At 71.3% G+C, this 112,921-nt stretch carries 98 protein-coding genes, 2 tRNA genes and 1 riboswitch (1 of these 101 cut by a window edge); of the genes, 41 read left to right on the top strand and 59 right to left on the bottom strand.

The features are described from left to right. Positions 1–530 carry the 5' end (the start) of a family 2B encapsulin nanocompartment shell protein gene (locus ACFYX0_RS22480; protein WP_388972574.1) on the bottom strand. Its footprint begins 877 nt before the window's first position, so the window shows 530 of its 1,407 coding nt (coding positions 1–530); its start codon is at positions 528–530; its stop codon lies beyond the left edge, outside the window. Between the two features lie 264 nt (positions 531–794). Here ACFYX0_RS22480 and ACFYX0_RS22475 point away from each other — a divergent pair, with 264 nt between their 5' ends. Further along, entirely contained in the window at positions 795–1,733 is a 939-nt protein-coding gene (locus ACFYX0_RS22475) for a 1-aminocyclopropane-1-carboxylate deaminase/D-cysteine desulfhydrase (protein WP_388972572.1), read from the top strand. Between the two features lie 52 nt (positions 1,734–1,785). On the opposite strand, the gene ACFYX0_RS22470 is transcribed toward ACFYX0_RS22475, so the two are convergent. Next, on the bottom strand, positions 1,786–3,381 hold the full coding sequence (locus ACFYX0_RS22470; RefSeq protein WP_388972570.1) for a Na+/H+ antiporter: 1,596 nt from the start codon (positions 3,379–3,381) through the stop codon (positions 1,786–1,788). Between the two features lie 62 nt (positions 3,382–3,443). Between ACFYX0_RS22470 and ACFYX0_RS22465 the strand changes: the two genes are divergently transcribed. The 3 genes from ACFYX0_RS22465 (at position 3,444) to ACFYX0_RS22455 (ending at position 5,553) form a co-directional block, all read left to right on the top strand. Then, a complete protein-coding gene (locus ACFYX0_RS22465) occupies positions 3,444–3,704 on the top strand; it encodes a UBP-type zinc finger domain-containing protein (protein WP_388972568.1) in 261 nt (86 codons plus the stop codon). Between the two features lie 260 nt (positions 3,705–3,964). Next, positions 3,965–4,378 (top strand): anti-sigma regulatory factor, encoded by a 414-nt coding sequence (locus ACFYX0_RS22460; protein WP_055492491.1) that lies wholly within the window; start codon positions 3,965–3,967, stop codon positions 4,376–4,378. Beyond that, positions 4,375–5,553: a SigB/SigF/SigG family RNA polymerase sigma factor gene (locus ACFYX0_RS22455; protein ID WP_355911232.1), complete on the top strand. Its 1,179-nt coding sequence runs from the start codon at positions 4,375–4,377 to the stop codon at positions 5,551–5,553. Before ACFYX0_RS22460 ends, ACFYX0_RS22455 begins: the two co-directional genes overlap by 4 nt. Before the next feature lie 54 nt (positions 5,554–5,607). Here the strand turns inward: ACFYX0_RS22455 and ACFYX0_RS22450 are convergent, their stop codons facing one another. Next, entirely contained in the window at positions 5,608–6,057 is a 450-nt protein-coding gene (locus tag ACFYX0_RS22450; protein WP_388972567.1) for a hypothetical protein, read from the bottom strand. 184 nt (positions 6,058–6,241) lie between these two features. Here ACFYX0_RS22450 and ACFYX0_RS22445 point away from each other — a divergent pair, with 184 nt between their 5' ends. Further along, positions 6,242–7,213: a diacylglycerol kinase family protein gene (locus tag ACFYX0_RS22445; protein ID WP_355911230.1), complete on the top strand. Its 972-nt coding sequence runs from the start codon at positions 6,242–6,244 to the stop codon at positions 7,211–7,213. 317 nt (positions 7,214–7,530) lie between these two features. Next, positions 7,531–7,788, top strand: coding sequence for a WhiB family transcriptional regulator (locus ACFYX0_RS22440; protein WP_003992873.1), 258 nt, complete (start codon positions 7,531–7,533; stop codon positions 7,786–7,788). A gap of 185 nt (positions 7,789–7,973) precedes the next feature. On the opposite strand, the gene ACFYX0_RS22435 is transcribed toward ACFYX0_RS22440, so the two are convergent. Beyond that, a complete protein-coding gene (locus ACFYX0_RS22435; RefSeq protein ID WP_355911410.1) occupies positions 7,974–9,440 on the bottom strand; it encodes a PAS domain-containing sensor histidine kinase in 1,467 nt (488 codons plus the stop codon). A 667-nt stretch (positions 9,441–10,107) separates the two neighbouring features. Between ACFYX0_RS22435 and nagB the strand changes: the two genes are divergently transcribed. Beyond that, positions 10,108–10,893, top strand: coding sequence for a glucosamine-6-phosphate deaminase (gene nagB, locus ACFYX0_RS22430; RefSeq protein ID WP_388972565.1), 786 nt, complete (start codon positions 10,108–10,110; stop codon positions 10,891–10,893). 86 nt (positions 10,894–10,979) lie between these two features. Here nagB and ACFYX0_RS22425 read toward each other — a convergent pair whose 3' ends face one another. The 4 genes from ACFYX0_RS22425 to ACFYX0_RS22410 form a co-directional block, all read right to left on the bottom strand. Continuing rightward, complete coding sequence (locus ACFYX0_RS22425; RefSeq protein WP_388972563.1) at positions 10,980–12,473, bottom strand: glycoside hydrolase family 3 protein; 1,494 nt, start codon at positions 12,471–12,473, stop codon at positions 10,980–10,982. A 9-nt stretch (positions 12,474–12,482) separates the two neighbouring features. Continuing rightward, positions 12,483–13,325: a carbohydrate ABC transporter permease gene (locus ACFYX0_RS22420; RefSeq protein WP_311692883.1), complete on the bottom strand. Its 843-nt coding sequence runs from the start codon at positions 13,323–13,325 to the stop codon at positions 12,483–12,485. Next, positions 13,322–14,308, bottom strand: coding sequence for a carbohydrate ABC transporter permease (locus ACFYX0_RS22415; RefSeq protein ID WP_388972561.1), 987 nt, complete (start codon positions 14,306–14,308; stop codon positions 13,322–13,324). Before ACFYX0_RS22415 ends, ACFYX0_RS22420 begins: the two co-directional genes overlap by 4 nt. A gap of 89 nt (positions 14,309–14,397) precedes the next feature. Further along, positions 14,398–15,672, bottom strand: coding sequence for an extracellular solute-binding protein (locus ACFYX0_RS22410; protein WP_388972559.1), 1,275 nt, complete (start codon positions 15,670–15,672; stop codon positions 14,398–14,400). Positions 15,673–16,098: 426 nt separating this feature from the next. Here ACFYX0_RS22410 and ACFYX0_RS22405 point away from each other — a divergent pair, with 426 nt between their 5' ends. The 7 genes from ACFYX0_RS22405 (at position 16,099) to ACFYX0_RS22375 (ending at position 24,428) form a co-directional block, all read left to right on the top strand. After that, positions 16,099–16,863, top strand: a complete 765-nt coding sequence (locus ACFYX0_RS22405; protein WP_388972557.1) for a GntR family transcriptional regulator — start codon at positions 16,099–16,101, stop codon at positions 16,861–16,863. A 125-nt stretch (positions 16,864–16,988) separates the two neighbouring features. Then, positions 16,989–17,255, top strand: a complete 267-nt coding sequence (locus tag ACFYX0_RS22400) for a DUF3311 domain-containing protein (protein ID WP_388972555.1) — start codon at positions 16,989–16,991, stop codon at positions 17,253–17,255. After that, entirely contained in the window at positions 17,252–18,880 is a 1,629-nt protein-coding gene (mctP, locus tag ACFYX0_RS22395; RefSeq protein WP_388972553.1) for a monocarboxylate uptake permease MctP, read from the top strand. Before ACFYX0_RS22400 ends, mctP begins: the two co-directional genes overlap by 4 nt. 136 nt (positions 18,881–19,016) lie before the next feature. After that, positions 19,017–19,523, top strand: coding sequence for a GNAT family N-acetyltransferase (locus tag ACFYX0_RS22390; protein ID WP_388972551.1), 507 nt, complete (start codon positions 19,017–19,019; stop codon positions 19,521–19,523). 87 nt (positions 19,524–19,610) lie between these two features. Continuing rightward, a riboswitch (cobalamin riboswitch) is annotated at positions 19,611–19,704 on the top strand. A 143-nt stretch (positions 19,705–19,847) separates the two neighbouring features. After that, positions 19,848–22,244 (top strand): ribonucleoside-diphosphate reductase subunit alpha, encoded by a 2,397-nt coding sequence (locus tag ACFYX0_RS22385; protein ID WP_388972549.1) that lies wholly within the window; start codon positions 19,848–19,850, stop codon positions 22,242–22,244. After that, entirely contained in the window at positions 22,244–23,254 is a 1,011-nt protein-coding gene (locus ACFYX0_RS22380; RefSeq protein ID WP_388972546.1) for a ribonucleotide-diphosphate reductase subunit beta, read from the top strand. Before ACFYX0_RS22385 ends, ACFYX0_RS22380 begins: the two co-directional genes overlap by 1 nt. Before the next feature lie 211 nt (positions 23,255–23,465). After that, on the top strand, positions 23,466–24,428 hold the full coding sequence (locus ACFYX0_RS22375; RefSeq protein ID WP_388972544.1) for a GlxA family transcriptional regulator: 963 nt from the start codon (positions 23,466–23,468) through the stop codon (positions 24,426–24,428). A 16-nt stretch (positions 24,429–24,444) separates the two neighbouring features. Here ACFYX0_RS22375 and ACFYX0_RS22370 read toward each other — a convergent pair whose 3' ends face one another. From ACFYX0_RS22370 to ACFYX0_RS22325, 10 genes are all read right to left on the bottom strand, one after another. Continuing rightward, on the bottom strand, positions 24,445–25,818 hold the full coding sequence (locus tag ACFYX0_RS22370; protein ID WP_388972542.1) for a cytochrome P450: 1,374 nt from the start codon (positions 25,816–25,818) through the stop codon (positions 24,445–24,447). Then, complete coding sequence (gene cyc1, locus ACFYX0_RS22365; RefSeq protein WP_388972540.1) at positions 25,815–26,900, bottom strand: epi-isozizaene synthase; 1,086 nt, start codon at positions 26,898–26,900, stop codon at positions 25,815–25,817. Before cyc1 ends, ACFYX0_RS22370 begins: the two co-directional genes overlap by 4 nt. A gap of 272 nt (positions 26,901–27,172) precedes the next feature. Next, complete coding sequence (gene def / locus ACFYX0_RS22360; protein WP_388972538.1) at positions 27,173–27,823, bottom strand: peptide deformylase; 651 nt, start codon at positions 27,821–27,823, stop codon at positions 27,173–27,175. Between the two features lie 100 nt (positions 27,824–27,923). Continuing rightward, positions 27,924–28,904: a hypothetical protein gene (locus tag ACFYX0_RS22355; protein WP_311692907.1), complete on the bottom strand. Its 981-nt coding sequence runs from the start codon at positions 28,902–28,904 to the stop codon at positions 27,924–27,926. Between the two features lie 139 nt (positions 28,905–29,043). Then, complete coding sequence (locus ACFYX0_RS22350) at positions 29,044–30,288, bottom strand: HD-GYP domain-containing protein (protein WP_388972536.1); 1,245 nt, start codon at positions 30,286–30,288, stop codon at positions 29,044–29,046. Next, positions 30,285–31,763, bottom strand: coding sequence for an HD-GYP domain-containing protein (locus ACFYX0_RS22345; RefSeq protein ID WP_388972534.1), 1,479 nt, complete (start codon positions 31,761–31,763; stop codon positions 30,285–30,287). Before ACFYX0_RS22345 ends, ACFYX0_RS22350 begins: the two co-directional genes overlap by 4 nt. A gap of 218 nt (positions 31,764–31,981) precedes the next feature. Continuing rightward, positions 31,982–32,284, bottom strand: a complete 303-nt coding sequence (gene rsrA, locus ACFYX0_RS22340; protein ID WP_311692913.1) for a mycothiol system anti-sigma-R factor — start codon at positions 32,282–32,284, stop codon at positions 31,982–31,984. After that, positions 32,281–32,964: an RNA polymerase sigma factor SigR gene (gene sigR, locus ACFYX0_RS22335; protein ID WP_311693176.1), complete on the bottom strand. Its 684-nt coding sequence runs from the start codon at positions 32,962–32,964 to the stop codon at positions 32,281–32,283. Before sigR ends, rsrA begins: the two co-directional genes overlap by 4 nt. A gap of 255 nt (positions 32,965–33,219) precedes the next feature. Beyond that, positions 33,220–33,867: an alpha/beta family hydrolase gene (locus ACFYX0_RS22330; RefSeq protein WP_388972533.1), complete on the bottom strand. Its 648-nt coding sequence runs from the start codon at positions 33,865–33,867 to the stop codon at positions 33,220–33,222. Positions 33,868–33,932: 65 nt separating this feature from the next. Continuing rightward, positions 33,933–34,748: an SOS response-associated peptidase gene (locus ACFYX0_RS22325; protein ID WP_388972531.1), complete on the bottom strand. Its 816-nt coding sequence runs from the start codon at positions 34,746–34,748 to the stop codon at positions 33,933–33,935. Between the two features lie 48 nt (positions 34,749–34,796). Here ACFYX0_RS22325 and ACFYX0_RS22320 point away from each other — a divergent pair, with 48 nt between their 5' ends. From ACFYX0_RS22320 to ACFYX0_RS22305, 4 genes are all read left to right on the top strand, one after another. Further along, entirely contained in the window at positions 34,797–35,528 is a 732-nt protein-coding gene (locus ACFYX0_RS22320) for a M50 family metallopeptidase (protein ID WP_388972529.1), read from the top strand. A gap of 107 nt (positions 35,529–35,635) precedes the next feature. Continuing rightward, positions 35,636–36,952 (top strand): 3-phosphoshikimate 1-carboxyvinyltransferase, encoded by a 1,317-nt coding sequence (gene aroA / locus ACFYX0_RS22315; protein ID WP_388972527.1) that lies wholly within the window; start codon positions 35,636–35,638, stop codon positions 36,950–36,952. Between the two features lie 16 nt (positions 36,953–36,968). After that, positions 36,969–37,982 (top strand): ribosome small subunit-dependent GTPase A, encoded by a 1,014-nt coding sequence (rsgA, locus tag ACFYX0_RS22310; protein ID WP_388972525.1) that lies wholly within the window; start codon positions 36,969–36,971, stop codon positions 37,980–37,982. Positions 37,983–38,109: 127 nt separating this feature from the next. Then, positions 38,110–38,433: a multidrug efflux SMR transporter gene (locus ACFYX0_RS22305; RefSeq protein WP_355911175.1), complete on the top strand. Its 324-nt coding sequence runs from the start codon at positions 38,110–38,112 to the stop codon at positions 38,431–38,433. 42 nt (positions 38,434–38,475) lie between these two features. On the opposite strand, the gene ACFYX0_RS22300 is transcribed toward ACFYX0_RS22305, so the two are convergent. Next, the gene (locus ACFYX0_RS22300; RefSeq protein ID WP_388972599.1) at positions 38,476–39,081 is read right to left on the bottom strand and encodes a TetR/AcrR family transcriptional regulator; all 606 of its coding nucleotides are present in this window, start codon (positions 39,079–39,081) and stop codon (positions 38,476–38,478) included. A gap of 237 nt (positions 39,082–39,318) precedes the next feature. Here ACFYX0_RS22300 and hisN point away from each other — a divergent pair, with 237 nt between their 5' ends. Both hisN and ACFYX0_RS22290 read left to right on the top strand, forming a co-directional pair. Continuing rightward, entirely contained in the window at positions 39,319–40,119 is an 801-nt protein-coding gene (gene hisN, locus ACFYX0_RS22295) for a histidinol-phosphatase (protein WP_355911172.1), read from the top strand. 261 nt (positions 40,120–40,380) lie between these two features. Continuing rightward, positions 40,381–40,782, top strand: coding sequence for a CBS domain-containing protein (locus ACFYX0_RS22290; RefSeq protein ID WP_311692928.1), 402 nt, complete (start codon positions 40,381–40,383; stop codon positions 40,780–40,782). 110 nt (positions 40,783–40,892) lie between these two features. Here ACFYX0_RS22290 and ACFYX0_RS22285 read toward each other — a convergent pair whose 3' ends face one another. Next, on the bottom strand, positions 40,893–42,347 hold the full coding sequence (locus ACFYX0_RS22285; protein WP_388972523.1) for a catalase: 1,455 nt from the start codon (positions 42,345–42,347) through the stop codon (positions 40,893–40,895). A gap of 143 nt (positions 42,348–42,490) precedes the next feature. On the opposite strand from ACFYX0_RS22285, the gene ACFYX0_RS22280 reads away from it, so the two are divergent. Beyond that, on the top strand, positions 42,491–42,907 hold the full coding sequence (locus tag ACFYX0_RS22280) for a Fur family transcriptional regulator (RefSeq protein ID WP_355911166.1): 417 nt from the start codon (positions 42,491–42,493) through the stop codon (positions 42,905–42,907). Between the two features lie 257 nt (positions 42,908–43,164). Here the strand turns inward: ACFYX0_RS22280 and ACFYX0_RS22275 are convergent. The 4 genes from ACFYX0_RS22275 to ACFYX0_RS22260 form a co-directional block, all read right to left on the bottom strand. Beyond that, a tRNA-Met gene (locus ACFYX0_RS22275) sits at positions 43,165–43,238 on the bottom strand. 117 nt (positions 43,239–43,355) lie between these two features. Continuing rightward, complete coding sequence (locus tag ACFYX0_RS22270) at positions 43,356–45,209, bottom strand: tetratricopeptide repeat protein (protein WP_388972521.1); 1,854 nt, start codon at positions 45,207–45,209, stop codon at positions 43,356–43,358. A 249-nt stretch (positions 45,210–45,458) separates the two neighbouring features. Beyond that, positions 45,459–45,532, bottom strand: a tRNA-Met gene (locus ACFYX0_RS22265). 43 nt (positions 45,533–45,575) lie between these two features. Then, positions 45,576–48,551 carry a UPF0182 family protein gene (locus tag ACFYX0_RS22260; RefSeq protein WP_388972597.1) on the bottom strand — a complete coding sequence of 992 codons (2,976 nt, stop codon included), beginning with the start codon at positions 48,549–48,551 and terminating at the stop codon, positions 45,576–45,578. Positions 48,552–48,726: 175 nt separating this feature from the next. Between ACFYX0_RS22260 and ACFYX0_RS22255 the strand changes: the two genes are divergently transcribed. Continuing rightward, on the top strand, positions 48,727–49,269 hold the full coding sequence (locus tag ACFYX0_RS22255) for a PPA1309 family protein (protein WP_355911160.1): 543 nt from the start codon (positions 48,727–48,729) through the stop codon (positions 49,267–49,269). Between the two features lie 138 nt (positions 49,270–49,407). Here ACFYX0_RS22255 and ACFYX0_RS22250 read toward each other — a convergent pair whose 3' ends face one another. From ACFYX0_RS22250 to ACFYX0_RS22235, 4 genes are all read right to left on the bottom strand, one after another. Then, positions 49,408–50,505 (bottom strand): PDZ domain-containing protein, encoded by a 1,098-nt coding sequence (locus ACFYX0_RS22250; RefSeq protein WP_388972519.1) that lies wholly within the window; start codon positions 50,503–50,505, stop codon positions 49,408–49,410. Positions 50,506–50,587: 82 nt separating this feature from the next. Further along, entirely contained in the window at positions 50,588–50,752 is a 165-nt protein-coding gene (locus tag ACFYX0_RS22245; RefSeq protein ID WP_355918258.1) for a hypothetical protein, read from the bottom strand. 177 nt (positions 50,753–50,929) lie between these two features. After that, on the bottom strand, positions 50,930–51,391 hold the full coding sequence (locus ACFYX0_RS22240) for a molybdenum cofactor biosynthesis protein MoaE (RefSeq protein WP_355918261.1): 462 nt from the start codon (positions 51,389–51,391) through the stop codon (positions 50,930–50,932). Between the two features lie 159 nt (positions 51,392–51,550). Beyond that, positions 51,551–52,714, bottom strand: a complete 1,164-nt coding sequence (locus ACFYX0_RS22235) for an SDR family oxidoreductase (protein WP_388972517.1) — start codon at positions 52,712–52,714, stop codon at positions 51,551–51,553. 190 nt (positions 52,715–52,904) lie between these two features. Here ACFYX0_RS22235 and ACFYX0_RS22230 point away from each other — a divergent pair, with 190 nt between their 5' ends. Both ACFYX0_RS22230 and ACFYX0_RS22225 read left to right on the top strand, forming a co-directional pair. Beyond that, a complete protein-coding gene (locus ACFYX0_RS22230; protein ID WP_355918267.1) occupies positions 52,905–54,338 on the top strand; it encodes a zinc-dependent metalloprotease in 1,434 nt (477 codons plus the stop codon). Continuing rightward, positions 54,335–54,850, top strand: coding sequence for an NUDIX hydrolase (locus ACFYX0_RS22225; RefSeq protein WP_388972515.1), 516 nt, complete (start codon positions 54,335–54,337; stop codon positions 54,848–54,850). Before ACFYX0_RS22230 ends, ACFYX0_RS22225 begins: the two co-directional genes overlap by 4 nt. Positions 54,851–54,924: 74 nt before the next feature. Here ACFYX0_RS22225 and ACFYX0_RS22220 read toward each other — a convergent pair whose 3' ends face one another. The 4 genes from ACFYX0_RS22220 to ACFYX0_RS22205 all read right to left on the bottom strand — a co-directional run bounded on the left by ACFYX0_RS22220 (position 54,925) and on the right by ACFYX0_RS22205 (position 58,791). After that, complete coding sequence (locus tag ACFYX0_RS22220; RefSeq protein WP_355918273.1) at positions 54,925–55,680, bottom strand: AIM24 family protein; 756 nt, start codon at positions 55,678–55,680, stop codon at positions 54,925–54,927. Positions 55,681–55,696: 16 nt separating this feature from the next. Next, positions 55,697–56,377 carry an AIM24 family protein gene (locus ACFYX0_RS22215; protein ID WP_388972513.1) on the bottom strand — a complete coding sequence of 227 codons (681 nt, stop codon included), beginning with the start codon at positions 56,375–56,377 and terminating at the stop codon, positions 55,697–55,699. A 12-nt stretch (positions 56,378–56,389) separates the two neighbouring features. Then, on the bottom strand, positions 56,390–58,051 hold the full coding sequence (locus ACFYX0_RS22210) for a TerD family protein (RefSeq protein WP_388972511.1): 1,662 nt from the start codon (positions 58,049–58,051) through the stop codon (positions 56,390–56,392). A gap of 143 nt (positions 58,052–58,194) precedes the next feature. Beyond that, positions 58,195–58,791: a M48 family metallopeptidase gene (locus tag ACFYX0_RS22205; RefSeq protein ID WP_311692956.1), complete on the bottom strand. Its 597-nt coding sequence runs from the start codon at positions 58,789–58,791 to the stop codon at positions 58,195–58,197. A 212-nt stretch (positions 58,792–59,003) separates the two neighbouring features. Between ACFYX0_RS22205 and ACFYX0_RS22200 the strand changes: the two genes are divergently transcribed. Together ACFYX0_RS22200 and ACFYX0_RS22195 are read left to right on the top strand one after the other, a co-directional pair. Further along, positions 59,004–60,227, top strand: coding sequence for a TOMM precursor leader peptide-binding protein (locus tag ACFYX0_RS22200; RefSeq protein WP_388972509.1), 1,224 nt, complete (start codon positions 59,004–59,006; stop codon positions 60,225–60,227). Next, entirely contained in the window at positions 60,220–61,572 is a 1,353-nt protein-coding gene (locus ACFYX0_RS22195) for an ABC1 kinase family protein (RefSeq protein WP_388972507.1), read from the top strand. Before ACFYX0_RS22200 ends, ACFYX0_RS22195 begins: the two co-directional genes overlap by 8 nt. Positions 61,573–61,673: 101 nt before the next feature. Here ACFYX0_RS22195 and ACFYX0_RS22190 read toward each other — a convergent pair whose 3' ends face one another. The 4 genes from ACFYX0_RS22190 to ACFYX0_RS22175 form a co-directional block, all read right to left on the bottom strand. Beyond that, a complete protein-coding gene (locus ACFYX0_RS22190) occupies positions 61,674–61,997 on the bottom strand; it encodes a hypothetical protein (RefSeq protein ID WP_311692962.1) in 324 nt (107 codons plus the stop codon). Beyond that, positions 61,994–62,362, bottom strand: coding sequence for a WhiB family transcriptional regulator (locus ACFYX0_RS22185; RefSeq protein ID WP_010984500.1), 369 nt, complete (start codon positions 62,360–62,362; stop codon positions 61,994–61,996). The genes ACFYX0_RS22190 and ACFYX0_RS22185 overlap by 4 nt, the downstream gene beginning before the upstream one ends. 176 nt (positions 62,363–62,538) lie before the next feature. Beyond that, positions 62,539–62,856, bottom strand: coding sequence for a hypothetical protein (locus tag ACFYX0_RS22180; protein ID WP_388972505.1), 318 nt, complete (start codon positions 62,854–62,856; stop codon positions 62,539–62,541). A 166-nt stretch (positions 62,857–63,022) separates the two neighbouring features. After that, a complete protein-coding gene (locus tag ACFYX0_RS22175) occupies positions 63,023–65,230 on the bottom strand; it encodes an ATP-dependent DNA helicase UvrD2 (protein ID WP_388972503.1) in 2,208 nt (735 codons plus the stop codon). Positions 65,231–65,488: 258 nt separating this feature from the next. On the opposite strand from ACFYX0_RS22175, the gene ACFYX0_RS22170 reads away from it, so the two are divergent. Both ACFYX0_RS22170 and ACFYX0_RS22165 read left to right on the top strand, forming a co-directional pair. Then, the gene (locus ACFYX0_RS22170) at positions 65,489–65,743 is read left to right on the top strand and encodes a mycoredoxin (protein WP_355918293.1); all 255 of its coding nucleotides are present in this window, start codon (positions 65,489–65,491) and stop codon (positions 65,741–65,743) included. A gap of 95 nt (positions 65,744–65,838) precedes the next feature. Then, positions 65,839–66,084: a hypothetical protein gene (locus ACFYX0_RS22165; RefSeq protein WP_388972501.1), complete on the top strand. Its 246-nt coding sequence runs from the start codon at positions 65,839–65,841 to the stop codon at positions 66,082–66,084. A gap of 6 nt (positions 66,085–66,090) precedes the next feature. On the opposite strand, the gene nudC is transcribed toward ACFYX0_RS22165, so the two are convergent. From nudC to ACFYX0_RS22140, 5 genes are all read right to left on the bottom strand, one after another. Further along, positions 66,091–67,032, bottom strand: a complete 942-nt coding sequence (nudC, locus tag ACFYX0_RS22160; RefSeq protein ID WP_388972499.1) for an NAD(+) diphosphatase — start codon at positions 67,030–67,032, stop codon at positions 66,091–66,093. A 165-nt stretch (positions 67,033–67,197) separates the two neighbouring features. Next, entirely contained in the window at positions 67,198–68,601 is a 1,404-nt protein-coding gene (locus ACFYX0_RS22155; protein WP_388972497.1) for a dipeptidase, read from the bottom strand. A 10-nt stretch (positions 68,602–68,611) separates the two neighbouring features. Next, positions 68,612–72,187 (bottom strand): ATP-dependent helicase, encoded by a 3,576-nt coding sequence (locus tag ACFYX0_RS22150; RefSeq protein ID WP_388972496.1) that lies wholly within the window; start codon positions 72,185–72,187, stop codon positions 68,612–68,614. A 168-nt stretch (positions 72,188–72,355) separates the two neighbouring features. Further along, positions 72,356–75,703 carry an ATP-dependent helicase gene (locus ACFYX0_RS22145; protein ID WP_388972494.1) on the bottom strand — a complete coding sequence of 1,116 codons (3,348 nt, stop codon included), beginning with the start codon at positions 75,701–75,703 and terminating at the stop codon, positions 72,356–72,358. A 314-nt stretch (positions 75,704–76,017) separates the two neighbouring features. Next, on the bottom strand, positions 76,018–76,383 hold the full coding sequence (locus ACFYX0_RS22140) for an MGMT family protein (protein ID WP_388972492.1): 366 nt from the start codon (positions 76,381–76,383) through the stop codon (positions 76,018–76,020). 186 nt (positions 76,384–76,569) lie between these two features. Here ACFYX0_RS22140 and ACFYX0_RS22135 point away from each other — a divergent pair, with 186 nt between their 5' ends. The 3 genes from ACFYX0_RS22135 to ACFYX0_RS22125 all read left to right on the top strand — a co-directional run bounded on the left by ACFYX0_RS22135 (position 76,570) and on the right by ACFYX0_RS22125 (position 82,852). After that, positions 76,570–79,419 (top strand): YbhN family protein, encoded by a 2,850-nt coding sequence (locus tag ACFYX0_RS22135; protein WP_388972490.1) that lies wholly within the window; start codon positions 76,570–76,572, stop codon positions 79,417–79,419. Positions 79,420–79,550: 131 nt separating this feature from the next. Continuing rightward, positions 79,551–81,095 (top strand): alpha/beta hydrolase, encoded by a 1,545-nt coding sequence (locus ACFYX0_RS22130; RefSeq protein WP_388972488.1) that lies wholly within the window; start codon positions 79,551–79,553, stop codon positions 81,093–81,095. Positions 81,096–81,298: 203 nt separating this feature from the next. Beyond that, the gene (locus ACFYX0_RS22125) at positions 81,299–82,852 is read left to right on the top strand and encodes an alpha/beta hydrolase (protein WP_388972486.1); all 1,554 of its coding nucleotides are present in this window, start codon (positions 81,299–81,301) and stop codon (positions 82,850–82,852) included. Between the two features lie 72 nt (positions 82,853–82,924). Here ACFYX0_RS22125 and moeZ read toward each other — a convergent pair whose 3' ends face one another. The 12 genes from moeZ to ACFYX0_RS22065 all read right to left on the bottom strand — a co-directional run bounded on the left by moeZ (position 82,925) and on the right by ACFYX0_RS22065 (position 97,568). Beyond that, positions 82,925–84,103 carry an adenylyltransferase/sulfurtransferase MoeZ gene (gene moeZ / locus ACFYX0_RS22120; RefSeq protein ID WP_355918323.1) on the bottom strand — a complete coding sequence of 393 codons (1,179 nt, stop codon included), beginning with the start codon at positions 84,101–84,103 and terminating at the stop codon, positions 82,925–82,927. 63 nt (positions 84,104–84,166) lie between these two features. Continuing rightward, positions 84,167–84,916, bottom strand: coding sequence for a spherulation-specific family 4 protein (locus ACFYX0_RS22115; RefSeq protein WP_388972484.1), 750 nt, complete (start codon positions 84,914–84,916; stop codon positions 84,167–84,169). Continuing rightward, on the bottom strand, positions 84,904–85,863 hold the full coding sequence (locus ACFYX0_RS22110; RefSeq protein ID WP_311692993.1) for an NAD-dependent epimerase/dehydratase family protein: 960 nt from the start codon (positions 85,861–85,863) through the stop codon (positions 84,904–84,906). The genes ACFYX0_RS22115 and ACFYX0_RS22110 overlap by 13 nt, the downstream gene beginning before the upstream one ends. Positions 85,864–86,079: 216 nt before the next feature. Then, positions 86,080–87,363 carry a hypothetical protein gene (locus ACFYX0_RS22105; RefSeq protein WP_388972483.1) on the bottom strand — a complete coding sequence of 428 codons (1,284 nt, stop codon included), beginning with the start codon at positions 87,361–87,363 and terminating at the stop codon, positions 86,080–86,082. Further along, on the bottom strand, positions 87,360–89,090 hold the full coding sequence (locus tag ACFYX0_RS22100; protein ID WP_388972481.1) for a DUF3492 domain-containing protein: 1,731 nt from the start codon (positions 89,088–89,090) through the stop codon (positions 87,360–87,362). The genes ACFYX0_RS22105 and ACFYX0_RS22100 overlap by 4 nt, the downstream gene beginning before the upstream one ends. A 234-nt stretch (positions 89,091–89,324) precedes the next feature. Continuing rightward, the gene (locus tag ACFYX0_RS22095) at positions 89,325–90,920 is read right to left on the bottom strand and encodes a dipeptide ABC transporter ATP-binding protein (RefSeq protein WP_388972480.1); all 1,596 of its coding nucleotides are present in this window, start codon (positions 90,918–90,920) and stop codon (positions 89,325–89,327) included. After that, the gene (locus ACFYX0_RS22090; protein WP_311693001.1) at positions 90,917–91,915 is read right to left on the bottom strand and encodes an ABC transporter permease; all 999 of its coding nucleotides are present in this window, start codon (positions 91,913–91,915) and stop codon (positions 90,917–90,919) included. The genes ACFYX0_RS22095 and ACFYX0_RS22090 overlap by 4 nt, the downstream gene beginning before the upstream one ends. Next, on the bottom strand, positions 91,912–92,982 hold the full coding sequence (locus ACFYX0_RS22085; RefSeq protein WP_388972478.1) for an ABC transporter permease: 1,071 nt from the start codon (positions 92,980–92,982) through the stop codon (positions 91,912–91,914). The genes ACFYX0_RS22090 and ACFYX0_RS22085 overlap by 4 nt, the downstream gene beginning before the upstream one ends. A 4-nt stretch (positions 92,983–92,986) precedes the next feature. After that, complete coding sequence (locus ACFYX0_RS22080) at positions 92,987–94,705, bottom strand: ABC transporter substrate-binding protein (RefSeq protein ID WP_388972476.1); 1,719 nt, start codon at positions 94,703–94,705, stop codon at positions 92,987–92,989. Positions 94,706–94,897: 192 nt separating this feature from the next. Next, positions 94,898–94,990: an Ms4533A family Cys-rich leader peptide gene (locus ACFYX0_RS22075; protein WP_311693007.1), complete on the bottom strand. Its 93-nt coding sequence runs from the start codon at positions 94,988–94,990 to the stop codon at positions 94,898–94,900. A gap of 56 nt (positions 94,991–95,046) precedes the next feature. After that, the gene (locus tag ACFYX0_RS22070) at positions 95,047–96,525 is read right to left on the bottom strand and encodes a DUF3152 domain-containing protein (RefSeq protein ID WP_388972474.1); all 1,479 of its coding nucleotides are present in this window, start codon (positions 96,523–96,525) and stop codon (positions 95,047–95,049) included. 8 nt (positions 96,526–96,533) lie between these two features. After that, positions 96,534–97,568, bottom strand: coding sequence for an alpha/beta fold hydrolase (locus ACFYX0_RS22065; RefSeq protein ID WP_388972472.1), 1,035 nt, complete (start codon positions 97,566–97,568; stop codon positions 96,534–96,536). Between the two features lie 221 nt (positions 97,569–97,789). Between ACFYX0_RS22065 and ACFYX0_RS22060 the strand changes: the two genes are divergently transcribed. The 4 genes from ACFYX0_RS22060 to ACFYX0_RS22045 all read left to right on the top strand — a co-directional run bounded on the left by ACFYX0_RS22060 (position 97,790) and on the right by ACFYX0_RS22045 (position 99,800). Then, positions 97,790–98,011, top strand: a complete 222-nt coding sequence (locus ACFYX0_RS22060; protein ID WP_311693011.1) for a hypothetical protein — start codon at positions 97,790–97,792, stop codon at positions 98,009–98,011. Between the two features lie 241 nt (positions 98,012–98,252). Beyond that, the gene (locus ACFYX0_RS22055) at positions 98,253–98,897 is read left to right on the top strand and encodes a TetR/AcrR family transcriptional regulator (protein ID WP_311693014.1); all 645 of its coding nucleotides are present in this window, start codon (positions 98,253–98,255) and stop codon (positions 98,895–98,897) included. Between the two features lie 191 nt (positions 98,898–99,088). Then, positions 99,089–99,316 (top strand): DUF3107 domain-containing protein, encoded by a 228-nt coding sequence (locus tag ACFYX0_RS22050; protein ID WP_234514282.1) that lies wholly within the window; start codon positions 99,089–99,091, stop codon positions 99,314–99,316. Between the two features lie 214 nt (positions 99,317–99,530). Beyond that, a complete protein-coding gene (locus ACFYX0_RS22045) occupies positions 99,531–99,800 on the top strand; it encodes a hypothetical protein (RefSeq protein WP_355918350.1) in 270 nt (89 codons plus the stop codon). Positions 99,801–99,986: 186 nt separating this feature from the next. Here ACFYX0_RS22045 and ACFYX0_RS22040 read toward each other — a convergent pair whose 3' ends face one another. Further along, positions 99,987–100,724 carry a ferritin-like fold-containing protein gene (locus tag ACFYX0_RS22040; protein WP_388972470.1) on the bottom strand — a complete coding sequence of 246 codons (738 nt, stop codon included), beginning with the start codon at positions 100,722–100,724 and terminating at the stop codon, positions 99,987–99,989. Between the two features lie 474 nt (positions 100,725–101,198). Here ACFYX0_RS22040 and ACFYX0_RS22035 point away from each other — a divergent pair, with 474 nt between their 5' ends. Further along, positions 101,199–103,550, top strand: a complete 2,352-nt coding sequence (locus ACFYX0_RS22035; RefSeq protein ID WP_388972468.1) for a DEAD/DEAH box helicase — start codon at positions 101,199–101,201, stop codon at positions 103,548–103,550. A 135-nt stretch (positions 103,551–103,685) separates the two neighbouring features. Beyond that, the gene (locus tag ACFYX0_RS22030) at positions 103,686–104,555 is read left to right on the top strand and encodes an alpha/beta fold hydrolase (RefSeq protein WP_355918359.1); all 870 of its coding nucleotides are present in this window, start codon (positions 103,686–103,688) and stop codon (positions 104,553–104,555) included. A gap of 75 nt (positions 104,556–104,630) precedes the next feature. Here ACFYX0_RS22030 and ACFYX0_RS22025 read toward each other — a convergent pair whose 3' ends face one another. Beyond that, positions 104,631–105,527 carry an NYN domain-containing protein gene (locus ACFYX0_RS22025; protein ID WP_311693026.1) on the bottom strand — a complete coding sequence of 299 codons (897 nt, stop codon included), beginning with the start codon at positions 105,525–105,527 and terminating at the stop codon, positions 104,631–104,633. Positions 105,528–105,786: 259 nt separating this feature from the next. Here ACFYX0_RS22025 and ACFYX0_RS22020 point away from each other — a divergent pair, with 259 nt between their 5' ends. Further along, complete coding sequence (locus ACFYX0_RS22020) at positions 105,787–105,939, top strand: hypothetical protein (protein WP_311693028.1); 153 nt, start codon at positions 105,787–105,789, stop codon at positions 105,937–105,939. 97 nt (positions 105,940–106,036) lie between these two features. Here ACFYX0_RS22020 and ACFYX0_RS22015 read toward each other — a convergent pair whose 3' ends face one another. From ACFYX0_RS22015 to ACFYX0_RS22005, 3 genes are all read right to left on the bottom strand, one after another. Continuing rightward, positions 106,037–106,642, bottom strand: coding sequence for a MarC family protein (locus ACFYX0_RS22015; protein ID WP_311693030.1), 606 nt, complete (start codon positions 106,640–106,642; stop codon positions 106,037–106,039). Between the two features lie 149 nt (positions 106,643–106,791). Next, entirely contained in the window at positions 106,792–107,679 is an 888-nt protein-coding gene (locus tag ACFYX0_RS22010) for a PHP domain-containing protein (protein ID WP_388972466.1), read from the bottom strand. Positions 107,680–107,794: 115 nt separating this feature from the next. After that, positions 107,795–108,436, bottom strand: a complete 642-nt coding sequence (locus tag ACFYX0_RS22005) for a DUF6758 family protein (RefSeq protein WP_311693034.1) — start codon at positions 108,434–108,436, stop codon at positions 107,795–107,797. A 207-nt stretch (positions 108,437–108,643) separates the two neighbouring features. Here ACFYX0_RS22005 and ACFYX0_RS22000 point away from each other — a divergent pair, with 207 nt between their 5' ends. Then, positions 108,644–109,909, top strand: coding sequence for an MFS transporter (locus ACFYX0_RS22000; protein WP_388972464.1), 1,266 nt, complete (start codon positions 108,644–108,646; stop codon positions 109,907–109,909). A gap of 68 nt (positions 109,910–109,977) precedes the next feature. Here the strand turns inward: ACFYX0_RS22000 and ACFYX0_RS21995 are convergent, their stop codons facing one another. Continuing rightward, positions 109,978–110,574 carry a suppressor of fused domain protein gene (locus tag ACFYX0_RS21995; RefSeq protein WP_311693038.1) on the bottom strand — a complete coding sequence of 199 codons (597 nt, stop codon included), beginning with the start codon at positions 110,572–110,574 and terminating at the stop codon, positions 109,978–109,980. 535 nt (positions 110,575–111,109) lie between these two features. Here ACFYX0_RS21995 and ACFYX0_RS21990 point away from each other — a divergent pair. Beyond that, positions 111,110–112,225 carry a magnesium and cobalt transport protein CorA gene (locus ACFYX0_RS21990; protein WP_355921904.1) on the top strand — a complete coding sequence of 372 codons (1,116 nt, stop codon included), beginning with the start codon at positions 111,110–111,112 and terminating at the stop codon, positions 112,223–112,225. Positions 112,226–112,273: 48 nt separating this feature from the next. Continuing rightward, positions 112,274–112,804: a hypothetical protein gene (locus ACFYX0_RS21985; protein WP_388972462.1), complete on the top strand. Its 531-nt coding sequence runs from the start codon at positions 112,274–112,276 to the stop codon at positions 112,802–112,804. Positions 112,805–112,921: the final 117 nt, after the last annotated feature.

Below are 112,921 nucleotides of genomic sequence, written 5' to 3'. Positions count from 1 at the left end.
TACTCCCAGATGGCGTCCGGGTCCAGCAGCGCCTGGTCGCCGAAGTAGGCGCCGTCGGCGAGGACGCCGAGCACCGCGTCGGCCCCGTAGGGACCGGTGCCGATCTTCTCCACCTTGCCGTGCGCGAGCAGGAACACCTCGTCGGCCTGGCTGCCGAACTCGGCCAGCACGTCCCCGGGCGCGAACCTGCGCTGCTGGCACCGCTGGGCGAGTTCGCCGAGCACCTCCAGGTCCTCGTAGGCGCGCAGGGCCGGCAGTTCACCCAGCTCCGCCGGGATCACCGCGACCTGGTCGCCGGTCTTCACGAACGTCACCCGGCCGTCGCCCACGGTGTAGGTCAGACGGCGGTTCACCCGGTACGTACCGCCCTGCACACCCACCCACGGCAGCATGCGCAGCAGCCAGCGCGAGCTGATCTCCTGCATCTGGGGTGCGGACTTGGTGGTGGTGGCCAGGTTCCGAGCGGCCGCAGTGCCCAGACTCTGCTGCGGCTTGTTCTGCTCCGCACGGACCTCTTCGCCTACCGACATTGGTATTGCCCCTCCCGATCACGCATCGATCTGCGGAAAGAAGCGTCTCAGCACGGAGAGTGGCGCTGCCATTACCCAAAAGAGCGGGAATGGATCAACGTCCGCCCGGGCACACTGAGGCACTTCGCCGACCGGCGGGCCAGGTGGATCCGGGGCTTCCGGATGGACCGCTCAGGGAGCGGGTCCACGACCGGCTGAGGGCCCCGACCGCCCGTCCGGGACACCGGCCGCCGCCCACGCCGTCGGGTGTCCGACAATGGCCGGGTGACCAGCCCCGATGTGCCCGGCGGAGGCCGGACGCCCGACGCGGCCGTGCTGCGTCTGCGTCCGCGCCTTCCGTCGCCGTTGCGGGAGGTCACGGACGAGCGATTCGCCCGCCACGGGGTCCGGCTGCTGCTCAAGCGGGACGACCTGATCCACCCGGAGCTGATCGGCAACAAGTGGCGCAAGCTCGCCCCGAACCTGCGTGCCGCGGCCGGCCGCACCCTGCTCACCTTCGGCGGCGCGTACTCCAACCATCTGCGGGCCACGGCCGCGGCGGGCCGGCTGCTCGGGCTGGACACCGTCGGCGTGGTCCGCGGCCAGGAGCTCGCCGACCGCCCGCTCAACCCGTCTCTCGCCCGGTGCGCGACCGACGGGATGCGGCTGCACTTCGTCGACAGGTCGACCTACCGGCGGGTTGCGGAGCCCGAGGTCCTGGCCGGCGTGCTGCGCGCGGCGGACGCCGAGGACGCGTATGTGGTGCCCGAGGGGGGCAGCAACTCCCTCGCCGTGCACGGCTGCCATGCGCTCGGCGAGGAACTGCGCGGGCGGGCGAACGTGGTCGCCGTGGCCTGCGGCACGGGAGGCACGCTGGCGGGACTGGCCGCCGGGCTGGCCCCCGAGCAGCGGGCCCTCGGGGTCGCGGTGCTCAAGGGCGACTTCCTGGCGGGCGAGACGGCCGCCCTGCAGACCCTGGCCTTCGGCGGCCGCCGGGGCACCTGGTCCGTGGACACCCGCTTCCACTTCGGCGGCTACGCCCGCACGAGCGACGAACTCGAAGACTTCGCCCGGGACTTCGAGTCGCGCCACGCCCTGCCGGTGGAACGTCTCTACGTCGCCAAGCTGCTGTACGCACTGGTCGCCCTGACCGAGGAGGGCGCGTTTCCCCGGGGAACGACGCTGGCCGCGGTGATCACCGGAACCCCCTTCCCCTCTGCGTAGGCCCCCCGCATCCCCTGTCGTCGGGTCCGGGGACGCGCCGCCCGGTCGTGGGTCAGGCGGATTCGCGATAGGCCGCCGCCTCCTCCAGGTCCAGGCGTCTGAGCAGGGTGCGGAGCATCTCGTCGTCGATGTAGCGATGGTTGCGGAGCCGCACGAAGACCTCCCGCTCGGCGCCGATCATCTCCCGGGACAGCCGGCTGTAGGTGTCGTCGGCGGTCTCTCCGGTCACCGGGTTCACCGAGCCGAGGCGCTCCCACACGGCGTTGCGCCGGCGCTCCAGGACCGCGCGGAGACGGTCGACCAGCGGCGGCGGCAGCGCGTTGCCCTCGTCCTCCAGGAGCGCGTCGAGGTGCTGTTCGGCGGCCCGCGACGCCTGCGCCTGGGCGTTCGCCTCGGCCAGGGTCTCCGCTCGGGGGTCGCGCCCCGGAAGTCTGAGCAGGCGGATCAGCGGGGGCAGGGTCAGTCCCTGCACCACCAGGGTGCCGATCACCATGGTGAAGGTCAGGAACAGGATCAGGTTGCGGCCGGGGAAGGGTCCGCCGCCGTGCACGGTCCGGGGGATCGAGAAGGCGATCGCGAGGGAGACCACGCCCCGCATCCCGGCCCAGCCGATGATGAACGGCCCCTTCCAGGTGGGGTTCTCCTCGCGCTCCCGGATGCGCGAGGACAGCACACGCGGCAGGAAGGTCGCCGGATACACCCACAGGTAGCGCGAGACGACGACCACGACGAACACGGCCACCGCGTACCAGGCGGCATGCATGCCCTCGTAGCGGCCGAGGCCCCGCAGCACGACCGGCAGCTGCAGTCCGATGAGCGCGAACACCGCGGACTCCAGGATGAACGCGACCATCTTCCACACCGCCTCCTCCTGGAGCCGGGTCGCGAAGTCGACCTGCCAGTTGTGGTAGCCGAGGTAGAGGGCTACGACGACCACGGCCAGCACCCCGGAGGCGTGCGCCCACTCCGCGGCCCCGTAGGCCACGAACGGGATCAGCAGCGACAGCGTGTTCTGGAGCAGCGCCTCCTTCAGATGCGTGCGCAGCCAGTGGATCGGCATCATCAGCAGCAGGCCGACCGCGACACCTCCGAGTGCCGCGAGGGCGAACTCGCGCAGCCCGGTCGCCCAGGTGGCGCCCTCGCCGACCGCCGCCGCGAGCGCCACCTTGTAGGCGGTGATCGCGGTCGCGTCGTTCACCAGCGACTCGCCCTGGAGGATGGTGGTGATCTGCGACGGCAGCCCCACCCGCCGGGCGACCGCGGTGGCCGCGACGGCGTCCGGGGGCGCGACCACCGCGCCCAGGACCAGCGCCGCGGTCAGCGGCAGATCCGGCACGATCAGATAAGCGGCCCAGCCCACCGCGAGCGTCGCGAAGAGCACATAGCCGACGGACAGCAGCGCCACCGGCCGCAGCTGCGCCCGCAGGTCCAGGTACGAGCTGTCCGCGGCGGCCGTGTACAGCAGCGGCGGCAGCACCAGCGGCAGGACGACGTCCGGGTCGAGCGTGTACTGCGGCACCCCGGGCACATAGGAGACGACGAGTCCCGCCGCGACCAGCAGCAGGGGGGCGGGCACGGGGGTGCGGCGCGCGATGCCCGCCACCGCCGCACTGCCCGCGACCAGCAACAGCAGCGGCAATACGTTCATGTCTCGCGCCCGCCCCTCTATATTCGCGCTGCTTTCCGCAGAGCCGTCGTAACCTGGCAATCATGAAACAGTGCACGCACGCCGGCGCGCTGCCGCACCCCGAACCGAAGCCCCGGAGCGAGACCTGCCTGGAGTGTCTCGCGACCGGTACCCACCCGGTGCAACTGCGGCTGTGTCTGGAGTGCGGGCACGTGGGCTGCTGCGACTCCTCGCCCCTGCGGCATGCGACGGCGCACCACACGGACACCGGCCACCCGGTGATGCGCACCTTCGAGCCGGGTGAGGACTGGCGTTGGTGCTTCGTCGACCATGTACTCGTGTGACCCTGGATCCGGACGGTTCGACGGTCTGACGCCTGGGTACGTCAAACCGGCGCGCGCTCTTCCCAATTGGGCCCGCAGACCTCTAGCCACTGTGCGTACACATAGGTTTACTATGAGTGACAGCAAGGGGCCGGGGTCGCGGGGACCGCGGGGACAGAAAAGCCGGTAGCGCGATAGCGTCACCGCTGAACCACGTAGGGCGTTACCCCGGGGGGCGACCCTCGGCCCCCGAAAGAGCTTGTACCACCTTGGAGGTGAGGGTGTCCCAGATCGCAGGCGAGCCCGCGACCCAGGACTTCGTGGAAGTCCGGCTGCCGGCAGCGGGTGCCTACCTGTCGGTGCTGCGTACGGCCACCGCCGGCCTCGCAGCCCGTTTGGACTTCACCCTCGACGAGATCGAGGACCTGCGCATCGCGGTCGACGAGGCCTGCGCGATCCTGCTTCAGCAGGCCGTGCCCGGCTCGGTGCTCAGCTGCGTCTTCCGGCTCATCGACGACTCGCTCGAGGTCACGGTCGCGGCTCCGACCACGGACGGTCACGCTCCGTCACGAGACACCTTCGCCTGGACCGTGCTGTCGGCCCTGGCCGGCAAGGTCTCCTCCGCGGTCGCCGACGACAAGACCGTGTCCATCAGCCTCTACAAACAGCGCGGCGCGGGACCCGGGCCGGCGTGACGAACGGGGACGGGCCGGTGCGGGACGAAGAGCGCGGCACACGAGAACTGTCCGCCGAAACCGTCGGCGGCCCGACCGGGCCGCGGCGGACGGCGGCCGGTGTGGACGGCATCCCGGAGCAGGCCCGTCCGCATCCGGAGGACGACGCTTCGGCGGTCGCGGCACCCGTTCAGGCGGGAGCGGCCGGGGCCGAGGAGACGTTCTCCGTGCGGGGCGGCACACGACGGGATCCGGACGGTGTCCCGCGGAGCACGCCCTCTGGAGGAACTGGGGCCTCCCCGGCTCATGGGGGTCCTCCCGCTCGAGCGCGGTCGAGAGCGGGGGCGGAGCCGAGAGCGCGGGGAACGGTGACGGGCGGGACGATGAGCGAGCACGAGCGAAACGCCGAGCAAAGCGTGCCGGGCGGCGCGCAGCACGACCCACAGGACCGCAGCGGGGCGCGGTCCAAGTTCGTCGAGCTGCGCAAGCTGAAGGAGGGCAGCCCGGAGTACGCGGAGCTGCGCAACCAGCTGGTCCGTATGCATCTGCCGCTCGTCGAGCACCTCGCGCGCCGCTTCCGCAACCGCGGCGAGCCGCTGGACGACCTGACCCAGGTCGCCACCATCGGCCTGATCAAGTCGGTGGACCGCTTCGACCCGGAGCGCGGCGTCGAGTTCTCGACCTACGCGACCCCGACGGTCGTCGGCGAGATCAAGCGCCACTTCCGCGACAAGGGCTGGGCGGTACGGGTGCCGCGGCGCCTGCAGGAGCTGCGGCTGGCCCTGACTACGGCCACGGCCGAGCTGTCCCAGCTGCACGGCCGCTCCCCGACGGTCCACGAGCTGGCCGAGAAGCTGGCCATCTCGGAGGAGGAGGTCCTGGAGGGCCTGGAGTCCGCCAACGCGTACTCGACCCTCTCCCTGGACGTCCCCGACACGGACGACGAGTCCCCGGCGGTCGCCGACACGCTCGGCGCGGAGGACGAGGCGCTGGAGGGCGTGGAGTACCGCGAGTCGCTCAAGCCGCTGCTCGAGGACCTTCCGCCACGGGAGAAGCGGATCCTGCTTCTTCGCTTCTTCGGCAACATGACGCAGTCGCAGATCGCGCAGGAGGTCGGCATCTCCCAGATGCATGTCTCGCGGCTGCTGGCCCGGACCCTGGCCCAGCTGCGGGAGAAGCTGCTGGTCGAGGAGTGACGAAGGGCGACCGGATCCCGGTCGCCCTTCCCACGTGTGCCGCCTGTTGTCGGCCTACTTCTGGTCCTGTACGTTCCCGGGCCCCCGGATGCCGAGCGCCCGCGTGGTCGCCGGGTTCACGAGCAGCACCAGGGCCGCCACCGCGACGACGGCGAGCACGATGCCGCCCGGGATGGCGACGCTGTCGGCCTGGAGCAGGTTGTACGCCACGGGCAGCGCCATGATCTGGGTGATGACCGCGGGCCCCCGGCTCCAGCTGCGCCGCAGCAGCAGACCGCGCGCGGCCAGCAGGGGCAGCAGCGCGAGCACGATCAGGGTGATGCCACCGGTGACGGCCTGCCGGCGGTCGTCCGGCGAGCCCGTGAGGCCCAGGACGAGCAGCCATACGCCGCCCGCGAGGAGGGCGAGACCCTCCAGGCCGGCGAGTGCCGCCGCGACGGTCAGCCGCACGGGGCGGGGCCCGGCGTCGGGGGCCGGGGAGGTCGGGTTCTGCTCAGCGCTCACCCCAGAAGAGTAGCCCTCGCGCTCGGCCCGCCCGGCGGGAGCGGGCGGCGCGGCGCGGGCCGGAGACGGCCACCGTGTCCCGGGCCGCTTTTCCGGCCACTGTGCTCAAGGCCACTCCCGCTCCTCTTACCCGATCCCTAACTCGGCCTGGGACGAGTACCGCAGAGTAGGTAACCTGCAAACCATGCGTGCACTTCTCGTGGTCAATCCGGCGGCAACCACCACAAGCGCACGTACCCGTGACGTTCTGATCCACGCGCTGGCGAGCGAGATGAAGCTCGAGGCGGTCACCACCGAGTACCGGGGACACGCCCGGGACCTCGGCCGCCAGGCCGCGGAGAGCGACGACATCGAACTGGTCGTGGCGCTCGGCGGCGACGGCACGGTCAACGAGGTCGTCAACGGCCTGCTGCACCACGGCCCTGATCCGGGCCGGCTCCCCCGCCTCGCCGTCGTGCCCGGCGGTTCGACGAATGTCTTCGCCCGCGCCCTCGGCCTGCCCAACGACGCCGTGGAGGCCACCGGCGCGATCCTCGACGCCCTGCGCGAGGGCGGCCGGGAGCGCACGGTCGGCCTCGGTCTGGCCGAGGGCACCCCGGGCACCGAGGACGAGGCGGTGCCCTCCCGCTGGTTCACCTTCAACGCCGGCCTGGGCTTCGACGCGGGCGTGGTGGGCCGGGTCGAACAGCAGCGGGAGCGGGGCAGGCGCTCCACCCATGCGCTGTATCTGCGCCAGGTGCTGCGCCAGTTTCTGGACGAACCTCATCGCAGGCGCGGAACGATCACTCTGGAGCGGCCCGGCGAGGAGCCGATCGAGGGCCTCGTCCTGTCCATAATCTGCAACACGGTGCCCTGGACGTTTCTCGGCAATCGTCCGGTGTACGCCTCGCCTAAGGCCTCGTTCGATACCGGACTCGACGTACTCGCTCTCAGCCGTATGTCGACGACCTCGATTGCCCGGTATGCAACCCAGTTGCTCACTTCGTCCCCCGAGCGGGGCCCCCGCGGCAAGCACGTTGTCTCCCTGCACGACCTGAGCCGCTTCACCTTGCAATCGAAGGTGCCGCTGCCGCTCCAGATGGACGGGGACCACCTGGGACTGCGCACCAGCGTGACGTTCACAGGCGTACGCCGTGCACTGCGTGTGATTGTGTGAGCAGAACGCCCTAAAGTCCTTTCACTCGAACGTTTAGGCCAGGATCCACCCCTTGGAAGTACGGCTGTGACCTAGTCGACACCAAGGAATCAAAAAAAACTTTCCGGAAGGGGTTGTATCCGCCGCTGAGGTTTGCGAGTCTCTACGTGGCGCTCGGGACGGCACGCACCATCGGCCCCCACGGAGAGCCCGAACCCCTCCTCAAACCAAGGACCACGTCAGTGAGTCTGACGATCGGCCCTTCACTTGTTGAGGGATTCGTGAAAGCGTTCACATTCACAAGCAATCTGCACGTAATACCAAGAGAGGTAGCAGCCATGGACTGGCGTCACAACGCCGTTTGCCGCGAGGAAGACCCCGAGCTCTTCTTCCCCATCGGCAACACCGGTCCCGCGCTGCTGCAGATCGAGGAAGCCAAGGCCGTCTGCCGTCGCTGCCCGGTTATCGAGCAGTGCCTGCAGTGGGCGCTCGAGTCCGGTCAGGACTCCGGCGTCTGGGGTGGTCTCAGCGAGGACGAGCGCCGCGCCATGAAGCGCCGCGCCGCCCGCAACCGGGCCCGTCAGGCCTCCGCCTGACACACCCACCCCGCCTGGGCTTGGCGGCGCGTACAGCGAGTACGCATCTCCCGCCCCCGAGCCGCAGCGCGCAGTACCCCCGGTGCGCAGCAATAGCTGGCAACTGAGCTTTAGCCCCGGACCACTTGTGGTCCGGGGCTCATTGCTGTGTACGCCGGGCGGTCCGGGCGACCGTGCCACGCGCGTCAGGCCTGGGCGCGGACCGGAATGTCCAGGATCACCCGGGTCCCCCGCCCCGGGGCCGGCACCATGTCGAAGGCGCCGCCCAACTCACCCTCCACCAGGGTCCGCACGATCTGCAGACCGAGGTTGCCCGCCGTGTGCGGGTCGAAGCCCTCGGGCAGGCCGACCCCGTCGTCCTGGACGGTGACGAGGAGACGGGCCTCCTTCGTCGTACCGCCACGGACCGCCGAGACCTCGACGGTGCCGGTGTCGCCCTGCCGGAAGCCGTGTTCCAGGGCGTTCTGCAGGATCTCGGTCAGCACCATGGAGAGCGGGGTCGCGACCTCGGCGTCCAGGATGCCGAAGCGGCCGCTGCGCCGGCCGGTGACCGTGCCGGGCGAGATCTCGGCGACCATGGCCAGCACCCGGTCGGCGATCTCGTCGAACTCCACCCGTTCGTCCAGGTTCTGAGACAGCGTCTCATGCACGATCGCGATCGATCCGACCCGGCGCACCGCCTCCTCCAGCGCCTCCCGTCCGCGCTCGGACTCGATACGGCGGGCCTGGAGGCGGAGCAGGGCGGCGACCGTCTGCAGGTTGTTCTTCACCCGGTGGTGGATCTCCCGGATGGTCGCGTCCTTGGTCATCAACTCGCGCTCGCGGCGCCGCAGTTCGGTGACGTCCCGGAGCAGCACGAGGGACCCGATCCGGGTGCCCTTGGGCTTCAGCGGGATGGCCCGGAACTGGATCACCCCGTCATGGGCCTCGATCTCGAACTCGCGCGGCGCCCAGCCGCTGGCGACCTTGGCGAGCGCCTCGTCGACGGGACCGCGGGTGGGAGCGAGTTCGGCGGTGATCTGGCCGAGGTGCTGGCCGACCAGGTCGGAGGCCAGGCCCAGGCGGTGGTAGGCCGACAGGGCGTTGGGGGACGCGTACTGGACACCGCCCTCCGCGTCGAGGCGGATCAGCCCGTCGCCGACGCGCGGCGAGGCGTCCATGTCGACCTGCTGGTCGGGGAACGGGAAGGAGCCGGCCGCGATCATCTGCGCCAGGTCCGAGGCGCTCTGGAGATAGGTGAGCTCCAGGCGGCTCGGGGTACGCACGGTGAGGAGGTTGGTGTTGCGGGCGATGACGCCGAGGACGCGGCCCTCACGTCGTACGGGGATGGACTCGACCCGGACCGGGACCTCCTCGCGCCACTCGGGGTCACCCTCGCGCACGATCCGGCCCTCGTCCAGGGCGGCGTCCAGCATGGGGCGGCGGCCGCGCGGGACGAGGTGGCCGACCATGTCGTCCTGGTAGGAGGTGGGGCCGGTGTTGGGGCGCATCTGCGCCACCGAGACATACCGGGTGCCGTCACGTGTGGGCACCCACAGGACCAGGTCGGCGAAGGAGAGGTCGGACAGCAGCTGCCACTCCGACACCAGCAGATGGAGCCACTCCAGGTCGGAGTCACTGAGGGCGGTGTGCTGGCGGACCAGTTCGTTCATGGAGGGCACGTCTGCGAGGGTACCCGGGAGCTGGGACAACGTTCGAAATCAGCCAGTGAGCGCAGCACCACCGCGCGACGGAAGGGGCCCGGAGACACCCGCGGGCCGCGGCGCCTGGGAGGGACCCTCAACCCTCCCGGCACCGCAGCCCGGAGCAGCAACGGCCACGGGGTGTGCGGTCCCGGTCGGCCGAAGGTCGAGGACCCGGAGCAGTCAGGGCAGAGAGCGCCGGTTCCTCGGTCCGTCCTCCTGTGCGGGGAAGACGGAGGTTTGTGCGGACTGTCCTCGTCCGTACGCGACGAGAACACTTTACGTGCTTTACCTACGCTTGTGGACTAGACCACGTGCCAATGACCATGGTGCTGGGTCCGCGCGCGCGTGTCCATGCGTCGGAGGATGTTTGTTGTTGTCTCTTTATCGGACATCCACGGATGCCTCCCCGCAGGGTAGCGGCCTTCGGCCCGTCCCGGGGACGGATTGCCGCCGTAGGGCCGCCAACGCGTCCTGGCGCGAGGCCGAGACCCGTCCCCGCTCCCCCCGACCCCGGCTCCGGCGCCATCTTCCGCGAGGGGCCGATTCTGCTAGATTGGTCTATACCACATGTGTTCTCTCGCGCGTGTGCCCCCGGGTCCCCACGCGAGCCCCTCCTCAGAACGGCAGGCCCACCGTGGAAGTTGTCATCGTCCCGGACGCCAAGGCGGGCGGCGAGCTCATCGCCGAGGCCATGGCACAGCTGCTCGGGCGCAAGCCCGACGCCCTGCTCGGCGTGGCCACCGGATCGACGCCGCTGCCCGTCTACGAGGCGCTGGCGACCAGGGTGCGCTCCGGTGCCGTCGATGTCTCGCGGGCACGCATCGCCCAGCTCGACGAGTACGTGGGCCTGCCGGCCGACCACCCCGAGTCGTACCGCTCGGTGCTCGCCCGTGAGGTGCTCCAGCCGCTCGGGATCGATATGCGGGCGTTCATGGGGCCGGACGGCACGGCCCAGGACGTACGGGCGGCGTGCGCCGCGTACGACAGCGTGCTGGCCGAGGCCGGCGGGGTGGACCTGCAGCTGCTCGGCATCGGCACCGACGGGCACATCGGGTTCAACGAGCCCTGCTCCTCGCTCGCCTCGCGCACGCGGATCAAGACGCTGACCGAGCAGACCCGCATCGACAACGCGCGCTTCTTCGACGGCGACATCGACCAGGTGCCGCATCACGTGATCACCCAGGGCATCGGCACCATCCTCGAGGCGCGGCACCTGGTGCTGCTCGCGACCGGCGAGGGCAAGGCGGACGCGGTCGCCGCGACCGTCGAGGGGCCGGTCGCCGCCGTCTGCCCAGCCTCCGCGCTCCAGCTCCACCCGCACGCGACGGTCGTCGTGGACGAGGCCGCCGCGTCCAAGCTGAAGCTCGCCGACTACTTCCGGCACACCTACGCCAACAAGCCCGACTGGCAGGGCATCTGACCGTAGGCGGAGGGCGCCGGACCCCGGCGCCCTTCCCCTCCCGGCCGGGGCGAGCACCGCGCTCGCCGCGGCCCTCGGCCCTGCCGTCATCCGCCCGCGACGACCTCCGCCGCGGCCCGTCCGCAGACCCGTGCGGCCCCGTGCGTGGCGATGTGCAGGGCGCCGCGGGGAGCGGCCTGCGGGACGCCCATCTCGACCACGACCGTGTCGGGGCGCTGCGCGAGGATCACGTCCAGGGCCCCCGCCATCCACGGGTGCCGGTGCTCGTCGCGGACCACTGCCACGATCCGCCGCGTCCCGGCGGCCTCCAGCACGTCCCGTCCCGCCGTCTCCCCCGAGAAGCTGCCCGTCTCGGTGCCCGGGAGCATGCGGACCAGTTCCGCGGCCACGCCCCAGGGGGTGTCGTCGCCCACCGCGATGTTCGCGACGGGGGTGAGGGCGGCGACGTACGGCGCCTCGGTGAGCGGGGTGAAGCCGTCGGCCCCGGTGAGGGTCAGCGCGCGCCGGGCCGCGAGCAGGCCGATGTCGGTGCCGGGGGCCGGTCGCGCGGGCGTGCCCGTCGCCGCCGCCGACGCCGTCCACCGCGCCAGCGCCCGGACCCGCTCGGCGGCCTCGGCCAGCCGCTCCTCGGCCAGCTCGCCCGTGCGCACGGCCGTGACCAGGGCGTCCCGCAGACGTCGTACCGTCTCGTCGTCCGCGAGGCCGCCGCCCACGCAGATGGCGTCCGCGCCCGCCGCGACGGCGAGGACGCTGCCGCGCTCGATGCCGTACGTCGCGGCGATCGCCTGCATCTCCATGCCGTCGGTGACGATCAGGCCGTCGTAGCCGAGTTCGCCGCGCAGCAGACGGGTCAGGACCCGCCGGGACAGCGTGGCCGGGCGGTCCGGGTCCAGGGCCGGGACCAGGATGTGCGCGCTCATCATCGCGCGGGTGCCGGCCGCGATCGCCGCCCGGAACGGGGCGAGTTCGCGCTCCTGGAGCACCTGCGCCGACGCGTCGATGCGCGGCAGCGCGTGGTGGGAGTCGACCGCCGTGTCGCCGTGCCCGGGGAAGTGCTTGGCGCAGGCGGCGACGCCCGCGGACTGCAGTCCGGTGACATAGGCGGCGGCGTGGCGGGCGACCAGTTCCGTGTCGGCGCCGAAGGACCTCACGCCGATGACCGGGTTCGCGGGGTTGGAGTTCACGTCGGCGGAGGGCGCCCAGTTGAGGTTGACCCCGCACTCCGCGAGCCGGCGGCCCAGCTCGTGGGCCACCGCGCGGGTCAGCTCCACGTCGTCCACGGCGCCCAGCGCGTGGTTGCCCGGGAAGGAGGACCCCGACCGGACCTCGAGGCGGGTGACGTCCCCCCCTTCCTCGTCGATCGCCACGAGCACGTCGTCACGTTCGGCGCGCAACTGGGCGGTCAGGGCGGCGAGCTGCTCCGGGGAGGCGATGTTCCGGCCGAACAGTCCCACGGACGCCAGCCCCTCGCCGAGCCGGCGCAGCAGCCAGTCGGGGGCGGTGGTGCCGGTGAAGCCCGGTTGGAGGACCGTCAGCGCATCGCGGGTGAGGGTGTCGGTACCGCTGGCGAATGTCGTCATCGGGTGGCGTTATCCCTTCACGGCGCCCGCGGTCAGGCCCGCGGCCATCTTGCGCTGGACGAGGAGGAAGAGCACGACGATCGGCACGGCCATCATCGTGGCACCGGCCATCATCGGGGCGTATTCGGTGCCGTGCTTGGTGGTGAAGTTGCCGAGCCAGACGGTCGCGGTCTGGTGCTGCTGGCTCATCAGCATCAGGGCGTACAGATACTCGTTCCAAGCCTGGATGAAGCCGTAGACCGAGGTGGCGACCAGGCCGGGGGCGAGCAGCGGGAAGACCACGCGCAGGAAGGCACCCGTGCGGGAGCAGCCGTCGACCATCGCGGCCTCCTCCAGTTCGCCCGGGATGTTGACGATGAACCCGCGCAGCGTCCACACGGTGAACGGCAGGATGAAGGTCAGGTACGTGATGATCAGGCCGGTCAGCCGGTCGTACTGGTCGAGGTCGTTGAGCAGCAGGAAGACCGGGATGATCATGGCGACCAGCGGGATCATCTGGACCGCCAGGATGCCCACGATCACGATCTTCCGGCCGCGGAAGGCGAAGCGGGAGATGGCGAGCGCGGCCAGCATCCCGACGACGATGCCGATCGCCACCACCGACAGGGACACGACCAGGCTGCGGCCGACCGGGCCCCAGAAGTCCGCGATGTCCAGCGCCCGGCGGAAGTTGTCCAGGGTGAGGCCCGTCGGCAGCAGGCTCGGATCGGGGTCGATGGCGTCCTTCGCCGGTTTGAACGCCGTGTCGACCATCCAGTAGACGGGGAAGCCGGCGGTGACGAAGACGAGCAGGCCGAGGAGGTTCCAGCCGAGCCTCGACCGCCGGCGGCCGGGAGCTGCGAGGGTGCTCATTCGACCTCTCCGATCTTCAGCATCTGGCGCATGTACACCGCGACCACACCGAGCAGCAGCACCACGGTGAGCAGGGCGATGGCCGAGCCCTGCGCATAGTCGTTGACGACGAACGCGCGGTCGTAGGAGTAGGTGGTGAGGAGCTGGAACTCGGCCTCCGGATGGCCGCCGCGCATCACGAAGACCTGCGGGAAGACACCCATGTCCCAGATCACCGAGAGGGTCGTGAGCATCACGACGATCGGCTTGAGGACGGGCAGGGTGACATGGCGGAAGACCCCCCAGGAGCCCGCGCCGTCCAGCCGGGCCGCCTCCTGAAGCTCCTTGGGGACCTGGGTGAGGCCCGCGCTGAGCGTGATGACCACGAAGGGCACCGCTCCCCACACCACCAGAAGCATGATCACGGCCAGGCCCTGCGGCCCGGACGCGAACCAGTTGTGGCCGATCATCTCGACCCCAGGCAGCCTGCTCAGCAACGCGTTGAAGACGCCGTAGTCCGAGTCGAAGAGCCATTTGAAGACCGTGGTGGCCACGACGACGGGCATGCCCCAGCTGGCCACCAGCGCGATGTTGATCAGCGTCTTCACCCAGCCGGAGACCTGCTGCAGCAGCAGGGCGATCAGCATGCCGACGACCATCGTGAAGACGACACAGCCGACCGCGAAGACGATCGTGCGCAGGACGACGGCCCAGAACTCGCCGTCGCCCAGCACATCGGTGAAGTTGGCGAACCCGACCGACTCGGCCGGCTGGAAGCCCCACAGCTGGGACTGGCCGAACTTCTCGAAGGACAGGGTGACCAGGCGTACCAGCGGATAGCCCATCACCAGAACGAGGACCAGCAGACACGGCGCGAGCAGCAGCCAGGGGGTCGCCGCCCCGCTCGACGTGCGCCTTCTGCGCGGTCCCTCCGGGACGGCGGGTGGCGGCGCCGGCCGCGGCGGCGGCACCTTGGCGGGGGTGGTCGTGTCTGCGGCACTCATCGCGCGCTCCTCAGCGGTCCCTCAGGTCGAACGGGACGCGGGGCCCCGGCCCCGGACTCCCCCCTGGGCTACGGGGCCCCGCGTTCAGGTCACTTGGTGTTGATGACCTTGTCGATCGCGGCGTCCGCGTCCTTCGCGGCGGCCTCGACCGACTTCTTGCCGGTGCCGATGTCCTGCAGCATGGTCTGCAGGGTCTGCGCCTTCTCGACCTGGCCCCAGCCCGGTGCCATCGGGACGAACCAGTTGGACTCGGCCGCGGTGGCGGGGACCGCCGTCGCCGGGTCGTTCTTCAGCGTGGCGAGGTCCGTCTTGTTGTTGGGCAGGTTGCCCTTGGCCATCAGGCCCTTCTGGCCCTGCGAGCCGGTGAACGCGTTGATCCACTCGCCGGCCAGGTCCTGCGCCTTGGACTTCACCGGGATCGCGAGGTCGGAACCGCCCAGGAACACCGGGATGTTCTTGCCGGACGGGCCGGGCATCACGAAGTTCTCGAGGTTGTCCTTGAGCTTGCCGGTCTTGTCGTTCTTCGGGTCGGCCGCGGTCGCGCCCTCCCAGGCGGCGGCGAAGATCATGGCGGACCTGCCCTGGCCGTAGACGATGTACCGGTCGGACTCGTCCTTGGTCTTGTCGCCGTGCATGTACTTGTCGAGGATGTTCTTGAACTCGGTGAGGCCCTTGACGGACTCGGGCGAGGAGAGGTTGGCCTTCCACTGGCCGCCCTCCTCCTTGGCGATGGAGCCGCCCGCGTCGTAGACGAAGGACATGGCCGCGTACCAGTCGCGCGTCGGCTGGTACCAGGCGTTGAACTTGTCGCCCTCCTTCTTCTGGATCTTGTCCAGGTCGGCGGTCAGCTCCTGGTACGTCTTCGGGGGCGTCTTGACGCCGACCGAAGCGGCGATGTCCTTGCGCCAGTTGGCGACTCGGCCGCCCGCGTAGTACGGGACGCCGTAGGTCTTGCCGTCGTAGGTGACGGAGGTCTTGAGGCCGTCCAGCCACTGGCCGGAGTTCTCGAACTTGGCCGGGTCCACCTGGGCGAAGGCGCCCTTGACCATGTAGCCGAGCATCTCGCTGTTGCCCATCTCGACCACGTCGGGCACCTTGTCGGTGGCGAGGACGGCGTCGAGCTTGGGGTTCTTGTCCGGCCAGCCGTAGTACTCGTGCTTGATCTTCAGACCGGGGTGCTTCTTGGTCACGGCGTCGTCCGCGGCCTTCACCAGCTCGGGCCAGTTGTTCTGCGCGTCGACCGTGAGCCAGACGGTGAGTTCCTTGGCGTCCGACCCCCCGGACTTGTTGTCCCCGCTCCCGCACGCCGCGATGGAGACCATCATGCCCGCGATTCCGATCGCGGCTATCAGCTTGCGCTTCACGCCCACCCTCCTCAGGGATGCCACCAACCCCCCTTGTCCCCGCGGCGACTTGATGACGAGTACCGCCCGTGGGGCCGGGACCTGGACCAATGGTGTAGACCAGTACGGGGGAGCTTGGCCCAGACCAATAGGAGTGTCAAGGGTGTTCGACGCGCTCCGGGCGTCCGTTATGGGACCTACATATGCAAGGACCTTTAAGTAGGAACCCAGCGAAAAGGGCAGGCCAGCGGCGGCCTGCCGACTGGACCACTTAGGAGCGGTGGACTAGACCAGCGGGAGTGCCGACGGTATACAGAAGGGATCCCCGGACGCGTGACGGGGATCGCGGAACATGCGGAGCACCCCCCGCATCAGGCCGTGCCACGATGTGAGCCGCGACCGACGGAGTGTCGGTCGCTTCGGCATCCGGAGCCGGGAAGGCAGACCATGAGCACCGACGTCAGCAGTGCGGAGAGCGAGGGCGGGGCGACCGTCCGCACCGCGCGCGTGCCCAAGTACTACCGTCTGAAGAAGCATCTGCTGGAGATGACGGAGACGCTGGCGCCCGGGACGCCGGTACCGCCCGAACGCACACTGGCCGCGGAGTTCGACACCTCGCGCACGACCGTGCGCCAGGCCCTTCAGGAGCTGGTCGTCGAGGGCCGGCTGGAGCGCATCCAGGGCAAGGGCACCTTCGTCGCCAAGCCGAAGGTCTCCCAGGCGCTGCAGCTCACCTCCTACACGGAGGACATGCGCGCCCAGGGCCTCGAACCGACCTCGCAGCTGCTGGACATCGGCTACATCACCGCCGACGACACCCTCGCCGGGCTGCTCGACATCGCGGCGGGGGGCCGGGTGCTGCGCATCGAGCGCCTGCGGCTGGCGAGCGGCGAGCCCATGGCGATCGAGACGACGCATCTGTCCGCCAAGCGCTTTCCGGCGTTGCGCCGCTCGCTGGTCAAGTACACCTCCCTCTACACGGCGCTCGCGGAGGTCTACGACGTCCATCTCGCCGAGGCCGAGGAGACCATCGAGACCTCGCTGGCCACCCCCCGTGAGGCGGGCCTGCTCGGCACGGATGTCGGCCTGCCGATGCTGATGCTCTCCCGGCACTCGCTGGACCGGCAGGGCAAGCCGGTGGAGTGGGTGCGGTCGGTGTACCGCGGGGACCGGTACAAGTTCGTGGCGAGGCTCAAGCGGCCCCAGGAGTGAGCCGCCCGGTGGCCTTTCCTCGCTGTTGAGGGCGATATCCGGACGAGGTCTTCCGCCCCGGCACACCGTCACCTAGATTGCCTGCGCATTACACAGGTGAACTGTGAGGGGAGCGGAGCCACCAGATGTCAGATCAGTCGGATGTGACAGGAGAGGCGAGAGTGACGCTTGTACGCGTCATCATCGCCCTCTGTCTAGTAGCACCCTTTGTCGCCATGCTGTGGGTCGGCTCCTACGCCAAGACCGATCCCACGTTCATCGGCATCCCGTTCTTCTACTGGTACCAGATGATGTGGGTGCTGATCTCCACGGCGCTCACCATGCTCGCCTACCAGCTGTGGCGGCGTGACCAGCGCGCCCGCGCCGGCCGCGAGGGGGGTGCGTCGGAGTGAAAAACGGCGTGAACGGTGTCGCGCTCGGCGTCTTCGTCTTCTTCTTCCTGGCCGTCACCGTGATGGGCTTCCTGGCGGCCCGCTGGCGCAAGGCCGAGAACGAGCACAGCCTCGACGAGTGGGGCCTCGGCGGCCGCTCGTTCGGCACCTGGGTCACCTGGTTCCTGCTCGGCGGGGACCTGTACACGGCGTACACCTTCGTGGCCGTACCGGCGGCGATCTACGCGGCGGGCGCGTCGGGCTTCTTCGCGGTGCCGTACACGATCCTCGTCTATCCGTTGATCTTCACCTTCCTGCCCCGGCTGTGGTCGGTGTCGCACCGGCACGGATACGTCACCACCTCCGACTTCGTACGCGGCCGGTTCGGCTCCAAGGGGCTGTCGCTGGCGGTGGCGGTCACCGGAATCCTGGCGACGATGCCGTACATCGCGCTCCAACTGGTGGGCATCCAGGCCGTGCTGGACGTGATGGGCGTGGGCGGCGGCGAGAACACCAACTGGTTCGTCAAGGACCTGCCGCTGCTGATCGCCTTCGGCGTGCTCGCCGCGTACACGTACTCGTCGGGTCTGCGGGCCCCCGCGCTGATCGCGTTCGTCAAGGACGGGCTGATCTACCTCGTCATCGCGGTGGCGATCATCTACATCCCGATCAAGCTGGGCGGCTTCGACGACATCTTCGTCAAGGCGGGCCACGCGTTCGCGCAGACCAGTCCGGTGACGGGCAAGCCGCGCGGGGCCCTCGCACCGCCGGAAGCGGGTCAGTGGACCTATGCGACGCTCGCCCTGGGCTCCGCGCTCGCGCTCTTCATGTATCCGCACTCGATCACGGCGACACTGTCCTCGCGCAGCCGTGAGGTGATCCGCCGCAACACCACGATCCTGCCGCTGTACTCGCTGATGCTGGGTCTGCTGGCACTGCTGGGCTTCATGGCGGTCGCGGCGGGCGTGAAGGTGCAGAACGGGCAGCTGGCCATTCCGCAGCTGTTCGAGGACATGTTCCCGGACTGGTTCGCGGGCGTGGCGTTCGCGGCGATCGGCATCGGGGCGCTGGTCCCGGCGGCCATCATGTCCATCGCGGCCGCCAACCTGTTCACCCGCAACATCTACAAGGACTTCATCAAGCCGGACGCCACACCGAAGGAGGAGACCCGGGTCTCCAAGATCGTGTCGCTGCTGGTGAAGGTAGGCGCCCTGGTCTTCGTGCTGACGATGGACAAGACGGTGGCCATCAACTTCCAGCTGCTGGGCGGCATCTGGATCCTGCAGACCTTCCCGGCCCTGGTGGGCGGACTCTTCACCCGCTGGTTCCACCGCTGGGCACTGCTCGCGGGCTGGGCGGTCGGCATGGTCTACGGCACCCTCGCGGCGTACGGCGTCGCCTCCCCGACGCAGAAGCACTTCGGGGGCTCGGCGAAGGAGATCCCGGGCATCGGCGAGATCGGCTACATCGGCCTGACGGCGTTCGTGATGAACGTCGTCGTCACGGTGGTCCTGACCTTCGTCCTCAAGGCCGTGAAGGCCCCCGAGGGCGTCGACGAGACCAGGCCGGACGACTACACGGCGGACGCGGGCGACCCCGGGGTGCAGGTGGAACTGCCTCCGGCGACGGCCGGCACGTCCCACTAGGCCCCGGACGACCGGGTCTCGGGCCACAGGGACCCGGAGCAGGCGGCGGGCCGTCGGTGAAATCCGGCGGCCCGCTGTCGTGTCGTCGGGAAAATCCGGCGGCCCGCTGTCGTCTCCGTCGGGCACACTCGGCCTCATGGACCTCACCATCCGCCAGGCACTGCCCGAGGAGTACGCCGCCCTCGGCGAGATCACCGCTCAGGCCTACCTCCGGGACGGGCTGCTCGACTTCGGCGAGAGCGACTCCTACCTCGACGAGCTGAGAGACGTGGCCAAGCGGGCCGGCGCCGCCGAGGTGCTGGTCGCGGTGGAGGGTGACCGGCTCCTCGGCGGGGTCACCTTCGTACCGGCGGGCGGGCCCATGGCCGACATCGCCGGACCCGGCGAGGCGGAGATACGGATGCTGGCCGTCGACCACGCCGCCCGGGGGCGCGGTGCCGGCGAGGCCCTGGTGCGCGCCTGCGTCGACCGGGCCCGTGCGGTCCCCGGCTGTCTGGGTGTGGTGCTGTCCACCCAGCACACCATGCACACCGCCCACCGGATCTACGCCCGCCTCGGCTTCCTTCGCACACCAGAGCGGGACTGGAACCCGCTCCCGGAGCTGTTCGACCTCAGGCTGCTCACCTATGCGTTGACACTCTGACACGCTCCGGAGCCAACACGGCACAACATCTGGGGGTGACCTCGCTACCCGGCACAAGATGTATGCTCATGCTCGCTGTCGCCGCAGGGGAATCCGGTGCGAATCCGGAACTGTCCCGCAACGGTGTACTTGTGCATGTCCGTCCTTGTGACGGTGCGGCACAAGCGTCAGTCCGAGGACCTGCCGACAGCACGCCCGGCCGACCGGTCCGGGCGCCTGACGTCCGGGCCTCGTGGAATGGGCCGGTGGACGCGACGCCCGCGTGCGCTCGTGAGCTGCCCCTGCCCTCCGCCAGGCCCCGAGCCGAGCGAGGGAGAGCCCCACGTGACCATCGCGCCAGCCGACCCGGCTTCAGCGACACCGGCTTCGGTGTCGTCCGCGGTGACCGAGGAGACCGACGGTCCCGGTGCCGCGCTGCTGCGGACCCTGATGGAACTGACCGCCGACCTCCCCGACGCCGACCCCGGCCGGGTCGCCGCCGCCGCGCTGCGCGGCCGGTCGGCGCGCACGGACTCCGGCATCGCCGCGGAACTGCGCGAGCTGGCCACGGAGGCGGCCGCCGGTCTCATCTCCGAGGACCCCGCCTACTCCCGGCTGGCCGCCCGGCTGCTGACGATCTCCGTCCACGCCGAGGCCGCCTCCCAGGGCGTCACGTCGTTCACCGAGTCCGTCGCCGTCGGGCACCGGGAGGGCCTGATCGCCGACCGGACCGCCGCTTTCGTGCACCGGTACGCCGCCCGGCTGGACGCCCTCGTAGACCCCGCCGCCGACAACCGCTTCGGCTACTTCGGGCTGCGCACCCTGCACAGCCGCTATCTGCTGCGCCACCCGATCACCCGTCAGGTCATCGAGACGCCCCAGCACTTCATGCTGCGGGTCGCGGCCGGTCTCGCCGAGGACGACAGCGCCCGCGCGATGGACGAGGTCGCGGCGCTCTACGGGCTCATGAGCCGCCTCGACTACCTTCCCTCCTCCCCCACGCTGTTCAACTCCGGTACGCGCCACCCGCAGATGTCGTCCTGCTATCTGCTCGACTCCCCGCTGGACGAGCTGGACTCCATCTACGACCGCTACCACCAGGTCGCCCGCCTCTCCAAGCACGCCGGCGGCATCGGCATCGCCTACTCCCGCGTGCGCTCCCGCGGTTCGCTGATCCGCGGCACGAACGGGCACTCCAACGGCATCGTCCCCTTCCTGAAGACCCTGGACGCCTCCGTCGCCGCCGTGAACCAGGGCGGCCGGCGCAAGGGCGCGGCCGCGGTCTATCTGGAGACCTGGCACTCCGACATCGAGGAGTTCCTGGAGCTGCGCGACAACACCGGTGAGGACGCCCGGCGTACGCACAACCTCAACCTCGCGCACTGGATCCCGGACGAGTTCATGCGCCGGGTCAACGCCGACGAGCAGTGGTCGCTGTTCTCCCCGGCGGACGTGCCGGAGCTGGTCGACCTGTGGGGCGAGGAGTTCGACGCCGCCTACCGCGAGGCCGAGGCCGCGGGGCTCGCGAAGCGGACCATTTCCGCCCGTGACCTGTACGGCCGCATGATGCGCACCCTCGCGCAGACCGGCAACGGCTGGATGACCTTCAAGGACGCCGCCAACCGCACGGCCAACCAGACGGCGACCGCGGGCCATGTCGTCCACTCCTCCAACCTCTGCACGGAGATCCTGGAGGTCACGGACGACGGCGAGACCGCGGTCTGCAACCTGGGTTCGGTCAACCTCGGTGCCTTCGTGAGCGACGGGGACATCGACTGGAAGCGCCTGGACGAGACGGTCCGCACCGCCGTCACCTTCCTCGACCGCGTCGTCGACATCAACTTCTACCCCACCGAGCAGGCCGGCCGCTCCAACGCCAAGTGGCGCCCGGTGGGCCTGGGCGCGATGGGTCTGCAGGACGTCTTCTTCAAGCTGCGCCTGCCCTTCGACTCGCCCGAGGCCAAGGCGCTGTCCACGCGGATCGCCGAGCGCATCATGCTCGCCGCGTACGAGGCCTCCGCCGACCTCGCCGAGCGCAACGGCGCGCTGCCCGCCTGGGAGAAGACCCGTACGGCCCAGGGTGTCCTGCACCCCGACCACTACGACGCCGAGTTGTCCTGGCCCGAGCGCTGGGCGGCCCTGCGCGAGCGGATCGCCGCGGTCGGCATGCGCAACTCGCTGCTCCTCGCGATCGCCCCGACCGCGACCATCGCCTCCATCGCAGGCGTGTACGAGTGCATCGAGCCGCAGGTCTCCAACCTGTTCAAGCGCGAGACGCTGTCCGGTGAGTTCCTCCAGGTCAACTCGTACCTGGTGCAGGACCTGAAGGAGCTCGGCGTCTGGGACGCACGCACCCGTGAGGCGCTGCGCGACTCAGGCGGCTCGGTGCAGGGCTTCGCGTGGATCCCCGAGGACGTCCGGGCGCTGTACCGCACGGCCTGGGAGATCCCGCAGCGCGGGCTCATCGACATGGCCGCGGCCCGCACCCCGTTCCTGGACCAGTCGCAGTCCCTGAACCTGTTCATGGAGACGCCGACCATCGGCAAGCTCTCCTCGATGTACGCGTACGCCTGGAAGCAGGGTCTGAAGACGACGTACTACCTGCGCTCGCGCCCGGCGACCCGGATCGCCCGCGCGGCCCAGGCGCAGACCCCAGCAACCATCCCCGCGCAGCAGGTCGCCGACCCCGACGCGGTCGCCTGCTCCCTTGAGAACCCCGAGTCCTGCGAGGCCTGCCAGTAATGACCCGTAACCAGAACCTTCTCGACCCGGGCTTCGAACTGACCCTGCGCCCGATGCGCTACCCCGACTTCTACGAGCGCTACCGGGACGCCATCAAGAACACCTGGACCGTGGAGGAGGTCGACCTCCACTCGGACGTCGCCGACCTCGCCAAGCTGACGCCGGCCGAGCAGCACCTCATCGGCCGTCTGGTGGCCTTCTTCGCGACGGGCGACTCGATCGTCGCGAACAACCTGGTGCTGACGCTGTACAAGCACATCAACTCCCCGGAGGCGCGCCTGTATCTGTCGCGCCAGCTGTTCGAGGAGGCCGTGCACGTCCAGTTCTATCTGACGCTGCTGGACACCTACCTCCCCGACCCGGAGGACCGCACCGCCGCCTTCGCGGCCGTGGAGAACATCCCGTCCATCCGGGAGAAGGCCGAGTTCTGCTTCAAGTGGATGGACTCGGTGGAGAACCTGGACCGGCTGGAGACGAAGGCCGACCGACGCCGCTTCCTGCTCAACCTCATCTGCTTCGCCGCGTGCATCGAGGGCCTGTTCTTCTACGGCGCCTTCGCGTACGTCTACTGGTTCCGCAGCCGGGGTCTGCTGCACGGCCTGGCCACCGGCACCAACTGGGTGTTCCGGGACGAGACGATGCACATGTCGTTCGCCTTCGACGTCGTGGACACGGTCCGCAAGGAGGAACCGGAGCTCTTCGACGACGAGCTCCAGCAGCAGGTCATCGACATGCTGCGGGAGGCCGTGGAGGCCGAGCTGCAGTTCGCCCGGGACCTGTGCGGTGACGGCCTGCCCGGCATGAACACCGACTCGATGCGCCAGTACCTGGAGTGTGTCGCCGACCAGCGCCTCACCCGCCTCGGCTTCGCCCCGGTGTACGGCTCGGAGAACCCCTTCGCCTTCATGGAGCTGCAGGGTGTTCAGGAGCTGACCAACTTCTTCGAGCGGCGCCCCTCGGCGTACCAGGTGGCGGTGGAGGGCACCGTCGACCTCGACGAGGACTTCTGAACCTCGGCTGCGCGCAGTTGACGGTCGATCCGGCGCTCGTGGAGCAGACCTACGAGCGCCGGTCCGGCCGACAGAAGGAGGAGGAGCAGGACGGTCGCGTATCCCGTGAATGCGTTCATACGGTAACTGTCGTTCACGGTCGACGCTCCTGACAGTGGCAGTACTGCCCTCCACCCTCGAATTGCTGCCACTTCCCGGGCACACTGGCAGCATGCTGAAGAACGTCGTCGCCGTCCTCCTCGACGGCGTGCATCCCTTCGAACTCGGCGTCGTGTGCGAGGTGTTCGGCATCGACCGCAGCGACGAGGGCCTGCCCGTGTACGACTTCGCGGTCGCCTCTGCCGAGACGCCCACGCTGGGCACCCACTGCGGATTCACCGTGTCCACGCCCCACGGACTGGAGCGGCTGGAGGAGGCCGATCTGATCGCCGTGCCGGCCGGTGACACCTATGCGACCCGGGAGTATCCGCCGGAACTGCTGGACGCGCTGCGCCGGGCCGTCGCACGCGGCACCCGGGTGCTCAGCGTCTGTTCCGGCGTCTTCGTGCTGGGGGCGGCCGGACTGCTGGACGGGCGGCGGTGCGCGGTGCACTGGCGGCACGCCGACGCCCTCGGGCGCCGCTTCCCCCGGGCGGTCGTCGAGCCGGACGTGCTCTACGTCGACGAGGACCCGGTGATCACCTCCGCGGGTACCGCCGCCGGGATCGACGCCTGTCTGCACATCGTGCGCAAGGAGCAGGGGCCCGAGGTGGCCAACAGGATCGCCCGGCGGATGGTGGTGCCGCCGCACCGCGACGGCGGCCAGGCCCAGTACATCGAGCGGCCGCTGCCGCGGTCGCAGTGCGACACGGTCGCGGAGGTGCTGGTGTGGATGGAGCGCCATCTCGACCAGGAGGTGACCGTCGAGCAGCTGGCCGCCCGCGCGCACATGTCCCCGCGCACCTTCGCCCGCCGCTTCCAGCAGGAGACCGGCACCACGCCGTACCGCTGGATCCTGCGACAACGGGTCCTGCTGGCCCAGGAGTTGCTGGAGCGGACCGACGAGACGATGGACGCGATCGCCGACCGCACCGGATTCGGCACGGCGGCGGCGCTGCGCCATCAGTTCGGGCGCGCGCTGGGGACGACGCCGGCCGCCTACCGGCGCACGTTCAGGGGCCCCGAGGCCGCCTGAACGTGCGCCCGGAAGGTCACCTCGGCAGCGCCCTGAGCAGCAGCCTGCGCGGGCGGAGGGTGATGCCGATGCGGAGCCTCGGGTCGGACCCGGGCGCCTCCTCGAAACGGTAAGCGGACGCCAGCTCCGCCATGATCAGGGTGAGTTCGGCCATCGAGAAGTGGTCCCCGGGGCACTTCCGGTTGCCGACCCCGAACGGGGTCATCGCGTACTTCGGGACGCCCTTGGCGCGCTCCGGGAGCCAGCGGTGGGGGTCGAACAGCTCCGGCTCCTCGTAGGAGCGCGCGTCGTGCTGGATCGCGTAGGGGCTGTACACGACGTCCGCCCCGGCCGGAATGCGATACCCGCCGAGCTGGGTCTCGGTCACGGCCCGCCGCGTCAGAATCCATACGGCGGGGCGCAGCCGCATTGTCTCGACGATGACATTGGCGGTGTACGTCAGATTCCGGATGTCCTCGAATGCGACGGGTCGGCCGCCCGTCACGGCTTTCACTTCGTCACGGATCTTGTCCCCCTGTTCCGGGTGATCCGTGAGCACCTGGAGAAGCGACATGACCATGGAGCCCACTGTTTCACTCCCGGCCGTGACTATGGCGACGACCTGGTCGTGGATCTCCTGTTCCCCAATGGGCTCACCGTCGTGGTCCTTCGCGTCCAGCAAAGCCATGAGCAAATCGTTCGGCTTTACACCGGACGCCTGGCGGGCGGCGACGATCTCATCGACCAGGAGATGCAAATCGGCCAGTGCCCGGTTGAATGCGCGGTTGGCCGGAACCGGCAGGCGGTACAGCGGTCCGACCGGTATCACCATGCGCTGGTACATGCCGCTGAAGAGGGTGGCGAGCGCGGCGCAGATGCGGTCGGCCCGCTCGTCCATGTAGGTGCCCCCCATCAGACAGCGGGCGGCGATGCGCACGGCCACACGGAACGACTCCGTCGTGACGTCGATGGTCGTGCCGGACCGCCAGCGCTCCACGAGCGCGCGCGCCTCCTCGGCCATGACCGGCCCGTAGCCGGGGACGGCCTCCTGCCGGAAGGCGGGTTGCATGGCGCGTCGCTGGCGCTGGTGCAGCGGACCGTTGCTGGTGGCGACGCCCTCCTTGCCGAGCAGGTCCTCCAGGGACTCCCACAGCGGGCCGCCGATCTGGAAGTCGGTGCTGAGCGCGAGGGCCCCGGCGAGCGCGGGGGTGGTGACCGCGTACACCGTCTTGGGCCCGAGCCTCAGCCGGACGACACCGCCGTCGTCGCGCAGCCGGCCCAGAAAGCCGAGCGGGTCGCGGAAGAGTTGCAAGCCGTGGCCGAGAAGGGGGACGCCGCCCGCGGCGAGCGGGGCGACACGCGGGGGCGCCGGCGCCTCGGGCGCCTTCGATCCGACCGATTCCAGGGTCATTTCTCACCTGCCGCTTCGTTGTCGACGTACGGGGGTGTCGAGCGGTCGTCCCAACTGTCGACCCGGTAGCGGCCGGACTCATGATGGAACCAGTAGACGGCGCTGAACCAGTTCCGCATGTTTGCGACGATCGCCTTCACGGCATCGCTCAGTTCCTTTCCCTCCACGGACACGACCGCGAGGGAATCAGCGAACCTTAGTGCCTGTTTTTCGGCGGCGAGGAAACCGGATATGCATTCCTCGATCCGCCGGCGCATGTCTCCGATGGCTTCCTCGAGCGTCAGCCCCTCGTGATGGACGAGACTGATCCCCAGATTGTGGACCTCGTCCCCCGCGATTTCCTTGGGAAGCGAGCACAGATCGTTGTACCAGGCGGCGAATTCCTGACTGAGCAGTGCCGCCCGCCGATATGAGGGGTGTTTCCGAACGGCGTCCGGCAGTTCGTATCCCGCGCCGAGTTCCAGCAGATCGGTCCAGATCCAGTGCGCGAAGGTCAGCCGCCTCAGCTCCAGGTAGGCCTCGACCGTCGGGACGGTCCCGCGGGTGCGGTTGCGGAACTCCCGGTCGTACGCCTCGATCACCGCGTGGAAGTGCCGGGCGAAGCGCGCGTTCCACCGCTCGCCCAGGAACGCGTACAGGCGTCCCACACTGTCCGCGAACCCTGCGACCAGGGGATCGGAGTGGTGCAGATGGTGCCCGGGTGCGTCCAGGGCCGCATGGAGCTGGAGCCTCAGCTTCCGCCAGGCGCCCGGCCGGTGGTGGACGATGTCACGGTCGTGGCGGTCGTCCCAGACGAAGAACCACGCACTGTAGTCGGCTATCGCCTGCAGGGCCTGGTCGGGCGCCCCGATGTAGTAGCCCGCCATGAGGTCGGTGTAACGGAGCCCGTCGGCGTGTTCCTCGACCTTGTCCGCCGGCATCAGCCGCTTTTCCAGCAGCCAGGAACGTGTCTTCTCCTGCAGACGGGGCCAATACGGGTGCAGTCGACGGGGAAACGCGGTCTCGATGACCGGCAAGCAGAGCGCCGGTGGAACCGCGACCGCGACCGTCGTCGGTGAAGTGCTGTGTGGGAAAGCTGGCACGAACAAACCCCTCTCAGCCGCCGGTTGGCGTCACGCCCCTCCCGCCGTGCCGGGCGCGCGCCGTTGCGTATCCCCGCGCTTTCCATTCAGCACCACAACTGACCGGTCTGGGAACGGATTTGGCCCACCCATCTCCGACCGTGCCGAGAATATCCCTTGTGTGACTGAATATGGGTCAGTTCAGACGTACACAGGATCGAATGTGCGACGCACACATGAGCGACGCCTGGCCGGGAGCAGTGCCCGGCCAGGCGTCGCGTCGGTGAGGGACCTCAGTCGTTGGCCACCACGGGGTAGCGGGGCTCGTTCTCGGCCATCTGCCGCAGCGCGTCCTTGCGCTCGCGCTTGGACAGCCGGTCGATGTACAGGTAGCCGTACAGATGGTCCGTCTCGTGCTGCAAACACCGGGCGAAGTAGCCCGTACCGCGTACCTTGATCGGGTTGCCTTTCTCGTCCTGGCCGGTCACCTCGGCGTAGTCGGGCCGGGCGAGCGGCGCGTACGCGGTCGGGACGGACAGGCAGCCCTCGTTGCTGTCGTCGAGGCGGCGGCGGTCGGCGGGCAGGTCGACGAGCTTGGGGTTGCAGACGACGCCGACGTGCCGGACACCCTCGTCGTCCTGACAGTCGTAGACGAAGACCTTCAGGTCGACGCCGATCTGGTTGGCGGCCAGGCCCACACCCTCGGCCGTGCGCTGGCTGGCGAACATGTCCGCGACCAGCTGGTCCAGCTCCGCGCCGAATTCGGTGACGTCCTTGCACTCCTTGTGCAGCACCGGGTTCCCGACGACCGTGATCGGCCGCGAGGTGCCGCGCTCGCGCCAGGCCGCCTCACGCTCCTCGGTGTCCTCGGTGTCGATGACGAAGCCCTCGTCGTCCACGGGGAGCACGCCCGCGTGCTGCTGATCGGTGTCCTGCTGCGCCATGACCGACGTACGCCTTCCTGCAACCATGAAAAATCCTGCCAGTACAGACTACGGGGCACGCCCGGGTGCTTCCCCGGGATTGCCCGGGCCGAGCCGCTGGTCAGCAGACCTCTTCGAGATCCCGCCAGTCCCGGGAGTCCGGGCTGTCCGCCACCCAGCCGTCGAGCAGACCGCGCACCAGCGAGTCGGGCGCCGCGATGCCGCACTCCCGCTCCGGCACCCACAGCTGCCCGTTCGTGCGGTGCCCGAGCGGTCCCGGATGCCCGGGCTCGCTGTGGTCGTGCGGATCGAGATGCTCGCCGTCGCCCTCGTCGGACGGCATCCGGGACTCGGAGCACGCACGGCACAGCAGCCGCACCGACGAGGACCAGTCCTCGGCGGCGAAACCGGCGTCGGCGGCCAGCTGCTCCAGGGCGTCCCGGTCGTCCTCGGTCGCGGCCTCCAGCAGCACGACCCAGGTGGGCACCGGCGAGGGCGCCCACAGCTCGATCTCGTCGAACACGGGATAGGCGTGCCCGGCGCTCGTGGTGCGCTCCCCGTGGGGCACCCCGTCGTGCAGCACGACCTCGCCCCAGCGGCGTCCGGAGGACGGCAGCGGGATGGACAGCACCTCGATCCGTGAGGGATCCAGCCGGCGTCCCCACACGACCTCGGCCTCGCCCTCCGGCGACAGCCGTACGGCTGCACTGCCCAGATCCATCCCGGCGGGCTCGGCGGACACGGTGGCCCCGCCGGGCACCCGCAGCCCGTAGGCCTGCCAGGCGCGGCGCGCCAGCGGCCAGTCCTGCAGGGCGGTGGCCGCGATGCCCACGTTCCACCAGTCCGGTGCGCCAGTCTCCCGGTCGAGCAGGGCCACGGCGCGCAGCCCGGCCGCGCGCGCCTGCTCCCAGTCGTGGCGGAACTTGTGCAGCAGGGCGAGGTTGAACCAGGACTCCGAGAGCCACGGCTCCAGGTCCGCGGCGCGGGTCAGCAGCGCGCCCGCGTCCTCGTACCGGCCGTCGCCGATCAGCGTGAACGCGCGGTCGGTGGCCTGCCGCCAGGAGGCGGAGGGCCGGTGTCGTCCCTTCCCGAAGATCCTCACGATTCCCGCCTGCCAGTCCCTTGCGATTCCCGCCTGCCGGTTCCCTGCCGTTTGCGGGGTCACGCGCGAGCAGTGCCCCCGAACACCCTCTCCTCGCATCCAACCACGTACCGCCGGACGGGCGCTCATTACCCATGGGTTACCCCGCTCTCGGCAAGGTCAGACCGTCTCTCTGCAACACCCTCGCGAGTGACTCCACGACCTCGGGCTGGTAGTCGCGCGCACCGGCGAGCCGCAGCCGCTCCAGCGCGCTGAGAGGTCCCCCCGGACCCGCCTCCTCGCGCGCCATCTCCTCGTAGGCGTTCACGGCCCGGACGATCCTGGCGCTGACCGGCTGGTCCCGGTAGGGGTCCGCCTGCCGCTCCACGACGACCGCGACCTCGGCGTCCACCCCGGTCTGCCGGACGACGGCGCCGCCGAGGAGCGCGATGCGCCGCTGTTCCTCGGTGGGCAGCGCGGCGGTGGCGCCCGCCGGCACCGGGTCGACGAGGCTGAGCTGCCCGATGTCGTGCATGAGCGCCGCATGCTCCAGCACGGTGAGCTCGGGCTCGCTCAGGCCCAGCTCACGGCCGACGGCCCGGCTGAGCGCGGCGACCCGGCGGGCGTGCCCGGGTGGCGTGTACCCGGCGATCTCGGTGGCGCGCGCCAGGGAGGCGATGGTCTGCCGGTAGGTGGTGCGCACGGCCGCGTAACGCCGGTAGGAGAGCTGGGTGAGCAGCAGCGGCAGCGAGAACACGGGCAGCGCCCACAGGCCCACCACCGCCACGGCCGGCGACATCACGGCGCCGGTCGCGCAGACGGTGGAGCCGATGCCGAGCCTGGCGCGCAGTTCGTCCCGCAGCAGCGGCCCGAACGGCCAGCGGGTGCGGGAGTGCGCCAGGGCGGCGGCGAGCACGGCGTCGCACAGGGTGGTGAGCACCAGCAAGGAGACGACCAGCAGGGTGTACGCGGGCCCGCCCCAGCCGTGCGGTCCCGCCTGGCGGTAGACCGGCTGGAAGCAGAGGGCGGCGAAGCCCACGGTCAGCAGGCGGCGGGTGAGGTGATCGGCGGTGGAGCCGCGGCCCCGGGCCGTGTGCGGGACACAGCCGACGAGGGCGGCCGCGAGGACCACGGTGACGACCTGCGGCACCCCGTGGTGGGTGGGCCGCCCGGCGATCTGCCCGAGCAGGGCGTAGGACAGCGCCCCGGCCGCGCCGAGGGGTGCGGGCTCCCGCTCGTCGCTGCCGCTCCACCGGGACAGCTCCCCCACGGCGATGAGCACGCCGAAGGCCAGGGCGGCGACGGGTTCCTCCAGGCCGTGCCAGAGGGTCAGGCCGAGACAGCCGGCGGCGAGCAGCGCGGCGGTCGTGTGGGCGAGGACGAGAGGGAGGCGGCCTGCGGTCATGCGCCGCCCCCGCCGTGCCCCCGCCCGGCCGGCTGACCGGCCGCGGGCAGGGCCGACGGTGGTAGGTTCCCGGGCCGCCCGTTGCGGTGCTGCTCGTCGGCGGTCACCGCCGGGTACCAGCCCTGGCCGTTCCCGGCCTCGTCCGAGCCGGGGCGCCCCCAGCGCTCCAGCGCGCGGATCAGCGCGTGCACCATCGCCGGGTCGAACTGCGCGCCCGCGCACCGCCGCAGTTCCTCCAGTGCCGCCGCGACGGGCCGGGCGCGGCTGTAGGAGCGGGTCGACGTCATCGCGTCGAAGGCGTCGGCGACCGCGACCACCCGTGCGGACTCCGGGATCTGGCCGCCCCTCAGCCCGTACGGGTATCCGGTGCCGTCGAGCCGCTCGTGGTGATGGAGGATCGCGGACCGTGCCTCGCCGAGGAACCCGATGCCGCGGACGATCTCATGGCCGTACTCCGGGTGCAGCTCGATGATCCGGCGCTCCTCGGGGGTGAGCGGTCCGTCCTTGCGCAACAGCCGGGTCGGCACGCCGAGTTTGCCCACGTCGTGCAGGATCCCGGCGAACCGCAGCACCTCCACCCGGTGGTCGTCCAGGCCGAGTTCGCGCGCGATCATCATGGAGGCCTGTCCGACGCGTTCGCTGTGGCCGCGGGTGTAGCCGTCCTTGAGGTCGACGGCCTGGACGAGCGCGCGGATCGTCGCCTGGTGCGCGGCCCGTTCCCGGTGGTACTGGGCGAAGACCCAGCAGGAGACGTACATGGGCAGCAGCACGAGCAGTGCGGTCACCGGCCCGTAGGGGCTGCGCCACAGCACCGCCATCATCAGCCCGGCGAGCCCGTGCACGGCGACGGGCGCGAGGGAGCGCAGGAACAGCCCGCGCCAGGCGGTGCGCGCCGGTGTCCGGCCCCGCCGGCGTGAGGGCGCGGGCGGTTCTCCCACGCCGAGCGCCAGGATGCCGCCGTCGAGGGCGGTGAGCACCAGGCAGAACGCCACGACGGCGGCCGCGGCGGCCAGCAGGGCGTGCGGGAAGTGGGGGCCGGTCATCGCGGTGTGGCCGCCGAGGGACCGGTGGACGCGGGACGCGGCCCACACGGCGAGGGAGAGCCGTGCGGCCCGCCAGGCGCGGCGCGGCCAGGACGGCCGTTCGGCGCCATGGGCCCCCAGGGCACCCGGCAGCGGTACGAGCGCGGCGGCTGCGGGCGGCAGCAGAAACGCCCCGGCGAGAAGCACGGGGTAGAAGGTGCCCATGCCCTCCGGGGCCCGGTGGCCGCCGGGGGGCGCGGGGGTGGTCCGTCCGGCTCGGGTGCGGCCGAGGGCCCGGGGGAGCGGCAGTCGCTCGCAGCCGACGTAGAGCGCGGCGAGCAGCGCGACCGCCCACCAGGAGACCGAGAGGTCCGGCAGAGGGGCCAGACACACCAGGGCGCCGAGGACGGCACAGCCGACGTACACGACTGCCGACGGCCGGACCGGCCCCATGACGTACCTCCCCCGAAGCCGCGCCGTTGTCCCGGACCGAATGGATCCGGTCATGCCCTGTTCAGGCTCGGGAGCCTAGAGGGGAGCGCAGCCCAGAAGGGTGGCTTTGAGGGGAATCCGTGGGCCTATGACCCACGGATTAGCACGTTCGAGTGACGAGCCGTCAAGGATTGACCGCTGCCTCGAATGAGGGTTCAAGGACTCTCGCGGTCAGGAGTTCAGGACTCCCGTTGCGTCGCCGTCACATCGTGCTCGGGCACCGTCTGACCCGAGCGGATCAGCTCGATGCGGCCCATGACCTTCGCCCGAAGGTCGCTCGGCACGTCGTCATGGCCGCAGCACCGCTTGACCAGCTTCTTCACGGCCTGCTCCAGACCGTACTTCTCGAGGCACGGCGAGCACTCCTCGAAGTGGTGCTGGATCTTCGTGCGGTCCACGTCCGGCATCTCACGGTCGAGAAACTCGTAGAGATGGTCGAGGACCTCAGTGCAGTCCGTCTCGTGCGGCTCTCCGCAGCTCATGAGCCCGAGCCTTTCGCTTCGTCCGACTCTCCGGCGCCGGCCGGGACCAGCCCGCGCTCGCGGGCGTAGTCCTCGAGCATGCCGCGCAGTTGACGGCGGCCCCGGTGAAGCCGGGACATCACCGTACCGATGGGTGTCCCCATGATGTCCGCGATCTCCTTGTACGCAAAGCCCTCTACGTCAGCGAGATAGACGGCGATGCGGAATTCCTCGGGGATCGCCTGCAGCGCCTCCTTGACGTCCGAGTCGGGCAGGTGGTCGAGCGCCTGCGACTCGGCGGAGCGCAGACCGGTCGACATGTGCGACTCGGCGCGCGCCAGCTGCCAGTCCTCGATCTCGTCGGCCGCGCTGCGCTGGGGTTCGCGCTGCTTCTTGCGGTACGAGTTGATGAACGTGTTGGTGAGGATCCGGTACAGCCAGGCCTTCAGGTTGGTGCCCTCGCGGAACTGGTGGAACGACGCGTACGCCTTCGCGTAGGTCTCCTGCACCAGGTCCTCGGCGTCCGCCGGGTTGCGCGTCATGCGCAGCGCGGCGGAGTACATCTGGTCGAGGAATTCCAGCGCGTCCCGCTCGAAGCGCGCGCTGCGCGCGGAGGACGACTCCGCGCTCGTTCCCCGGCCCTCGGGCTGCTCCGCCTGGCCGTGTTCGGTCCCTGCGTCGGTACCGGTGACCGGACCCACCTCCTCCAGCGACGTGGCAGGACCGAAACCGGTCCCACTGAGTTCGGAGGATAGACGAACACCCTTGCTCGCCGCCGCCTGAACAGAGGCGGCCTTCGACGCGTGCAGCACCGTCCACTCCAGGTCAACGCTGCTGCTGCGGCTCGGGCAGATGGTCGAACCCATGCGGCGGACTTCCTCTCGTCGTGCGGTGCAGCACGGCCGGTGCTGTCTGATTCCGCACAACAGTGGTCCGCCCCGCAACATTCCCGGGCGTCACCCGGACGACGCGAGTGACATGGCCCACTTCGTCACGGCGTCGGTGATGATCTCCAGCGCCTGCTCCTGGCCGATCTCCGCGCGCCTGGGGACCGCGAAGCCGTGATCGGCGTACGGCACCTCGACGATCCCGTAGGAGCCCTGCGGGAACTCCTCCGGCCTGCCGAAGGGGTCCCGGCCGCCCTGGACCACCAGAGTGGGCACACCCGCCCCCAGCAGCTCGTCGGCGCGGGACTTCTCGGGCCGGCCCGGCGGGTGGAGCGGGAAGCTCAGCGCGAGGACCGCGACGGCGCCGAGATCGACGGCCGTGCGGCAGGCGACCCGGGCCCCGGCGCTGCGCCCGCCGGCGATCACGGGCAGCCCGGGCTCCGCAAAGGCGGGCCACACCCCGTGCCAGCCCACGTCCAGCGCCTTCGGCCCGGGGGCCACCTTCTTGCCGGCGACGCGCCAGGGCTGCTCGACCAGCGCCACGGTCACCCCGTGCGCGGGCAGGACCCGGGCGAGCGCCTGGAGGTCGCGCGCCTCGACGCCGCCCCCGGCGCCATGGCCGAGAGCGAGCACCAGCGCGGCCTTGCGCGCCCGGTGCCAGGTGACACGGGCCGTACCGGCCTCGGTCTCCACGCTCTGCGTCGCGTCATCCGTCACGTCCGCCGCCCTCCGGCCGCCCTGCGCGGCCTGTCCGCCTCGGTCCCGCGTCCCCTCGGGACACGTCAGAAGAGTGTGCCCTCCTCCGGGGCCTCCAGCTCCTTCAGCAGCTCCGGGCCGTTGTTGCGGACGCTGCTGACCGCCGTGGAGACCGGGTAGGCGCGCATCAGACCGGTGGGCGGCGCCTGGAGCAGGGAGCGCAGATCGTCCGGGTCGGTACGGGCGGGATCCAGCCAGGCGTCCCAGCGGTCGGGGGTGAGCATCAGGGGCATGCGCGGGTGGATCTCGGCCAGCGAGCCCGGTCCGTCGGCGGGGGCCATGGCCAGCGGGGTGGTCTCCGCCTCCGTCGTGATCACCGAGCAGGTCACCCACCAGGCGCGCGGGTGGTCGTCGGGCAGCGTGCGGTCCCGCCAGAACTCGTAGAGACCGGCCATCGCGAAGACCGAGCCGTCGGCGGGCAGCACGAAGTACGGCTGCTTGCGCGGCCGCTTCTTCCGGCCCTCGACCTCCAGGTCGCGCTCCTGGGTGCCGGTGACCCACTCGTAGTAGCCGTCGGCGGGGACGATGCAGCGGCGGGCGGCGAAGGCGCGGCGGTAGGACGGCTTCTCGTGCACCGTCTCCGCGCGTGCGTTGATCATCCGCGCGCCGCCCTCGGGCGACTTGGCCCAGGACGGGACGAGGCCCCAGGTGAGCCTGCGCAACTGGCGAACCGGCCGTTTCTCGTCGGCGTCCTTCAGGGGACGGTCAAGGATCGCGTAGACCTGCTTGGTCGGGGCCACGTTGTAGTCGGGTGCCAGAGCCTCCTCGGGCTCCCACTTCTCGATGTCAAAGGTTTCTACGAGATCCTCGGGCCTGCGACTCGCTGCATACCGTCCGCACATACGTGCCACCCTGCCAGATCCGCCCACAGCCAGGAGCCACTCACCGCAATGGACAGCCTCGCCTCCACCTCCCTGAGCGCCCTCCCCGACCTGTGGGACCGGATCTTCGGCAGCCAGCCCGATCCCGATCTGTGGGTGGTGATCGCCACCCTGGTCGCCGCGCTCGCCGTGGTCGCCCCGCGGGGCGCCTGGCGGATCGCACGCAACGCCATCACCATCGCGCACGAGGGCGGCCACGGACTGATCGCGCTGCTGACCGGCCGTACGCTCACGGGCATCCGGCTCCACTCCGACACCAGCGGCCTCACCGTCAGCCGTGGCAAGCCGTACGGCATCGGCATGATCCTCACCGCCGCCGCGGGCTACACCGCTCCCCCGCTGCTCGGTCTGGGCGGCGCGGCGCTGCTCGCCGCCGGGCACATCACCCTGCTGCTGTGGCTGGCCACCGCACTGCTGCTGATCATGCTGGTGATGATCCGCAACGCGTACGGGGTGCTGACCGTGGTCCTCACCGGCGGCACCTTCCTGCTGGTGTCCTGGCTGGCCGGTCCCCAGGTGCAGGCGGCGTTCGCGTACGCGGGGGTGTGGTTCCTGCTGCTCGGCGGCGTACGCCCGGCCTTCGAGCTCCAGGCGAAGCGCTCGCGCGGGGGCGCCGGGGACTCGGACGCGGACCAGCTGTCCCGGCTCACCCATGTACCGGCGGCGATGTGGCTCTTCCTGTTCCACGTGGTGTCGCTGTGCTCGCTGATGGGCGGCGCACAGTGGCTGCTGCGGCTCTGACGGACCGCACCTGCACGTTCCGGGCCACTACCAGACCAGGGTTTCGCTCCGGTTTCGCCGTTTTTGATCAAGATCTACGGACTGGCCCAGCCACTACAGTGGGGCGCATGACCGTGAACCCCGCGCACACCGCCCTCTGGACCGCCCCGCACGCGAGCGGAGGCGTCGACGCGACGGTCCACGTGCCCGGGTCCAAGTCGGTCACCAACCGTGCCCTCGTCCTCGCCGCGCTCGCCTCCGAGCCGGGCTGGCTGCGCCGCCCCCTGCGCTCGCGCGACACCCTGCTCATGGCCGGCGCCCTGCGCGCGCTGGGCGTCGGCATCGAGGAGGGGGTCGGTCCCGACGGCTCCGGCGAGACCTGGCGGATCATTCCGGCCGCGCTGCACGGCCCGGCCACGGTCGACGTCGGCAACGCCGGCACCGTGATGCGCTTCCTGCCCCCGGTGGCCGCGCTCGCCGACGGCCCCGTCCGCTTCGACGGCGACCCGCGCTCGTACGAGCGCCCCCTGAACGGCGTGATCGACGCCCTGCGCGTCCTCGGCGCCCGCATCGACGACGACGGCCGCGGCGCCCTGCCGCTGACCGTGCACGGCGGGGGCGCGCTGGACGGCGGCCCGGTGTCCGTCGACGCGTCCTCCTCGTCCCAGTTCGTCAGTGCCCTGCTGCTGTCCGCGCCGCGCTTCAACCAGGGCGTCGAGGTCCGCCACACCGGCTCGACGCTGCCCTCCATGCCGCACATCCGTATGACCGTGGACATGCTGCGCGCGGTGGGCGCACAGGTGGACACCCCGGAGTCGGGCGGCGAGCCGAACGTCTGGCGGGTCACGCCGGGCGCCCTGCTGGGCCGGGATCTGACCGTCGAGCCGGATCTGTCCAACGCTCAGCCGTTCCTCGCGGCCGCGCTGGTCACGGGCGGCAAGGTCGTCATCCCGGACTGGCCGGCCCGCACGACCCAGCCCGGCGACCGGCTGCGCGAGATCTTCACCGAGATGGGCGGCGCCTGCGAGCTGACCGAGCGCGGCCTCGAATTCACCGGTTCGGGTGCCCTCCACGGGATTGATGTGGACCTGAGCGAGGTCGGCGAGCTGACCCCGGGCATCGCGGCGGTCGCCGCCCTCGCCGACTCCCCGTCGACCCTGCGCGGGGTGGCCCATCTGCGGCTCCACGAGACGGACCGGCTGGCCGCGCTCACCAAGGAGATCAACGAGCTGGGCGGCGACGTCACCGAGACCGCCGACGGACTGCACATCCGCCCGCGCCCCCTGCACGGCGGCGTCTTCCACACCTACGACGACCACCGGATGGCCACGGCGGGCGCCGTCATCGGCCTCGCGGTCGACGGCGTGCAGATCGAGAACGTGGCGACGACGGCCAAGACCCTGCCGGACTTCCCCGACCTGTGGGCCGGGATGCTCGGGAACTGACGGGCGGACCGAGATCATGCGCCGCTACGGCAAGCACACCGACGAGGACGACATCCGCAGCCGCCCGAACCGCAAGGGCAACCGGCCGCGTACACACATCCGCCCCAAGCACGAGGACGCGGCGGAGGGCATGGTCCTCACCGTCGACCGCGGCCGGCTGACCTGTCTCGTCGACGGCCGTGCGGTCGTCGCGATGAAAGCCCGGGAACTCGGCCGCAAGGCGGCGGTGGTCGGCGACCGCGTCGCCCTGGTCGGCGATCTGTCCGGCACCAAGGACACCCTCGCCCGTATCGTCCGCATCGAGGAACGCTCATCCGTCCTGCGCCGTACGGCGGACGACGACGATCCGTACGAGCGCGTGGTCGTCGCCAACGCCGACCAGCTGGCCATCGTCACCGCGCTCGCCAACCCGGAGCCGCGCCCGCGGCTGATCGACCGCTGTCTGGTCGCCGCCTACGACGGCGGCCTCGAACCGCTCCTGGTGATGACGAAGTCCGACCTCGCCCCGCCCGACAAGCTCCTGGAGCTGTACGGGGCACTGGACATACCGTACGTAGTCACCAGCCGCGAGGAGCTGGAGAGCGGCGGCGCGGCGGACCGGGTGCGCGAGCATCTGGACGGCAAGGTCACGGCTTTCGTCGGGCACTCCGGTGTGGGCAAGACGACGCTGGTCAACGCGCTGGTGCCCAAGGACCGGCGGCGCACGACGGGCCATGTCAACGCGGTCACGGGCCGTGGGCGGCACACCACCACGTCGGCGCTCGCGCTGCCCCTCGGCGACGGCCGCGACGGCTGGGTGATCGACACCCCGGGCGTGCGGTCCTTCGGCCTCGCGCACATCGCCCCCTCCCGCGTCGTCCACGCCTTCCCGGACCTGGAGCCCGGCACCGAGGGCTGTCCGCGGGCGTGCAGCCACGACGAACCGGACTGTGCGCTGGACACCTGGGTGGCCGAGGGGCACGCGGACCCGGCACGGCTGTACTCGCTGCGCCGGCTGCTGGCCACGCGCGAGCGGAAGGAAGGGGACTGACCTCCCCGGGACCCCTCGCGTCCGGCCTGCTCGTGTTTGCGTCCACCCCACGCAGGTAATTGCTTAACTCGCACCGGACGTGACCGGCCGACGAGGCAGTCGACGTGGGGACGCGGGAGGACGAGACATGGCGTGGCTGCTGGTCATCGTGGCCGGACTCCTGGAGACCGGCTTCGCCGTCTGTCTCAAGCTCTCGCACGGATTCACCCGGCTCTGGCCCACGGTCGCGTTCTGCTGCTTCGCCCTCGGCAGCTTCGGTCTTCTCACCCTGTCCCTGAAAAAGCTGGACGTGGGCCCGGCGTACGCGGTGTGGACCGGGATCGGCGCGGCGGGAACGGCGATCTACGGCATGGTGTTCCTGGGCGACCTGGTCTCGACCCTGAAGATCGTCTCGATCACGCTGGTGATCATGGGTGTGATCGGCCTCCAGCTGTCCGGATCGGCCCACTGAGGAACGCCCCCGTTCAGGGCGCGGGGACCGCTGGGCGCGCCCTCACCGCACCGGCCGCGGCAGCGCCTGGCGCACCAGCTCCGCGACCCCGCCCTCCCCCGGCGGGGCCGCGACACAGGACAGGGACAGCCGTACGACCACTTCGCAGACGCGCGCCAGCTCCGCCGCCTCCGCCTTGGTCGGCACCGGTCCGGCCACCGCCGTGACGGCCCGGTCGCGCACCAGGGACACGAAGTCCGCCGGGGACGGCAGCGGCCCGTCGGCCCGGCGCTGCGCGGGCACCGCGGAGGTGGACGGCACGGCCGAGAGCGCCGGCGCGGGCAGCCGCTCGCTCCAGCAGCCGGTGAGCATGGCGCGCACGAGGGGGTTGCCGTGGGCGGCGGAGGTCATCCACTCGGCGATCGCGGCCAGCCGCTCCCGGGGGTCCGTGTGCACGGCCAGCGCCCGGTCGACACCGGCGAGATAGCCGTCCGCCTCCCGCCGCACCAGGGCCCGGGCGAGCCCCTCCTTGCTGCCGAACTCGTTGTAGAGGGTCTGGCGGGAGACACCGGCCGCCGCGGCCACGTCCACCATGCGCACGGCGGCCCACGGGCGCCGCGCGAGCGCCGTATAGGCGGCGTCCAGTAGGGATTCCCGCGCTGCAGGCATCATCGCCTCCCTCGGGCCGGCGGCTCTGACGCACAGATTTGACGTGCGGATCAGCACTGTCAAGGGTTCGCGGCGGCACAAGGGGGCGCCCAGGGCCCCGGACACGCCGCGATCACGCCACCGCGCCCGGTCACCGCGGCGCACGGCCGCAGCACTGGACGGCCTGGACCTCGGGGAGCCCTGGAAGATCCCCGGGTCGTCTGGCCCTGCCCCGGAACGGGCGGATACGGTTCGTTCATGCCCGACTATCTCGATGACCTGCGGCTCGCGCATGTGCTCGCGGACGCCGCGGACGCCGCGACCATGGCCCGGTTCAAGGCACTCGACCTCAAGGTCGAGACCAAACCGGACATGACACCGGTGAGCGAGGCCGACAAGGCCGCCGAGGAGCTGATCCGCGGCCAGTTGCAGCGCGCCCGGCCGCGGGACGCGATCCTCGGCGAGGAGTACGGCATCGAGGGCACAGGACCGCGCCGCTGGGTCGTCGACCCGATCGACGGCACCAAGAACTACGTGCGCGGCGTGCCCGTCTGGGCCACCCTGATCTCCCTGATGGAGGCGGGCGAGGGGGGCTATCAGCCCGTCGTCGGCGTCGTCTCCGCGCCCGCGCTCAGCCGCCGCTGGTGGGCCGCCAAGGGGCACGGCGCGTTCACCGGCCGCAGCCTGTCCTCGGCGTCCCGGCTGCGGGTCTCCCGCGTCGCGGAGCTGTCGGACGCCTCCTTCGCGTACTCCTCGCTGTCCGGCTGGGAGGAGCAGGGGCGGCTGAACGGCTTCCTGGACCTGACGCGCGCGGTGTGGCGCACCCGCGGCTACGGCGACTTCTGGCCGTACATGATGGTCGCCGAGGGCTCGGTGGACATCTGCGCCGAGCCGGAGCTGTCCCTGTGGGACATGGCGGCGACCGCGATCGTCGTGACCGAGGCCGGCGGCTCCTTCACGGGTCTCGACGGCCGCCCGGGCCCGCACAGCGGCAATGCGGCCGCGTCGAACGGGCTGCTCCACGACACCCTGCTGGACTACCTGAGCGGCCGCTACTAGGCGTCTCTGCCGCCGCCGGTCCGCCATGGGTCCCGCCGGTCGGTCCGCCATGGGTGCTGCCAGCGGTGCTGTTGTGCACCGCGAGCGCCCCTGAACTCACGACGCGCGCCCTCTTGTTGACCCGCGCTTTGCCTGCAACCCTGGGAATCCCCCACTTGTGAATTTGTGAAGCGCGGAACAGGCGCCTCCGGCGGGCGGCATCCTTCGGATCCGGGGCCCTGAGCCAGTGCATTCCGCACACCCCAGGAGGTGGCTTCGTCCATGCTCGTCCGCGACGCCATGAGCACGATGGTCCTCACCATCGGCCCCGCACACACCCTGCGCCAGGCAGCAGCCCTGATGTCGGCCCGCCGCGTCGGCGCGGCCGTGGTCCTCGATCCGGACGCCGGCGGTCTCGGCATCCTCACCGAACGTGACATCCTGAACTCCGTCGGCCTCGGCCAGAACCCCGACACCGAGCGGGCCGATGCCCACACCACCACAGACGTGGTCTTCGCCGCGCCCACCTGGACCCTCGAAGAGGCCGCGGCCGCCATGGCCCACGGCGGCTTCCGGCATCTGATCGTGCTCGACCGCGACGAACCGGTCGGGGTCGTCTCGGTCCGCGACATCATCCGCTGCTGGGCCCCGGCCCGGCAGCGGGTGCCCGCCGCGGCCCGGTAGAGCCACTCTCAGCCCGCGGACACCCCTCCGACCGGCCGCGGGCACACGAACGGGCCGGACTCCCTCAAGGAAGTCCGGCCCGTCCTCTACGACAAGCGGTCCAACCCGGGTCAGCCGCGCAGGGCCTGGACCGCGGCCTCCAGGCGCTTGCCGAAGTCTCCGTCGGCCTGACGGAAGTTGTTGATCGCGCGCTCGACGATGTCGTCGCGCGAGACCTTCGAGATGGCGCCCGCGAGGTTGCCGATCAGGCGCTCCTTCTCACCCTCCGACATCAGCCGGTAGAGGTTGCCCGCCTGCACGAAGTCGTTGTCCTCGGCGTGGACCGGGGCCTCGTGGGTGCCGGTGCCGGCCGTGAAGGCGTCGAACGGCTGCCACAGCGGACGGTCCGTCTGGAACGGGCCGCCGAAGCTGTTCGGCTCGTAGTTCTTCGCGCCCTTGTGGCGGCCGTCGTACAGGTAGCCGTCGCGGGAGTTGGTGCGCGCCTCGGTGGCGTGCGGACGGTTCACCGGCAGGTGGTCGGCGTTGATGCCGACGCGGTAGCGGTGGGCGTCGCCGTAGGCGAAGAGGCGGCCCTGGAGCATCTTGTCCGGCGAGGGACCGATGCCCGGCACGAAGTGGGCGGGGCTGAAGATCGACTGCTCGACCTCGGCGAAGATGTTCTCCGGGTTGCGGTTGAGCTCCAGCTTGCCGATCTCGATCGGCGGGTAGTCCTCGTGCGGCCACACCTTGGTGAGGTCGAACGGGTTGAAGCGGTAGGACGCCGCGTCCGCCGCCGGCATGATCTGGACCTGCACGGTCCAGCTCGGGAACTCGCCGCGCTCGATGGCCTCGCGCAGGTCGCGCTGGTGGGAGTCGGGGTCCTCACCGGCGAGCTTGTTGGCCTCGTCGTTGGTGAGGGTCTTGATCCCCTGGTCCGTCTTGAAGTGGTACTTGACCCAGAAGGCCTCGCCCGCCTCGTTGTTCCACTGGTAGGTGTGCGAGCCGTAGCCGTTCATGTGGCGGTACGACGCCGGGATGCCGCGGTCGCCGTGCAGCCAGGTCACCTGGTGGGTGGACTCGGGCGACAGACCCCAGAAGTCCCAGACGTTGTCCGGCTCCTGCGAACCCGTGTAGGGGTCGCGCTTCTGGGTGTGGATGAAGTCGGGGAACTTGATGGCGTCCTTGACGAAGAACACCGGGGTGTTGTTGCCGACGAGGTCGTAGTTGCCCTCTTCGGTGTAGAACTTCAGCGCGAAGCCGCGGGGGTCACGCACGGCGTCCGCGGCACCCAGGTTGCCCGCCACGGTCGAGAAGCGCAGGAAGACCTCGGTCTGCTTGCCGACCTCGGAGAGGAACTTGGCCCGCGTGTACTGGGTGACATCGGCGGTGAGCGTGAAGGTGCCGTAGGCGCCCGCGCCACGAGCGTGCACCACACGCTCCGGGATGCGCTCCCGGTTGAAGTGGGCCAGCTTCTCGAAGAGGTGCTGGTCCTGAACGAGAACCGGGCCGCCGACGCCCGCGGTCTCGCTGTTCTGGTTGTCGGCTACCGGAGCACCGGCCTCCGTCGTGAGCGGTCCCTGCGTCACTGCGCCTCCTGCATCGTTTCTGACCAACCCTGTCTCTTGGCCAAAGCCGATCTCGATCCTACAATGGACAATGTCTAAGTCAAGCAAAGCTCCAAAGTCACACCCATTCGGGACCTGGTCCCCTTGCTGTTAGGCTGGTCTGCATGAGTGACCTGTTGGAACGGCTGCGCGGACGCGGATGGCGAATGACCGCGCAGCGGCGTGTCGTGGCCGAGGTCCTCGACGGTGAGCACGTCCATCTGACGGCCGACGAGGTGCATGCGCGGGCCGTCGCCAGGCTGCCCGAGATCTCCCGGGCGACCGTCTACAACACGCTGGGGGAGCTGGTCTCCCTCGGTGAGATCCTCGAGGTCGCGACGGACAAGCGGGCCAAGCGGTACGACCCGAACGCCCACCGGCCGCACCACCACCTGGTCTGCGCCCGCTGTGGCGCGATTCGTGACGTCCACCCGACCGGCGACCCGATGGCCGACCTTCCGACCTCGGAGCGCTTCGGCTTCACGGTCTCGGACGTCGAGGTGACGTACCGCGGGCTGTGCCCGGACTGCGCGACGGCATAAGCACGGCTCTCCCGGGGGCCCCGGCACCGCACAGGTGCCGGGGCTTTTCGCTGTGCGGGCCGCGTCCATGGCGGGTGATCTTCCCCGGGGCTCGCTCGCTTACTCATCCCCCGAGGGGCGGGATTCGGCCTGTTCTCCGACGGACGGGAATCCGCGCTCGGCGGACGAGATCCGTGCTCCGTCGGACGAGACAGGCGATCAGCGGCCGTATACGCGTCAGGGCCGGAACCCTTTCGGATTCCGGCCCTGGCCTTCAGTAGCGGGGACAGGATTTGAACCTGCGACCTCTGGGTTATGAGCCCAGCGAGCTACCGAGCTGCTCCACCCCGCGTCGGTGAACAGAACATTACGTCAACAGCGCGGACAGAGGCAAATCACTTCCGCGAGGCGGGGCCGCCGGGCGGAACGGGCCTGGCGGGGCCTTCGCCGCCACGGGCCGCACAGGTCCTCACGCCGACAGCTCCTGGCGCAGTGCGTCCCGCAGCCGCTCGGCCCGTTCGGACACCTCGGCCGGCCCGAGCGAGACGGCCCGGTCGGCCCATCGCTGGCCCTCCGCCAGCTCTCCCCGGCGCGCGTACACGAGGGCCAGCCGCAGCGCCGCCCGGCCGTGGCCCGCGTCCGCCGCCCGCGTCCACCACAGCGCGGCCTCCGGCTCGCTCCCCTCCCGGGCGAGCAGCAACCCCAGATTGAACGCCCCGTTGCGCGATCCGCCCTCGGCCGCCTCGCGATACCACCGGGCCGCATCCACGACATCGCCTCGCGCCGCGGCCAGCATGCCGACCCGCACCTGCGCTCGCCGGTGTCCCTGCGTCGCGGCCCGCTCGTACCACTCCTCGCACTCGCTCTTCTCGTGCGACGCCTCCCCCAGCTCATGGGCGGGCGGAGGCGGCCGGCGCGCGTCCAGCACGGTGGCCAGCCGATAGGCGGCCTCGGCGCTGCCGCCCCCGGCGGCGCACCGCAGATGCCGCTCGGCCGTCTGCTCGTCCCCCTCCCGCAGCCGAGCGATCCCGACCTGGAGGGCGGCCTCGGTGTGCCCGGCGGCCGCCGCCCGCTCGTACCAGGCGAGCGCCGTCGTCTCCTCGCCGCGCCCAGCGTGCAGAATCCCGAGGTTGAAGGCGGCGTCGACGCTCCCCGCCTCGGCGGCCTTGGAGAACCACGGTTCGGCGCCCGTCGTGTCCCCGCCGTGCAGCAGCAGGATGGCGAGCGCGTTCGCCGCCTCGCGGTGCCCGCTGTAGGCGGCCCGCCGGTACCACTGCTCGGCGTGCGCGGTACGCCCCTGCTCCGCGCAGAGCAGGGCCAGGTTGTAGGCGCCGTTGATGTCGCCCGCGTCCATCGCCGCCCGGTACCAGCGCTCGGCGGTCTGTGTCTCGCCCCGCTCGGCGTGCAGCGCGCCGAGCGCGTTCGCCGCGTTGCCGTCGCCCTCCTGCGCGGCCCACAGCCACCACACGGCGGCGCTCTCGATGTCCCCCGCGTCCCGCAGCAGGAAGCCGAGCGCGCAGGCGGCCCGCGCCTCGCCGTCCTTGGCACTCGTCAGATACCAGCGCCCCGCCTCCTTCAGCTCCCCCCGCTTCTCCAGGATCGCCCCGAGGTGCAGCGCGGCGCGGCGGTGGCCGCGCGCGGCGGCCTGCCGGTACCACTGCTCGGCCTCCTCCAGGCCGGACGCGCTGACACCGTTGTCACCGCCGGTCTCCTGAACCTCCAAGGCCCTGCGGTCCAGTGTCCGCGCCAGCCGGTAGGCGGCCTCGCGGTGCCCGCGCTCGGCGGCGGCCCGCATCCAGCGCTCGGCGCCCTCGTCACCGCGGTGCTCCAGCAGATCCGCGAGCGCGTACGCGCCGAGGGTGTGGCCCTGTTCCGCGGACTGACGCAGCCAGTACTCCGCGGCGGGTTCGTCGCCGCGCTCGCGGTGGTGCCGGCCGAGCGCGTGCGCCGCGGCGGCCGACCCGGCGACGGCGGCGACCCGCCACCAGCCGGCGGCCTCGTCGGCGTACCCCCGCTGGTGCAGCAGGACACCCAGGTTGTTGGCCGCGGCACGGTCACCCGCGGCGGTGGCGGCGCGCAGCTGAGGCTCGGCCCCGTCCAGATCGCCACGGCGCAGCAGCATCGCCCCGAGGACGCTCATCGCCTCGATGTCGCCGGCCTCCGCAGCGAGTCGGTTGCGAACCTCCTCGACGGCCTCACCGGTCTCGACGACGGCCTCCCTGGTCTCGACGGCCTCGCCTTTTTCGCCCACCTCGTCCCGCCTGGCGGGCTGCACAATTCGCCCCGATTCGAACAGAGTTGCCTTGTCCCCCATAACGTCCATCGTCGCACCACCTGCAACCTGGGTACACCTGGTATACCGCAGCCAGTGAGGTCACTTCAGCGTTTTGTCGACATGCCCACAGAGAGACAAGTCAAACACACAGGTGGCCAACTGCCCGTGCATTCCGCCCCACTTCGCATGAGTCGCCAGGTCACGCCGTACGCCTCGTCGTGTCTTCGCCCGCCCCGTCGTGCGTCCACACACGTCGAGGGCCCGGATCCTGATCAGGATCCGGGCCCTCGACTTCAGTAGCGGGGACAGGATTTGAACCTGCGACCTCTGGGTTATGAGCCCAGCGAGCTACCGAGCTGCTCCACCCCGCGCCGTTGTTGTGCAACAGTATCACGGCGCGGGAGGGCTCTCGGTTCAGCCGCCGCCCGAACCGCTGGGCGAACTGCTCGGTGAACCGCTGGGTGAGCTGCTGGGCGAGCCGCTCGGACCGGCGGACGGACTCGCGCCGCCCTTCGCGCCGGTGCTGCCGCCCGTGGTCTTGCCGGCCTGGGACTGTGCCTCCGCGGCCCGCTTCAGCGCGTCCTGAAGATCCTTCTGCGCCTGTCCGTACGCCCCCCAGTCACCCTTCTTGAGGGCCTCCTGTCCGGCGTCGAACGCCTTCTGGGCGTCCTGGAGCGCCTGTTGGACCGTCGGGTTGCCGGACGGGGGCGGGGTGGTGGTCCCGGTCCCCGGCGGAGAGGTCGCGGTCTGCGCCCCGAAGACCTTGTCGAGCGCCTGGCCGAGGGTGTCCTCGAACGCCGTGTTGCCGCCGTAGGTCACCAGGACCTTGCGCAGCAGCGGGTACTTGAGGCCGCCACCGCGCACATAGACCGGTTCCACGTACAGCAGGCCGCCGTCGATCGGGACGGTCAGCAGGTTGCCGTACTCGATGTCCGAGTCACCGCCCTTGAGGAGCCTGATCGACTCGGCGATGTCCTGTTCGGAGTTGAACTGGCTCTGGACCTGCTTGGGGCCGTCGACCGTCTTGCTCGTCGGCAGCTTCAGGACTCTGATCTTGCCGTAATCGGGGCTGCCCGCCTCGGCGTTGACCGACATGAAAGCACTCAGGTTGTCGCGGCCGTTCGGTGTGAACGTCGTCGTCAGCGAGAACGCCTGCGCGGACTGGTCGGGCATCTTCATGCTCAGGTAGTACGGCGGCACCGCGTTGCCCGACTTGTTGGTGGGGTCGTCCGGCACCTGCCACACCTCGCTGCCGCTGAGGAACGTCTGCGCGTCCTTCACGTGGTAGCGGGTGAGGAGTTCACGCTGGACCTTGAACAGGTCCTGCGGATACCGCAGATGGGACATCAGCGCGGGCGAGATGTCGGTCCGCGGCTTCACGGTGCCCGGGAACGCCTTCATCCAGGTCTTCAGCACCGGGTCCTCGGTGTCCCACTGGTAGAGCTTGACCTCGCCGGTGTACGCGTCGACGGTCGCCTTCACCGAGTTGCGGATGTAGTTGACCTGGTTCTGCTGGGCCATCACCGCGCGCTGGGTGTTGCCGGCGGTGAGCGAGTCGGCCGTCGTGTCGCCGAGCGTCGTACGGGACGCGTACGGATAGCCGTTCGTCGTCGTGTAGGCGTCGACGATCCACTGGATCCGGCCGTCGACGACGGCGGGGTAGGCGTCGCCGTCGATGGTCAGCCAGGGCGCGACCGCCTCCACACGCTGCTTGGGCGTGCGGTTGTACAGGATCCGCGAGCCGTCGCCGATGGCGCCGGAGTAGAGGATCTGCGGCTCCCCGAACGCGACCGCGTACGCGGCCCGGTTGATCGGGTTGGAGAGGCTGACGCCACTCTTGCCCTGGTAGGAGGTGGTCTTCTCGCCGCTGTCGTCGGAGTAGTCGATCTCCTTCTGGGGACCGCCGACGATCGAGTACTCGGTGGTCTTCTCCCCGTAGTAGATCCGCTGCTCGTACGTGCCCAGATCGCCGGAGGACGGCAGGTCGGACTCGGTGAAGACGGGCTGGCCGTTGCCGTCGGCGGTGGTGCCCTTGGCGGAGACCACGCCGTAGCCGTGGGTGTAGCGGAAGTGGTCGTTGATCCAGTTCTGCTTCGGGATGCCCGCCAGGTTCAGCTCCCGCAGACCGATGACCGTGTCCTGGTCCTTGCCGTCCTTGGTGTACCGGTCGACGTCCAGATTGGTCGGGAAGGCGTAGTAGTTCTTCATCTGCTGCAACTGCTGGAACGTCGGCGAGACGACGTTCGGGTCCAGCAGTCGGATGCTCGCCGTGGCGTCGGCGTCCGTGCGCAGCTTGTCCTTGTCCTTGGTGTTGCTCGTGCCCTGGTACTCGGTGACCTGGGCGTCGTCGATGCCGTAGGCCTCGCGGGTCGCCTTGAGGTTCTTCGCGACGTACGGCGCTTCCTTGGCCTGCTCGTTCGGCTGGACCTGGAACTTCTGCACGATCGCCGGGTACAGCCCGCCGATGAGGATCGCCGACAGGACCATCAGGCCGAAGCCGATGACCGGCAGCTGCCAGGTGCGCCGCCACAGGGTGGCGAAGAAGAGCAGCGCGCAGATGACCGCGATGCAGAACAGGATGGTCTTGGCGGGCAGGTAGGCGTTCGCGTCGACGTACCTCAGGCCGGTCCAGTCGCCGGTCGCCTTGAAGTCGCTGGACTTCACGGCGAGTCCGTACCGGTCGAGCCAGTAGGCGACCGCCTTCAGGGCGACGAAGACGCCGAGCAGCACCGACAGGTGTCCGGTCGCGGCGGCCGTGGCGCGCGCTCCCGGGGAGGTGAGCCGGAGGCCGCCGTAGAGGTAGTGCGTGAGCGCGGCAGCGATCAGCGACAGCACCGTGGCGGCGAAGCCGAAGGCCAGCAGGAAGCGGTACCAGGGCAGGTCGAAGGCGTAGAAGGAGACGTCCAGGTGGAACTGGGGGTCCTTCTGGTGGAAGGGCACGCCGTTGACCCACATCAGCCAGGTCTGCCACTGGCCGGCCGCGGAGGCGCCCGCGATCAGGCCCACCAGGGCGGTGATCGCGAGGAGCAGCCACCGCTTGTAGGGCGCGATCCCCATCCGGTAGCGGTCGAGGCTCTGCTGCTCCATGGACATGGCACTCAGCGGCGGACGCATCCGGTGCGCGAGCCAGATGTTGAAGCCGACCGCGGCCGCCATCAGCAGACCGAAGACGAAGAAGAGCCCGATCTTGGTCCACAGTGTGGTCGTGAAGACGGACGAGTACTTCACCGACCGGTACCAGAGCCAGTCCGTCCAGAAGCCGGCGAACATGACGAACGCCATACCGAGGACGGCGAGGACCCCCAGTGTCATGAGCAGGGTCCGGGCGCGCCCGGACGGGCGGCCCACTCTGATCCGCGGTCCCGTCGGGCCTCCGCCGCGGTCCGGCATCTGGAAAGCCAAGGTGCGCACCTCGAAGTTCGCTGGTTGATCCGTGTTGATCCGTCAGGCCCCCGTGAACGCGGACCATGGATGAGGCTCCACCATCGCGGAGCCCCACCTATGCAACTTACTGGCGCTTTACTCGGTTCCCGATTCCGGGTGGGAACCAGGCAGGATTGTGACCATGTCCAACACTCCCATGGCAGCGAGCCCCCTCACCCGGGCCGTGCTCGAGATCGACGAGTACGTCTCCGGCCTTGGCTGGGACCAGCCCGCTCGCCTCTTCGCCCTCGTCGACACCGCGCGACTGCGGGCCCAGGAACCCTCGCTCGCGGCCCAGCTCGGCCTGGAGGACGAGTCCGAGTCCGCGGGCCTCACCCCGATCGAGCAGGAGGAGGTCCCTGCCGACAGGCCGCTGGACGAGTTCCTCGCCACCATCGCCTGGCCCGACGCGGTCGTCGGCTGCGCGCTCGCGGTGGAGCGGCTGATGCTGCCGCCGTCCGCGGAGGCCACGGTCCCGCAGGGGCTGAGCGACAAGAAGCTCGCCCGGTGGGTCGCCGAGCACCCGGACCGCCAGGAGGTGCGGATGACGGTGGCGGTGCTGCGCGACGGTGCGCGCGACTCGGCCGTGCGGCTGCGCGAGAAGGACTCGCCGACGGAGGTGCTGACGGGCCCGGACCTGGTGCCGGGGCTCGCGGAGGCGCTGGCGGCGACGTTCGCGGACTGAGGTCCGCGCGTACTACGACGGCGGGGGCGCCCCCTGATGATCAGGGGGCGCCCCCGCCGTCGTACGCGCCCTGCGGCGCGCCGCGGGCCCAGGAGCGCGGCGCCTGCGCCCGGGCGCGCGGAGCCCGTTCGTGCGCGTCTAGCCCTTGGTGGTGCACTTCGGCAGGTCGGCGGTCTTGCCGGTGCGGATGTCCTTGAGGGCGTTCAGGGCGTCGCCGATGGTGTTGACGCGGACGAGGGTGAGGCCCTCGGGGGTGTCGGCGGCGGCGGCCGCGCAGTTGTCCTTGGGCGTCAGGAAGTACTGGGCGCCCTTCTCGCGCGCGCCGACGGTCTTCATCTCGACCCCGCCGATCGGGCCGACGTTCCCGTCGTCGTCGATGGTGCCGGTGCCGGCCACGAACTTCCCGCCGGTGAGGTCGTCCGGGGTGAGCTTGTCGACGATGCCGAGGGCGAACATCAGCCCCGCGCTGGGACCGCCGACGTCGGCGAGCTTGATGTCGATCGTGAACGGGAAGGTGTGGTCGGTCCCGGCGGAGATCCCGACGATGGCCCGCTGCCGACCGCTGTCGTGGGACTTCGCCGTGGTGATCGTCACATCCTGGGTCTTGGTGGCCGTCTTCTGCGCCTTCTCGGCGGCGGCCTGCTCCTTGACGGGCACGATCGTGAAGACGACGTCCTGTCCCGGCTTGTGCTTGGTGACCAGCTTGGCGACGTCGTCGGGCCCCTTCACGGGCGCTCCGTCGACGGCCTTGATGACGTCACCGGCGTGCAGCCTGCCCTCGGCGGGCGAGTCCTTGAGGACTGTGGCGACGATCACCCAGGACTTCACCGGGATGCCCAGTTGCTTCAGGGCGGCGACCTTGGCGCTCTCCTGGGACTGGGAGAACTCCTCGGCGTTCTCCTGGGTGGACTGCTGCTCGGTCTTGCCGTCCGGGTAGAGCGTGTCGTGCGGGACGACCTTGTCGTCGTGCGCGAGCCAGCCGTAGACGGCCTCGACCAGGTTCATGTTGTAGTCGGCGCTGGTGACCCGGACCGTGGTCATGTTCAGATGGCCGGTCGTCGGATAGGTCTTGCGCCCGGAGATCTGCAGCACCGGCTCGCCGTCGTGCTCGGCGAGGGTGTTCACCGTCGGCCCCGGGGACATCTCCGAGTACGGCACTTTGATGAACACTCCCGCGCACAGGAGCGCGATCAGCATCAGGGTCGAGGCGAGCATCGTCGCGGTGCGGCGTGGCATGGAACGACAGTACGGGACGGTCCTGTCAGTGCACCCCCGGGGCCGTCCCATCCGTGTGGGCGGCCCCTCGGGCGGCACGTTCTCAGGTGCCTGAGTGGGATTTCTCCATGGCTTCGCGGAAGCGCGCGTATCCGGCGAGCTCGGTGCCGTCACCCGCGGTCTTGCGATGACGACCGGCCCAGCCGCCCCACAGTCCGGCACCGATCGCAGCCAAAAGCGGAATCAGCAACCAGGCGAGCGCCGCCATGCCGACCTCCCAACCCCATGAGCGACCGCAACTGACTGATCAGCAGATTAACCATCCGCCCTGTCAACGCTCGCGTCAGGGGTGCGGTTACGCAACCGGAGCCCGGTGAGAGCTTGGTTAACCCTATGAGAGGAGTGCGCCGGGGGGCGGACGGCGCCGACGGGCGGCGCCCGGGGGTCAGCACGCGCCCACCCATTCCTCCGTCCCGTCGGAGAACGTCTGGTGCTTCCAGATCGGCACCTCGTGCTTGAGATCGTCGATCAGCCTGCGGCACGCCTCGAAGGCCTCGCCCCGGTGGGGGCAGGCCACGGCGACGACCACGGCGAGGTCGCCGACCCTCAGGTTCCCGACGCGGTGCACGGCCGCGAGGGCCCGCACGGGATAGTCGGCGGCGACTTTCTCGGCGATCCGCCGCATCTCCGCCTCGGCACTGGGGTGGCTCGAATACGCCAGCTCCTCGACGTCCGCCCCGGCGTCGTGGTTGCGCACGGTCCCGACGAACAGTGCCGTGCCCCCGGCCGCGTCGTCCCCGACCGCCCGGAAGACCTCGTCGAGAGAGAGCGGGGTGTCGCGGATCGCGAGCAGCTTGATCGGATCGTCCGCCGCGCGCTCACCGGGGTGGTTGCTGTGGGGTGCCATGCCCCCATCGTGCCGTACGCCTCCGGGGCGAGAAAGGGAGAGATCCGTCGACGCGCGCACGAGGGGTGGTCCCTCGAGGCAGAGATCCACGGGCACGTGCGCACGAGGGGCCGTCCCCCAACACAGAGATCCACCGGCACGCGCCCGAGGGGCGAACCCTCAGATGCGCCGCCGGGCCTTGCGCGCCCGCCGCACCACCGCGGCCGCGCCGAGCAGAGCCACCGTGGCGCCCGCGGCACCCGCCGCCGTCGCGTCCTTGCGCCCGAGCCGCCGGCCCGCCACGGTGTGCCGCCCGGACGCCTCCTCCAGCAGCTCCGCGAGGACCTCCTCGTTCGTCCACCGGGGCCGCCATCCGGCATCGTGCAGCCGGCTGCCGCTGACCACCCACGGGTACATCGTGTACGCGAGGTCACCGGCGGGCGAGGGCGTCAGTCCGATCCGGTGCAGCCGGGCCGCCGCCCCCAGGGCGACCGCCGAGGGCAGCTCCATCCGCCGGATCCCGCTCAGCTCCTCGACCTCCTCCTGCTCCAGCCACCCGTCGCACCCGACGGCGAGCTCCCCCTCCACCTTCTCCAGGACGGCGTACTCCAGGGCGCTGCACAGGTCCTCGACGTGGCAGAACTGCCAGGCCGGCCGCGACCCCGCCACCACCAGCAGCCGGGGCGACTCGAAATACCTGGTCAGCGCGGTATCCGTGCCACCGACCAGCACGGACGGCCGGACCACGGTGACATTGAGTCCCGGGTGCGCGCGCGGCGCCCGCCGTGCCAGCCGCTCGATCTCCAGCAGGTCCCCGACCCCGGTCGCCTCCGCCGTGGCCCGCAGCTCGGCGTCCTCCGAGAGCGGCAGCTCGTTGTCCGGCAGCGCCCCGTAGACCATCGCCGAGGTGCACAGCACCACCCGGTGCACCCCGGCGGCCGCGGCGGCGGTCAGCACGGTCTGCGTGCCCCGCACGTTGTACGCCGTGCGCGCCGCGGGATCCGTCTCCAGGTCGAGGTCGAGCGCCAGGTGCACCACGACGTCCGCGCCGCGCAGCTTGTCGGCGATCGCCGGGTCCCGTACGTCCAGGATGTGCCACTGCGCCGCCGCGCACTCCCCGCGCCGCTCGTCGATGGCGATGACCTGCTTGATCTCGTCGGAGGCGGCGAGTCGCTCGGTCAGCAGCGCGCCGACGCCGGACGCGGCGCCGGTGACCGCGACGACGGGCCCACGGAGGGCGGGCGACTGGTCGCCGCGCTGCGTCGCCGGGCGGGGACGGTCGTCGGGCGACGGGCGGGCCGAATGGTTTCGCGCTGCGCGAACCTGTGGATCTGGGGAACTCACCGGGCGTCTCCAGCGGTTGTCTTCAGTACGGGCGCAACACACGCGGCCGTACCAGGTGGCATCCATCCTGCCGCAGGCCAGGTGTCGGTGAAGCACTCAGGCCCGATCGCGCCGGGGTGTCTACGCTGGGTGTGTTGTCGGGCAGCCAGCCGCCGGAGAAAGCCGGTGGCCTTACCAGCCGAGGAATCCCGTGAGTGACACCCCATTCGGATTCGGCCTTCCGCCGGAGGAGCCGGAGAACGGCGACGAGGGCAAGAAGAAGGACCAGGAGAGCGGTGGTGGTCAGGGACCGGCCAACCCGTTCGGTTTCGGGCTGCCCGGAGCCGGCGGAGCCGGCGCCGACAACCCGCTCGCCGCGATGTTCGGTTCCCTGAACCCCACCGACCTGGGCGCCGCGTTCCAGCAGCTGGGTCAGATGCTCTCCTACGAGGGCGGCCCGGTGAACTGGGACATGGCCAAGCAGATCGCCCGCCAGACGGTCTCCCAGGGCACCCCGGACGGCACCAAGGACGCGAGCGTGAGCCCCGGCGAGCGCTCCGCGGTCGAGGAGGCCGTCCGCCTTGCCGACCTGTGGCTCGACGATGTGACGTCGCTGCCGTCGGGCGCCGGCTCCGCCGTGGCCTGGAGCCGCGCCGAGTGGGTCGAGGCGACCCTGCCGGTGTGGAAGGAGCTCGTCGACCCGGTCGCCGAGCGCGTCGGCGCGGCCATGGGCGACGTCCTGCCGGAGGAGATGCAGGCCATGGCGGGCCCGCTGATCGGCATGATGCGTTCCATGGGCGGCGCCATGTTCGGGACGCAGATCGGGCAGGCCGTCGGCGTGCTCGCCGGCGAGGTCGTCGGGTCCACCGACATCGGTCTGCCGCTCGGCCCGGCCGGCAAGGCCGCGCTGCTGCCGCTGAACATCGAGGCGCTCGGCAAGGACCTGGGCGTGCCCCAGGAGGAGGTGCGGCTGTATCTCGCCCTGCGGGAGGCCGCGCACCAGCGCCTGTTCGCCCATGTCCCGTGGCTGCGCTCGCACCTGTTCGGCGCGGTCGAGGGCTACGCGCGCGGCATCAAGGTCGACACGGCCAAGCTGGAGGACGTGGTCGGCCAGTTCGACCCGCAGAACCCGGAGGAGCTGCAGCAGGCGCTCCAGCAGGGCATGTTCCAGCCGGAGGACACTCCGGAGCAGAAGGCGGCCCTGGCCCGTCTGGAGACGGCGCTGGCGCTGGTCGAGGGCTGGGTGGACGCGGTGGTGCACGCCGCGGCCAAGCCGCGCCTGGGCTCCGCGGACGCGCTGCGCGAGACCCTGCGTCGCCGCCGTGCCTCGGGCGGCCCCGCCGAGCAGACGTTCGCCACGCTGATCGGTCTGGAGCTGCGTCCGCGCCGGCTGCGGGACGCCTCCCGTCTGTGGGCCTCGCTCACCGACGCGCGTGGCGTGGACGGCCGGGACGGCCTGTGGGCGCACCCTGACATGCTGCCCACGGCCTCCGACCTGGACGACCCGGACGGCTTTGTGCACCGGGAGCAGCTCGACTTCTCCGAGCTGGACAAGATGCTCGGCGAGGCGGCGGGCGGCTCCACCGGGAAGACCGACCTGACCAAGAAGGACGAGGGCGACGCCGAGGGCGACGACGCCGAGTGAGCCTCCATGACGACGCGGTCCTCGTCCTGAAGGGGTACGAGGGCCAGGAAGAGCTGCGCCAGGTCTACCTGGACCACTTGGCGACGCATCCGGACGGCATGTGGAAGGCCTGCCGTGACGGGCATGTCACGGCGAGCTCCCTGGTGATCGACCCCGAGCACGACCGGGTGCTGCTGACCCTGCACGGGAAGCTGCGGATGTGGCTGCAGATGGGCGGCCACTGCGAGCCGTCCGACGCGACGCTGGCGGACGCGGCCCTGCGGGAGGCCACGGAGGAGTCGGGCATCGCGGGGCTGACCCTGCTGCCCGGCGGCCCGGTGCGCCTGGACCGTCATCACACTCCGTGCACCTGGCATCTCGACGTCCAGTACGCGGCGCTCGCTCCGGCCGGTGCCGTCGAGGCGATCAGCGACGAATCGCTGGACCTGCGCTGGTTCGCCTACGACGAGGTGGCGACCGTGGCGGACGACTCGGTCGTACGTCTGCTGGAGACGACGCGCGCCAGGCTGTGACGGCAGGTACGGATGCGCGTAAGGGGCGATCGCCATTGCGATCGCCCCTTACGCGGTTCCGGTCCTCCGGGCGGTCAGCTCCAGACGTTGCCCTGGTTCTGCGCCCGTGCTCCGTGCTGACCCATGCCGTACTGGGCGCGCAGCCCCTGTCCGATCACCGCGTTCTGCGGCGGCAGCAGTTCGCTGGGCTGCACCAGCGCGAAGCCGCTGCCCATGAAGCTGAGCTCCCAGCCCTCACCGGTGTTGCCGCGTCGGCGCCACACCCCTGAGGAGTGTGTCTGGGCCTGCATCTGCACCCGCAGGCCGGTGGACCAGGCGACGATCGCGTCCGCGTCGCAGTTGACGTACTTGTCGGGCGTGACCTGCATCAGCAGAGGCGCGCCCGACGTCATGAGCGCGACCTTGCCGCGCCCGGTGATGTTGAGCTGGTACTTGCCGGAGCCGGAGATGCCGTACTGGCTGTCCACGGCGATGACCTCGTGGTGCAGCGAGGAGTCCATCGCCAGCACATAGCTGCTGTCGACGGTGAGCCCGTCCTGTTCGACGTCCATGATGTGGACGTGCTGGGCGAGATTGGCGAGGTAGACGGTGCCCTGTCCGTGACAGCGCATCAGGTCCAGGCCCTCGCCGGTGTACGCGCGCGCACGGTGCTGGCCGCTGCTCTGGTACTCGGCGTCGAACTCGATGAGCCCCTGGTAGGCGACCATGGTGCCCTTGCGCGCCAGGATGTCGTCGTGGCCCTCCAGCAGGACGCGCAGCAGCTGCGCGTTCTGCAGGCTGTAGCGCTCCTGGGTCTGCTGCTCGTTGTAGCCGAAAAGCGTGCTCTGCATGGTGTGCGGTTCCCCCTCAGCCCCGGATCCGGAGGCGGTCGGTGCTGTCCTCGCTGGGCTGGACGACCACGATGCCCTGCCCGGAGAACGCCATCTGGTACGCCTCGCCGCTGCCGCGCCCGATGAGCGACTGCGCCTTGAAGCTGCGCTTGCCCTTCACCCTCAGGTTCGGGGACCAGGCGACGAGCGCGTCCGGGTCGACGTACGTCTCGTCCTCACCGCCGCCGCAGTCGACGACGATCGGCGTGCCCCGGGAGGTCAGGGCGACCCAGCCCTGACCGGAGATCCTCGTGTTCCACAGGCCCTGCCCGGCGAACTTGGCGAGCCCCTTGACGCGTTCGACACCCCACTGCAGATGCGCGTCGAAGGCGAGCAGGTTGGTGGCGTTGACGGAGATCGCGTCCCCGGCCAGATCGATGACGACGACGTTCGCCCCGTAGTCGGCGAGGTAGAGCAGGCCGTCCCCGGAGCACTTCATCAGGGGCGCGCCCTCGCCGGTAAGCCAGTCTCGAGCGATCTGGCGCACGGCGGGCGGGTTGGGCTCGTAGGTGACGAACCCTTCGTAGGCGACCATGGACCCCACGCGCGCGAAGAGGTCGTTCCCGGTCTGCATGGCGACCTTCAGCATGTGGCTGCCGTGGTTCTCCATGCGGGCGGTAACGGGTGCGGGGGCGAAGCCCGCGAGCGGCTGGTTCATGACGGGCTCCCCTTAGACCTCGTAGGGCTGGACGACGACGAAGTTGCCGGGCGCGGCACGGAACTGAAGGTTGACGCCCTCCCCGGTGTCCCCCGGGTAGGCGTTGCGGCGCATCCGCACCTGGCTGGAGACGATCACCTGGGCTGCGGCGGACCAGGCGACGACGGCGTTGGAGTCGACGAACGTGGTCGGCGTGACGGGCAGCACCACCGGCGCGCCGTGCGTCTTCACGACGATCGTGCCGGTCCCCTGGAACTGCATCGTGAACAGCGCGCCGCCGGGGATGCCGTGGCCCTCGATGCGCCGGACCTCGTACTGGAGGGACTCGTCGAAGGCGAGGACGTTCTCCGAGGAGACGCAGATCGCTTCCCCCTGGAGCTCGATCGGGTGCAGATGGGTGGCGTTCTCGGCGAAGAACACCTGGCCCTGGCCCGTGCAGCGCATCAGCTGCATCTCCTGGCCGGTCGCGTTGCCGACGATGCGCCCGGCGAAACCGGCGCCCTTGTAGTTGAAGTCGACCTTGCCCTGGTAGAGCACCATGCTGCCCTGCCGCGCCAGCACGGGCTGGCCGCCGATGCCGAGGTCGACGCGGACGAGCTTCTTGTTCTGCTGGGTCCACCGCTGACCGGTGGGTGTCTCCTTGTACAGCTGCAGCGCGGCGGCCACACCGGCACCGGCCTGCGGGGCGCCCTGGGGAGCGCCGTACGGGGCGGGAGCGCCTGCCTGGCCGTAGGACGGCTGCTGACCGTGTCCGGGAGGCGCCGGGGGCTGCTGTCCGTAGCCGGGCGGCATGGTGGCGGGCTGCTGACCGCCGTAGCCCGGGGGCGGGCCCGGCCGTCCGGGCGGCTGGGCGTACGGCGCCGGGCCCGGGGGCGGCGGCACGGTGCCGCCGGGCGGCGTGGTCAGGGGCGCGACGATGGTGGGCGCGTGGTGCACGGAGGGTGCGGCCGGTGCCGGGGCGGGCGCGGGCGGGGCGGGCGGCGGGAAGCCACCCGGCGCGGGATGCGGCTGCTGCGGCACCGGGGCGACGGGCGCGGCCGGGGCGCCGAACGCGAGCGGCACGGACGCCTGGACGGGCGGGGCGAACCCGGGAGCCGCACCGGGGGCCGGCTGCTGCGGCTCCTGCGGCGCGGACGGCTGCTCCTCCTCGAGGACCTCACCGCCGAAGTTCTTCAGAAGCGCCTCGAGCCCGCCGTCGAAGCCCTGGCCGACGGCGGCGAACCGCCAGACATCCTTCAGATAGAAGTCGCCGAGCATGACCGCACGCTCGGTGCTGAACTCAGCGCCGCTGAACGGGTATCGGGCCACCTCCTCGCCACCCGCCACGATGCGCAGGTATCCGGGGCCGATCTGCGACATCTGCCCGGTGCCGTCTAGCGTCGCCGTGAAGGACAGCTTGTGGATCTGCGGAGGGATCCTGTCGAGCGTGATCCGGAAGGACTCCGTGTCGCCCGCCTGCGGCCCGAGGAGCTGAATGGCCTCCTCCGGCGACTTCGGCTGGTTGAAGAAGACGAAGTACCGGTCGTCCGAGAGCCGTTCGTCGCCGTCCAGACCGAAGCAGCTGATGTCGAAGGTCAGCCCGGGCCCGGAGATCTGCACGCCTACGTACAGATCCGTGCCCGCGGTGAGGTCACTGATCCTGGCCTTGTGGCCGCGCTGGAATTCCCTGGCCATGCGTAACGACCGTCCCCCATTCCGACTGTGAGTGCGTCGCGCCAGGCTAACGGCAATCGCCCACAGCGGACGCAGTCGGTACAGACCCGGTACACAACCGCTTCACGGACGGCACCCGGCAAGAGGGACGACGACGGCTCCGGCTACTCGGCGGGAGGCACCGGCTGGTGCGGCAGCCGGCCGGCCGCGACGACCCCTTCCAGATAGCCGCGGGCACGTTCCGTGCGCGGATAGGCCTCCAGCAGCCGCCAGAACCGCGGCCCGTGCCCGGGCACCAGCAGATGCGCCAGCTCGTGCAGCAGGACGTAGTCCACGACGTACTCCGGCATCCCCTGCAACCGGTGCGACAGACGGATACTGCCCTCGGACGGGGTGCAGGAGCCCCAGCGCGTGTTCTGGTTGGTGACCCAGCGCACCGACGCGGGCCGCGCCCGCCCCTCGAAGTACTGCGCCGACAGCCGCTCCGCACGCTCGGCCAGCTCCACATCGCCGATCACCCGCTTGCTCTCCTGGGCGGCGAGCTTGTCGAGCATGACGGTCACCCAGCGCTGCTCCTCGGCCTCGGACATCCGGGCGGGGATCAGCACGATGGTGCGATCGCCCTCGCGGTACGCGGAGACCGTTCTACGGCGACGCGCGCTCCTGCGAACCTCGATCGCGCTCGCCCTCGAGCCGCTCGGCGGCTGGCTGGTCGTGCTGCGCTGTGGCTTTCCGGCGCGGGGCAGTGGATCGGCGGGCACGCCCCGACGTTACCCGCTGCACCAGCGGGAAGTCCCCCCTCGGGAACGGTTCCGTGCTGATCCGCACCCCATGCGCTTGATTAGTACGACCAACACCCCTGCCTGTGGACAAACTTCAGCACACCCTTACCCGCCGGGGGCATCCTGGCAGCCGCCAGCACACCGAACACCCGCCGACGAACTGGGACCTACGACAGCTACGGGGGCCGCTCATGCATCCGATGGTGAAGCCTGCGCTGCGGCGCGGCTGGCGCGATCTGAACACCGTGCAGTTCGGGATGGCACCCGCGCACGCCATGGTGCTGGGGCCTGTGGACACCGCGACGGGCAGCTTCCTCGGCCTGCTCGACGGCACCCGAGGCCTGCCGCTGCTGCGCGAGGAGGCCCACCGCATGGGCCTGCCCGACGGGCATGTGGACGCCCTGGTCGACAACCTGTCCGGCTCGGGCCTGCTGGACGACGCCACGGGCGGCGGCCCACAAGCCGAGGCCCTGCGCGCGAAGGCCGGCGTCCTGGACCGCCTGCGGTCCGATCTGGCGTCCCTGTCGCTCGTCGCCCGCGCGCCGGGCGAGCCCGCCCGGCGTCTGGCCGCCCGCCGCAGCCATCGCGTCCAGGTCCGCGGCGCGGGCCGGGTGGGAACCGTTCTCGCCTCGCTGCTCGCAGGCGCGGGCGTCGGCGAGGTCGACGTCCGCGACATCGGCTGCGTCGAACCGTGGGACGTCGCACCGGGCGGCCTCCCGGCCGACTCGATCGGGGCGCGCCGCGAGGACGCGGCCCGCCGCGCCGTGCGGGCGGCCGCGCCGGACCGGCCTCCACGCCGGGAGCGCATCTCCCGGCGCTCACCCCGCGACGACCCGGGCCCCGGCTACTCCCTGGTGATCCTCGCCCCGCGCGACGGTCTGACCGTCCACGCACCCGACCCCTTCACCGCCGAACCCCTGATCGCCTCCGGCACGCCCCATCTGTACGCCGGGGTCGTGGAGGGCACGGGAGTCGTCGGCCCGTTCGTCCTGCCGGGTGAAACGGCCTGCGCGGGCTGCCTGGACCGGGCCCGCACCGACCGGGACGAGACCTGGCCCCGACTGGTCGCGCAGTGGCGCTCCGGACGCCCACGGCAGATCCAGGCCTGTGACCTCGCCCTGGCCACCGCCGTCGCCGGAGTCGCCGCCGGACACGCGCTCGCCTTTCTCGACGGCGACACTCCCTCCAGCGCCGGCGCACGCTGGGAGGCGTCCGTGCCGCGACTGCACTGGCACACCCGGCCTGTATGGCCGCACCCCGCATGCGGGTGCGGCACGGCGGAGAAAGGTAACGAGGAACACACCTCAAAGGACGGGGAGCCGCACGAGACAATGGCGGAGCAACGACCGTCGAGCAACTCGTCCCGCAGGGCGCACGCGGCACGGCTGTCTGGGACTTGGAGGGCGCATGTCTGATCTTCCCCGGAAGGCGGTCACCCGTACCGCCAAGCTCGCCGCGCTGCCGCTCGGCTTCGCCGGGCGGGCCACATGGGGACTGGGCAAACGCATCGTCGGGGAATCGGCCGAGATCGTCGGCCGCGAACTCCAGCAGCGCACCGCCGAACAGCTGTTCAAGGTCTTGGGCGAGCTGAAGGGGGGTGCCATGAAGTTCGGCCAGGCTCTGTCCGTGTTCGAGTCCGCGCTCCCCGAGGAGGTCGCCGGGCCCTACCGGGCCGCCCTGACCAAGCTTCAGGAGGCGGCCCCGCCGATGCCGACACGCACGGTCCACGCCGTGCTCGAGGAGCACCTCGGCCCCGACTGGCACGAGCTGTTCCAGGAGTTCGAGGACAAGCCGTCGGCGGCCGCGTCCATCGGCCAGGTCCATCGCGCGGTGTGGCACGACGGCCGCGACGTCGCGGTCAAGGTGCAGTACCCGGGCGCCGGGGAGGCGCTGCTCTCCGACCTCAACCAGCTCAGCCGGTTCGCCCGCCTGCTCGGCCCGCTCATCCCGGGCATGGACATCAAGCCGCTGATCACGGAGCTGCGCGACCGGGTCTCCGAGGAGCTGGACTACGGCCTGGAGGCAAAGGCGCAACGGGCGCACGCGGAGGAGTTCGCGGACGACCCGGACGTGATGGTGCCGGATGTGGTGCACCAGTGCGAGCAGATCCTGGTGACCGAATGGGTCGACGGCATACCGCTGTCGGAGGTGATCGCGGACGGCACCCGGGAGCAGCGCGACCGCGCCGGTCAGCTGCTGGCCCGTTTCCTCTTCTCCGGCCCGGCCCGCACGGGCCTTCTGCACGCCGACCCGCACCCGGGCAACTTCCGTCTGCTGCCCGGCGCCACCCGGAAGGACGACTGGCGCCTCGGCGTCCTCGACTTCGGCACGGTCGACCGCCTCCCCGGCGGTCTGCCCACCCCGATCGGCCCTTCCCTGCGCATGGCCATCGAGGGCGACGCCCAGTCGGTCTACGAGCTCCTCTGCGAGGAGGGTTTCGTCAAGGAGTCCATCGACCTCGACCCCGATGCGGTCCTCGACTACCTCGTGCCGATCATCGAGCCCGCCCAGGCGGACGAGTTCACGTTCACCCGCGGCTGGATGCGGAGCCAGGCGGCCCGTATCGCCGATCCGCGCTCCCCCGCCTACCAGTTGGGCAAGCAGCTGAACCTGCCCCCGGCGTACCTGCTCATCCACCGGGTGACCCTGAGCACGATCGGTGTGCTGTGCCAGTTGGGCGCGACGGTCCGGCTGCGCGACGAACTGGAGGAGTGGCTCCCGGGCTTCCTGCCGGAGGAGGAGCCTGCGGTCGAGGCATGACGGGCCAAGAGCTCTTTTCGGAGCTCTGAGCCAACGCACTGCGGGGGCCGGTCCGTTCGGACCGGCCCCCGTGGGGTCTTCCCGCCGCCGACGGTGGTCGGCTACTGCATCACGGCCATGGCCAGCGCACGCCGGGCACGCAGCGAGGCGCGCTCAGCCTTGCGCTGCATCCGGCGGGCCATCACCAGGCGCACGGCCCGGCGTTGCTCCTCGGCCTCGTGCAGTCGCTCGCGCATATGCGCGCGAGCCAAGGCTTCTGGGATGAGTTGCATCTCTCGGGTCCTGTTCTGACGCGAGGCGTTCGCGCCTGTGGTGGTGACGTCAGGGGTCGCGGAGCCTGCGGGCTCGCTGGTGGACGGCTTCATCGGGGCCTGCTTCTTGGGGTCGTGCGTGAGGGGGCGATCGATCGTTCCTGGGGTGTTCATGCCGTGACCGGGTTCTTGCGCGGGCGGCCACGCGGCCGCTTCCGGGCGACGACGACACCCTGGACGAAGAGCTCGCCACCCCAGACGCCCCAGGGCTCACGCCGCTCCTTGGCGCCGGCGAGGCAGGCCTCGATCAGCGGGCAGGTGCGGCAGAGGGACTTGGCGTACTCCACGTCGGCTGGCGACTCGGCGAAGAAGACCTCCGGGTCGTAGGAGCGGCAGGGGACGGGTACGCCGAGGTTCTCGATGGCGTCGTCGAGCGCGGTGAGCGCGGTGAGCGGGATCAAGGTGGAGTCCTCCGTGAGGCCGGGCGGGGGGATCGTTTCGGAAGGCGGTACGGACGGGGCGTGCGCTTCGAGTTGCACGGGTCGTCTTCCTCGTCTGGTCGTTCCGGCCCTGTTGGGCCGGGTGGCGGCTTGGTACCGGGTTCTTTTCTTGTCCCGAGGCCCCTTCGGTCCGCTCTCCCCGTTCGGGGAAAACAGAAGGGCCGCGGATCCCGGGTGGGGTTCCGCGGCCCTGAAGGCGCCGGCCTGATCGGCGATCAGGCTGGATCACTCCAGGGTTCTGGCCCACGGAAGGCCCACATCAGGTGGTGCTGCGTCTGCTTCCGGAATCCGGCACCGGCCGCTGCAAAGGCATAGGCCTGTGCCTGTGCCGCTACTGCTTCCAGTGCCTTGGTCGGTCGCTCATTGCGCTCACGGATGGGAAGACCCGCGAGAGACAGGGAGGACGCCGGGCGGCCGGCGGAAATGCCGGACAGACCGGTGCCCAGGACCGAGGCGCCGAGCATGCACGTGGAGGCGACCGAGCGATCGGTCATTTTGACGGTGCGGGTGGAGCTGGTCTTGATGCTGATCACTTCAATCGCCTCCTCTCGGCGTCTCAGAGGACTGGGGGTGAGCCAGTCCGACGGATACACAAGTACAGCACGGATTCGGGGCCTCCGAGAAGGCCGCCATCCCCGTGGCTTAGAACCTATGGGGATTGCTGGGGCATGCGCAAACTATTTTTTCGACGAGTTGATGTCAGTCGTCGTTGCCCTCCTGGCCTCCGTGTCCACCTGCGCAGATGGCCAGAACATCGGCTCCGTAGCGGTTGAGCTTGCGGACTCCGACTCCGGGGATGCGCGCAAGTTCACCCTCGTCGTCGGGGGCGGCTTCGGCGATGGCCATCAGGGTTCGGTCGGTGAAGACGCAGAACGCGGGCTGGCCGCTGCGCTGGGCCTGCTCCGTCCGCCACTCGCGCAGCCTCTCGTAGAGACCCTCGTCCATGTCGGAGGGGCAGTCGTCGCAGCGCATCAGCTTCATCTCGCCGGCCTCGGACAGAGTGCGCCCGCAGACCCGGCAGCGGGCCGGGGTCCTGCTGGTCCGACGCGGAGCGCTGCTCGTGGGGAGGGTGCCGAAGCCGCGTTCGATGCCACCGGTTCCTCCGGTACCGCCGAACGAGGGGCGGCCGGCGGTGGCGGAGGATCCGGGGCGCAGCCCGTCGAGGAAGCGGCTGGGGCGCCGGTTGGCACGGCCGCCCGGTGTGCGGGACAGCGACCAGGAGACGTGCAGGCTTTCTCTCGCCCGGGTGACACCGACGTAGAGCAGACGGCGCTCCTCCTCGATCTGCTCGTCGGTTCTGGCGTAGGTGATCGGCATCATGCCCTCGGCGCAGCCGACGAGGAAGACGGCGTCCCATTCCAGGCCCTTGGCCGAGTGCAGGGAGGCGAGGGTGACGCCCTGGACGGTCGGGGCGTGCTGGGCGCCCGCGCGTTCGTCGAGTTCCGCGACGAGGTCGGCGAGGGTGGCGCGGGGGTGCGCCGCGGCGAAGTCCTGGGCGAGGTTCACGAGTGCGGCCAGGGACTCCCAGCGCCCTCTGACGGCGCCCGAGCCCGCCGGGGGCACGGGGCTCCAGCCCTCGCCGGACAGTACGGCGCGGACCTGGGAGGGCAGGTCGACGGCGTCGTCGAGGAGGGAGTCGTTGGCTCCGAAGCGGGCGGCGCCGCGCAGGGCGATACCGGCCTTGCGGACCTCCGGGCGGTCGAAGAACCGTTCGGCGCCGCGGAGCTGGTAGGGGATTCCGGCGTCGGCGAGGGCCTGTTCGTAGATCTCGGACTGGGAGTTGGTGCGGAAGAGGATCGCGATCTCCGCGGCGGGTATGCCGGAGGCCAGCAGGTCGCGGATACGGCGGGCGGCGCCTTCGGCTTCGGCGGGTTCGTCCGTGTACTCGGTGTAGACGGGGTGGGGCCCCGGGTCGCGCTGGGAGACGAGTTCGAGCCGGTGGTCGGCCGCGCGGCCGCGGGCCTGGGCGAGGAGGCCGTTGGCGAGGTGGACGATCTGGGGGGTGGAGCGGTAGTCGCGGACGAGTTTGACGACCGTGGCTCCGGGATGGCGGAGACGGAAGTCGAGCAGATGGTCGGGGGTGGCTCCGGTGAAGGAGTAGATCGTCTGGCTGGCGTCGCCCACGACGCACAGGCTGTCGCGGTCGCCGAGCCACAGTTCGAGCAGGCGCTGCTGGAGGGGGCTGACGTCCTGGTACTCGTCGACGACGAAGTGCTGGTACTGGGCACGGACCGCTTCGGCGATGTCGTGGCGGTCCTGGAGAATGCCCACGGTGAGCAGGAGGACGTCCTCGAAGTCGATGACGGCGCGTTCGCGCTTGAGGTCTTCGTAGGTGGCGTAGAGCTGGGCGATCTCGGCGGGGTCGCGGGGGGCTTCACGGCCGGCTTTGGCGGCCGCGGCGGCGTAGTCGGTGGGGACGGTCTGGGTGACCTTGGCCCATTCGATCTCGGCGGTCGCGTCCCGCAGCTCGTTGCGGTCGAGGCGGAGGCGGCAGGCGGCGGCCGCGTCCGCGACGACCTGGATCTTCCGGTCGATGATGCGGGGCAGACTGCCACCGACGGCTTTCGGCCAGAAGTACTGGAGCTGACGCAGCGCGGCGGAGTGGAACGTACGGGCCTGGACTCCGGCGGCGCCGAGCTGGCGGAGACGGCCGCGCATCTCGCCCGCGGCGCGGTTGGTGAAGGTGACGGCGAGCACGCTGGGGGGCTGGAGGATGCCGGCCCGGACTCCGTAGGCGATGCGGTGGGTGATGGCTCGTGTCTTGCCGGTGCCCGCTCCGGCCAGCACGCACACCGGGCCGTGCAACGCGGTCGCCACGGCGCGCTGCTCGGGGTCGAGCCCTTCGAGCACCGCGTCGGCCGAGTCCGGAACCAGCGGGAAGAAGGTGGAGTGCGTTGCTGCTGTCACCCCGCCATGCTGCCAGGTCCCCGGGGGCGGCTGCGGCGGTTGTCCACAGGGGGGCGGCTGCGGTCGTACGAATGCCGGGGATGCTGCCGGGTGCGTGCCCGGGCGGGAGAGGCCGGGGTGTCCGTGCGGCGCGCGGCGGCATGCGGGCGGTGTCGGGGGCTCCGGACGGGTGGCGGGAATGGTGGAACGTTCACGTACGTTCCCTTCTCAGCGAGCAGACAGAGCACGCATCCCTAGCCGTGAAGGAGCGCGACCGCCATGTCGGGCACTGTGACGATGTACAGCACCTCGTGGTGCGGCTATTGCCGTCGGCTGAAGAGCCAGCTGGACCGTGAGGGCATCGCATACAACGAGATCAACATCGAGCAGGACCCGCGGTCCGCGGCCTTCGTGGAGAAGGTGAATGGCGGAAACCAGACGGTTCCCACCGTTCTGGTGGTGCCTTCCTCCGGCAGCGAGGTCGTCATGACGAACCCGAGCCTCGCCCAGGTGAAGCAGGCTCTCACCGCCTGATCTCCACACCCCGCACGACCCCCGACGGCCTCCACGGCCGGTCGGGGGTTTTGTGTGCCGTCCGGCTGTCAGACCCTCCGGCTACCGTGCGCGGCATGGACATGAACGACCCCCAGGACGTGGGCGCCGCCTTCTGGGCGCAGATCCTCGGCTTCACCGTCAGCGAGGAGCCGCCCCCGCCGGACAGCGCCCTCGGCCGGGTTCGGGCCTTCGCCGCCGAGCACGGTGAGGACGCGCTCAGGGACGAACACTTCGAGGCGGCCATGGAGGGGCGCCCTCTCCTCCGTGACGGCACGGTGAGGACAGGGGCCCCGAAGCGAGTCGCTCGCGTGGCGGCGTGAGACGGGTCACACGCTCCGCGTCGGGAGAGGCTTTCCGTACCAGCGTTCGATCAGCCGGGCGGCGATGGAGATGCCGTAGGGCGGCAGCACCTCTCCGGACTCGAAGGCGGCGCACAGGTCCTCGCGGGAGAACCAGCGGGCCTCGTGGATCTCGTCGCCGTCGACGTTGATGTCGGTGCTGGTGGCGTGGGCGAGGAAGCCGAGCATCAGGCTGGACGGGAAGGGCCAGGGCTGGCTGGCCATGTACTCGACCTCGCCGACGGAGATCCCCGCTTCCTCGAAGACCTCGCGGCGGACGGACTGCTCGATGGACTCGCCCGGTTCGACGAAGCCCGCGAGGGTGGAGAAGCGCCCCTCGGGCCAGTGCACCTGGCGGCCGAGGAGGATGCGGTCCTCGTCGTCGATGACGGCCATGATCACCGCGGGGTCGGTGCGCGGGTAGTGCTCGGCGCCGCAGGCCGGGCAGCGTCGGATGTGCCCGGCGGCCGCGATGACGGTGCGTTCGCCGCAGCGCGAGCAGAAGCGGTGCATCCGCTGCCAGTTCTCCAGGGCGACCGCGTGGACCATCAGGCCGGCGTCACGGGGCGACAGCAGCAGTCCGGCCTCGCGCAGACCGGCCGGGCGGGCGGACTGGTCCATGCGGCCGGGGAGGGCGTCCTTCTGGAGTGCGAAGTAGCTGACGCCGTCCTCGTCGGTGCCGAGGAAGTAACGGTGGGCCTCCGTGAGGGGTGCCTCGAAGGAGGGGGTCATGACGAGTTCGGTGCGGCCGTCGGGCGTCTCGTCAATGAGGACCTGACCCCCCGAGACCACGAAGCAGCGGGTGGTGGGATGGCTCCAGGCCGCGGCCAGCCAGGCCTCGTCGAGCCGGTGGTGGGCGGCCCGGTCGACGCCGCTCGGAGCGGTGAGCGAGATGGGCCGGTCGGCGCTGTGGTCGGTCCAGGTGGTCACGGTTGTTTCCAACTCCCCCGGTGGAACGGTTGTTTCGGCGGGCGGTTCAGCAGGACGTTCGGCTGGGGTGGGACCGGGTCCGGCGGGGCCTGGGCACGAAGGGCGGCTCCTCCAGTGTGCCGTGCCCCGCGGCCCGTAAGGCCGACCGTCCGGCCCGCGAGATCGTCAGTGGGCATCGCGCCAGTTCTCCCCGAGGTCACCCCATAGGTATGCGGAGGTTTCGACGCCTTTGAGAAGCAGGTCGAGTTCGACCTTCTCATTGGGGGCGTGCCAGCCGTCGGAGGGGATGGAGATGCCGAGGAACAGCACGGGTGCGCCGAGGACGTCCTGGAGGTCGGCGGCGGGTCCCGAGCCGCCCTCGCGGGTGAAGCGCACCGGCTGCTGGAAGGCGCGGCCCATGGCCCGTACGACGGACTGCAGGGCGGGGTGGTCGAGGGGGGTGAGGCAGGGGCGGGTGGCCGCGCCGAAGACGACCTCGTACCGGATCCCGGCGGGCAGCTGGTCGGCGGCCCAGGCGCGGACGGCCTTCTCGATGTGCGCGGGGTCCTGTCCGGCGACAAGCCGGAAGGACAGCTTCACCATGGCCGAGGACGGGATGATCGTCTTGCTGCCGGGGCCCTGGTAGCCGCCGCCGATGCCGTTGACCTCGGCGGTGGGGCGGGCCCAGATGCGCTCCAGGGTGGTGTAGCCCTGCTCGCCGTGGGTGGCGGTGGACCTGGCGGTGCGCAGCCACTGCTCCTCGTCGAAGGGGAGCTCGGCGAAGAGGGCGCGTTCCCGGTCGGTCAGGTCGATGATGCCGTCGTAGAAGCCGGGTATCGCCACGCGCGCGTGCTGGTCGTGGAGGGCGGCGACCAGGCGGGCGGCCGCGGTGGCCGGATTGGGGACGGCGCCGCCGAAGGAGCCGGAGTGGATGTCCTGGTCGGGACCGCGCAGGACGATCTCGCACTCGGCGAGGCCGCGCATGCCCGTGCACACGGTGGGCGTGTCGGCGGACCACATACCGGTGTCGGAGACGATCACGGCGTCGGCGGCCAGCCGGTCGGCGTGCTGTTCGACCAGCGCGCGGAAGTGCGGGGAGCCGGACTCCTCCTCGCCCTCGATCAGCAGCTTGAGGTGGATCGCGGGGGCGGTGCGGCCGGTGGCGGCGAGGTGGGCGCGAATGCCGAGTGTGTGGAAGAACACCTGGCCCTTGTCGTCGGCGGCCCCGCGCGCGTGGAGGCGGCCCTCGTGGATCACCGGTTCGAAGGGCTCGCTGTCCCAGCCGTCCTCGCGGGCGGCGGGCTGTACGTCGTGGTGGCCGTAGACGAGGACGGTGGGTGCCCCCGGGTCCTCGGCGGGCCACTCGGCGAAGACGGCGGGAGCGCCGTCGGTGGGCCAGACCTCGGTGGTGGGGAAGCCGGTGTCGCGAAGCTTGGCGGCGAGCCACTCGGCGCTGCGGCGCACGTCCGCCGCGTGCTCGGGCTGGGCGGACACCGACGGGATGCGCAACCACTCGGCGAGGTCGTCGAGGAAGGCGGCGCGGTGGCTGTCGATGTACGTGCGGACGGCACTGTCCGGGGTCTCGCTCATGCTCCCGAGCCTATCGGCCCGCGCCGGCATCCTGGTCGGCCGGTTCCTCGCCGGTGGGCTCCCCGAGCAGCAGCGCCTCCAGCGCGGCCCGGTCCGGGAGGCCCTCGGGGCGTACGACCTCGCCGCTGCGGACGTAGAGGAACGCGGCCTTGACGCTCTCCATGGGCACGTTCTGCTGTTCGGCCCAGGCGAGCCGGTACAGGGCGAGCTGGAGTGGGTCGCCGCTGCGGGTGCGGCCGGTCTTCCAGTCGATGATCTCGTACGAGGTCCCGTCCGTGTCGTCCACGCGGTAGACGGCGTCGATGCGGCCTCGGACGACGCGCCCGGCGATGGTGATCTGGAAGGGGGTCTCGACGCGATACGGGGTGCGATGCGCGTAGGGCGTGCGTTCGAAGGCGTCCTTGAGGGCCTCCAGGTCGCGCTCGTCGGCGATCTCGGCCTCGCTGCCGGGCAGCTCGTCCGGCTCCAGCATGGGGAGTCGCAGTTCCTCGAAGCGTGCCTCGACCCAGGCGTGGAAGCGGGTGCCTCGACGCGCCGCGGGTTGCGGAGGGCCCGGCATGGGGCGTGCGAGTTCCTGCGCGAGCCCGTCGGGGTCGGCGGCCAGCCGCAGTACCTGGGAGGCGGTCAGGGACGACGGCAGGGGTACGTCGGTGACGGCCGTGCGGGAGCGCAGCAGTTCCCCGGTGAGGGCGTCCAGGTCGCGGTCCCAGGAGGCGATGGTGCGGGCCTCTTCAAGGGTGAGCTCGGGGGTCTCCTCGGCGGGGTGCCGTCGGGCGCGCGGGACGGTCGGGGTGGGGGTGTCCCCCAGCGCAGGCTCGTCCGCCGGCGCGGGGGCGTCGAGGGGCACGCGCGCGTGAGGCGCTGATGGCGGCGGGTCCGACGGGCGGCGGCCCGGCCAGCCATCCGGTTCGTCCGGTTCGTACGGGTCTTCATCCTCCGGCCCGTACGAGTCGTAGGGGGCCTCGTCGTCCGGCACGAAACGGTCGTCGTCGTCCGGCCCGTAGTCGTCCTCGTCGTCCGGTGGTGGCGGCCACTCCGGGTCGTCGGCTGCGGACGGCTCGTCGTACGCGGACGTGGTCTGTGACGCCATCTGCTCCAGATGGGTCAGGACGGTCCGGGCGGCGGCCCTTCGGCGCGTGAGGGCCGCCTCGTCCAGCGGCAGCGGCCAGGCGTGATCGGCGGCGGCCTCGTGCAGCGCCGGGTTCTCCTCGTCCTCGGCGGGCTCGTCGGCCCACACCTCGATCTCGCCGTGTCCGGCGGCGCAGTGGTCGTGGAGAGCCTGGAGGAAGGCGGAGGGTCCCCGGGGGCGCTTCTGCGCGGGCCCCCACCAGTGGCCGGAACCGAGCAGCAGGGAGCGCGGGCGGGTGAAGGTGACGTAGCCGAGGCGGAGCTCCTCGGTGTGCTGGTGCTCCTTCATGGCCTCGTGGAAGGCCTTGACGCCCCGGGAGTCCCAGGACTCGATGTCGGGCAGGGTGTCGGCGTCGCCGCGGAGGGCGTGGGGCAGCACCTTGCCCTGGGCGGTCCACTTCTCGCGGCCCTGGCTGCTGGGGAAGGTGCCGGTGACCAGTCCGGGGACGGCGACGACGTCCCACTCCAGGCCCTTGGACTTGTGCGCGGTGAGGACCTTGACGGTGTTCTCGCCGCCGGGCAGGGCGTTGTCGAGGCCCTTTTCGTACTGCGCGGCGGTGCGCAGGAAGCCGAGGAAGGCCAGCAGGGAGGCGTCCGGGTCGGTGGCGGCGAAGGACGCGGCGACGTCCAGGAAGTTCGACAGGGTCTCGCGGCGACGCGCGGCCAGTGCGTGCGGGGAGGCCGACAGCTCGACCTCCAGGCCGGTGACGGCGAGCACCCGGTGCAGGACGTCCATCAGGGGGTCGGCGAGCGAGCGGCGCAGTTCGCGCAGTTCGGTGGCGAGGCGGGCGAACCGTACGCGCGCGTCGGGCGAGAACGGCAGCCCGTCGTCCTCGCGGCCGGCCTCCATGGGCAGTTCCAGGAAGGTGTCGAGGGCGTCCGCGAGCGAGATCACCTCGGAGGGGTCGACGCCCTCGACGGCCGCGGCGAGCCGGCGGTCCGGGTCGTCGTCGGCGGCCACGCGCGCGTAGGACACGAGCCGCCGGGCGCGCCGGCCCAGCAGGGCGAGATCGCGGGGGCCGATCCGCCAGCGCGGTCCGGTGAGGAGGCGGACCAGGGAGGCGTTGGCGCCGGGGTCCTGGAGGACCTCGCAGACAGCGACGAGGTCGGCTACCTCGGGCAGGTGCAGCAGTCCTGACAGGCCCACGACCTCGACCGGGATGTCGCGGGCCACGAGCGCGCCCTGGATCTGGGCGAAGTCGGTCGCCGTGCGGCACAGGACCGCGATCTCGCCGGGTGCGGTGCCGGTACGCACGAGGTGGGCCAGGGAGTCGGCGATCCAGTCGATCTCCTCGGCGTGGGTGCGCAGCAGGGCGCAGCGGACCTGGCCGTCGCGTTCGGCGCCGGGTGCGGGGCGGAGAGCCTCCACGCCCGAGTGGAGCGCGCGCAGCGGTTCGGCGAGGCCGTTGGCGAGGTCGAGGAGGCGGCCGCCGCTGCGGCGGTTCTCGCTGAGCGCCTGGCGGGTTGCGGGGCGGCCGTCGGCGTGCGGGAAGTGCTCGGGGAAGTCGTCGAGGTTGGCGACGGACGCGCCGCGCCAGCCGTAGATCGCCTGGCAGGGGTCGCCGACGGCGGTCACGGGGTGGCCGGTGCCGCCGCCGAAGAGTCCGGCGAGCAGGACGCGCTGGGCCACCGAGGTGTCCTGGTACTCGTCGAGCAGGACGACCCGGTACTCCTCGCGCAGGATGCGACCCGTCTCGGGGAGGCGGGCGAGGACCGCCGACAGGGCGATCTGGTCGCCGAAGTCGAGGAGATCGCGCTCACGCTTGGCCGCGCGGTAGCGGCCGGCCAGGTCGGCCAGGTCCCGGCGGGCGGCGGCCGCCTCGGGGACCTTGCGCAGATCGGCGTTGGTGAGCCGGACGCCCTCCAGGGTGCGCAGCAGGTCGGCGTCGTAGGCGCGCAGGTCCTCGGGTCGTACGAGGTGCTCGGACAGCTCGGAGTCGAGGCCGAGCAGGTCGCTGACGAGGTCGGGGAAGGAGCGGGTGAGCGCCGGGTAGGGACCGGGGGCCTCGCGCAGCACGCGCGCGGCGAGTTGGTAGCGGGTGGCGTCGGCGAGCAGCCGGGAGGTCGGTTCGAGCCCGATGCGCAGGCCGTGGTCGGTCAGCAGGCGGCCCGCGAAGGCGTGGTAGGTGGAGATCACGGGTTCGCCGGGCGGGTTGTCGGGGTCGATGACGTCCGGGTCCGTGACGCCCGCCCTGACCAGTGCCGTGCGGACGCGCTCGGCGAGTTCACCGGCCGCCTTGTTGGTGAACGTGAGGCCGAGGACCTGTTCGGGCGCGACCTGCCCCGTGCCCACCAGCCACACCACACGGGCCGCCATCACCGTGGTCTTGCCCGATCCGGCTCCGGCCACGATCACCTGCGGGGCGGGCGGCGCGGTGATGCAGGCCGTCTGCTCCGGGGTGAACGGGATGCCGAGGAGCTCCTTGAGCTGCTCGGGGTCACTGATACGGGCGGGCACGTCGGAGAGGCTAACGGTGGTTACTGACAGCGGATGCCGGATCGTCCGCCGGGACGGGAGAAGCCCTGGTGAGCGCGCCCGGTGCGGTAGGTCACACGGGGTGCCCGCTTGCCGCGGCGTTCACTCGGCGTGCTCGCCCGGTGACGCCCGTTCGCTCGCTCGCCGTGCTCACTCCACGACGGTGCGGCCCTCCGGTCGTGCGCTGCACGAGACGCGGAAGGCGCAGTGCGTGCAGTGCTGCCCGGTGGTCGGGGAGAACCGCTCGTCGAGGACCTTGCCCGCGGCGGTGGCCAGCAACTCGCCGATCCACTGTCCGTCGAGGGGCTCCTGGGCCTGCACCTTGGGCAGGGTGTCGCCGCCGTCCTTCTTGGCGGCGCCCTGCCTGAGCTGGACGAGTTCGGCGCCGCCCGGTTCGGGCCGCTGTCCTTCGAAGGCGTCGTCGACGGCGCCCTCGCGCACGGCCAGCTGGTAGACGGCGAGCTGCGGGTGGCGGGCCACCTCGGCGGCGCTGGGCGCCTGCTTGCCGGTCTTGAAGTCGACGACGTAGGCGCGACCCTCGGCGTCCGTCTCGACGCGGTCCATGGAGCCGCGGATGCGTACCTGGTAGTCGCCCGCCGCGAGGGTGACGTCGAAGTCGTGCTCGCTGGCCACCGGGGTGCGTCCGGCGCGGACGCTGTTCGAGTCGACGTGCCACTTCAGGAAGCGTTCGAGCGCCACGCGCGCGTTCTGCTTCTCCTGGTCGGACTTCCAGGGCGCGTCGAAGGCGAGCGCGTTCCACACCGAGTCGAGGCGTTCCATGAGGACGTCGAGGTCGGCGGGGGTGCGTCCGGAGGCGACCTCGTCGGCGAGGACGTGCACCACGTTGCCGAAGCCCTGGGCGGCGGTCGCGGGCGCGTCGGCCTTCACCTCGCGGCCGAGGAACCACTGCAGGGCGCAGGTGTTGGCGAGCTGGTCGAGCGCGCTGCCCGAGAGCGCCACGGGCTGGTCGCGGTCGCGCAGCGGCACCTTGCTCTCGGTCTGGTCCCACATGCCCCACCAGCGGTAGGGATGCGCGGAGGGCACGAGGGGGCGGCCGTCGTCGTCGGCGAGCGCGGCGAGCCGGGCCAGCCGTCGGGCGGCGCCCTCCCTGAGCGCGTCGGAGACGCGCGGGTCGACGGTCGTGGCTCGCAGTTCGGCGACGAGCGCGGCGACGGACAGGGGGCGGCGCGGGCGGCCGGTGACGTCCCGTGGTTCGACGCCGAGTTCGGTGAGGAAGCGGGAGGGCTGGTCCCCGTCGTCGGCCGGGGCCTTCACTGCGGTGACGACGAGGCGGTCACGCGCGCGTGTGCAGGCGACGTAGAACAGGCGTCGTTCCTCCGCGAGCAGCGCGCCGGGGGTGAGGGGCTCGGCGAGGCCGTCGCGGCCGATGCGGTCGGCCTCCAGCAGGGAGCCACGGCGGCGCAGGTCGGGCCACAGGCCCTCCTGGACCCCGGCGACGACGACCAGGCGCCACTGAAGGCCCTTGGAGCGGTGGGCGGTCATCAGGCGTACGGCGTCGGGGCGCAGGGCGCGGCGGGTCAGCGTGTCGGCGGCGATGTCCTGGGCCTCGATCTCCTCCAGGAAGTTGAGGGCGCCCCGGCCGCCGGTGCGCTCCTCGGCGCGCGCCGCGGTCGCGAACAGGGCGCACACGGCGTCGAGGTCACGGTCGGCGTTGCGGCCCCCGGCGCCGCCGCGTCGGGAGGCGTTCTCCAGGCGCTTGGGCCACGGCGTGCCGTTCCACAGCTCCCACAGGGCCTCCTCGGCCGTGCCGCCGCCCGCGAGCCGTTCCCGCGCCGTTGCCAGCAGCGCGCCCAGGCGCTGGGCTCCGCGCGCGTACGCGGGGTCGTGCGCCACAAGGCGCTCCGGTTCGGCCAGCGCCCGCGCGAGGAGCTGGTCGGAGGGCGGCGGTACGGGGTTGCCGGCGGCCCGCTCCTCCTCGCGCAGGGCGCGGCCCAGGCGGCGCAGGTCGGCGGCGTCCATGCCGGCGAGCGGGGAGGTGAGGAGGGTGAGCGCGGTCTCGGTGTCGAGCCACACTCCGGTGTCAGTCGCCTCCTGCGTCTCCTCGGGGTGATCCTGCGCGTCCTCCTCAGGACGGATGTGGGAGACCTCCGCGCGGGCCACCGCGCGCAGCGCCGTCAGCAGGGGTGTCACGGCCGGTTCGTGGCGCAGCGGCAGGTCGTCGCCGTCGATGTCGAGGGGTACTCCGGCGGCGGTGAGGGCACGGCGGACCGTCGGGATGGTGCGGGTTCCGGCGCGCACGAGGACGGCCATCTCGCTCCAGGGGACGCCGTCCTCCAGATGGGCCCGGCGCAGGATGTCCGCGATGTTGTCCAGTTCCGTGCCGGGCGTCGGGTACGTGTGGACCTCGACGCGGCCCCCGTCCCGTACCGCCGCGAGTTCCCGGTGCGCGCGCACCTTGTCCGCCGGGAGGCGGGTCAGCGGCATGCGCTGGGTGACCAGCCGGGTGGCCGCGAGGAGGGTGGCGCCGGAGCGACGGGTCGTCCTGAGCACGTGCACGGGCGCCGGGGTGCCGTCGGGGCGGGGGAACGTGTGCGGGAAGTCAAGGATGCCGCCCACGTCGGCACCCCGGAACGTGTAGATCGACTGGTCGGGGTCGCCGAAGGCCACCAGGGTCCGCCCGTCGCCCGCGAGAGCCCGCAGCAGCCGGACCTGCGCCGGGTCGGTGTCCTGGTACTCGTCGACGTAGACCGCGTCATATTGGGCGGCCAGCCGCTCGGCGACCTCGGGGCGGCGGGCCAGCAGCACCGCGCGGTGGACCAGCTCCGCGTAGTCGATCACTCCCTGGAGGTCGAGGACGTCCAGGTACTCAGCGAGGAACGCGGAGGCGGCCTCCCAGTCGGGGCGGCCTGTGCGCCGGGCGAAGCGGCGCAGCGCCTCCGGGTCGAGGCCCAGCTCACGGCTGCGGGCCAGCACCGCGCGCACCTCGTCGGCGAAGCCGCGCGTGGTCAGGCAGGCGCGCAGTTCGTCGGGCCAGCGCACATGCGCGAGACCGAGGCGCTCCAGGTCGGGCTGCCCGGCGAGCAGTTCCCGCACGGCCACGTCCTGCTCGGGGCCGGACAGCAGCCGCAGGGGTTCGACGAAGAGGTCGCTGTCCTGGTGGGCGCGGACCAGGGCGTAGCAGAACGAGTGGAACGTGGTGGCCTGCGGGGCGTGGGCCGCGCCCGCGCGCAGCGCCATGCGGTCGCGCAGTTCGACGGCGGCCCTGCGGCTGAAGGTGAGCACCAGGATGCGCTCGGGGTCGCCGCCGCGGGCGATCCGGGCGGCCACGGACTCCACGAGCGTGGTGGTCTTGCCGGTGCCCGGACCCGCGAGCACGAGCAGGGGGCCGGCCCGATGGTCAACCACCGCGCTCTGCGGTGCGTCAAGTCGAGGGGGATCCACCCGGACGGGCGGGGTACGCACCAGTCGGTAAGCGCCACGGCTCCCCTGCCGCACCGGGGGGTGCGGCAGGCGCCTGGTGGAGGAAGAGGAGCTCACGTGGTTCGCCGGTCCTGGTGGTCGTGCTCGGGCTTGTCACTGTCGATGCGGGGCACCGTCGTCGAGGGGTGGTGGTCGGGCCGCGGGAGGCGGGATCGCCGCACGGGAAGGCCGGTGACCGCGGGATGACGGGGACGCGCGCCATTGACGCTACGCCGGGGAAGGTTGCGGAAGCAGGGCTTCCCCTTGTTCCCGGAGGTCCCTCCCGTCACGCCTGTCCCTCACCGCACGAACGTACGGCATGTCACGGACGTGCCGCGCTTCCCCCGAACGGGCCATGGCGTCCCGCCCACCGCGTCCGATGCCGGAAGCTGTCAGATGTGACCTTTCGCGGATGTGTCGCCGTCCCATCGCGCCCGCCTCATGTCCAGGCGCGGCAGATGCCCCTCGGACGCGCGGCCGGCCTCCCGCAGCGGGGTGCCCTCGTCCCGGTAGTGGCCGAGGGCGTCCAGTTCGTTCCCCGGGAGCAGCACTCCGTCGGCGCGGACCACCCGCCACCAGGGGACGGCTCCGCCGTAGAGGGCCATCACACGGCCCACCTGGCGCGGCCCGCCCTCCTCCAGCCACTCGGCGACGTCCCCGTACGTCATGACGCGCCCCGGTGGGATGCGTTCGGCCAGGTCAAGGACCCGTTCCGCGTATTCCGGCAGGGCATCCTCCGGAAGGCTCCGCTCGCTCATCCGACCCATCCTGCCTCACGCCACCGACAATGTGAGGAGGGAGCGTCCGGGCGTGGCCCTCGCCCCGCCCCGGCGCTTCGGGCAGACTGTGCGCCCCCGCATTTGCACCCTGATGCCCCCGTGTGTCGGGTGGGCATGCCACCATCGTGCGGGCGGTGACTGGTGATACGAGACCAAGAAGAGACGATGAAACAGCAGGGCGTGCACCCCGAAGGAGCGGAGGGCACCTCTGAGGGTTCGTCGCGCCCGGACCCGGCCGCCGCGGGCCACGACGCAGGCAAGGACGCGCAAAAGGCCCAGGACACAGAGGCCCCTCAGGCCTCACACGTCTCGCTGGAGAAGGCGCCCGAGCAGGACGAGCCGGGGAAGGAGGCACAGCGGCGCGCGGACGACGCGGCGCAGCAGCCGTCCGACCCGGACGCGGGCTGTGACGACGCCCCGCATGACGCGGTGGAGGGCGACGAACCGCTGCTCCCCGCGCGCGTGCACCGTCCTTCCGATCTGATGCGCCTTCTGGTGGGCATCCTCGCGATCGTGGTGCTGCTCGCCATCGCCGCGTTCGCGCACGGCACCACCTCGGGTCTCGAACAGGACATCAACAAGGGCACGGGACAGGCACCCGATCTACTGATCAAGATCGCGGGACTGGCGTCGAGCATCGCGATCCTGCTGGTACCGGTTGCATTCGCGATCGAACGGCTGATCAAGCGCGACGGTCTGCGCATCGCCGACGGCGTCCTCGCGGCCGTCCTCGCCCATGGAGTGACACTCGCCACGGACCTGTGGGTCGCCAGGGGCGCGCCGCCCTCGATCCAGGACGCGCTCACCCAGCCCTCCCCCGGCGACATCCACGCCCTGACCGACCCGGTGCACGGCTACCTCGCACCCGTCATCGCCTATATGACGGCCGTGGGCATGTCACGCAGACCGCGCTGGCGCGCCGTGCTGTGGGTGGTGCTGCTGCTCGACGCCTTCTCCATGCTGGTCACCGGCTACACGACGCCGTTCTCCATCGTCCTTACGGTGCTGATCGGCTGGAGTGTCGCGGCCGGCACGCTGTACGCGGTCGGCTCGCCGAACGTACAGCCCACCGGGCGGACCCTGATGGCCGGTCTGCGCACCGTGGGCTTCCGCCCCGTGAGCGCGGCGCGCCGGGAGACGCCCGACACGGCGGACACCGGCGACCGCGGCCGGCGCTACTTCGTCACGCTGGAGGACGGCCCTCCGCTGGACGTCACGGTCGTCGACCGCGAACAGCAGGCACAGGGCTTCTTCTACCGGGTGTGGCGACGGCTGACGCTGCGCGGGATCACCACCCGCAGCAGCCTGCAGTCGCTGCGCCAGGCCCTGGAGCAGGAGGCGCTCCTCGCCTACGCGGCCATCGCGGCCGGTGCCAACGCGCCCCGGCTGATCGCGACCTCCGAGCTGGGCCCCGACGCGGTGATGCTCGTCTACGAGCACACGGGCGGCCGCACGCTGGACCAGCTGGCCGACGAGGAGATCACCGACGAGCTGCTGCACGACACCTGGCACCAGGTGCAGGCCCTGCAGTCGCGGCACATCGCGCACCGCCGGCTCGCCGGGGACGCCATCGTGGTGGATCGTTCCGGCACCGTCATCCTGACCGACCTGCGCAGTGGCGAGATCGCGGCCGGCGATCTGGTGCTGCGGATGGACATCGCGCAGTTGCTGGCCACGCTCGGACTGCGGGTCGGTGCCGAACGGGCGGTGGCCTCCGCGGTCGCCGTGCTCGGCCCGGACGCGGTCGCCGACTGTCTGCCCATGCTGCAGCCGATCGCGCTGACGCGCTCCACGCGCGCGACCCTGCGAAAACTGGCCCGGGAGCGGGCCGAGCGCGAGCGGGAGGCGGTCCTTGAGGCCTCCCGGCAGTCGAAGCTGGCCCGCGCGGCGGAGGCGGGAGAGACCCCCGGAGCCGTCCCCGACAAGCTCGACAAGAAATCCGTACGCGCTGAGCAGCGGGCCGAGAAGCGGGCGATCGACGAGGCCCTGGAGGAGGCACGCGAGGAGGATCTCCTCACCCAGATCCGCCACCAGGTGCTGCGGATCAGGCCTCAGGCGCCGGTCGAACCGGCCCGCCTGGAGCGGGTGCGGCCGCGCACGCTGCTCAGTTTCATGGCCGGTGCCATCGGCGCGTACTTCCTGCTGACCCAGCTCACCCATATCGAGTTCGGCACGCTCTTCGCCAATGCCCAGTGGGGCTGGGTGGCGGCGGCCGTGTTCTTCTCGGCGCTGAGCTACGTCGCGGCGGCGATGGCGCTGCTCGGCTTCGTGCCCGAGCGGGTGCCGTTCTGGCGCACCGTGGCGGCGCAGGTCGCCGGGTCGTTCGTGAAGATCGTGGCGCCCGCGGCGGTCGGCGGTGTCGCGCTCAACACACGCTTCCTGCAGCGGGCGGGAGTGCGGCCCGGGCTGGCGGTGGCCAGCGTGGGCGCCTCGCAGCTGTTCGGACTCGGCTGCCATGTGCTGATGCTGCTCTCGTTCGGCTATCTCACCGGCACCGAGAAGACCCCGTCGCTGTCGCCGTCCCGTACGGTCATCGCCGGTCTGCTGACGGTCGCGGTGCTCGTGCTGGTGGTGACGTCCGTGCCGTTCATGCGGAAGTTCGTCGTCACGCGCGTGAGGTCGCTGTTCGCCGGTGTCGTGCCGCGCATGCTCGACGTGCTGCAGCGGCCGCAGAAGCTGATCACCGGCATCGGCGGCATGCTGCTGCTGACCGCGTGCTTCGTGATGTGCCTGGACGCCTCGATCCGGGCGTTCGGACACGAGGAGCACACCTCGCTGAGCCTGGCCAGCGTGGCGGTCGTGTTCCTGGCGGGCAACGCGCTCGGGTCGGCCGCCCCGACCCCCGGCGGCGTGGGCGCGGTGGAGGCCACCCTGACGGTGGGTCTCATCGCCGTCGGCCTGCCCAAGGAGGTCGCGGCGCCCGCGGTGCTGCTGTACCGACTGCTGACGCTGTGGCTGCCGGTGCTGCCCGGGTGGCTGTCCTTCAACCATCTGTCGCGCAAGGAGGCCCTCTAGGGAGAGTTGCGAAAGATCGCTGCCGGCCGTTCTCACGCGCGTCCTGGAGAGCGGCCGGTCGCGAAAGCGGCCACTCACCCGCCCGGCTCACGCCCCGAGCGCTCCGCCCCGCGCGGTCGCAGGATGGGAGCATGCCCAACCGACTCCGCATCCGCACCGCAGCCCTCGCCGCCACCGCCGTCGTCCTGCCCTCGCTGATGGCGGGGTGCGCCGGCAGCTTCGCGGACGGAGAGCTGTCGAGCCAGAAGCTGGTCTGGAAGGACTGTCCCCCGCCGTCCGAGGCGGAGGGCGGCGGCAGCGCCCCCGCCCCTCTGCCGAGCGGCGCGAGGTGGCAGTGCGCGACCATGCAGGCGCCCCTGAACTGGGACAATCCCACCGGCGGCACCATCGGGGTCGCGCTGATCCGGGTGAAGGCCAGCGGCCCCCCGAACAAACGGATCGGTTCCCTCGTCTTCAACTTCGGCGGCCCGGGCGGCTCCGGGGTCACGGCGCTGCCCGCCTTCGCCCCGGACTACGAGACCCTGCGCACCCGCTACGACCTGGTGAGCTTCGACCCGCGCGGGGTCGGCCGCAGCGCGGGCGTCAAGTGCAAGGACGACCAGCAACTCGACGCGTTCTTCCAGCAGGACATGACGCCCGACAACGCGGCCGAGCAGCAGGCCTTCGTGAACAGCACCAAGCAGTTCAACAGGGCCTGCGAGCAGAACTCGGGGCGCGTCCTGCCGTATGTGCGCACCACCGACGCCGCCCGCGACATGGACCTGATGCGCAAGGTGCTCGGCGACTCCAAGCTGTACTACTTCGGCATCTCGTACGGCACCGAACTGGGCGGCGTCTACGCGCACCTGTTCCCCAAGAACGTGGGACGGGCCGTCTTCGACGCGGTCGTCGACCCGACGGCGGACCCGGTGCAGTCCTCGGTGGGACAGGCCAAGGGCTTCCAGCTCGCGCTGGACAACTACGCGCGGGACTGCGTCGCCAAGAGCGGGGGCTGCCCGGTCGGCCGCACCCCGCAGGACGTCGAGAAGCGGATCGCCAAACTGCTGAAGGACCTCGACGAGAAGCCGCTGCCCGGCATCTTCCCCCGTCGCCTGACCCAGACGGCGGCCACCAACGGCATCGCGCAGGCCCTGTACTCCAAGGCATTCTGGGGATATCTCACCGATGGCCTGAAGCAGGCGTACGCGGGTGACGGCAAGGTGCTGATGGCGCTGTCGGACGCGATGAACGGACGCAACGAGAACGGCCAGTACAGCAATCTGATCCCGGCGAACGTCGCGATCAACTGCGCGGACGAGAAGCCTCGTTACACCGTCGCCGACGTGAAGGCGAAGCTGCCGCAGTTCCGGGCCGCCTCCCCGCTGTTCGGTGACTATCTGGCCTGGGGTCTGCTCAGCTGCACCAACTGGCCGGTGGCCGGAGCCGCCAACCACCCGAACGTGAGCGCCCCCGGCGCCGCGCCGATCCTCGTGGTCGGCAACACCGGTGACCCGGCGACCCCCTACGAGGGAGCGAGGAGGATGGTGCAGGCGCTCGGACCCGGTGTCGGTGTCGAGCTGACGTACAAGGGCCAGGGGCACGGTTCCTACGACAGCAGGGACAAGTGCGTGCAGAACACCGTCAACAACTACCTGCTCTACGGCAAGGTCCCCCGGGCCGGCATCGTCTGCACCTGATCCCGGCGGCTCCCCGTCATGAGGATCCCCGCTTCCACCGGGCCCCCGCGCTGCGGGCCCCAAGCCCCGGCCGACACGGATTTCGGAGGAAAAGTGCAGGTCAGACCGTTTTCCACAGGCAGCCATAGGCCCCGCTCGATCCACCTACTATGGCCTGACTGCTCTCCGCCGCTCCGGGCGGAGAGCCGGTGAGGGGGGTGCACATGTCACGTGTCGTACGGTGGTCGGCCACGGTCGCGGCCGCCCTGCTGATCACCGGCTGCGGAAGCGGCTCGGCCCATTCGTCCGACTCGAGCGCGGACGACAGCAAGGGCCACTCCGGCGCGTCGGCGTCGGCATCGCGGGATGCCGATTCCCCTTCCCCGGAGCTGCCCGCCTCGCTCACTGCCCAAAAACTCACCTGGAGCAGTTGTAAGGGCGCCTCGGCCCCGGGTGGCGACTGGCAGTGCGCGACGATGAAGGCGCCCCTGGACTGGTCGAGGCCGGACGGCGAGAGGATCGGCGTCGCGCTGATCCGGTCCAAGGCGACCGGAGGCAACCGCATGGGCTCGCTCCTGTTCAACTTCGGCGGCCCGGGCGGCTCCGGCGTCTCGACGATGCCGTCGTACGCGAGTCTGGCCTCCCAACTCCACAAGCGGTACGACCTGGTGAGCTGGGACCCGCGCGGGGTCGGCGCGAGCGAGGGCATCCGCTGCCGCGACGACAAGGCGATCCAGGCGGCCGAGACCATAGACGCCACACCGGACGACGCCGCCGAGCTGAAGGCCTACCTCGATGACGCCGCCGACTTCGGCCAGGGATGTGCGCGGGCGGCCGGCAAGCTGCTCACGCATGTGTCCACGACCGACACCGCGCGCGACATGGACCTGATGCGCCAGGTCCTCGGCGACCGGACGATGCACTACTTCGGCATCTCGTACGGCACCGAACTGGGCGGTGTGTACGCCCACTTGTTCCCGGAGAAGGTGGGGCGCCTGGTGCTGGACGCCGTGGTCGACCCGACCGCCGACAGCCTGGGCCACGCCAAGAACCAGGCCCTCGGTTTCCAGCGCGCGCTCGACGACTACCTGAAGTCGACGGGCCAGGACCCCAAGCGGGGCTCCCAGAAGATCGTGAGCCTGCTCAAGCGGATCGACGCCAAGCCGCTGCCGACGTCGTCCGGACGCAAGCTCACCCAGACCCTGGCCCTGACCGGCATCGTGCTGCCGCTCTACAGCAAGGAGAGCTGGCCCATCCTCACCAGCGCCCTCGCCTCGGCACAGAGCGGCGACGGCTCGGAGCTGCTGCGCCTGGCCGACGAGTACAACGACCGGGACGCCACCGGGCACTACGGCACGACGACGCACTCGCAGCGGGTCATATCCTGCCTGGACGACCGGCAGCGGCCGACGGCCGCGGAGGTCAAGGCGCAGTTGCCGGAGTTCGAGAAGATCTCGCCCGTGTTCGGCGACTTCCTGGGCTGGGACACGGCCGGCTGGTGCCACGACTGGCCGGTGGCCGGAGAGTTCGACCACCCGGAGGTCAGCGCGCCGGGAGCCGCTCCGGTCCTGGTGGTGGGCAACACCGGGGATCCCGCCACACCGTACGAGGGCGCCCGCAGGATGGCTGAGGGACTGGGCCAGGGCGTCGGCGTCGAGCTGACCTGGAAGGGCGAGGGCCACGGGGCCTACGGGAGCGGAAGCACGTGCGTGGACACGACCGTGAACGCATACCTGCTGAAGGGCACGGTCCCGAAGGACGGAAAGGTCTGCTCCTGACAGAAGCCCACGGCTTCTGAACTGGTCAGAGCCGTGGGCTTCGTCAGTCTTGCTGGTCAGGCAGACCGGAGATCAGTACACCGGCTTGTGCGGTTCGATCTGGTTGACCCAGCCGATGACGCCGCCGCCGACGTGGACCGCGTCCGCGAAGCCCGCCGACTTCAGGACGGCGAGGACCTCCGCGCTGCGGACACCCGTCTTGCAGTGCAGGACGATCTTCTTGTCCTGCGGCAGGCCCTCCAGGGCGGTGCCCAGGAGGAACTCGTTCTTCGGGATCAGCCGGGCGCCCGGGATGGAGACGATCTCGTACTCGTTCGGCTCCCGGACATCGATGATCTCGATGTTCTCGCCGTCGTCGATCCACTCCTTGAGCTGCTTGGGAGTAATCGTCGAGTCGGCGGCCGCCGCCTGGGCCTCCTCGGAGACGACGCCGCAGAAGGCCTCGTAGTCGATGAGCTCGGTCACGGTCGGGTTCTCGCCGCAGACCGCGCAGTTGGGGTCCTTGCGGACCTTGACCTGACGGTACTGCATCTCCAGGGCGTCGTAGATCATCAGTCGGCCGACCAGCGGCTCACCGGTGCCGGTGAGGACCTTGATCGCCTCGGTGACCTGGATGGAGCCGATGGACGCGCACAGCACGCCGAGGACGCCGCCCTCGGCGCAGGAGGGGACCATGCCCGGCGGCGGGGGCTCCGGGTAGAGGCAGCGGTAGCAGGGACCGTGCTCCGACCAGAAGACGGAGGCCTGGCCGTCGAAGCGGTAGATCGAGCCCCACACATACGGCTTGTTCAGCAGCACGCACGCGTCGTTGACCAGGTAGCGGGTCGCGAAGTTGTCCGTGCCGTCGACGATCAGGTCGTACTGGCTGAAGATGTCCATCACGTTGTCGGCCTCGAGCCGCTCCTCGTGAAGGATCACGTTCACATACGGGTTGATGCCCTTGACCGAGTCACGCGCGGACTCGGCCTTGGAGCGGCCGATGTCGGCCTGGCTGTGGATGATCTGCCGCTGGAGGTTCGACTCGTCCACCTCGTCGAACTCCACGATGCCGAGCGTTCCCACGCCCGCCGCGGCCAGGTACATCAGCGCCGGCGAGCCCAGACCACCGGCTCCCACACAGAGCACCTTGGCGTTCTTCAGCCGCTTCTGCCCGTCCATCCCGACGTCGGGGATGATCAGGTGGCGGGAGTACCTGCGGACCTCGTCTACGGTGAGCTCGTCAGCCGGCTCGACCAGGGGTGGCAGCGACACGGGGACTCCGTTGGTCGGTCGATCACTACGGTTGTTCTCCTCGTAACACTGCCACGCCCTTCTTCATTCCGAGACACCCGTTCCGAGGCGCGAGACAATGTCGTCCCAGTAGCCGGGCATGGTCTCCCAGGGGTCTGTGCGACCACCGCGGACCGTGCGATCGGTGAACCAGATCGTGCCCGCGCCCTGCCAGCGGGCGATGCGCAGCGCCTCGTCCAGATGGCCGCGCGGTACGCCGTGCACGAAGTGGCAGAACCGCTCGGGCGGGTAGTCAGCGGTCCATTCGGCCACCTGCGACCAGCGGTAGTCGTTCCAGGTGCCGGAGAAGGTGACCAGTTGGTCGGCGTTCTCGGCGTACCCGGGATGGGGGTGGGTGCCGTGTCCCAGGACGATGTGCCCGCGGTCGAGGAGTGCCCGGAGCGTGGTGATCAGACGGCGGATCTCGGGGAGCACGGCGCGTTCGCCAGGGCACCGGTCCAGGAGGAAGCCGCCGACGCCGTACCAGTCGAGATGGCGGTGCGCCTCGGAGATCAGTTCGCCCAAGGGCCGCGTGCCCTGCACGAGGTCGAGGTGGCCGAGAACACGCACGCCCGCGGTGTGCAGGCGCCCGGTGGCCTCCAGGCAGTGCGGGTCGAGACGGCTGCCCGGGCCGCCGCTCACATTGAGGACAGCCCAGTGCACCGGGGCGCCGGGGCGGGTGAGCGCGTCCCACTCCAGGGGGGCGACCAGGGGGTGGGCATACCCGGGGATGCCGAGGCCGGCGCCCAGGTCCGTGCTCGCGGTGCCCGTGGTGGTGCTGGTCAGATGCGGCATGCCGCCTCCATCCAGATGTCGGCGAGGGACTCCTCCAGGCTGATCCGGGGGCGCCAGCCGAGCCGGTCGCGGGCGGTGCGCACATCGGCCTGCTGCCAGCTGCCACAGCCGTCCGGGTAGGGGTAGGCGACCGGGGCGGGGTGTTCCGGTTCGGAGCGGGGGTGGCCGATGGTCGGCCGCATCGGTCCGGGGGGACCGTCGAGCTCGTGCAGGGTCCCGCCGTAGCCGGCGACCCGGGCGAGGACGGCGGCCGCGTCCCGCAGGCGCACCGCGCGGCCCGAGCCGATGTTGATCACGCCCTGGGCGGCGGACAGGGACGCGGCGTGGACGGCACGGGCGACATCGCGTACGTCGACGAAGTCGCGTTGCACACCGAGGCCGCCGAGCTTGAGTTCGCCGTCGCTCGCCTGCATGGCGCGGCGCAGCGCCTCCGCCAGGCGGCCGAGCGGGGATCCGGCGGGCGTGCCGGGCCCGGCGGGCGAGAACACCCGGAGCACGACGGCGTCCAGCCCGGAGCCGAGGACGAGTTCGGTGGCGGCGAGCTTGCTGACGCCGTACGGGCCGCCGGGACGCGGGACGGCGTCCTCGGCCGTGGAGGAGCCGGGCTGGCTGGGCCCGTACTCGGCGCCGCAGCCGATCTGCACCAGCCGGGCCCCGCAGCCGCTGCGGCGCAGGGCCTCGCAGATGGTGGCGACGGCGACGGTGTTGTGCCGGGTGAGTTCGCGGGCGCCGCCGCGGATGGCTCCGGCGCAGTTGATGACGACCCCGGGGTGCACGGCGTCCAGGAAGCGGGTGAGTGCGCCGGGGCTGCCGGACGCGAGGTCGAACCGTACGTCGGCGTCGTCGCCGCGGCCGAGCGCGGTGAGCTGCACGGCCGGGTCGGCGAGCAGACGGTCGGCGACGAAGCGGCCGAGATATCCGTTGGCTCCGATCAGCAGGACCCTCATCGGGCGGCTCCCGGGGCGGATTCTCCGGTTCGGGAGGTGATCATCTGGCGTTCTCCTTCAGGGGTGGTGCCGTGGGATGAGAGGGGCCCGCGGTGTCGGCCCCGCGGGAGCGAAGGGGCGGGACCGGGGTCCCGCGCGGTGGTGGCGGCTCATGACCTCGACGGTGGGGCGCCGGTGGGCCGGGGCTGAGGGCGGTGGGGGCGCCATGGGCCGGGTTCAGGGGGACCCGGGGGGCCGGGCGTGGGCGGACGCCCGGGTCAGGGTGCGGATCGCATGGACCAGCAGGGCGAGGGCGACCGGGGCGCAGGCCAGGGCCGGGACGGCGTCGGTGCCGAGGGCGTCGGTCACGGTGCGCACCGGCGTGGCCAGGACTCCGCAGCCGGGGAGTCGGCCGGCGAAGACCGTGGCGAGGGCGGTCGCCTCGACAGCGACCGCGGCGCCGAGGGCGGCGGCCTGGGCCCGGCCGAAGCCATGGGCGGTGAGCAGCCGGGCGAGCATCAGGAGCGCGCCCAGGGCGCCCGCTCCGGCGTAGGCGGGGGGCTCGTGAAGGACGGTCGCGCACCCGGCGAGCAGGGCCGTCAGTGCGCAGAGGAAGAGAGCGACGGTACCGAGCAGGAGCGGGGTGACCGACGACCTGAAGTCCTCCAGGCCCCGGCTGGCGGCGAGCCGGCGGCGGGCCCGCAGGGCGAGGAGGCGGGCGCACCAGGCGGCCGGTCCGACGGCCAGGACGAGGGCGACGACCGGGGCTGTGGCGGCGGGCACGGGACCGTCGGGGCCGCCGTCCTGGGCGGCGCGCAGCAGGCCGTCGCCGAGCAGGGCGTAGGCGAGGAGCCAGCAGGTCCACGCGCGCGTGGCGGCGCGTGGACGGTGGGCGGGGACGCGCAGGGGGCCGCGGGCGAGGGCCGCGCGGAGCCCGAACGCGACGGCGAGGACGCCGAGTGCGCAGGCGGCGAGGCGGATCCTGCCGTCGGTGAGCCGGAGCCCGATGACGGTGGCCGTGGCCAGGGCGCCGGGGAGCAGCGCCAGTACGGCCCACGCGCGGGGCTCGCGGGAGGCGTCGGCCGGGGCGGTCGGCGGGGCGGGGCGGTCGCCGTCGCGGGGTACGCGCGCGTACATCTCCTCGGCGAGCGAGAACAGGTCCCGGTGGTGGAAGCGGGCGGCGGCCCGGTCGGTGAGGCCGTGGGCCTCCAGACCGGCCACGATCTCCAGCGGGTCCACGGCCCGTTCGCACAGGTCGCGGTGGCGGTGCAGCAGGGCCTTGACGGGGTCGACGGCCCCGCGGCGGGCGGGGGGCATGCGCGCCGGGTCCGCGTCCCCGGCGAACGGAGGGCCGGTGGTGCCGGCCGCCTGCGGAGCGGGTTCCCGGGAGGCCTGATGCCCGGGGGCGGGGTCGGTGTGCGGGGGCGGCCGCTCCTGATCCGCGAGGGCCTCCCAGGACCCGGCGTCCCAAGGCCCGTCCGGGGCGCCGGGGCGGTGGTCCAGTTCTCCTACGTCGCTCATCGGGCCCCCTCCGCCGCCGGGACGGGTTTCTGCAGGCCGGTGGCGCGCACCGGCGCCGTGCCCTCGCCCGGCGCCCACGCCCAGCGCGGCCTGCCGCGCGGCAGTCGCGGGGCGGTCCAGTGGCCGGGCAGATGGGCCTCCGCCGGGACGGCGAAGGGCAGCGGTTCACCGTCGGCGTCGACGAGGACCCGCCGGACGGGCGAGTGCGAGACGACCTCCAGGTACAGGTCGTGGAACGCCATGACGTTCTGCTCCACGGTGAACAGTTCGAGCGCGCGGGCGCGGGCGGCCGCGCCGAGGCGCTCACGGCGCTCGGGGTCGCGCAGCAGCGCCAGGCACGCCTCCGCGAGCGCCCGGGGGTTGCGCGGCGGGACGACGAGGCCCGTCCCGCCGATGGCCTCCACCACGGCGCCCACATCCGTGGACACCGTCGCCCGGCCGCAGAACATGGCCTCCACCAGGCTGATCGGAAAGCCTTCGACGACGCTCGACAGGACGACGACCGCCCCCGCCGCGTAGGCATCCGCGAGCCCGGGCAGCTCCGGGCCGCCGATGTCCTCGAAGGACACCGGGTTGTCACCGATGTCGTGCACGCCGTCGGCCTCGTCGGGGAAGAGCTGCGCGGCCAGCGCCCGGCAGTGCCCCAGGTAGGCGGTGCCCTCGGCGCCCGCCGGGGCCCCGACGATCCGCAGCCGGGCCCTCGGCTCCTCCTTGCGGATCTCGGCGAAGGCGTGGAGCAGGGAGATCAGGTCCTTCGCCGGTTCGACACGGCCGACCCAGACCAGCGTGCGGGGGTCCGCGTGGTCGGCCGCCTCGCCCACCTCCGTGAAGCGGGCCGCCTCCATGCCGGGGTAGACGGTGCGCAGCTTGGCCTTGTCGGCGCCGCACCGTTCCTGCCAGCGGCGGGCGTGGGTGTTGCCGGGGGTGATGCACGCGGCCCGGCGGTAGACCTCGGCGGCCAGCAGGCGGTGGAAGGAGGCGTGCAGGGCGCGCACCGCGGGGGGTGTCTCGGGCGAGGTCCCCAGGTAGTGCGCCCGGAGGTGCACGCCGTACTCGGTGACGAGCAGCGGGATTCCGGCGAAGTGCCGGGCGAGCAGTCCGGGCAGGGCCGCGGTGCCGCCGGCCGTGGCGTGGCAGAGGTCGGCCGAGCCGAGCACGTCGTCCTCGTACCAGTCGAGGGAGAGGGGGCGCAGGGCGCGTTCGAGATGTGCGGCCGTCTGGAGCAGTTCGGGGACGCGCGCCCCGCGCGCCGCCCGTAGTGCGCGCGGGCCGCGGCAGGCCTGTTCCAGGGCGCGCACGGCGGCCTCGGAGCGCAGGGCGCCGGTCAGTCCGCCCTCGTCGCGGGCGAGTTCGGCGAGCGTGTACAGGGCGCTGCCGAAACGGTCCGCCTCGGGGGCGGACGCTGCCGGGGTGACCTGCGGTGCTCCTGGTTCCGGTGCGGTGCAGAGGGCGGCGGCCAGTTCGGCGTACGCCTCGGCGTACCGGCGTCGCGTCCGGCGCCCGTGAGCGGCCCGGTCGTCCCGCGCGGTCCACAGGGGGGCCGTCCGCACCCGGCCGACGTTCGGCGGCAGCGGGAGCCGGCCCTCAGCCTCCTGCCGCTCGGTTCGGCTGAGCGCGTAGATGTCGAACTCGTGTTGCCCGAGTCCGCGTACGAGGCGGTCGCACCAGAGCCTGGCGTCACCGCTCACATACGGATAGCCACCCTCCGTAAGCAGTCCGATGCGCACGAGTGCACCCCCGATCTCCCGTATGAGGAGCCACCGTTGTGCCGGCGGCTCCCAGCGGGACGAACGTAAGCGGACAAGGCGGTGGCGCGACGGACGGTTGTCCATCGCGCCACCAAAAGGGGTGAACGGTCGTAACTTTCGCGTGCGGGCGGCGTTCACTCGTGTCAAGGAATCGCTCGGGCGTGCTGCTCCGTGCGACGGCCGGCCCGGGGCCGGGCCGCCGCACGACGGGACTCACACCGTCGCGAGCACCTTCCGGGCGGCGCGCCGCTCGGCCGCGACCGCGGGGTCGAGCGCCGGTACTGCCGCCAGCAGCTGCCGGGTGTACGGGTCGCTGGGTGCGTCGTAGACCTCGTCGGCGGGCCCGTACTCGACGATCCGCCCGCGCCGCATCACCGCGACCCGGTCGCTGACCTGGCGCACGACGGCGAGGTCGTGGGCCACGAAGACGAGCGCGAGCCCGAGTTCGCGTTGCAGCTCGCCCAGCAGGGCCACGACCTGCGCCTGGGTGGTGACGTCGAGCGCCGAGACCGGCTCGTCGCAGACGATGACGCGCGGGTCGGCGGCGAGGGCCCGCGCGATGCCCACGCGCTGGCGCTGTCCACCGCTGAACTCGTGCGGATAGCGGTCGTAGTGCGTCTCGTCGAGGCCCACCCGGCGCAGCAGTTCGCGTACGCGCCCCCGGATGCACAGCTCGTCCTTCTCCCCGCGCGCCCGCAGCGGGTCGGCGATCGACTCGCCCACGCTGCGCCGGGGGTTCAGGGAGGAGACGGGGTCCTGGAAGACCATCTGGACGGACGGGTCCACCCCGGCGCGCACCGCGCCCCCGTGGCGGACCACGCCGGCCGTGGGCTCCAGCAGCCCGACCAGTATGCGGCCCAGGGTGGTCTTCCCGCTGCCGCTCTCCCCGACGATGCCGAGGGTCTCGCCGCGCCGCACCGTGAGCGACACGTCGTCCACGGCGGCGAACCGCCCTCTGCCGCGGCCGAATTCGCGCCGCAGCCCCGACGCCTCTATGACGACCTCGTCGGAGGCGGCGCCCCCGCGCACGCGGGGCGCGTCCACGCGCGGCACCGCGCCCAGCAGCTCCCGTGTGTACTCCTCGCGGGGCTCCCCCAGCACGCCGGCGACCGGGCCGTGTTCGACACTCCTGCCGTGGCGCATCACGAGCACCTCGTCGACGCTCTCGGCGGCGACACCCACGTCGTGGGTGACCAGCAGCAGCCCCATCCCGGTCTCCTGCCGCAGGGTGTGCAGCAGGTCGAGGATCTGGGCCTGGACGGTCACGTCCAGCGCGGTGGTCGGCTCGTCGGCGATGAGCAGCTCGGGCTCGCACGCGAGCGCCATGGCGATCAGGGCGCGCTGGCGCATACCGCCGCTGAACTCGTGCGGGCGTGAGCGCGAGCGCCGTACCGCGTCCGGGATGCCGACCCGGTCCAGCACCTCGACGGCACGCGCGCGTGCGGCGCGCCGGGAGGCACGGGTGTGCACCCGGTACACCTCGGCGATCTGGTCGCCGATCGCGTAGTACGGGTCCAGGGAGGACAGCGGGTCCTGGAACACCATGGCGGCCTTCCCGCCGCGCAGCCCGCGCAGGTCGTTCTCGGACGCCTGCTGTACGTCGGTGCCGGCGACCTCGATCGAGCCGCCGACCCGCGCGCCCGTGCCGCGGTGCAGACCGAGCAGGGCCGAGGCGACCGTGGACTTGCCGGAGCCGGACTCGCCGACCAGGGCGAGCGCGGCGCCCGCCTCCAGACTGAAGGAGAGCCCGTCCACGGCGCGCAGGTCGCCGAACTGGACGGTCAGATCAGTGACTCGGACGAGACTCACGTCAGTACCACCCGTCGGTCGGCCACCGCGTACAGCACGTCCGCGACGGCGTTGGCTAGGACCACGAAGAAGCCGATGACCAGGACCATGCCGACGACGACGGGCAGGTCGACCACGGTGACGGCGTGGACGAGTTCCTGGCCGATGCCGGGGAGGCCGAAAAGGGTCTCGATGAGGACCGCGCCGCCCACGGAACCGCCGAGGTCGTTGGCGTTCAGGGCGATGATCGGCGCCAGTGCGCCGCGCAGCGCGTGCCGGCCGACGATCGACCGCTCGCCGACGCCGTAGGCACGGAAGGTCCGGATGTGGTCCTCGGCGAGCGTCTCCAGCATCGACGCCCGGGTCAGCCGGGCGAAGTAGGCCGCCTCGGCGAGCGCGAGGGTGAGCCACGGCAGCAGGAGGTTCCAGGCCCACTGCTCGGGATCGTCCGAGAAGGAGACGTACTCCGGGAAAGGCAGCAGTTCCAGTTGCCCGCAGACCACGATGATCAGGACGAGACCGATGACGAAGACCGGCGTGGACATGCCCGCCAGGGTGAGTCCGGTCAGGGCGCGCTCGCTGAACCGGCCGCGCCGCCAGGCGGAGAGGATGCCGGTGCCGACGCCCAGCAGCAGCCAGAGCACCATGGCGCCGATCACCAGCGACAGGCTGACGGGCAGCTTGGTCAGGATGATCTGGGTGACCTGCTGGTCGGTCTGGTACGAGAGTCCGAGGCAGGGAGCCGAGCAGTGCTCGACGGACGTGCCGGTGGAGTAGTCCTGACCGGCGACGATGCCCTCCAGGAAGTGCCAGTACCGCACGTACAGCGGGTCGTCGAGCCGAAGCTGCTGAGCGACCTGGTGCACCTGTTCCGGCGAGCAGCGCGGGCCGCAGGTGATCTGGGCGACGTTGCCGGGAGTGGCGTAGAAGACGACGTAGACGATCACCGAGATGGCGAGCAGGGTGATCACCACGCCCACCGTCCGGCGCAGCGCGAATCCGGCGAAGCCGCTCATGACCGCGCCTCCTGCACGCCGCCCGGGTTCTGCGCGCCCGGCGCATACGCGTCCGGCTTCGCCGCACCCGGCGTCTGCGCGCCCGGCTTCGCCTCCCGCTTGCGGCCCGTGCCGACGCGCAGCCGGGAGGCCGCGCGCGGGTCGAGGGCTGTGCGGACGCCGTCGCCGAGGACGGTGAGCGCGAGCACGGTCACGAACAGGGCGCCCGCCGGCAGCAGCAGGTACTGCGGGGCCGCCTGGTACCAGACGTTGGCGGAGGTGAGCATCTGTCCCCAGGACGGGGTCGGAGGCTTCACGCCGACGCCGAGGAAGGACAGCGAGGCCTCGATGGCGATGTTGTTCGGCACCATGAGCGCGGCGTAGGTGATGACGGGCGCGGCGAGGCCGGGCAGCAGTTCCCGGCGGGCGATCCGCAAGGTGCTCCAGCCGCTGAGCCGCGCGGCGGCCACGTAGTCGAGGTTCTTGAGGGAGAGCGTCGCGGCGCGGGCGATCTTGCCGATGGTGCCCCAGGCGACGAAGCCGATGATGAGCGAGACCAGCACGGGCCTCGGGAAGCTTCCCGGCACGACGGCCAGCAGCGCCAGGGCCATGATGATCAACGGCATGGCGACGATGATCTCGGTGATCCGGCTGAGCAGCTGATCGACCCAACGGTTCCCGAGCGCAGCCGTGACGCCCACGACGACACCGAGGACGACCTGCACGGTGGTCGCCGCCAGCGCGACCCCCAGGGAGACCCGCGCGCCGTACACCAGCCGTGCGAACAGGTCCCGCCCGGTCTGCGGTTCGACGCCGAGCCAGTGTTCGCCGCCGATGCCGCCCAGCGAGCCGATGGGCACGCCGCCGCGTGCCGAGTCCACCAGGGCCGGGTGGTAGGTGGTCGGGTCCTGGCCCTCGATCGCGGTGAGCAGCGGTGCGGCGAGTGCGACCAGGACGAGCAGCGCGACGACCCCCGCCGCGACCATGGCGGCCCGCTGCGCACGCAGCCGTCGCCAGAACTGACGAGCCCCCGAAGCCCCCGAGGCGGGCGCCTCGGGGGCCTGGGTGGCGACAAGTGCCTCGCTCACGGCGTCACTTCACCGCGACCTGGGAGATGTCCAGGACACCGGTCCAGTCGCTGATCACGACGTTCTTGATGTCCTTGCCGACCAGGCGCTTGTAGACCGGGTGGAACAGCGGCACGGTCAGTGCCTGCGCGCCGATCTTCTTGTCCAGCGCGCCCCACCGCTCGGCGGCGGCGTTGAGGTCGGTCAGCTTGTTGATCGCGTCGATCTCCTCGTTGACCGACTTGTCGTCGAGCTGGGCGGTGTTGAAGTTCGCGCCGTCCTTGACGATCTGGCGGCCGTCGAAGATCGGGGCGAGGAAAGGGCCGCCGGAGGGCCAGTCGGCACCCCACGTGGTCAGGAAGAAGCCCGGCTCGGTCTGCACGCCGTGGACCGTGTCGGAGTAGTTGTTGTCCTCCAGGCCCTGGAGCCTGACCGTGATGCCGGCCTTCTTGAGGGCGTCCTGGATCGCGGTCGCGATCTCGGGGCTGGTCTTGAAGTTCTGGGCGTTGTCGTGGGTCAGGGTGACCGTGAGCCCGTTCGGGTAGCCCGCCTCCTTCAGCAGCTCCTTGGCCTTGGCCGCGTTGCCGGTCGCGCCCGCCGGGAAGAGGTCGTACGGCGTGTAGCCGAAGGACTTCTGGTCGGGCAGGAAGGTGGTCGCGGGATCGGCGAGCGCGCTGCCGCCCGCCGCGTTGATCACGGACGACCGGTCGATGGCGTACGAGATCGCCTGCCGCACCTTGACGTTGTCGAACGGCTTGACCTTCGGGTTGAACGCTATGTAGTTCGTGTAGCCGAAGTGCCCGGTGCCGACGCGCGCGGCGAGTTCCTTCTCGCCCGTCACCTTGGCGAGCTCGGCCGGGCCGAGGTTGGTGTCCGTGGTGACCGCGGCCGAGTCCGCCCCCTGGGACGCCGACAGCCGCTGGTTGATCACCGACGAGTCGAGCCCCGACTTCACGTCGATCTTGTCCGGGTAGGCCTTGCGCTGGTCGTCGACGGCCGACGACCAGTAGGTGTTGCGCTCCAGCACCAGGTGCTCACCGTCGTTCTCGTTCGTCACGACCTTGTAGGGGCCGGACGAGATCGGGTGCTCCTCGTACTTGGTGCCGGTGTCCTTGGCCTTCGGCACCGGCGTGAACTGCGTCTGCGTCGCCAGGTACGGGAACTCGCCCTCGGGCTTGTTCAGGTGGAAGACGATGGTGCGACTGTCCGGGGTCTCGATGGCGTCGAGACCCTTCTTGTCCTTGTAGGGGCCCTGGTAGTCGGCCGCGCCGACCAGCCAGTCCCGCAGGTAGGGCGCGCCGCCGGACAGCTCGGGGGCGAAGGAGCGCTCGATGCCGTACTTGATGTCGGCCGAGGTGATCGGGGTGCCGTCCTCGTATTTGAGGCCGGCCTTCAGGGTGTACGTCCACACGGTCGCGTTCTTGCTGGGGCGCCCGGTGTCGGTGGCCAGGTCGGGGACGACCTTGGCGCCGGCCGGGCCGTTCGCGCGGTTGCGGGTGGTGAGCGTGCGGAAGACCAGCGAGGGCACGTTGCCGCCGCCGGAGGTGTACAGGCGGGCCGGGTCGAAGTCCGTCTGGGGGTCGGAGTTCAGGACCGTGAGGGTGCCGCCCTTGTGCGGGGTGGAGTCGCCACCGGCGCCCTTGCCATCGTTGTCCTTCGGCCCGCAGGCGACGGCGCCCGCTGCCACCAGAAGGCCTACGGATGCCGCTGCCACGCGGCGCGCTATGACGGACGATTGACGCATCGGAATGACGACCTCTCGAGGGGTGTCTCGCCATGCGAGACGGATTGACGAGGAGTGAGACGGGGCGAGGCAGACGTCGGCCCCGGCGTCAGGTCGTCGAGAACCGTTCAGTCGCGCGGACAGACAGTCCGCGGCACTTCACGGGCATTCACAGAAGGGTGAGAACGCGACGCTCACGCCGGAGGCGAGGCGTCAGCGACAGAGGATGTCGGCAACACACAGCGGGGTCACGCCGATGAGCGCCAGCTCGATGGCGGCGCGAACGGGGGCGTGACGGTGCGACATGCGAAGAAATATGAACGAACTTTTCCGGCGTGTCAATGTGACGAAAGCGGCTTCTGTCAACTCCTGGGAAACGGCCAGGGGTTGGGCAGACAGTGGATTCCGTCATGGTCCAGGAACTTGGTCTGCTGCTGCATGACCGGGGCCGGCTCGCCGTCCTTGTTGCAGGTCACATGGCCGTAGCCGAGACGATGGCCGACCTCGTGGTTGATCAGCATCTGACGGTAGGCGTGAATGTTCCTGTCACCGTACGTGGTCGAGCCCTCCGCCCAGCGGTAGGCATTGATCATCACGCGCTCGGTGGAGGCCGAGTCGCAGGAGACGTTGTCCTCCGTCGTGTCCAGGCCGGACTTCGCGCACCAGGTGGCGGTGGTGCCCGGGCTGGCGAGCGTGATCACGAAGTCGGGCTTGCCGGAGGAGATGCGCGCGAAGGTGCGGGCGCCGTGGTGGGCCCAGCTGCGGTCGTCGTTGAGGGTCTTCTGGACGGCCTCGGCGAAGAGCCGGCCGTCGAGACCGAGCCCCTTCTCCACATCCACACGGTAGGTGTACTTGCGTCCCGTGCCGGGTGCCGCGTCCGAGCCGAGGACCGCGGAGAAGGTGTCCGGGCCCTTCAGCTTGGCGCTGAGCGGGTAGGTGCGGTCCATGGCCTGCTCGTACGTCAGCGGTGTCGCGGCGGCCGGGGCGGACGGGCTCGGGGTGCCATCGCCGTCGAGGCCGGAGCCGTGGGTGTCCCGGGCCTGGCCGGTGGCGGACGACTGCGCGGCGGTGCCGCCCCGCCCGCCCACGAACTGACCGGCGACGACGACGGCGAGCGCGGTGACGACGGCGGCCGCGGCGATACCGGCGAACGTACGCCCCTTGCGGGATCCGCCACGAGGGGTGTCGTCCACCGGTTCCGCGCCGTTCCCGGTCGTCGAGGGGTCGGCGGTGCGGGCCTCCTTCGCCCCGGGAGCGCGGTCACCGGTGAGCGGCGTCCGGGCGTCGGCGCCCTTGCGGCGGGGCGCGAAGACGTCGTCGTCCCGGTCGGGGGCGTCCTGGTCGAAGGCGTCGAGGTACTCCTGACGGGGGCCGGGCCCTGTCCGCTGGCGCGGGACCCGGGGCGCGGGGCGCTTGCCGGGCGCTGCCTGGGGCCCCGTCCCGCCACCCAGCTCGCCCCAGCCGCCCCCGGCTTCACGCTGCTGCGGATGACCGCCGCGGACGGTGCGGGTGCCCTGCGCGGGCGTGCCGTCGGCAGGGAAGCGGGGCATGCCGTGGGCCGGGGTGCCGTCCGCGAGCCGCGGGACACCGCGCGCGGGGGTCCCGTCGGCGGCGGGACGCACGCCGCGCGGCGAGGCCGGGCCCGCGGGCACCCGGCCGTGTGCCATCGCGTCCCGGGGCGCGGGCCTGGCGCCCGGGGGTGTGCGGCCGGCCGTCGTCGGTGTCGTGTCGGTGATGCCGGGGACCGACGGAGTCGACGGGGCCGGCGCCGGTATGCCGGGGACCGCTCCCGTGTCCGTGTTCCTCTTGTCGCCCCGCCCCTTGCGGCTGTGCCGTCCCACGCGGCGCCTCAGCTCCCCGTCCCGGCACCGCCGGACTCGAATCCGCTCTGTACCGCGCCACTGTCGCCGACGCCCGCGCCCTCGGGCAACTCGCCCGCGTCCGCGAGGAGTTCGCGGAAGGACCTGGCCACCAGGTCCGGGTATTCCATCATGGCCACGTGTCCCGCCTCCGGCAGGGTCAGCAGCCGGGAGTCACGGAAGGCGCGCGCCGCGCGCTGGGCCATGCGGAACGCCACGAGCTGGTCCCGGCCGCCGTAGACCAGCAGGGTCGGTGCGAGGACCCGCTCCGCCTGGCGCCACAGTCCGTGCTGCCCGCCCAGCGTGTACGCGTTCACGATGCCGCGCGCCGAGCGGGCCATGGCGTCCCAGAAGTACGGCAGCCGCAGCCGCCGTTCCATCTCCTCGACCGCGTGGCGGAAGCCCTCCGGGGTGACACGCCCGGGGTCGCCGTAACACAGCGCCGTGACCCCGAGGACGCGCTGCTCGGCCGTCCAGCCCTTGGTGTACCGGGTGAACAGGGCGGCGACCCCGGGGAGCGCCAGCAGCCCCGTGGGCACCGCGCCGCGCTGCACGAAGATCTCCGGGAGCGCGGGCGAGACCAGGGTGAGCGTACGGACGAGATCGGGTCGGACGGCCGCCACGCGCGTGGCGACGGCGCCGCCCAGCGAGTTGCCGAACAGGTGCACGGGCCCGCGTTCGGCCGCGTCGAGGTAACGGATGACCGCGCGCGCGTGCCCGGTGACGGAGTAGTCGCCGTCGTCCGGCGGCGGGGAGTCGCCGAAGCCGGGCAGATCGAGGGCCTCGCCGTCGACGAGCCCGTCCAGCAGCGCCATCAGGGCCGACCAGTTCTGGGAGGAACCGCCGAGTCCGTGGACGTACAGCGCGGGCGCCAGACCCTCGCGCCGGGGCGGTCTCGACCGCACCGTCAGGGTGATTCCGGGCAGTCCCACAGACCTGAGCCGCTCGCCCTCCTCGACCCGGACAGGCGCCACCTTCGGGAGTACATTGGCGGCCGAAACGGACGGCAACTCGGTCCAAGACATGCGGCAATGTTACGAGACGATCACACGGCGGCTCCTGTGTTCGCGGTCACAGACGAAACGGCCCGGCGGACCGGCCGCCGCACCACGCCGGACGGCCCCGAAGACCCCCTTCACCACACATAGCATCCGAATCGGGTGTCTCCTAGGCTCATAACAGGGCACCCGCATGTGGACCCTGCCTCTTCAGGAACCGTCCAGGAGTTCTGGGAAGGGAGCCCGCCATGGCCGTAGACCCCACCGATCCCGAGACGTTCGAGGACGACGAGACCGTCGCCGACGAACTCGACGTGGAGGCCCCCGAGAACGACGCCGCCGCCCAGCACCAGGAGCTCGCCCCGGAGAGAGACGAGCAGCTGACCGAGGAGGAGATCCTGCGCGCCAACGAGGCGGACCTCGTGGAACAGAAGCGTGTCGTCTCCATCGACGAGGACGACTATCGCTGAGCACCGGTGGAACGCATGATCGATATGGGTATCGGTGAGGCAGGAAGACGATCACCTGGAACCGGACAAGCCGGTACGGGTGCGGCGATCCGTCCGGCCCGCCCCCGTTCGGGGCGCTCCGGACGGGTTTCATCGACGTCCGGTCCATGAAATTCTGCGCTCGCACCGCGCACAGCACGGTTACCGAAAAGTACGATGGCGGCGCGGCGCACACCGCATGTGGACGATTTTGGGAGGCGGCGTGACAGCCATCGAGCAGACAGAGGCGGCGCGCCCGCGGGGCACTCGCCTGCCGCGCCGTGCCCGACGCAACCAGCTGCTGGGTGCCGCGCAGGAAGTCTTCGTGGCGCAGGGCTACCACGCGGCCGCGATGGACGACATCGCGGAGCGCGCGGGCGTCAGCAAGCCGGTGCTCTACCAGCACTTCCCGGGCAAGCTCGACCTCTATCTGGCCCTGCTGGACCAGCACTGCGAGGCCCTGCTGCACGCCGTGCGGACCGCACTCGCGTCGACGTCGGACAACAAGCAGCGGGTCCGGGCCACCATGGACGCCTACTTCGCGTACGTGGAGGACGACGGAGGGGCGTTCCGGCTGGTCTTCGAGTCGGACCTGACGAACGAGCCCGCCGTGCGCGAGCGCGTCGACAAGGTCACGATCGAGTGCGCGGAGGCGATCTGCGACGTCATCGCCGAGGACACCGGGCTGTCGCGGGCCGAGTCGATGCTGCTGGCCTCCGGGCTCGGCGGCCTCGCCCAGGTCGTGGCGCGTTCCTGGCTGCACAGCGACCGCAGCGTGCCGCGCGACCAGGCGGTGCAGCTGCTGACGTCCCTGGCCTGGCGGGGCATCGCGGGCTTCCCGCTGCACGGCAACGAGCAGCACCACTGAGCAGGACCTCGCAGCACCGCTGAACCGGACCGTGCGGAGCCACCCGGGTGGGGCCGCACGGTCGTTTGTTCCCGTCGCCTGTTCGCTCCTGGCGTTCCGGGGCAGAGCGTGTACGTCCCCTCACCGGGCTAATGTGTGCTGGTACGGCGCGGACGGCCGCGCACATCACTGACCGTCGGAGGGACAAAGCCGTGGAGGTCAAGATCGGCGTGCAGCACGCGCCCCGCGAGATCGTTCTGGAGAGCGGTCAGACCGCCGAGGAGGTGGAGCACGTCGTGGCCGAGGCGCTGTCCGGCAAGTCGGCTCTGCTGAGCCTGGTCGACGAGCACGGCCGCAAGCTCCTGGTCCCGGCCGACCGTCTCGCGTACGTGGAGATCGGCGAGCCGGCCCCCCGCAAGGTGGGCTTCGGCACGCTGTAGATCCGAACGGAGCAGTGAAGGGGCCCGGTGGCACAAGCCGCCGGGCCCCTTCCTCGTCCTTGCCTCCCAGGGTCCGACGGCCCCCGCGCGCGTATGCGACTCGCACAGATGGAGCACATCCCGCACACAGCGGATGATTGTCTTCAGTGCGCCAGGGGTAGGACCGGCTACGACCGATTTGCCCTGGCAGCAGCCGTGCGGGAGGGAATCACTCATGCTCTTGGAAGCGCTCGGCTCCGCCGTCCTCGGGCTCGCCCTGGCCTGGGTCGCAGCACAGCGGCTGCCCCACCGGCTGCCGGCCCGCGCCCTTGTGCTGTCGACGGGTGTGGCGGGTGCCCTCTTCGGCGCCTTCGTCACCCACAGCGCGCTGGGCGCCGTGGGCCTCCTGGTGATCCTCCTGGGCGCCCTGGTCGTCGCGGCGGCCTCCCTGTCACTGCTGCTGCGACCGGCGGAACGGTTTCGGCGCCGGTCCGCCACGGCCTGAGAACGGACCGCCCGGGACCGGGCACCCGGGACACCGGCGGCCACGCCGGCCCCGGCTCAGGATCCGGCCCAGACTCCACCCTCGGCTCCGCCTCCGGCGACACGCTCGGGCGGTCCGGTGATCGGTGATCGTCACCGTGACCGCCCCATGTGCGTCCGCGCCGGGCGCGCCCGGGGCGGGCAGCCGTCAGGCCGCCAGGCCCAGGGCCGCCATCCGCTTGGTGTGCGCCTCGGTGATCCGCGAGAACATCCGGCCGACCTCGGCGAGGTCGAAACCGTCCGCGACACCGCCGACCAGCATCATCGACAGGGCGTCCCGCTCCGCGACCACGCGCTGGGACTGCGACAGGGCCTCGCCCATGAGCCGCCGCGCCCACAGCGCGAGCCGGCCGCCCACCCTCGGGTCGGCGTCGATCGCGGCGCGCACCTTCTCGACGGCGAAGCTCGCGTGTCCGGTGTCGTCCAGCACGGCGAGCACGAGCGCGCGCGTGTCGACGTCGAGCCGGGCCGCGACCTCGCGGTAGAAGTCGCTGGCGATCGAGTCGCCCACGTACGCCTTGACGAGCCCCTCCAGCCAGTCGGAGGGCGCCGTCTGCTTGTGGAAGCTGTCGTACGCCGCGACGAACGGCTCCATCGCCTCGGTGGGCCCGACGCCGATCCCGGTCAGCCGGTCACGGATCTGCTCGAAGTGGTGGAACTCGGCGGACGCCATCTTGGCCAGCTCCGCCTTGTCCGCGAGCGTGGGCGCGAGTTTCGCGTCCTCCGCGAGCCGCTCGAACGCCGCCAGCTCCCCGTACGCCAGGGCGCCGAGCAGGTCCACGACCGCGGCGCGGTAGTGGGGGTCGACAGAGGCGGTCGCCCAGTCCTGGGCGGCGACTCCGGTGGGTTCGGCGGATACCTCTGCGGCGTTGTCAGGCGTCGTCATGAAGCGCACAATAGCCCGCTCACCGCCGCTCGGAAGGCCCTGGTCAATCAGTGTGACGACGACTACGTGACCGAATCGGCCATCGCGTGTGCGGGATTCCGGGGTATGGTGGTAATGCGCCTGCTGAGTACGTTGACGTATCTCGACGGGCCGCATGTATGAGGATGCCCGGTCGGTGGCCCGATCGGCTCCGACCCGACAGCTCTCCTCGCCCGTACGACAGCGTGCGTACGGCATCCGGAGGGACCCTCAGCGGTACGAGCGCTGGAGCGTCGGCGTGGTCCCCTGCCACAGGCCCGTCCCCCCAAGCGGCCGACGTCATCCGGCACGGTCACGACCCCCGCGCTCGCCTCGCACCGCACACACAGAAGAGGCAGCACCCTGACTACGACTTTTCGAGAACTCGGAATCCTTCCCGAGACGGCCGAGGCCCTGGAAGCCGTCGGCATCATCCATCCCTTCCCCATCCAGGAGATGACGCTTCCCGTAGCCCTCTCGGGCACGGACGTCATCGGCCAGGCGAAGACCGGCACCGGCAAGACGCTCGGCTTCGGCCTCCCCCTCCTGGAGCGCGTGACCGTCCCCGTGGACGTCGAGGCGGGCCGCGCGAGGCCCGAGGCCCTCACCGACGCCCCCCAGGCGCTCGTCGTCGTCCCCACCCGTGAGCTGTGCACGCAGGTCACCAACGACCTGCTCACCGCGGGCAAGGCGCGCAATGTGCGGGTCACGGCGATCTACGGCGGCCGGGCGTACGAGCCCCAGGTCGAGGCCCTGAAGCAGGGCGTCGACGTGGTCGTCGGCACCCCGGGCCGATTGCTGGACCTGGCCGGCCAGAAGAAGCTGAACCTGAAGCACGTCAAGTGCCTGGTGCTCGACGAGGCCGACGAGATGCTCGACCTGGGCTTCCTGCCCGACGTCGAGAAGATCATCGACATGCTGCCGGCCAAGCGCCAGACCATGCTGTTCTCGGCCACCATGCCGGGCGCGGTCATCGGTCTCGCCCGCCGCTACATGTCCCAGCCGACGCACATCCGTGCCACGGCGCCGGACGACGAGGGCGCCACCGTCGCGAACATCGCGCAGTTCGTCTACCGCGCGCACTCCATGGACAAGCCGGAGATGATCGCGCGCATACTGCAGGCCGACGGCCGCGGGCTGGCGATGATCTTCTGCCGTACGAAGCGGACGGCGGCCGACATCGCCGAGCAGCTCCAGCGGCGCGGTTTCGCGTCCGGCGCGGTCCACGGCGACCTGGGCCAGGGCGCGCGCGAGCAGGCGCTGCGGGCGTTCCGCAACGGCAAGGTGGACGTGCTCGTCTGCACCGACGTGGCCGCGCGCGGCATCGACGTCGAGGGCGTCACGCACGTCGTCAACTACCAGTCCCCCGAAGACGAGAAGACCTATCTGCACCGCATCGGCCGTACGGGCCGCGCGGGCGCGTCGGGTACGGCGATCACGTTCGTCGACTGGGACGACATCCCGCGCTGGCAGCTGATCAACAAGGCGCTGGAGCTGAAGTTCCACGACCCCGTGGAGACGTACTCCACCTCCCCGCACTTCTTCACCGACCTCGGCATCCCCGAGGGCACGAAGGGCGTGCTGCCGCGCTCGGAGCGCACGCGCGCCGGGCTCGCGGCGGAGGAGCTGGAGGACCTCGGCGAGACGGGCGGCCGTGGGCCGCGCGGCCGCCGCGCCTCGGCCCCCGCGCCCGCACCCGCGGAGCGCGAGCGTCCGGCGCGTACGCCGCGCCGTCGCCGTCGTACGCGGGGCGGAGCGCCGCTGGACCCGTCGGCCGCCACGGGCGCGCCGGAGGTCACGAGCACGCCGGACGACACGGCCGAGGCCGTGGAGCCGCGCACCCCGCGCCGCCGTCGCCGCACGCGCGGCGGAGTGACGCCGGAGCAGACCGTCGCGGTGACGGAGACTGTGGAGCCGGCGGTCGTGCCGGAGGCGGCCGAGGCCGTGGTGGACACCGCCGAGCCGGTGAAGCCGCGCCGCCGCCGCACCCGCAAGGCCGCGGAGACGGCTCCGGCCGCCCCCGCCGAGGCCACGGAGACCGCTCCCGCAGCCGCGGAGGCCGCTGTGGACACCGCGGAGGCCGCGGAGGCCACGCCGCGCCGCCGCCGCACCCGCAAGGCCGCGGAGACGGCTCCGGCCGCCCCCGCCGAGGCCACGGAGACCGCTCCCGCAGCCGCGGAGGCCGCTGTGGACACCGCGGAGGCCGCGGAGGCCACGCCGCGCCGCCGCACCCGCAAGGCCGCCGAGGCCGCGCCCGAGACGGTCGCCGTGGACACCGCGGAGGCCGCGGAGGCCAAGCCGCGCCGCCGCACCCGCAAGGCCGCCGAGGCCGTTATCGACACGGTCGAGGGCGAGGCTCCGGCCAAGTCGCGCCGTACGCGCAAGGCCGCCGAGGCCGTCGTCGAGGCCGCGGAGGCCGCGGAGGCCGCGGAGGCCAAGCCCCGCCGCCGCACCCGCAAGACCGCGGAAGCGGCTCCCGCCGAGGCCGTCGTCGAGGCCGCGGAGGCCGCGGAGGCCAAGCCCCGCCGCCGCACCCGCAAGACCGCGGAAGCGGCTCCCGCCGAGGCTGCGGACACCGCGGAGGCCGCGGAGGCCAAGCCGCGCCGCCGCGCCCGCAAGGCCGTCGAGACCGTCGAGGCCGAGGCCGCGATCCCCGCGCAGGCGGCCGAGGAGGCCGAGGCCAAGCCGCGCCGCCGGACCCGCAAGGCGGCGGCAGCCGTGGAGGCGGAGATCCCGGCGCAGGCGGACGACGCGGAGGCCAAGCCGCGCCGCCGTACGCGCAAGGCCGCCCAGTCCGCCGAGGGCTGAGACAGCCCGACAGCTGAGACGCCGATGGCCCGTCCCCACGCCGGGGGCGGGCCATCGGCGTGCTCACCGCCTGTACATCCGGACGCCTCCCGCCCCCGCCTCCGCCCTCCCCCGACCGCCCGGTAACCTCCCCCCATGAGCCGTCCCCCCAGCTTTGTCCCGCCCCCCGGTGTCCGGGCCCACCGGCTCGCCACGGAGCGCGGCGAGTTCGCCGTGCTCATGGCGGACGCGGCGACCTCGCGGGTGAAGGGGACCGCCCTGTTGCTCCCCGGATTCACCGGGAGCAAGGAGGACTTCATCGTCGTACAGCCGCTGCTCGCGGCGGCCGGGTATCGGACGGTCGCCGTCGACGGGCGGGGTCAGTACGAGTCCCCGGGGCCCCGGGACGACGAGGCGCCGTACGCACAGAGCGAGCTGGCCCGGGACGTGCTCGCGCAGGCGCACGCCCTCGGTGCGCCGGTGCATCTCCTCGGACACTCCCTCGGCGGTCAGATCGCCAGGGCCGCAGTCCTCCTGGACGCCTCCCCGTTCGTCTCGCTCACCCTCATGGCCTCCGGCCCCGCCGAGATCTCCGTCCCTCAGCAGCTGCGGGTGAAGCAACTGCGGGAGGCCCTCACCCTCCTGGACATGGCCCAGGTCTGGGACGCCATCCAGGCCATGGACCCCCCTGGGGAGGCCGACTCCTCCGACATCGACGAGGGACTCGCCGACGGGGAGGACCTGCGCCGCCGCTGGCTCGGCAACAGTCCCGCCCAGCTTCTGGCGACGGGCCGGCAGCTGTGCGAGGAACCCGACCGTGTGGCCGAGCTGGCCGCCGCCGGCCTGCCCGTGCACGTCCTGTCCGGCGACCGCGACGACACCTGGCCGATCCCTCTGTTGGACGACATGGCGGCCCGGCTGGGCGCCCTTCGCACGGTGGTGCCGCACGCGGAGCACTCCCCCAACACGGACCGGCCCGAACCGACGGCCGAGGCCCTCGCGGCCTTCTGGGACCGGCACGCATAACGGCGGGTTCGCGCCCGCAGACAGCCGGCGCCGGGCCGCCGGTTCGCGCCCCCGGACGCCCCCCGGGGCCCTAGGTCAGTACTGCCCCTGCAAGTACTCCCAGAAGCCGTCCCGCAGCGAGCGCCGCAGGTCCGACTGGCCGCGCAGGGAGTACTGAAGCAGGCCCTCCGCCTCCACCAGCAGGTCCTGGTCGACGGAGCCGGGCAGATACGGGTGGCCGGGCAGCAGGTCCGCCAGCGACTCCCGGCCCCGGGCCGCGAGCCACTTCGTGGCGATCTGCGCGCCCACGAAGCGGACGTCGTCACGCGTGGGACGGGCCGCGGAGGACGCCTCGTAGGCCGCGGCCGTCCGCCGGGTCACGTACGGCTTGAAGAACTCGAGTTCGAGGGTGCGCTGGCTGTCGACCTCCCACAGCAGCGGCTCCGCCTGGTTGCGGCCCTCGGGGGCCTCGATCCCCCACAGGTGCACCCGCGCCCCGTAGCCCTGCGCCGCCTCGACCGCCGACACCAGGTCCTCGTCGCCCCCGATGAGCGCCGCGTCGCTGATGGCCCGGTGCCGGGCCAGTGACTCCAGGTCGGTCCGGATCAGGGAGTCGACGCCCTTCTGCTGGTTGTTGGCGTTGAGGTTGCCGAGGCGCACCTTGACATCGGGGAGCTCGGCGATGGACTGCTGCTCCGCCGTGTGGATGCGGCGTCGCGCGCCGTCGTACCAGTACACGCGCAGCAACCGGCTGTCCGCGAAGATCGTGCGGGCCTTGTCGATGAGGGCCTCGATCAGCCCTTCGGCATCGAGGTCGAAGGCCCGGCGGTCCTCGGTCCCGGCGACGAGCCGTCCCGCCGCCGCGTACAGATAGCCGGCGTCGACGAAGATCGCATGGGTCGAGGGCGTCTTCGCCACCTCGGCGAGCATGCGCTGGAGCAACTCGTTGGTGCGGTCGATACGGGCGCCGAGCGCCGCCAGGTCGTCGTTCATATGCCTCCATTGTCCTGGCGGTCACGCTGCGGACACAACCGATCCCGATCGGTGCCCCATGAACTCACGTTCACCACCGCGACCTGCGTCTTTCCACCGACCTACCGGTCGGTAATTAGGGACACGAAAAATTTCCTTAGCGTAGGGAATGTTTGTAACAAGCATCCCGTTGACTACAGAGGAAGCGGGCAACGACGCCCCGCGCCCCGTACGCCAGTAGTTCTCCTCAGGAGGATGACCAGACGAAGGGAGAAGCCCTATGCGCTTCGAAATCATGCGACTCGACGACGTCGACGGCACGCCCGTGGACACCACCGTCGTGGACGCCGCCTCCGTCAAGCAGATCGTTCAGCAGGCCGCCGCCATCGGGCAGCGACTCTGGATCCGCCCGGCCGACCCGACCGCCTCATAAGCAGCACGCTTCACGAGCATCACCACGGTCAGACTTCGAAGCCCCGTACGGAACCTCCGTACGGGGCTTCGCGCGTTCCCGGGTCCCGCCCGGTCGCTCAGCTCGCGCGGACGACCTGGGTGATCCCGTTGATGATCTGCTGCACGGCGATCGCGGAGAGCATCATGCCCGCGAGCCGGGTCACCAGGACCACACCGCCGTCCTTGATCACCCGGATGATCAGCAACGAGTAGCGCATCACCAGCCACAGCACGACATGGATCGCCAGGATCGCCGTCCACACGGACACCTGGGAGCCCACGCTGTCGGCCTTCTGGACCGCCAGGATCACCGAGACGATAGCGCCCGGACCGGCGAGCAGCGGCATGCCGAGCGGCACGAGGGCGACATTGACGTCCTTGGTCTGCTTGGGCTCGTCCGTCTTGCCGGTGAGCAGATCGAGGGCGATGAGCAGGAGGAGCAGTCCGCCCGCGATCATCAGCGCGGGGACGGAGACATGGAGGTAGTTCAGGATCTGATGGCCGAGCACGCCGAAGACGGCGATGACACCGCCGGCCACGCAGACGGCCTGGAACGCCATCCGCCGCTGCACCTTGGCCGGACGGCCGGCGGTGAGCGCGAGGAAGATCGGGGTGATCCCGGGGGGATCCATGATCACGAAGAGGGTGAGGAAGAGGGAACCGAAGACGGCGACGTCGAACATGGGGGCCTTGCACAGAGATACGGAGCGGACGCGTGGCGGACGGGCCACGGCCGCTGGGGGCGGTCACCGCGCGGGCGCGGCAGGGCGGGGGCACGGCGGCGGACGGCCGGGTGCCTCCGGGACAGAGGGGTGGAGGGAACCGCGGAGGGCTACAGCGGACTGCGGCAGGGCTGGACGCCACGGCGTCCGCCGGTCCCCGGCACCGGGAACGCCCCGGTGGCCCGGCGGGTGATCTCCCCGTACACCTCGGGATCGGTGGTGTACTCGCCGAGGACACAGGTCTTGCGGCTGCCGTGGTAGTCGGAGGAGCCCGTGGTGAGGAGTCCCAGCTCCTGCGCGAGGCCGCGCAGCCGCGCCCGGGTCGCCGGGTCGTGGTCCATGTGGTCGACCTCGATGCCGTCGAGACCGGCGGCGGCGAGATCGGCGATGGCGGACTCCGGCACGGTCCGGCCCCGCTTCGAGGCGGCCGGATGCGCGAAGACGGTGACCCCGCCCGCGGCCTTGACCAGCCGGATCGCCTCGAAGGGATCCGTCTCGTGCTTCTCGACGTACGCACGTCCGCCGTCGGCCAGCCACTCGGGCGTGAAGGCGTCCGAGACGCTGTCCACGACACCCAGTTCGACCAGCGCGGAGGCGAGATGCGGGCGTCCGACCGAGCCGTCGCCGGCGATCCTGGCCACCTGCTCCCAGGTGATCGGCACGCCCAGCTCCCGGAGCTTGGCGATCATGGCGTGGGCCCGCGGGACGCGGTCGTCCCGGACCAGTTCGCGCTCGGCGAGCAGGCGGGGCTCCTTGGGGTCGAAGAGGTACGCCAGCATGTGCATGCTGATGCCGTTCCACCGGCAGGAGAGTTCGGCTCCGGTGACGAGGGTCAGGCCCTCGGGCAGCGCCTCGATCGCCTCGGCGTGGCCGCGGGTGGTGTCGTGGTCGGTGAGCGCGATGACGTCCAGCCCCTCGGCGGCGGCGCGCAGCACCAGCTCGGCCGGGGTGTCCGTGCCGTCGGACGCGGTGGAGTGGGTGTGCAGATCGATGCGCACGACACGGACTCCAGGCGATGACGGGACGGAAGGGGACGCTCAAGGATAACGGGATTTTCTGCGTCCCCGTCACACCCGCAACCAGTCGGCGCCCCCTACGGACAGCACCCGGTCGTCACGGTTCGAGCAGGCGCGGCGACAGCGCCCCGATCGGGAGCAGGTCCACCTCGGCCCCCGCGTCGCGCAGATCGGTCAGCACCAGTTCGTCGTACATCAGCATGCCCGTCTGCTCGGGCCAGACGACCGCCCACAGCCACAGCCCGCGCGCCTCGCCCGCGAAGACCGCCCGGTCGTCGGGGGTGCCCGTGACATGCCACAGCGGGGTGGGGCGTCCGGCGGCCAGCACCTTGGCCTGGGGCGGCTTCTCGACGTTCAGATAGGGGCCGGGGTCCGGGCCGTCGACACCCGCGTAGCGCGCGCCGAGACCCACACCCAATTCCTCGGCGACGAGGATCAGCTCGCCCACGCCGCCGAGCGGCCCGGGACCCGAGCACGCCACGGCGGTGGCACGGCCGCCGCTGCGGTCGTCACCGGCGTAGCCCACGCCCGTGAACAGCCAGCCCACCGGCAGCGGCCACGGCATCCACACCGGCACGCGGGCGCGGTGCACCACGACGCTGAGGGCCTCGACGCTGGGCGGGATCACGGGCTGCAGCGGATGCACGTGCCCGTGCACATCGCACTGCCAGGAATCGGCGAAGAGTCCGGGAGCCCTGACCCGGCCACCACACTTCGGGCAACTGGGTTCGCCCCTCATAGGGCCCCACGGTCCTCCCCGTCCCGCGCCGCGTCAAGGACGATCACCCGTCCGGCGTGTGCCCGCACGTCGCCCTTCACCGGCCCGAAGTAGGTGTGGGTTGCATTTATTAGCCACTCTAACTTAATATGTGTATATGCCAACTACTAGCCCGACCGTTGGGCCGACCCCGAGCCGACCAGCGGGCCGAGGACTGCGAGGAGACTCATGAGCAGCAGTACAGGGGTGGCCGCCGCCACGGAGGACGGGGCGGATCCGTTCGACGCGGGGGCCGGCGGCATCCTGCGCCAGCCGAAGGCCGTATGGGCGACCGCGGGCGCGTCCGTCGTCGCCTTCATGGGCATCGGACTCGTCGACCCGATCCTGCCGTCCATCGCCAAGGGCCTCCAGGCGACGCCCAGCCAGGTCTCCCTGCTCTTCACCTCGTACTTCCTGATCACCGCCGTCGCGATGCTGGTCACCGGCTTCGTCTCCAGCCGGATCGGCGGCCGCAGGACACTGCTGCTCGGGCTCGCCTTCGTGGTGGTCTTCGCGGGCCTCGCGGGCACCTCGCACTCGGTGGCCCAGCTCGTCGGCTACCGGGCCGGCTGGGGCCTCGGCAACGCGCTGTTCGTCTCCACGGCCCTCGCCGTCATCGTCGGGGCGGCGGCAGGCGGCAGCGCCGCGGCGATCCTGCTGTACGAGTCGGCCCTCGGCCTCGGCATGGCCTGCGGCCCCCTGCTGGGCGCCCTGCTCGGCAACAGCAGCTGGCGCTACCCGTTCTTCGGCACGGCCACCCTGATGGCAATCGGCTTCCTGTGCATCACGGCGTTCCTGAAGGAGCAGCCCAAGCCCGCGCGGAAGACCTCACTGCTCGACCCGGTCAAGGCGCTCGGCCACGGCGGTCTCGCCTCCGTGGCGGTCTCCGCGTTCTTCTACAACTACACGTTCTTCACCGTGCTGGCCTTCACGCCGTTCGTGCTGAACATGACGCCGTACAAGTCGGGTGCCGTGTTCTTCGGCTGGGGCCTGCTGCTCGCTGTCTTCTCGGTGATCGTGGCGCCGCGCGTGCAGGAGCGCTTCGGCTCGCTGAAGGTGCTCGGCGGCTCCCTGGTGCTGCTGGCGGCCGACGTCGCCGTGCTCGGCTACGGCGACCACACCACCGCCGTCGTCTGCACCGTCCTGTCCGGCGCCTTCATCGGCGTGAACAACACCGTCTACACCGAGCTGGCCCTCGGGGTCTCGGACGCTCCGCGCCCGGTGGCCAGCGCCGGCTACAACTTCGTGCGGTGGTTCGCCGCCGCGGCCGCCCCCTACCTCGCGCCGAAGATCGAGGAGTGGAGCGACATCCACCTGCCGTTCGTGGTGGCGGCGGCCACCGCCCTGGTGGGCGGGCTCGTGGTCCTCGTACGGCGCAACGCGCTCACGCACGAGGCGGAGGAGCTGGAGCCGCGCCACGCCGCGCAGGACAGCGTCAGCGTCTTCGCCGGCTGACCGACCGACCCGGCCGACCCAACTGACAGTTTCCGGCCACCGGTTGGGTGAGCTTGCTCACTGCGGGGTCAGTCCAGCGGGACGGACCTGCGGGACGGATCCCGCAGGTCCGTCCCGTTCGTCAGCCAGCGCTCCTGAAGGGCCTGGGCACCGTGCACCCGCTTCCAGGCTGCCTCGTTCGGGGTCATCGGCAGCAGCGGCAGGAACCGTACGGGGTCGAGGGGCGCATCCAGCTCCAGGTCCTCGACCAGACCGCCGGGCTCGGCGACCAGGACGGAGCTGAACGGGGCGCCCGGCCACAGCGGTTCACCGACGTCCAGCGAGGCGCCGGGGGCCACCACCACGCCCTCGACCTGCGGGGACGCGGCCAGTACGGCGAGCGGGCGGAGCACCTTGTCGGTGTCGGCGAGGCCGCCCCGGACGGAGAGCACCAGCTCGACCCGGGGGCCCTTGACGGGGTCCGCGAGCATCGCGGTGGGGTCCGTCATCGGCTGGGCGGACATGCCGAGGGTGGCGTAGCGCAGGACGGCGCCCTCCCTGGAGTCGTCCCGGAAACGCAGTACCTCGATGCGGTCCGTGCCGAGGAAGGTGACCGCCGCGCGGGCGTCCGGCTCGCCGAGCGCGGTGCGCAACCGTGCCTCGACCAGAGGAAGAACATCAACCATGCCGCGAGCATAGAACTCGTCAGTACCAGGCAAAGCGGCACCTTGACACTTCGGTCAGCTGATACTCTAGGCCGGTGGTCGGGCAGCCTGCAGAAGCGGTGCGATCGAGTCCCGACACCGTGAGACTCCCCTAAGGGGAGATGGATCGTCCCCCACCAGGGACCGGCCGGAGGAGGTGGGGCTGGCATGGATCGAAGTCGACCGTGCAGTACCACCCGCTCTTCCGACCGCTGATGTAGCTGCTCTGGCCGGCTGCCACCTCTCACTTGCGCGTCAAGTTTTCGTGCGGCTCCCCGGGGGACCCGCCCGGAATCCCGTCGCGCACCGCGGAAGAGCACTTCGTTTCGTTTCACCTGATCTGTCTGATCTGAACCTGCAGCGAAGCCCACGACCGCGACGGTGCGGTGCTCCCCGCTTTGCGGACGTGCCAAACCTCTCCTGCCGAAATGGCGGAGACGAATCGTCAGGACGTCCCCATTCCGGGCAGTTCCACCCGTCGCCGGGGCCTTCGTCGCTCGTCGCGAAGGAGCCTGCCATGTCCATGATCCGTGACCTGCGCGCCGCGGTCCGCCCGACCCGACCCGCACTGCGCAAGGAGACCGGCGCGTACGACACCACGCGGGACCCCGCGACGCCCTCCGCCGTCGTCGACTGCGCCGTCTACCGCGACGGGGTCCGGATCGACACGGCGAAGCCGCTGACCCCGCACGAGGCGATGCGGCTGGTGCGGCGCGACGGCGGCTTCGTGTGGATCGGGCTGCACGAGCCGACCGACGCGGAATTCGCCGGTATCGCAAGCGAGTTCGGGCTGCACCCGCTGGCCGTGGAGGACGCGGTGCAGGCGCACCAGCGCCCCAAGCTGGAGCGCTACGACGACTCCCTCTTCACCGTCTTCAAGACCATCCACTACGTCGAGCACGACCGGCTGACCGCCACCAGCGAGGTCGTCGAGACCGGTGAGGTCATGTGCTTCACCGGGCGGGAGTTCTTCATCACCGTCCGGCACGGCGGACAGGGCTCGCTGCGGCAGCTGCGGCGCCGGCTGCAGGACGATCCCGAGCTGCTCGCCAAGGGCCCGTCGGCCGTGCTGCACGCGATCGCCGACCATGTCGTCGACGGATACATCGCGGTGGCGGACGCGGTGCAGGTGGACATCGACGACGTGGAGACGGAGGTGTTCTCGGCCGGCCGCAAGGGAGCCCCCCGGGGCACCGACGCAAGCCGGATCTACCAGCTCAAGCGTGAGGTGCTGGAGTTCAAGCGGGCCGTGGCTCCGCTGCTGCGGCCCATGCAACTGCTGAGCGAGCGGCCGATGCGGCTGATCGACCCCGACATCCAGAAGTACTTCCGAGATGTCGCCGATCACCTCGCCCGGGTGCAGGAGCAGGTCCTCGGCTTCGACGAGCTGCTGAACTCGATCCTCCAGGCCAACCTGGCGCAGGCGTCCGTCGCACAGAACGAGGACATGCGCAAGATCACGGCGTGGGCCGCGATCATCGCCGTACCGACGATGGTCTGCGGTGTGTACGGCATGAACTTCAAGTACATGCCCGAGCTGCACTGGAAGTACGGGTACCCCGTGATCATGGGCATCACGGTGGCCATCTGTGTCGGCATCCACCGCACGCTGAAGCGGAACGGCTGGCTGTGAGGCCCTGACGGGCGCGGCGCCCACCAAAGGCGGCACTAGGCTGAGCGCATGACAAGCGAGCTGCTCGAGAGGGCCCTCGTCGAGGAGGCCACCAAGAAGTCCGGGCTGATCTGGGTCGAGGCCGTGCCGCACACCGGCGCGCACCCCCAGGTCGCGCCCGCGCGTGCGCTGTGGCATGTATGGCACGAGGGCGCGGCGTGCGTGGTGGGCGACGGCCCCGGCGAGCAGCCGCTGGCCGGCCTGACCCACGGGGGCGAGGCGGTCGTCACGGTCCGCAGCAAGGACAAGGGCGGCCGGATCGTCACCTGGCCCGCGCGCGTGGTGGAGCTGCCCCCGGGATCGCCGGAGTGGGAGGCCGCGGTCGCCGAGCTGAAGGGCAAGCGGCTGAACGCCCCCGACGGCGAGGACATGCCCGAGCGCTGGCGCCGTGAGTGCCGGGTGCTGCGCCTGGAGCCGCGGGGCGCGACGCTCCCGCTGCCGTCCGACTCCCAGGCCGCTCCCCCGCCGCCGAGCCCGGCGGTGACCCGTCGTCCGATCCCGGCGGCCCTGCCGCGCCTGCTGCGCCGCAAGCGCCGCTGACCGGCCGTCGGCCGCGCAGCGCCTAGAAGAGTCATGAAGATCTTGCTGAGGGGCTGCCCGGCCGTGGGCCGGGTGGCCCCTCGGTCTATGCGGTGGCTGGGTTGATCGTCCATGTGC

The sequence above is a fragment of the Streptomyces sp. NPDC002573 genome (assembly GCF_042889625.1).
Classification (GTDB): domain Bacteria; phylum Actinomycetota; class Actinomycetes; order Streptomycetales; family Streptomycetaceae; genus Streptomyces; species Streptomyces gibsoniae.
The sequence above is the reverse complement of the archived record's forward strand: the minus strand, read 5'-3'. Positions and strand labels throughout refer to the sequence as shown.

Excerpts from the sequence above, each read along its gene's own strand:
- ACFYX0_RS22470 (WP_388972570.1), bottom strand. The coding sequence starts at position 3,381 with ATGAACGTATTGCCGCTGCTGTTGCTGGTCGCGGGCAGTGCGGCGGTG.
- ACFYX0_RS22465 (WP_388972568.1), top strand. The coding sequence starts at position 3,444 with ATGAAACAGTGCACGCACGCCGGCGCGCTGCCGCACCCCGAACCGAAG.
- ACFYX0_RS22445 (WP_355911230.1), top strand. The coding sequence starts at position 6,242 with ATGCGTGCACTTCTCGTGGTCAATCCGGCGGCAACCACCACAAGCGCA.
- ACFYX0_RS22440 (WP_003992873.1), top strand. The coding sequence starts at position 7,531 with ATGGACTGGCGTCACAACGCCGTTTGCCGCGAGGAAGACCCCGAGCTC.
- ACFYX0_RS22435 (WP_355911410.1), bottom strand. The coding sequence starts at position 9,440 with ATGAACGAACTGGTCCGCCAGCACACCGCCCTCAGTGACTCCGACCTG.
- ACFYX0_RS22425 (WP_388972563.1), bottom strand. The coding sequence starts at position 12,473 with ATGACGACATTCGCCAGCGGTACCGACACCCTCACCCGCGATGCGCTG.
- ACFYX0_RS22420 (WP_311692883.1), bottom strand. The coding sequence starts at position 13,325 with ATGAGCACCCTCGCAGCTCCCGGCCGCCGGCGGTCGAGGCTCGGCTGG.
- ACFYX0_RS22415 (WP_388972561.1), bottom strand. The coding sequence starts at position 14,308 with ATGAGTGCCGCAGACACGACCACCCCCGCCAAGGTGCCGCCGCCGCGG.
- ACFYX0_RS22405 (WP_388972557.1), top strand. The coding sequence starts at position 16,099 with ATGAGCACCGACGTCAGCAGTGCGGAGAGCGAGGGCGGGGCGACCGTC.
- ACFYX0_RS22400 (WP_388972555.1), top strand. The coding sequence starts at position 16,989 with ATGTCAGATCAGTCGGATGTGACAGGAGAGGCGAGAGTGACGCTTGTA.
- ACFYX0_RS22390 (WP_388972551.1), top strand. The coding sequence starts at position 19,017 with ATGGACCTCACCATCCGCCAGGCACTGCCCGAGGAGTACGCCGCCCTC.
- ACFYX0_RS22380 (WP_388972546.1), top strand. The coding sequence starts at position 22,244 with ATGACCCGTAACCAGAACCTTCTCGACCCGGGCTTCGAACTGACCCTG.
- ACFYX0_RS22375 (WP_388972544.1), top strand. The coding sequence starts at position 23,466 with ATGCTGAAGAACGTCGTCGCCGTCCTCCTCGACGGCGTGCATCCCTTC.
- ACFYX0_RS22370 (WP_388972542.1), bottom strand. The coding sequence starts at position 25,818 with ATGACCCTGGAATCGGTCGGATCGAAGGCGCCCGAGGCGCCGGCGCCC.
- def (WP_388972538.1), bottom strand. The coding sequence starts at position 27,823 with ATGGCGCAGCAGGACACCGATCAGCAGCACGCGGGCGTGCTCCCCGTG.
- ACFYX0_RS22350 (WP_388972536.1), bottom strand. The coding sequence starts at position 30,288 with ATGACCGCAGGCCGCCTCCCTCTCGTCCTCGCCCACACGACCGCCGCG.
- ACFYX0_RS22345 (WP_388972534.1), bottom strand. The coding sequence starts at position 31,763 with ATGGGGCCGGTCCGGCCGTCGGCAGTCGTGTACGTCGGCTGTGCCGTC.
- rsrA (WP_311692913.1), bottom strand. The coding sequence starts at position 32,284 with ATGAGCTGCGGAGAGCCGCACGAGACGGACTGCACTGAGGTCCTCGAC.
- ACFYX0_RS22325 (WP_388972531.1), bottom strand. The coding sequence starts at position 34,748 with ATGTGCGGACGGTATGCAGCGAGTCGCAGGCCCGAGGATCTCGTAGAA.
- ACFYX0_RS22320 (WP_388972529.1), top strand. The coding sequence starts at position 34,797 with ATGGACAGCCTCGCCTCCACCTCCCTGAGCGCCCTCCCCGACCTGTGG.
- aroA (WP_388972527.1), top strand. The coding sequence starts at position 35,636 with ATGACCGTGAACCCCGCGCACACCGCCCTCTGGACCGCCCCGCACGCG.
- rsgA (WP_388972525.1), top strand. The coding sequence starts at position 36,969 with ATGCGCCGCTACGGCAAGCACACCGACGAGGACGACATCCGCAGCCGC.
- ACFYX0_RS22305 (WP_355911175.1), top strand. The coding sequence starts at position 38,110 with ATGGCGTGGCTGCTGGTCATCGTGGCCGGACTCCTGGAGACCGGCTTC.
- ACFYX0_RS22300 (WP_388972599.1), bottom strand. The coding sequence starts at position 39,081 with ATGCCTGCAGCGCGGGAATCCCTACTGGACGCCGCCTATACGGCGCTC.
- hisN (WP_355911172.1), top strand. The coding sequence starts at position 39,319 with ATGCCCGACTATCTCGATGACCTGCGGCTCGCGCATGTGCTCGCGGAC.
- ACFYX0_RS22290 (WP_311692928.1), top strand. The coding sequence starts at position 40,381 with ATGCTCGTCCGCGACGCCATGAGCACGATGGTCCTCACCATCGGCCCC.
- ACFYX0_RS22280 (WP_355911166.1), top strand. The coding sequence starts at position 42,491 with ATGAGTGACCTGTTGGAACGGCTGCGCGGACGCGGATGGCGAATGACC.
- ACFYX0_RS22270 (WP_388972521.1), bottom strand. The coding sequence starts at position 45,209 with ATGGACGTTATGGGGGACAAGGCAACTCTGTTCGAATCGGGGCGAATT.
- ACFYX0_RS22260 (WP_388972597.1), bottom strand. The coding sequence starts at position 48,551 with ATGCCGGACCGCGGCGGAGGCCCGACGGGACCGCGGATCAGAGTGGGC.
- ACFYX0_RS22255 (WP_355911160.1), top strand. The coding sequence starts at position 48,727 with ATGTCCAACACTCCCATGGCAGCGAGCCCCCTCACCCGGGCCGTGCTC.
- ACFYX0_RS22250 (WP_388972519.1), bottom strand. The coding sequence starts at position 50,505 with ATGCCACGCCGCACCGCGACGATGCTCGCCTCGACCCTGATGCTGATC.
- ACFYX0_RS22245 (WP_355918258.1), bottom strand. The coding sequence starts at position 50,752 with ATGGCGGCGCTCGCCTGGTTGCTGATTCCGCTTTTGGCTGCGATCGGT.
- ACFYX0_RS22240 (WP_355918261.1), bottom strand. The coding sequence starts at position 51,391 with ATGGCACCCCACAGCAACCACCCCGGTGAGCGCGCGGCGGACGATCCG.
- ACFYX0_RS22220 (WP_355918273.1), bottom strand. The coding sequence starts at position 55,680 with ATGCAGAGCACGCTTTTCGGCTACAACGAGCAGCAGACCCAGGAGCGC.
- ACFYX0_RS22215 (WP_388972513.1), bottom strand. The coding sequence starts at position 56,377 with ATGAACCAGCCGCTCGCGGGCTTCGCCCCCGCACCCGTTACCGCCCGC.
- ACFYX0_RS22210 (WP_388972511.1), bottom strand. The coding sequence starts at position 58,051 with ATGGCCAGGGAATTCCAGCGCGGCCACAAGGCCAGGATCAGTGACCTC.
- ACFYX0_RS22200 (WP_388972509.1), top strand. The coding sequence starts at position 59,004 with ATGCATCCGATGGTGAAGCCTGCGCTGCGGCGCGGCTGGCGCGATCTG.
- ACFYX0_RS22195 (WP_388972507.1), top strand. The coding sequence starts at position 60,220 with ATGTCTGATCTTCCCCGGAAGGCGGTCACCCGTACCGCCAAGCTCGCC.
- ACFYX0_RS22190 (WP_311692962.1), bottom strand. The coding sequence starts at position 61,997 with ATGAACACCCCAGGAACGATCGATCGCCCCCTCACGCACGACCCCAAG.
- ACFYX0_RS22170 (WP_355918293.1), top strand. The coding sequence starts at position 65,489 with ATGTCGGGCACTGTGACGATGTACAGCACCTCGTGGTGCGGCTATTGC.
- ACFYX0_RS22165 (WP_388972501.1), top strand. The coding sequence starts at position 65,839 with ATGGACATGAACGACCCCCAGGACGTGGGCGCCGCCTTCTGGGCGCAG.
- ACFYX0_RS22155 (WP_388972497.1), bottom strand. The coding sequence starts at position 68,601 with ATGAGCGAGACCCCGGACAGTGCCGTCCGCACGTACATCGACAGCCAC.
- ACFYX0_RS22140 (WP_388972492.1), bottom strand. The coding sequence starts at position 76,383 with ATGAGCGAGCGGAGCCTTCCGGAGGATGCCCTGCCGGAATACGCGGAA.
- ACFYX0_RS22135 (WP_388972490.1), top strand. The coding sequence starts at position 76,570 with ATGAAACAGCAGGGCGTGCACCCCGAAGGAGCGGAGGGCACCTCTGAG.
- ACFYX0_RS22130 (WP_388972488.1), top strand. The coding sequence starts at position 79,551 with ATGCCCAACCGACTCCGCATCCGCACCGCAGCCCTCGCCGCCACCGCC.
- ACFYX0_RS22125 (WP_388972486.1), top strand. The coding sequence starts at position 81,299 with ATGTCACGTGTCGTACGGTGGTCGGCCACGGTCGCGGCCGCCCTGCTG.
- ACFYX0_RS22115 (WP_388972484.1), bottom strand. The coding sequence starts at position 84,916 with ATGCCGCATCTGACCAGCACCACCACGGGCACCGCGAGCACGGACCTG.
- ACFYX0_RS22110 (WP_311692993.1), bottom strand. The coding sequence starts at position 85,863 with ATGAGGGTCCTGCTGATCGGAGCCAACGGATATCTCGGCCGCTTCGTC.
- ACFYX0_RS22105 (WP_388972483.1), bottom strand. The coding sequence starts at position 87,363 with ATGAGCGACGTAGGAGAACTGGACCACCGCCCCGGCGCCCCGGACGGG.
- ACFYX0_RS22090 (WP_311693001.1), bottom strand. The coding sequence starts at position 91,915 with ATGAGCGGCTTCGCCGGATTCGCGCTGCGCCGGACGGTGGGCGTGGTG.
- ACFYX0_RS22080 (WP_388972476.1), bottom strand. The coding sequence starts at position 94,705 with ATGCGTCAATCGTCCGTCATAGCGCGCCGCGTGGCAGCGGCATCCGTA.
- ACFYX0_RS22075 (WP_311693007.1), bottom strand. The coding sequence starts at position 94,990 with ATGTCGCACCGTCACGCCCCCGTTCGCGCCGCCATCGAGCTGGCGCTC.
- ACFYX0_RS22065 (WP_388972472.1), bottom strand. The coding sequence starts at position 97,568 with ATGTCTTGGACCGAGTTGCCGTCCGTTTCGGCCGCCAATGTACTCCCG.
- ACFYX0_RS22060 (WP_311693011.1), top strand. The coding sequence starts at position 97,790 with ATGGCCGTAGACCCCACCGATCCCGAGACGTTCGAGGACGACGAGACC.
- ACFYX0_RS22045 (WP_355918350.1), top strand. The coding sequence starts at position 99,531 with ATGCTCTTGGAAGCGCTCGGCTCCGCCGTCCTCGGGCTCGCCCTGGCC.
- ACFYX0_RS22040 (WP_388972470.1), bottom strand. The coding sequence starts at position 100,724 with ATGACGACGCCTGACAACGCCGCAGAGGTATCCGCCGAACCCACCGGA.
- ACFYX0_RS22035 (WP_388972468.1), top strand. The coding sequence starts at position 101,199 with ATGACGCTTCCCGTAGCCCTCTCGGGCACGGACGTCATCGGCCAGGCG.
- ACFYX0_RS22030 (WP_355918359.1), top strand. The coding sequence starts at position 103,686 with ATGAGCCGTCCCCCCAGCTTTGTCCCGCCCCCCGGTGTCCGGGCCCAC.
- ACFYX0_RS22025 (WP_311693026.1), bottom strand. The coding sequence starts at position 105,527 with ATGAACGACGACCTGGCGGCGCTCGGCGCCCGTATCGACCGCACCAAC.
- ACFYX0_RS22020 (WP_311693028.1), top strand. The coding sequence starts at position 105,787 with ATGCGCTTCGAAATCATGCGACTCGACGACGTCGACGGCACGCCCGTG.
- ACFYX0_RS22015 (WP_311693030.1), bottom strand. The coding sequence starts at position 106,642 with ATGTTCGACGTCGCCGTCTTCGGTTCCCTCTTCCTCACCCTCTTCGTG.
- ACFYX0_RS22005 (WP_311693034.1), bottom strand. The coding sequence starts at position 108,436 with ATGAGGGGCGAACCCAGTTGCCCGAAGTGTGGTGGCCGGGTCAGGGCT.
- ACFYX0_RS22000 (WP_388972464.1), top strand. The coding sequence starts at position 108,644 with ATGAGCAGCAGTACAGGGGTGGCCGCCGCCACGGAGGACGGGGCGGAT.
- ACFYX0_RS21995 (WP_311693038.1), bottom strand. The coding sequence starts at position 110,574 with ATGGTTGATGTTCTTCCTCTGGTCGAGGCACGGTTGCGCACCGCGCTC.
- ACFYX0_RS21990 (WP_355921904.1), top strand. The coding sequence starts at position 111,110 with ATGTCCATGATCCGTGACCTGCGCGCCGCGGTCCGCCCGACCCGACCC.
- ACFYX0_RS21985 (WP_388972462.1), top strand. The coding sequence starts at position 112,274 with ATGACAAGCGAGCTGCTCGAGAGGGCCCTCGTCGAGGAGGCCACCAAG.